The 91,379-nt window shown below is 66.4% G+C and carries 85 protein-coding genes; 28 read left to right on the top strand and 57 right to left on the bottom strand.

Features of this window, described 5'->3' with window-relative positions; translation table 11 throughout:
- Window positions 1–164: 164 nt before the first annotated feature.
- Window positions 165–491: a hypothetical protein gene (locus tag E0H73_RS42000; RefSeq protein WP_131366269.1), complete on the top strand. Its 327-nt coding sequence runs from the start codon at window positions 165–167 to the stop codon at window positions 489–491.
- Between the two features lie 209 nt (window positions 492–700).
- Here E0H73_RS42000 and E0H73_RS41995 read toward each other — a convergent pair whose 3' ends face one another.
- Both E0H73_RS41995 and E0H73_RS41990 read right to left on the bottom strand, forming a co-directional pair.
- Complete coding sequence (locus E0H73_RS41995; protein WP_202867854.1) at window positions 701–1,939, bottom strand: MFS transporter; 1,239 nt, start codon at window positions 1,937–1,939, stop codon at window positions 701–703.
- 143 nt (window positions 1,940–2,082) lie between these two features.
- Complete coding sequence (locus tag E0H73_RS41990; protein WP_131366265.1) at window positions 2,083–2,577, bottom strand: CinA family protein; 495 nt, start codon at window positions 2,575–2,577, stop codon at window positions 2,083–2,085.
- A gap of 301 nt (window positions 2,578–2,878) precedes the next feature.
- Here E0H73_RS41990 and E0H73_RS41985 point away from each other — a divergent pair, with 301 nt between their 5' ends.
- Window positions 2,879–3,556: an HXXEE domain-containing protein gene (locus E0H73_RS41985; RefSeq protein ID WP_131366263.1), complete on the top strand. Its 678-nt coding sequence runs from the start codon at window positions 2,879–2,881 to the stop codon at window positions 3,554–3,556.
- 21 nt (window positions 3,557–3,577) lie between these two features.
- On the opposite strand, the gene E0H73_RS41980 is transcribed toward E0H73_RS41985, so the two are convergent.
- Complete coding sequence (locus tag E0H73_RS41980; RefSeq protein WP_238164618.1) at window positions 3,578–4,315, bottom strand: alpha/beta fold hydrolase; 738 nt, start codon at window positions 4,313–4,315, stop codon at window positions 3,578–3,580.
- Window positions 4,316–4,487: 172 nt separating this feature from the next.
- On the opposite strand from E0H73_RS41980, the gene E0H73_RS41975 reads away from it, so the two are divergent.
- Window positions 4,488–4,856: an enolase C-terminal domain-like protein gene (locus E0H73_RS41975; protein ID WP_131366261.1), complete on the top strand. Its 369-nt coding sequence runs from the start codon at window positions 4,488–4,490 to the stop codon at window positions 4,854–4,856.
- A gap of 9 nt (window positions 4,857–4,865) precedes the next feature.
- The gene (locus E0H73_RS41970) at window positions 4,866–5,564 is read left to right on the top strand and encodes a peroxiredoxin-like family protein (protein WP_202867853.1); all 699 of its coding nucleotides are present in this window, start codon (window positions 4,866–4,868) and stop codon (window positions 5,562–5,564) included.
- On the opposite strand, the gene E0H73_RS41965 is transcribed toward E0H73_RS41970, so the two are convergent.
- From E0H73_RS41965 to E0H73_RS41945, 5 genes are all read right to left on the bottom strand, one after another.
- Window positions 5,544–6,497, bottom strand: coding sequence for a helix-turn-helix domain-containing protein (locus tag E0H73_RS41965; RefSeq protein WP_131366259.1), 954 nt, complete (start codon window positions 6,495–6,497; stop codon window positions 5,544–5,546). The genes E0H73_RS41970 and E0H73_RS41965 overlap by 21 nt on opposite strands.
- 142 nt (window positions 6,498–6,639) lie before the next feature.
- Window positions 6,640–8,157 carry a GMC family oxidoreductase gene (locus tag E0H73_RS41960; protein ID WP_131366257.1) on the bottom strand — a complete coding sequence of 506 codons (1,518 nt, stop codon included), beginning with the start codon at window positions 8,155–8,157 and terminating at the stop codon, window positions 6,640–6,642.
- Window positions 8,158–8,217: 60 nt separating this feature from the next.
- Window positions 8,218–9,321, bottom strand: coding sequence for a TIGR03118 family protein (locus tag E0H73_RS41955; RefSeq protein WP_131366255.1), 1,104 nt, complete (start codon window positions 9,319–9,321; stop codon window positions 8,218–8,220).
- Window positions 9,322–9,425: 104 nt separating this feature from the next.
- A complete protein-coding gene (locus tag E0H73_RS41950; RefSeq protein WP_131366253.1) occupies window positions 9,426–10,457 on the bottom strand; it encodes a response regulator transcription factor in 1,032 nt (343 codons plus the stop codon).
- A gap of 83 nt (window positions 10,458–10,540) precedes the next feature.
- Entirely contained in the window at window positions 10,541–13,315 is a 2,775-nt protein-coding gene (locus tag E0H73_RS41945; protein WP_131366251.1) for a helix-turn-helix transcriptional regulator, read from the bottom strand.
- Between the two features lie 136 nt (window positions 13,316–13,451).
- Here E0H73_RS41945 and E0H73_RS41940 point away from each other — a divergent pair, with 136 nt between their 5' ends.
- Window positions 13,452–14,147, top strand: coding sequence for an alpha/beta fold hydrolase (locus E0H73_RS41940; RefSeq protein ID WP_131366249.1), 696 nt, complete (start codon window positions 13,452–13,454; stop codon window positions 14,145–14,147).
- A 33-nt stretch (window positions 14,148–14,180) separates the two neighbouring features.
- Window positions 14,181–15,026, top strand: a complete 846-nt coding sequence (locus tag E0H73_RS41935; RefSeq protein WP_131366247.1) for an alpha/beta fold hydrolase — start codon at window positions 14,181–14,183, stop codon at window positions 15,024–15,026.
- 18 nt (window positions 15,027–15,044) lie between these two features.
- On the opposite strand, the gene E0H73_RS41930 is transcribed toward E0H73_RS41935, so the two are convergent.
- Window positions 15,045–15,305 (bottom strand): aldo/keto reductase, encoded by a 261-nt coding sequence (locus tag E0H73_RS41930; protein WP_238164617.1) that lies wholly within the window; start codon window positions 15,303–15,305, stop codon window positions 15,045–15,047.
- A gap of 21 nt (window positions 15,306–15,326) precedes the next feature.
- On the opposite strand from E0H73_RS41930, the gene E0H73_RS47695 reads away from it, so the two are divergent.
- Together E0H73_RS47695 and E0H73_RS41925 are read left to right on the top strand one after the other, a co-directional pair.
- Window positions 15,327–15,476 (top strand): hypothetical protein, encoded by a 150-nt coding sequence (locus tag E0H73_RS47695; RefSeq protein ID WP_238164616.1) that lies wholly within the window; start codon window positions 15,327–15,329, stop codon window positions 15,474–15,476.
- A 132-nt stretch (window positions 15,477–15,608) separates the two neighbouring features.
- Window positions 15,609–16,160 (top strand): adenylate kinase, encoded by a 552-nt coding sequence (locus tag E0H73_RS41925; protein ID WP_131366243.1) that lies wholly within the window; start codon window positions 15,609–15,611, stop codon window positions 16,158–16,160.
- A 135-nt stretch (window positions 16,161–16,295) separates the two neighbouring features.
- Here E0H73_RS41925 and E0H73_RS41920 read toward each other — a convergent pair whose 3' ends face one another.
- Window positions 16,296–16,478 carry a hypothetical protein gene (locus E0H73_RS41920; protein ID WP_131366241.1) on the bottom strand — a complete coding sequence of 61 codons (183 nt, stop codon included), beginning with the start codon at window positions 16,476–16,478 and terminating at the stop codon, window positions 16,296–16,298.
- A gap of 210 nt (window positions 16,479–16,688) precedes the next feature.
- Between E0H73_RS41920 and E0H73_RS41915 the strand changes: the two genes are divergently transcribed.
- Window positions 16,689–17,822 (top strand): glutathione-independent formaldehyde dehydrogenase, encoded by a 1,134-nt coding sequence (locus tag E0H73_RS41915; RefSeq protein WP_131366239.1) that lies wholly within the window; start codon window positions 16,689–16,691, stop codon window positions 17,820–17,822.
- Window positions 17,823–17,930: 108 nt separating this feature from the next.
- On the opposite strand, the gene E0H73_RS41910 is transcribed toward E0H73_RS41915, so the two are convergent.
- On the bottom strand, window positions 17,931–19,256 hold the full coding sequence (locus E0H73_RS41910; protein ID WP_131366237.1) for an NAD(P)/FAD-dependent oxidoreductase: 1,326 nt from the start codon (window positions 19,254–19,256) through the stop codon (window positions 17,931–17,933).
- Between the two features lie 136 nt (window positions 19,257–19,392).
- On the opposite strand from E0H73_RS41910, the gene E0H73_RS41905 reads away from it, so the two are divergent.
- On the top strand, window positions 19,393–21,267 hold the full coding sequence (locus E0H73_RS41905) for a glycoside hydrolase family 15 protein (RefSeq protein WP_131366235.1): 1,875 nt from the start codon (window positions 19,393–19,395) through the stop codon (window positions 21,265–21,267).
- Window positions 21,268–21,799: 532 nt separating this feature from the next.
- On the opposite strand, the gene E0H73_RS41900 is transcribed toward E0H73_RS41905, so the two are convergent.
- The 6 genes from E0H73_RS41900 to E0H73_RS41875 form a co-directional block, all read right to left on the bottom strand.
- Window positions 21,800–22,480 (bottom strand): BON domain-containing protein, encoded by a 681-nt coding sequence (locus tag E0H73_RS41900; protein WP_131366233.1) that lies wholly within the window; start codon window positions 22,478–22,480, stop codon window positions 21,800–21,802.
- 537 nt (window positions 22,481–23,017) lie between these two features.
- Window positions 23,018–23,572, bottom strand: a complete 555-nt coding sequence (locus tag E0H73_RS41895) for a hemerythrin domain-containing protein (RefSeq protein WP_131366231.1) — start codon at window positions 23,570–23,572, stop codon at window positions 23,018–23,020.
- A 417-nt stretch (window positions 23,573–23,989) separates the two neighbouring features.
- Entirely contained in the window at window positions 23,990–24,418 is a 429-nt protein-coding gene (locus E0H73_RS41890) for a barstar family protein (protein WP_131366229.1), read from the bottom strand.
- Between the two features lie 100 nt (window positions 24,419–24,518).
- The gene (locus E0H73_RS41885; RefSeq protein ID WP_165556085.1) at window positions 24,519–25,523 is read right to left on the bottom strand and encodes a glucose-6-phosphate dehydrogenase assembly protein OpcA; all 1,005 of its coding nucleotides are present in this window, start codon (window positions 25,521–25,523) and stop codon (window positions 24,519–24,521) included.
- On the bottom strand, window positions 25,520–27,073 hold the full coding sequence (gene zwf, locus E0H73_RS41880; protein ID WP_131366225.1) for a glucose-6-phosphate dehydrogenase: 1,554 nt from the start codon (window positions 27,071–27,073) through the stop codon (window positions 25,520–25,522). Before zwf ends, E0H73_RS41885 begins: the two co-directional genes overlap by 4 nt.
- Window positions 27,070–27,318 carry a hypothetical protein gene (locus E0H73_RS41875; protein ID WP_131366223.1) on the bottom strand — a complete coding sequence of 83 codons (249 nt, stop codon included), beginning with the start codon at window positions 27,316–27,318 and terminating at the stop codon, window positions 27,070–27,072. Before E0H73_RS41875 ends, zwf begins: the two co-directional genes overlap by 4 nt.
- 648 nt (window positions 27,319–27,966) lie before the next feature.
- Between E0H73_RS41875 and E0H73_RS46800 the strand changes: the two genes are divergently transcribed.
- The 5 genes from E0H73_RS46800 to E0H73_RS48550 all read left to right on the top strand — a co-directional run bounded on the left by E0H73_RS46800 (window position 27,967) and on the right by E0H73_RS48550 (window position 30,323).
- Window positions 27,967–28,263, top strand: a complete 297-nt coding sequence (locus E0H73_RS46800) for an Hsp20/alpha crystallin family protein (protein WP_202867852.1) — start codon at window positions 27,967–27,969, stop codon at window positions 28,261–28,263.
- Between the two features lie 81 nt (window positions 28,264–28,344).
- A complete protein-coding gene (locus E0H73_RS41865; protein WP_131366219.1) occupies window positions 28,345–29,262 on the top strand; it encodes a DnaJ C-terminal domain-containing protein in 918 nt (305 codons plus the stop codon).
- Window positions 29,259–29,399, top strand: coding sequence for a hypothetical protein (locus tag E0H73_RS46310; RefSeq protein WP_165556084.1), 141 nt, complete (start codon window positions 29,259–29,261; stop codon window positions 29,397–29,399). The genes E0H73_RS41865 and E0H73_RS46310 overlap by 4 nt, the downstream gene beginning before the upstream one ends.
- A gap of 144 nt (window positions 29,400–29,543) precedes the next feature.
- Window positions 29,544–30,038, top strand: coding sequence for an Hsp20/alpha crystallin family protein (locus E0H73_RS41860; protein ID WP_337590349.1), 495 nt, complete (start codon window positions 29,544–29,546; stop codon window positions 30,036–30,038).
- A 33-nt stretch (window positions 30,039–30,071) separates the two neighbouring features.
- Window positions 30,072–30,323: a DUF1931 family protein gene (locus tag E0H73_RS48550; RefSeq protein ID WP_131366284.1), complete on the top strand. Its 252-nt coding sequence runs from the start codon at window positions 30,072–30,074 to the stop codon at window positions 30,321–30,323.
- Between the two features lie 17 nt (window positions 30,324–30,340).
- Here E0H73_RS48550 and E0H73_RS41850 read toward each other — a convergent pair whose 3' ends face one another.
- The gene (locus E0H73_RS41850) at window positions 30,341–30,757 is read right to left on the bottom strand and encodes a DUF2267 domain-containing protein (protein ID WP_131366282.1); all 417 of its coding nucleotides are present in this window, start codon (window positions 30,755–30,757) and stop codon (window positions 30,341–30,343) included.
- A 638-nt stretch (window positions 30,758–31,395) separates the two neighbouring features.
- On the opposite strand from E0H73_RS41850, the gene E0H73_RS41840 reads away from it, so the two are divergent.
- Window positions 31,396–32,202, top strand: a complete 807-nt coding sequence (locus E0H73_RS41840) for a sigma-70 family RNA polymerase sigma factor (protein WP_131366215.1) — start codon at window positions 31,396–31,398, stop codon at window positions 32,200–32,202.
- A 476-nt stretch (window positions 32,203–32,678) separates the two neighbouring features.
- A complete protein-coding gene (locus E0H73_RS41835; RefSeq protein ID WP_131366213.1) occupies window positions 32,679–33,362 on the top strand; it encodes an ANTAR domain-containing protein in 684 nt (227 codons plus the stop codon).
- A gap of 48 nt (window positions 33,363–33,410) precedes the next feature.
- Here E0H73_RS41835 and E0H73_RS41830 read toward each other — a convergent pair whose 3' ends face one another.
- The 12 genes from E0H73_RS41830 to E0H73_RS41775 form a co-directional block, all read right to left on the bottom strand.
- The gene (locus E0H73_RS41830) at window positions 33,411–33,977 is read right to left on the bottom strand and encodes a manganese catalase family protein (protein WP_131366211.1); all 567 of its coding nucleotides are present in this window, start codon (window positions 33,975–33,977) and stop codon (window positions 33,411–33,413) included.
- An 18-nt stretch (window positions 33,978–33,995) separates the two neighbouring features.
- On the bottom strand, window positions 33,996–35,609 hold the full coding sequence (locus E0H73_RS41825; protein WP_131366209.1) for an FAD-dependent oxidoreductase: 1,614 nt from the start codon (window positions 35,607–35,609) through the stop codon (window positions 33,996–33,998).
- Complete coding sequence (locus E0H73_RS41820) at window positions 35,606–35,836, bottom strand: UBP-type zinc finger domain-containing protein (RefSeq protein WP_238164619.1); 231 nt, start codon at window positions 35,834–35,836, stop codon at window positions 35,606–35,608. The genes E0H73_RS41825 and E0H73_RS41820 overlap by 4 nt, the downstream gene beginning before the upstream one ends.
- A gap of 29 nt (window positions 35,837–35,865) precedes the next feature.
- Window positions 35,866–36,300, bottom strand: a complete 435-nt coding sequence (gene trxC, locus E0H73_RS41815; protein ID WP_131366206.1) for a thioredoxin TrxC — start codon at window positions 36,298–36,300, stop codon at window positions 35,866–35,868.
- Window positions 36,297–38,924: an ATP-dependent chaperone ClpB gene (gene clpB, locus E0H73_RS41810; protein ID WP_131366204.1), complete on the bottom strand. Its 2,628-nt coding sequence runs from the start codon at window positions 38,922–38,924 to the stop codon at window positions 36,297–36,299. Before clpB ends, trxC begins: the two co-directional genes overlap by 4 nt.
- The gene (locus E0H73_RS41805) at window positions 38,915–39,226 is read right to left on the bottom strand and encodes a chaperone modulator CbpM (RefSeq protein WP_131366202.1); all 312 of its coding nucleotides are present in this window, start codon (window positions 39,224–39,226) and stop codon (window positions 38,915–38,917) included. The genes clpB and E0H73_RS41805 overlap by 10 nt, the downstream gene beginning before the upstream one ends.
- Complete coding sequence (locus tag E0H73_RS41800; RefSeq protein ID WP_131366200.1) at window positions 39,223–40,200, bottom strand: DnaJ C-terminal domain-containing protein; 978 nt, start codon at window positions 40,198–40,200, stop codon at window positions 39,223–39,225. Before E0H73_RS41800 ends, E0H73_RS41805 begins: the two co-directional genes overlap by 4 nt.
- Window positions 40,200–40,721 carry a nucleotide exchange factor GrpE gene (locus E0H73_RS41795; RefSeq protein ID WP_131366198.1) on the bottom strand — a complete coding sequence of 174 codons (522 nt, stop codon included), beginning with the start codon at window positions 40,719–40,721 and terminating at the stop codon, window positions 40,200–40,202. Before E0H73_RS41795 ends, E0H73_RS41800 begins: the two co-directional genes overlap by 1 nt.
- Window positions 40,722–40,726: 5 nt before the next feature.
- Window positions 40,727–42,622 carry a molecular chaperone DnaK gene (dnaK, locus tag E0H73_RS41790; protein WP_131366196.1) on the bottom strand — a complete coding sequence of 632 codons (1,896 nt, stop codon included), beginning with the start codon at window positions 42,620–42,622 and terminating at the stop codon, window positions 40,727–40,729.
- A gap of 34 nt (window positions 42,623–42,656) precedes the next feature.
- Window positions 42,657–43,145, bottom strand: coding sequence for a YflT domain-containing protein (locus tag E0H73_RS41785; protein ID WP_131366194.1), 489 nt, complete (start codon window positions 43,143–43,145; stop codon window positions 42,657–42,659).
- A 120-nt stretch (window positions 43,146–43,265) separates the two neighbouring features.
- Window positions 43,266–43,733 carry a helix-turn-helix transcriptional regulator gene (locus tag E0H73_RS41780; protein WP_131366192.1) on the bottom strand — a complete coding sequence of 156 codons (468 nt, stop codon included), beginning with the start codon at window positions 43,731–43,733 and terminating at the stop codon, window positions 43,266–43,268.
- Complete coding sequence (locus E0H73_RS41775; protein WP_131366190.1) at window positions 43,723–44,934, bottom strand: helix-turn-helix transcriptional regulator; 1,212 nt, start codon at window positions 44,932–44,934, stop codon at window positions 43,723–43,725. Before E0H73_RS41775 ends, E0H73_RS41780 begins: the two co-directional genes overlap by 11 nt.
- A gap of 252 nt (window positions 44,935–45,186) precedes the next feature.
- On the opposite strand from E0H73_RS41775, the gene E0H73_RS41770 reads away from it, so the two are divergent.
- The 4 genes from E0H73_RS41770 to E0H73_RS41755 all read left to right on the top strand — a co-directional run bounded on the left by E0H73_RS41770 (window position 45,187) and on the right by E0H73_RS41755 (window position 47,769).
- Window positions 45,187–46,146 carry a PrsW family intramembrane metalloprotease gene (locus E0H73_RS41770; protein ID WP_202867851.1) on the top strand — a complete coding sequence of 320 codons (960 nt, stop codon included), beginning with the start codon at window positions 45,187–45,189 and terminating at the stop codon, window positions 46,144–46,146.
- A gap of 185 nt (window positions 46,147–46,331) precedes the next feature.
- Window positions 46,332–46,763, top strand: coding sequence for a hypothetical protein (locus tag E0H73_RS41765; RefSeq protein ID WP_131366188.1), 432 nt, complete (start codon window positions 46,332–46,334; stop codon window positions 46,761–46,763).
- The gene (locus tag E0H73_RS41760) at window positions 46,760–47,209 is read left to right on the top strand and encodes a DUF1931 family protein (protein WP_131366186.1); all 450 of its coding nucleotides are present in this window, start codon (window positions 46,760–46,762) and stop codon (window positions 47,207–47,209) included. The genes E0H73_RS41765 and E0H73_RS41760 overlap by 4 nt, the downstream gene beginning before the upstream one ends.
- Window positions 47,210–47,313: 104 nt before the next feature.
- Window positions 47,314–47,769: an Hsp20/alpha crystallin family protein gene (locus tag E0H73_RS41755; protein WP_131366184.1), complete on the top strand. Its 456-nt coding sequence runs from the start codon at window positions 47,314–47,316 to the stop codon at window positions 47,767–47,769.
- Window positions 47,770–47,915: 146 nt separating this feature from the next.
- On the opposite strand, the gene E0H73_RS41750 is transcribed toward E0H73_RS41755, so the two are convergent.
- Window positions 47,916–48,365, bottom strand: a complete 450-nt coding sequence (locus E0H73_RS41750; RefSeq protein WP_131366182.1) for a Dps family protein — start codon at window positions 48,363–48,365, stop codon at window positions 47,916–47,918.
- Between the two features lie 264 nt (window positions 48,366–48,629).
- Between E0H73_RS41750 and E0H73_RS41745 the strand changes: the two genes are divergently transcribed.
- From E0H73_RS41745 to E0H73_RS41735, 3 genes are read left to right on the top strand one after another with little or no spacing between them, the layout of a single operon-like run.
- Complete coding sequence (locus E0H73_RS41745) at window positions 48,630–50,189, top strand: MFS transporter (RefSeq protein WP_131366180.1); 1,560 nt, start codon at window positions 48,630–48,632, stop codon at window positions 50,187–50,189.
- A complete protein-coding gene (locus E0H73_RS41740; protein WP_131366178.1) occupies window positions 50,186–51,313 on the top strand; it encodes a mechanosensitive ion channel family protein in 1,128 nt (375 codons plus the stop codon). The genes E0H73_RS41745 and E0H73_RS41740 overlap by 4 nt, the downstream gene beginning before the upstream one ends.
- A complete protein-coding gene (locus E0H73_RS41735) occupies window positions 51,313–51,690 on the top strand; it encodes a hypothetical protein (RefSeq protein ID WP_131366176.1) in 378 nt (125 codons plus the stop codon). Before E0H73_RS41740 ends, E0H73_RS41735 begins: the two co-directional genes overlap by 1 nt.
- A 28-nt stretch (window positions 51,691–51,718) precedes the next feature.
- On the opposite strand, the gene E0H73_RS41730 is transcribed toward E0H73_RS41735, so the two are convergent.
- From E0H73_RS41730 to iolB, 12 genes are all read right to left on the bottom strand, one after another.
- Window positions 51,719–51,895 carry a hypothetical protein gene (locus E0H73_RS41730; RefSeq protein ID WP_131366174.1) on the bottom strand — a complete coding sequence of 59 codons (177 nt, stop codon included), beginning with the start codon at window positions 51,893–51,895 and terminating at the stop codon, window positions 51,719–51,721.
- Between the two features lie 105 nt (window positions 51,896–52,000).
- On the bottom strand, window positions 52,001–54,367 hold the full coding sequence (locus tag E0H73_RS41725) for a phosphoketolase family protein (protein ID WP_131366172.1): 2,367 nt from the start codon (window positions 54,365–54,367) through the stop codon (window positions 52,001–52,003).
- A 657-nt stretch (window positions 54,368–55,024) separates the two neighbouring features.
- The gene (locus E0H73_RS41710; protein WP_131366166.1) at window positions 55,025–55,777 is read right to left on the bottom strand and encodes an IclR family transcriptional regulator; all 753 of its coding nucleotides are present in this window, start codon (window positions 55,775–55,777) and stop codon (window positions 55,025–55,027) included.
- Window positions 55,774–56,625, bottom strand: a complete 852-nt coding sequence (locus E0H73_RS41705) for an IclR family transcriptional regulator (RefSeq protein WP_238164615.1) — start codon at window positions 56,623–56,625, stop codon at window positions 55,774–55,776. Before E0H73_RS41705 ends, E0H73_RS41710 begins: the two co-directional genes overlap by 4 nt.
- 182 nt (window positions 56,626–56,807) lie before the next feature.
- Window positions 56,808–57,806, bottom strand: coding sequence for a sugar phosphate isomerase/epimerase family protein (locus E0H73_RS41700; protein WP_131366164.1), 999 nt, complete (start codon window positions 57,804–57,806; stop codon window positions 56,808–56,810).
- 99 nt (window positions 57,807–57,905) lie between these two features.
- Window positions 57,906–58,916 carry a Gfo/Idh/MocA family oxidoreductase gene (locus E0H73_RS41695; RefSeq protein ID WP_131366162.1) on the bottom strand — a complete coding sequence of 337 codons (1,011 nt, stop codon included), beginning with the start codon at window positions 58,914–58,916 and terminating at the stop codon, window positions 57,906–57,908.
- 44 nt (window positions 58,917–58,960) lie between these two features.
- Window positions 58,961–59,863, bottom strand: coding sequence for an ATP-binding cassette domain-containing protein (locus E0H73_RS41690; protein WP_131366160.1), 903 nt, complete (start codon window positions 59,861–59,863; stop codon window positions 58,961–58,963).
- Entirely contained in the window at window positions 59,860–60,897 is a 1,038-nt protein-coding gene (locus tag E0H73_RS41685; RefSeq protein WP_131366158.1) for an ABC transporter permease, read from the bottom strand. Before E0H73_RS41685 ends, E0H73_RS41690 begins: the two co-directional genes overlap by 4 nt.
- 5 nt (window positions 60,898–60,902) lie before the next feature.
- The gene (locus tag E0H73_RS41680; RefSeq protein WP_131366156.1) at window positions 60,903–61,898 is read right to left on the bottom strand and encodes a substrate-binding domain-containing protein; all 996 of its coding nucleotides are present in this window, start codon (window positions 61,896–61,898) and stop codon (window positions 60,903–60,905) included.
- Window positions 61,899–61,986: 88 nt separating this feature from the next.
- Window positions 61,987–63,444 carry an NAD-dependent succinate-semialdehyde dehydrogenase gene (locus E0H73_RS41675; RefSeq protein WP_131366154.1) on the bottom strand — a complete coding sequence of 486 codons (1,458 nt, stop codon included), beginning with the start codon at window positions 63,442–63,444 and terminating at the stop codon, window positions 61,987–61,989.
- Window positions 63,441–65,315 (bottom strand): 3D-(3,5/4)-trihydroxycyclohexane-1,2-dione acylhydrolase (decyclizing), encoded by a 1,875-nt coding sequence (gene iolD, locus E0H73_RS41670; protein ID WP_131366152.1) that lies wholly within the window; start codon window positions 65,313–65,315, stop codon window positions 63,441–63,443. The genes E0H73_RS41675 and iolD overlap by 4 nt, the downstream gene beginning before the upstream one ends.
- A 61-nt stretch (window positions 65,316–65,376) precedes the next feature.
- Window positions 65,377–66,225: a 5-deoxy-glucuronate isomerase gene (iolB, locus tag E0H73_RS41665; protein WP_165556080.1), complete on the bottom strand. Its 849-nt coding sequence runs from the start codon at window positions 66,223–66,225 to the stop codon at window positions 65,377–65,379.
- A 191-nt stretch (window positions 66,226–66,416) separates the two neighbouring features.
- Here iolB and E0H73_RS41660 point away from each other — a divergent pair, with 191 nt between their 5' ends.
- The 3 genes from E0H73_RS41660 (at window position 66,417) to E0H73_RS41650 (ending at window position 69,582) form a co-directional block, all read left to right on the top strand.
- Entirely contained in the window at window positions 66,417–67,610 is a 1,194-nt protein-coding gene (locus E0H73_RS41660) for a Gfo/Idh/MocA family protein (protein ID WP_131366148.1), read from the top strand.
- 68 nt (window positions 67,611–67,678) lie between these two features.
- Complete coding sequence (locus E0H73_RS41655; RefSeq protein WP_238164614.1) at window positions 67,679–68,644, top strand: transketolase; 966 nt, start codon at window positions 67,679–67,681, stop codon at window positions 68,642–68,644.
- Window positions 68,641–69,582: a transketolase family protein gene (locus E0H73_RS41650; protein ID WP_131366147.1), complete on the top strand. Its 942-nt coding sequence runs from the start codon at window positions 68,641–68,643 to the stop codon at window positions 69,580–69,582. The genes E0H73_RS41655 and E0H73_RS41650 overlap by 4 nt, the downstream gene beginning before the upstream one ends.
- A 390-nt stretch (window positions 69,583–69,972) precedes the next feature.
- Here the strand turns inward: E0H73_RS41650 and E0H73_RS41645 are convergent, their stop codons facing one another.
- The 5 genes from E0H73_RS41645 to E0H73_RS41625 form a co-directional block, all read right to left on the bottom strand.
- The gene (locus E0H73_RS41645; protein ID WP_131366146.1) at window positions 69,973–70,986 is read right to left on the bottom strand and encodes a LacI family DNA-binding transcriptional regulator; all 1,014 of its coding nucleotides are present in this window, start codon (window positions 70,984–70,986) and stop codon (window positions 69,973–69,975) included.
- A gap of 62 nt (window positions 70,987–71,048) precedes the next feature.
- Complete coding sequence (locus E0H73_RS41640) at window positions 71,049–72,077, bottom strand: LacI family DNA-binding transcriptional regulator (RefSeq protein WP_131366144.1); 1,029 nt, start codon at window positions 72,075–72,077, stop codon at window positions 71,049–71,051.
- Window positions 72,078–72,110: 33 nt separating this feature from the next.
- Window positions 72,111–73,379: an ABC transporter substrate-binding protein gene (locus tag E0H73_RS41635; RefSeq protein WP_165556079.1), complete on the bottom strand. Its 1,269-nt coding sequence runs from the start codon at window positions 73,377–73,379 to the stop codon at window positions 72,111–72,113.
- 32 nt (window positions 73,380–73,411) lie between these two features.
- A complete protein-coding gene (locus E0H73_RS41630; RefSeq protein ID WP_131366140.1) occupies window positions 73,412–74,239 on the bottom strand; it encodes a carbohydrate ABC transporter permease in 828 nt (275 codons plus the stop codon).
- On the bottom strand, window positions 74,239–75,171 hold the full coding sequence (locus E0H73_RS41625; protein WP_131366138.1) for a carbohydrate ABC transporter permease: 933 nt from the start codon (window positions 75,169–75,171) through the stop codon (window positions 74,239–74,241). Before E0H73_RS41625 ends, E0H73_RS41630 begins: the two co-directional genes overlap by 1 nt.
- A gap of 239 nt (window positions 75,172–75,410) precedes the next feature.
- Here E0H73_RS41625 and E0H73_RS41620 point away from each other — a divergent pair, with 239 nt between their 5' ends.
- Window positions 75,411–76,856 (top strand): lyase family protein, encoded by a 1,446-nt coding sequence (locus E0H73_RS41620; RefSeq protein ID WP_131366136.1) that lies wholly within the window; start codon window positions 75,411–75,413, stop codon window positions 76,854–76,856.
- 9 nt (window positions 76,857–76,865) lie between these two features.
- Here E0H73_RS41620 and E0H73_RS41615 read toward each other — a convergent pair whose 3' ends face one another.
- The 9 genes from E0H73_RS41615 to E0H73_RS41575 all read right to left on the bottom strand — a co-directional run.
- Window positions 76,866–77,915, bottom strand: coding sequence for a LacI family DNA-binding transcriptional regulator (locus E0H73_RS41615; RefSeq protein WP_131366134.1), 1,050 nt, complete (start codon window positions 77,913–77,915; stop codon window positions 76,866–76,868).
- Between the two features lie 33 nt (window positions 77,916–77,948).
- Window positions 77,949–79,985: a bifunctional aldolase/short-chain dehydrogenase gene (locus tag E0H73_RS41610; RefSeq protein ID WP_131366132.1), complete on the bottom strand. Its 2,037-nt coding sequence runs from the start codon at window positions 79,983–79,985 to the stop codon at window positions 77,949–77,951.
- 53 nt (window positions 79,986–80,038) lie between these two features.
- The gene (gene rhaI, locus E0H73_RS41605) at window positions 80,039–81,205 is read right to left on the bottom strand and encodes an L-rhamnose isomerase (RefSeq protein ID WP_131366130.1); all 1,167 of its coding nucleotides are present in this window, start codon (window positions 81,203–81,205) and stop codon (window positions 80,039–80,041) included.
- A gap of 73 nt (window positions 81,206–81,278) precedes the next feature.
- Window positions 81,279–82,325, bottom strand: a complete 1,047-nt coding sequence (gene rhaS, locus E0H73_RS41600; protein WP_131366128.1) for a rhamnose ABC transporter substrate-binding protein — start codon at window positions 82,323–82,325, stop codon at window positions 81,279–81,281.
- Between the two features lie 13 nt (window positions 82,326–82,338).
- Window positions 82,339–83,382, bottom strand: coding sequence for an ABC transporter permease (locus E0H73_RS41595; protein WP_202867850.1), 1,044 nt, complete (start codon window positions 83,380–83,382; stop codon window positions 82,339–82,341).
- Entirely contained in the window at window positions 83,379–84,458 is a 1,080-nt protein-coding gene (locus E0H73_RS41590) for an ABC transporter permease (protein WP_131366126.1), read from the bottom strand. Before E0H73_RS41590 ends, E0H73_RS41595 begins: the two co-directional genes overlap by 4 nt.
- A gap of 8 nt (window positions 84,459–84,466) precedes the next feature.
- Complete coding sequence (locus E0H73_RS41585; RefSeq protein ID WP_131366124.1) at window positions 84,467–85,981, bottom strand: sugar ABC transporter ATP-binding protein; 1,515 nt, start codon at window positions 85,979–85,981, stop codon at window positions 84,467–84,469.
- A 445-nt stretch (window positions 85,982–86,426) separates the two neighbouring features.
- Window positions 86,427–89,819 (bottom strand): glycosyl hydrolase, encoded by a 3,393-nt coding sequence (locus tag E0H73_RS41580; RefSeq protein WP_131366272.1) that lies wholly within the window; start codon window positions 89,817–89,819, stop codon window positions 86,427–86,429.
- Window positions 89,820–90,805: 986 nt separating this feature from the next.
- A partial coding sequence (locus E0H73_RS41575; protein WP_238164613.1) for a BON domain-containing protein occupies window positions 90,806–91,379 on the bottom strand: 574 nt, incomplete at its 5' end.

Below are 91,379 nucleotides of genomic sequence, written 5' to 3'. Positions count from 1 at the left end.
CGGCCAGCCCGCCGAGCTCGCCCCGGCGTACGTCTTCCTCGCCTCCGACGACTCGACCTACATCACCGGCGAACGCATCGGCGCCACCGGCGGCCGCCCGCTCCCCTGAACCGGCCCTTCCCGCAGGCACCGGCCTGGAACGGCCCAACCACGATGGAGCACACATGTCGATCTGGCAGCGGTTCAAGCGCCGGCGACTGGCGCACACGATCAACGAAGCAGACGCGCCGGCCGACACGGACGTGGCGATGACACGGACCGAAGGCGGCGACCCTCAGCAGCCCACGTCCACGACGACCGGCACGGCGCGAACGACGAGTTCGTCGGCCGCGTCGCCGGAGACGAGTCCGAAACCCGCCCCTCCGGCGCAGAGCAACGCGCGCAGGCGGCCCGCTCCAAGGGCCCGGACGATCCCCGGCCCGGAACAGTTTGAGGTCGCCACCTCGTGCGTCGCTGGAGCGCTCGGCCAACTTGAAGATTTCGATGCCTGAGGCAACCCTGCTTCGACCGACAGGCGCGGATGCCTCAGGCGATGGGGATCGCAGGTACCGTCAGCGACACGGAACTGAACGAGGCCCCCGGCCCCGAGCACACCCGGACGACCGCCGCGCACCGCAGGGACAAGACGTCACCCCCGGCACCCAAGGGAGCCCGATCGAGCCGCCAGACTGACAGCAGGCCACCAATTGGCGGTACGCGGTCAAGGTTGCGAGATGTCCTCGACGACTTGCTCCTCTGGCGGCCGGACGTCCCGGAACGTGCGCAGCAGTAGAAGGTCGTACGAGATCTTCAGCGCGCCTCCGATGACGAGCGGCCAGCCGAACGGGGAGTGGCCCAGCAGCCAGCCGGCCAGGATGGGCGGCACCACGGACGCCAGGCTGCGCGGTACGTTCGTCACGCTCGCAGCTGCCGGGCGCTCGGCCGGCGAGACGACCGCCATCACGTACGACGTACGCACCGGAACGTCCATCTGCGACAGCGCTGAGCGGACCAGCAGCGCGGCGATCGCCGCCCGCGCGTCCGGCATGAAAGCGGCGAGGATCAGGAAGCCGTTCGCCGGCAGATGGGTGAATACCATCGTCCGCACGAGCCCGATGCGACGAGCGATCCGCACGGCGACGAGCGACGAGAACGCCGAAAGCAGACCGGCCCAGAAGAACACCGCGCCGCTGATGGCGATCGACAGATCGAACCGTCGCTGCAACCACAGCACGACGAGTGCGGTGAGCACGAAGCCGCCGCCGAACGCATCCAGCGTGAAGAGTGCGGCGAGGCGGTACACGATGCCGCGTGACGGACCCAGCGCGACAGCCGGCGCCTCGGTCGGAGGCTCGATCGCCGACGACAGCGAGCGGTAGCGCAGGAGTACCGTCGCGCCGAGTACGGCATAGCCGACGAACGTCCAGCGCAGCGCGGTCTCGTCGCTGACTTCGACTCGTGCCGCGATCCACTCGGGAACGGCCGCGCACAGCGCGCCGAACGCCGCGACGAGCGAGCCGATCAGTGTGTAGCGGGCGAACAGGCCCGTCCGCTGGCTGTCCGGCGCAGTGCCCGGCAGCAGCGCCTGCTCGGTCGGTAGGAACACGCTGACGTCGCCGCCCGAGGGGTTCAGCGTGCCGACGAAAGCGACCACGAGCAGCACCCAGAACCCGTTCGCCGCGGCGAAACCGAGCCCGGTCAGGACCATCAGAACCGACACAAGCTGCAGCAGGCGGCGCCGGCCGACTCGGTGGCCGCGCAGCCCGACGCCGAGCGTCAACGCCGCCGAGCCGAGCAGCGTCGCGGCCACGACGGCTCCGATGCGGGCGCCCGAGAGACCGAGCGCGGCGAGGTACCCGGCGAGCACCACGCTCACGATCCCGTCGCCGAATGCCCGGATCCCCCGCGTCTGCAACAAGACGGCGGCGTCGTGACCGGTGCCCAGCGGGAGGATTCGCACCGATGCATCATCATCGATCACCCCTTGCGGCCGCATCGGGTTTAGAAACCCACCTCGACGCTTGGGTTGGCACTCCAGTCGTGATCGAGGGTCTGGTTGCGATCACCGCGGGTCCGAACCGCTTCGCAGATCTCCGGCGTTGGTCAGCGGCCCGCGTTCTCGAGCATCGTCAGGAGTTTGCGGAGCGCCGTGAGCGTTGCCAGTTCGACGACCTCGGGCGGATCGCCGTCGAACTCGTGGTGTGCGGATTCCTCGTGCGAGCCGCTGCTGACGGCCAGGTAGACAGTGCCGGCCGGGTGACCCTCGTCGGGATCGGGACCACCGACGCCGGTGACCGCTACGGCGAAATCGGCGTTCGTCAGCCGGGCGACGCCCCGAGCCATCTGCTCGGCACACCGTGCCGTCACGACGGGGCCACGGTTGACATCCAGCACCTTGAACTTGACCTCCGAGGCATAGGCGACCACGCCACCAGCGAACCAGGAGTTCGCCTCCGGAGCCGCCCCCAGTTGGCACGCGATGCTCCCACTGGTCAGCGACTCGGCGACCGCGACCGTCCAGCCCTGCTCACGAGCGACGTCAGCGATCCGCTCCGCGATCGCCGCGGTTTCTCCACTCAATGCACCAGCTCCAGCCATTCCGCGATTCTCCACCCCAAGCGTTCCGGATCAGCAACCGGCACAGTCGGGCAGCATTCGCGACGCCTGACCTTCTGTTCTCCTTCGCGCTCCAAGCACGCCAGCAGTTCCACCACCCAGGCGGCGGAACTTCCACTGCCGCTGATCGTTGACGGACGGACAGGAAAGACTGGACCAGCTCAGCACATAGCGAGCCAGGTCGACGCCTCGATCTGCCAATGCGTGTGAATGTTCGCGCGGCCCCGCCTTGCTAGCCTCGAGTTGCCCGGTCCGGACTGGGTGCACAGGGAGAGGTGGGCAGATGCGCTGGTATGTCCGGCACTTCTACGACGTAGGTCTCGCGGTGGGATTCATTGCGCTGGCTTGTGGTGTGCTGGTCTCGCTGGACACGCTGCAGCAGATCCTGCTCCTGAGCTTCGCAGTGCTGTGCGTGCACGAGTTCGAGGAGTACGGCTGGCCTGGCGGCTTCCCGTCGTACATGAACCGCGTGATGTTCCCCAAGATCGCGGCCAGGCTCGGCAAGGAGAGCGGTCCGTCGGATCGCTACATCCTCAACCAGGTCAACTCGGTCTTCGTCAACGTCCTGGCGGCGTACCCGTTCTATGCTGTGCCGATCTTCTTCCCCGACCTGATCTGGCTCGGGCTTGCCCCGATCCTGTTCAACCTGGTTGAACTGCTGATCCACGGCGTCGGAGCCGTCGTCGCCACCAAGAGTCCCTACAACCCCGGCCTGCTCAGTTGCCTGCCCTGGCTGGTCCTCAGCGTCTGGTACATCGTCGAGGTCACCCGCAACGACCTCGCATCCGGCGCGGACTGGGCGATCGCCGTCGGCTACCTGATCGTCTGGATCGTCGTCGCGCTGCCGGTGGGCACGTTCGTACTCCTGTCCGACCGCAACTCCCGCTATCCCTTCGCTCCCGAGGAACTGTCCCGCTTCGAGAAGTACACACGGCGCATCCACACAGTCATCCACCCCTGACCTCCGGTCGGAATACGCTGTTCAGCCGGCGTCGGCTGTCGCTTCGACGGCCTGGAGGATCAGTCGGGTCGCGGCCTCGGGCTGAGACACGAACGACACGTGCGACGCCGCGACCTCCACGATCGTCGCGTTCGCACGCTCGGCCATGAACCGCTGCAGCGCCGGCGGGATCGCCTTGTCCTCAGTGCCCAGCAAATACCAGCAGGGCAACGTATTCCACGCCGGCGGCGCCGACGGCGTGGCGGCGAACGCCGCGGCGGCGTACGGCCGCTGTGCCGCCGCCATCACTGCGGCCGTCGCGGGATCGACGTCGGCGGCGAAGGCTTCGCGGAACGCCTCCGGGGCGAGGTAGAGGTCGGTCCCCTCGGTCCCGTCGGGGTTGGTGAACGGAACGGGCCTGATCGACGGCCCCACCAGACTGCCTTCGAACCTCTCCAGGAGCTCTTGCTGGCTCTCGCCGACGTCACACATCCAGCCGTTGAGGTAGACGAGCGCTCGAACCTGCTCGCTGCCGATGGCGGCAGTGGAGATCACATTCCCGCCATACGAGTGCCCGACGAGCACGATCGGACCACTAATCGTCCGCAGGAACTCAGCCAGGTACGCCGCGTCGCCGGCCAGATCGCGAAGCGGGTTGCCAAACCCGATGACGGAGTACCCACGCTCCTGGAGCGCGCGGATCTCGGCGTCGAAACCAGTCGCGTCGGCCCAGGCACCGTGAACCAAGACGATCGTCGGCGTCTCAGCAGCCATTCTCATCACCCCTCCTCTGTTGACGGTCTACCAATATGGCGACTGTAGTCCGGAGAGTCTCGATCAGCGCCTGCTCAATGGTCAGCCGATGTTGTCGGGACATTGATCGGGAGCTGACAGGTTGCTGTCGTGCCGCCACCCGGTGGGCTGTCGACGGACAGGCAACTCGTCGCGCGGCGTGAGGATCCGCAGCCTGCAGTCCGCCTCCGTCACGCCGATCGACCCCGATGACGTCGAGGGGCACGCCCGGATCGCGGACGCGACCAGCATCCCGATCGCGGTCGGCGAACACGTCTACACCCGGACGGTATTCCGTGACCTGCGGGTGCACCAGCACCTCGGAGTCGCTCATCCCGGTGCTCCGATGATCGAGTGCATTCCCTGGCTGCAGGAGTTGTTCCACGAGCCGGCCGACATCCGGGCCGGCGCCTTCCACGCGTCGACCACCTTCACCGACGACGCATTCGCGCAGTACCGGCGACTCGGCTGCACGGGTGGGCAAGAAGAGTGCGGCGACGGGCAAGTTCGGGGTGCGTGGGCGGCCTAGCGTCGTCGCATGAGTCAGCATCATGAGGAATTCGCACAGTTCATGCCGGCGGGACAGTTCGATCTGACCAAGGAGTTGGGTCGGTGGCGCGAGTTGCGTGATCTCGCGATACCCGACGACGTTGCCGCCGCGATGGATCGCGCCACCGTCGCGTTGGCCGCATCTGGGCTCGGGGGCGAGATTGTCTCGGTCGGCAGCCGGGCGCCGGGTTTCGTCCTGGCGAACGCGGCCGGCGACAAGGTCTCCCTCGAGGATCTCCTCGCCCGCGGACCGGTGGTGATCTCTTTCTATCGCGGCGTTTGGTGCCCGTTCTGCAACCTGGAGCAGAGGGCATTGCAGCAGGCGCTGCCGCAGATCGTCGAACACGGTGCGGCACTGGTCGCGATCTCGGGCATGACGCCCACCAACTCGACAGCCATGATCGAGCAGAACGGCCTGACGTACGAGGTACTCACCGATCCCGGACTGCTGGTGGCGCGAAGCTACGGTCTGGTGTTCGAACTGCCGGAATACCTGCGCCAGGCGTACGCCCGATTGGGACACCCGATTCCGCGCTACAACGGCACGACCGAGCACACGTTACCTGTCCCCGCCACCTTCGTCGTGGATTCCGCCGGCGTCATCAGGTTCGCGTACGCCGTTCCCAACTACATGTACCGTGCCGATCCAGCTCATGTGATTGCCGCATTAGCCGCGCTGCCGACGTAGCACAACCGGCGCCACGCCGTACCGCTCCCGGAAGACCCGGCTGAAATGCGCAGGGCTGGCGAACCCCCACCTCCGCGCCACCACGCCGACCGGATCGGACCCGAAGAGCAGGTCGTCGTAGCTGCGGGCGAGCCGTCGGTGCCGGATGTAACCGCCCAGACTGATCCCGAGCCCGCCCATCGCGACATAGAGGGTTCGCACCGACACCGAGTGGACGGCGGCGATGACCGGCGGGCTCAGCTTCGGGTCGTCGAGGTTGGCGTCGATGTAGTCGAGCACCCGCTCCCGCAACTGCAAGGCCGGCCACGGCCGGAGCGGTTCCGTACCGCCGGTCTGTAGTTGATCGAGCGGTCTCAGCAGTTCGGTGACCAGCAATGCCGACGCCGCGCGGGCGCCGTCGCTCATCGTCGGCAGTTGGTCGTTCAGCACCGACAGCACCTGGACGAGAGACCGCGTCGGCGCATGGTCCCCCGGCAACGTCTGGACGAACGAACGGCGGTACCCAGGCAGCGCCGTCGCGGCCACCGAGCGCGGCACGATCAGGGTCGTCTTGGTCAACGGTTCCAGGATCTCGTAGCCGCCGGTGGCGGCGCCGTCCCAGATCATCGCGTCGCCCGGCCCGAGTACGACGCGTTCACCGTCCAGGTCGACGGCCTGCCGCCCGGACTCGATGAAGTGCAGCCCGATCACGTCACGGGTGTTCGCAGTCACCTGCCGTCGGGTACGCCGCCCGCGGTGCGGGAACACCGACGTCCTCAGCAGCGACATCTCGCCCAGCTGGTTCTCCCGCACATCTGCCGCGAAGTTCTGCTGCGGACCACGCACCATGTCGATGGCGAACGCCAGATGAGTACTGGCCAGAATCTCGCACCACGCGCCGAAGCGGTCCCGCAGTGGAATCTCCGCCATACTCCACTGCCGCTCCTGATCCACGACCTCCACCGTACCCACCGATGCGCGCGAGGCGAGGGCGATCTGTTTCGTGTTCGCGTTGTGCCGGGAGGCGGCCGTCGTCAAGAGCTGCCGCAGTGCGGGGTCGCCCGAACACCTGCAGAGCGGTTCAAGCACTGGCTACCTATCCGTCGGCTGTCCTTCGGCGTGGCCGGATGAGGTCGGCTGCTCGTTCGGCGATGGCGTAGACGGTGGCGTTGGTGTTGGCGGAGATCGGTGACGGCATGACTGACGCGTCGGCGACCCGGAGGTTGCGGATGCCGTGGACGTGCAGGCTCCGGTCGACCACGGATCGGTCGTCGATCCCGATGGCGCAGGTTCCCGCGTAGTGCGAGTAGCTCCGGAGATTGGTGCGGATGTACCTGTACAGGTCTGTTTCGGCGCCCGGAAGCACCTCGCTCCCCCGCCACCGGCCGAGGGCCGGCGCGGCGCCGATCTCGCGGGCGGTGCGCAGACCTTCAGCCACGATGTCGAGGTCACGCGGGTCGCTGTAGTACGCCGGATCGATGACCGGTCGGGCATCGGGATCGCTGCCAGCCAAGCGAATCGAACCACGACTGTACGGCGACACCAGCGAGACCATGATCGAGTAGCCGTGACCGATGTCGGGGCCAGGCAACGAGTCCTCGCGCAGCGGTACGTCGACGAACATGACCTGCACATCCGGACCATGCTCACCGATCCCCGTACTCAGCATGCCCTGGACCTCACCGTGGTTGTTCAGCCCCGGCGGCACCGGCTCGGCAGACTGGTAGACCACGCCGCAGAGGGGATGGTCGTGCAGGTTCGCCCCGACGCCCGGTAGGTCCGCAACCACCTTGATACCAAGGGATTTCAGATGATCCGCTGGCCCGATGCCGGACAGCATCAGCAACTGCGGACTGCCGACCGCGCCGGCAGCAAGGACGACTTCCCCCGTGCATTCGGCGACGAACGTCTCGCCGCGCACGTCGTACTCCACTGCCCTGCACCCGTTGTCGTCCAGGAGCAACCGCCGTACCAGCGCACCGGTGACCACGGTGAGGTTCGGCCGGCTCATCGCCGCGATGAGATAGGCATCGGCCGCGCTTTGGCGCCGGCCGTCGACGATGTTCAGGTCGCAGAAACCGAAGCCCTCCTCCAGGCCGCCGCTGATGTCGTGCGCGATCGGATACCCCGACTGTGCCGCCGCCGCCACGCCGGCCGTCGAGATCGGATGCGGTTGTACGGCGGGTCCGGGCATCAGCGGGCCGTCCACCCCACGCAGCGCGGGATCGCGCCCCTTGGTGCTCTCGCTCCGTTTGAAGAACGGCAGCAGATCGTCGAATCCCCAGCCCTTCGCGCCGGCCTCGGCCCAGGCGTCGTACCCGGCTCGATGCCCGCGGACGAAGTTCATCGCGTTGATCGACGAGGACCCGCCCAGCCCGCGGCCGCGCGGCCACGGCACCCGCGCTCCCGTCACCTGCTGAGGCACAGTTTGATCCGCCCAGTCGGCCGCGGACCCCATCAACGCAGGCCACGCCGGTGGAACCGCCATCAGTTCCAGCGGCTCCGCCCCACCCGCCTCGAGCAACAACACCGGTTCGCCGCTCTCCGACAACCGAGCCGCCAACACACACCCCGCCGTACCAGCACCCACGACGACGTACTCATAACTACGCATTTCGATTCCTCCTGGAGTGGTTCCGGCGGTGGAGGTCACCGCCGGAACCAACTGCCTTTGTCAGCGGGCGGTCAGGGTGCCCAGGAGGCCGTGCATCTCGGCGTCGGGGCCGGCGCTGAACCAGACCGCGTTCGGACCGCCGGCTACGGCGTCGCCGTTGAGGAGACTCCACAGGCGCTCGATCTTGATCACGTGACCCTTGGTGTCGGTGAGGGTGCCCAGGAACCGGCCGGTGTGCGGGTTGTAGGCGTGGATCGTGCCGTCACCGAAGTTGCCGACCAGGAGGTCGTTGGAGAACCGGCCGAACTTCGCCGGCGCGATGTCCAGTCCCCACGGCGAGTTCAGCGCTCCGCGGGAGACGACCCGCTGCGGGTGTGTACCGATGGTCGTGAAGCGGTCGACGAAGCCGCGCCCGGCGCCGTCCGCGGTGTCGCCCTTGTCGGCGTCCTGCTTGGCGTACGCGACGTAGACGGAGTTCCCGAGAACCTGCACGTTGAAAGGCGCGAAGCCGCGCGGCAGGGACCGGTCACGGAACATGCCGCGCGCGTTGATCTTGTGGAACGACGAGTCGAAGACGTCGATGCTGTTGTTGTGGAAGTTTGCCGCCAGCAACAGTGGACCGAACTTGCTCTGCACCTCGGTGAGGCCGGTGTAGATCGCACCGGGCGTGGTGGCGACAGTGACCGCCTGGGTGCCGGCCGCGCCGTTCCAGGCGGCGATCGTCCCGCCGATTGTGGCGAACACGAAGTTGGCCGGCGCGTTGGTGCCGGGTACGACGAAACCGGACGACGCACTGTTGAAGGTCTGGCCGGTGACCAGGCCACCGGGAATCTTGACCACCAACTGCTTGCCCGCGGGGGCGGTCGCGACCGGGCTGCCGTTGACGGCGCCGGTGTACAGCGTCGAGACGCCGGTGTCGGTGTCGGACACCCACACCGGGGTGTCAGGACCGTGAGACATTCCCCAGGCGTTCGCCAGGTTCGGGTCGGTGATCTGTGCCATTCCTGGCACGTCCGATACGAGGTTGGTCTGGGTGACGCCGTGCCGCTGCTGCGCAGGTTCGTACGGGTGACGGGCGGGCGCGGCGACGGCGGTTCCGGCTGCGACCAGCGTGGCCGAGGTCACGGCGGCCGCGGCCAGCGCGGGGAGACGCTTTGCGATCATGGAGCTGTCTTCTCCTTCGGATCTGCCGGCCGATCGGATGAGCCGGCGTGTTGATTCAACTCTCAATCAACACGCCGGGCGGCAGAATCCCCCAGCTAGGGGAATCAGTCCGAGAGGATGGCCATCAGCTCGGCGCGGCCCTGAACGCCGAACTTGACGAAGATCGCCTTGACGTGGTCGTGGAGAGTGGTCTGCGCGATGTGGAGATGCGCCGCGATCTCGGCCGTCCGGAGGCCGCTGATCAGTAGGCCGGCCACCTCGCGCTGACGAGCGCTGAGGGTGTGCAGGCGCAGCAGCAGCGAGGTGAGATCGGGCCGAGGGGCCTGGAGCAGTGTGACCGTCACCCGCGCAGGCTCGTCCGGACCGCCGTGCATGCGCCCGCCGTGGACCAGCAGCCAGCGACCATCGGCCAGGCGCACGCGGGCCGATGCGCTCTCGCGGAGTCCGGCCCCGACGGCCACGGCGTACAGGGTCGAGGTGGCGTCACCCGGCATCAGCGTCATCAGCCTGCTCGCCTCTGCGGTCGCCGAGACCTGCCGGCCCTGGAGATCGAAGGCCAGCACACTCGGCACGACCATCGAGAGGCCGGGCTCCGGCCGCTGACACAGGCTGCGCCGCAGCCCCTCACCGATATCCTCGGCGATCGCCGCAAGGAACTCCTGTTCGGCACGGTCGAAGTCGCGGGCGCCGGCCTCGCGGTAGATCGCGCCGTGGCCCCAGGTGGAACCACCGACGCGCAGTACCGTCCGCAGCCCGTCGCCGATCCCGGCCGGGCGAAGGACCCCCTGAATGCGTGGGCTTTCTGCCACGGTCGCATCATCGAGCTCATGCAGCGCCACGACCGGCGACGGGTGCACCGACAGCTCAGCCAGCTTGTGCACATCGCCGTCAGGCTCCAACTCACTGCGCCATAAGGCGCGATCGAGCTCCGGCGACTTCTGCGCCACCAGCGTGCCACTCGACAGCAACGTGTCCGGATCCAGCGTCATCCACCCGGAGACATCATGCGGAACCGTACGGCGTACCAGCGCCGATACCTCATCCAAATAACTCTGCGGATCGAGACTGCTCCGGCCAAGCCTTCGCAACGTCTCCCGGGCTGCGGCATACGTCGTTGTGAGCATCACTCCGAACACGAACGAATGGAAGCGATCGGTTCATGGCCCATCACAGATCTACAGCTGACCCCCACCGTGGATACCTGCTAGCAGGTATCAAGTCACAGGAGTTCTTTGTTCAGATGGTTCGCGAGTTCTGTTCGGGAGCGGACGGAAAGTTTGCGATAAACGCGGGTCAGGTTGGCTTCGACCGTCTTCACCGACAGGAAGAGTTCGGCGGCGGCTTCCTGGTTGGAGCGGCCGGCGCCGACCAGCTCGGCGACCCGGCGTTCGGTTTCGGTGAGCGCGCTCGTGGTGGGGTGGAGCCCGCTGCGGCTCGCTTCGTCGCGGGCTCGTTCGGCCCAGCGCGGAATGCCCAACTCCTCGAACACCGCCGCGGCCGCGTTGAGCGTCTCGACGGCCATCCCTTTGTACCCGGCGCGACGGTAGACCTGCCCGAGGGCAAGCCGCGATCGGCCGGCTTCGAAGGGGCATTCGGATCCCTTCAGATCGACGATCCGGCGAAGCTCGGCCAAGGCTCCGTCCACGTCACCGCGTGCGGCCATGAGCAGGGCCTGGCAGCGGTCGGCTGCGACGTGGGCCTCAGACCTGCCGGCTGTGCCTTGGCGCCGTAGCAGCGAGACCGCTGTCTCGATCTCGTCCAGGGCACCGACCTGGAGTGCAGCGTCGGCGTAGTCGACCGGCCACAACAACTGCTCCAGGTCGACCATCTTGGTACTGGCGAAGATCTGCGCGAGTTCACGTAGTGGTTCGAGCGCCGCCTGCCAGTTTCGCGCCGAGGTCTCCACGAATCCCACCTGCGCCAGGAAGCCGGCCAGCCAGTACGTGAGCCCGCTGGCTCTCGACCGCGCCGCCGCGCCCAATGCCAACGCGCGAGCCTCGTCCAGGTCGCCCGCGTACTCGTGGATCAGGATCCGGGCCATGTTCTCCTGCAGACCGCGACCGTTCGCCCACGCCCCCGACCGGTCCGCTTCATCGAGAGCCGCTCGGGCTTCGCGCACCTTCGAGCCCCGGATGAGGTTCAGGATCAAACAGATGTAGAGGCCGGACAGATCGCCGTACCTGCCGACCTCGATGGTCCGTACGATGCCGTCGCGGGTGTATCGCTCGGCCGACTCGTCGTCCCAGGATGCGTGGAAGCCACGGGCCCACGCCCATTCCGCGGCAGACAGCTCGAGCGCCGAGCCCTCCACCAGCTCCTCGATCTCGCGCAACGTCTCATCCGGTCGATCCAATCCCCAGAGGCGCTCGAGGTTCTGCCGTTGGTTCAGGGCCACGAGTTGAATGTCCGGACGCTGGAGCGCGACCGCTTCGGCGACCGCCATCTGGGTCAGTCTCAGCGCGAGCCTGCCGTGGCCCTCCATCCGGTGGTACTCGCTGAGTTCTTGCAGGATCTCTGCCCTGGCCTCGCTGCCTGCCGATGCGAGTCTGAACGCGTCCTCGGCGCGGGGCCGTGCATCCCGCAAGTCATCAGCCAACCGCCCCTGCCTCAGCAGCACCTGCGCGTGCTGCGCCGGAGAACCTGCCAGAGCCGAGCTCTTCTCCAATGCCGCCCGCGCCGCCAACGCATCGCCGGCACCGAGATAGATGTCCACGGCCAGGAGCCAGCGCCGCAAACTCTCGGTGGTCTCGATATCGGTCGGAGTGGCCAGCGCAGCCGCTTCCAGCAGCTCCCCCGCCAACTGCTGGGCACCGCGGCCGCGCGAGATCTCGGCCGCGCGTTCGAGTTCAGCGGCGACCATCTCGTCAGGGGCCGTGATCGACTTCGAACGATGCCGTGCCCGCTCGACCGGATCTTCGAGCTTCTCGGCGAGAACTCTGTGGGTACGACGCCGATCCTCTGGCGCGGCGCCGTCGTACATCGCCGACGCCAGCAGCGGGTGGGTGAACGCGACCACCGCCCCCGCGCCGACCGTCGCCACGTCCCAGTCGCTCGCCGCCTCGAGGGCCGACCGCAGCCGGGCTTCCTCGACGATCCGTTGCAACTGGGCGACCGTGAGCCGCCCGGCCGCGGACACCAGCAACAGCACCTCGCGAGCGTCCTCCGGCAGCAGCGAAACCTTCTCGGCCAGCAGGCCTGCCAGGCTCGGTGGAATGGGGAAGATCGGATCGCTGCCCTGCTGGGCACCCCAGCGCCACTTCGACAGGTCGGATTGCATCGCCTGCGCGATCATCAGCGCCAGGAACGGATTCCCGCCACTGGCGCGGGCCACCCCGGCGCTCATCGGCGGGGTCCACCGCCGCCCAAGCCGTAGACGCAGTAGTTGCCCAATCGCCCAATCCGGCAAGGGCGCCAGAACGAGCTCCTGGCGCGGCTCGGCCAGCACCCGAATCAGATCCGCACCCGCGTCCGGATCGGGCCTCGATGCGACGACGACACTGATGCGCCGCGGGTCGACGTTGCGTAACGCGAACGCGAGACTGCCGACGCTGGCCTGATCCAGCCACTGCAGATCATCGACGATCAGCGTGACGGGCTCGGCCTCACCGAGCTGCGTGAGAAGAGTCCGAACCGCCAGCGGCACGGCCAAGGCATCGACCCCGCGCTCATCGGGCTCGGCTCGCTGCAGAGCCACCGCCAGTGCACGCCGCTGCGGGCCCGGCAGCCGGTCTTCGACTCCCTCCGCGCATTGATTCACCAGCTCGGCCAACCCCGCGAACGGCAGACCACGGTCGAACTGGGTCGGCATGACCGACAGCACCCGCCGTCCCCGCCGCTGAGCCAGCTGATTCGCCACTTTCAGCAGGCTGCTCTTGCCAAGACCAGGCTCCGCGATCGCGACCGCGCTGCCGCCCCGGTCCAGCACATCTCGGACCAATCGCACAGCGTCCTCACGGCCGAACAGGCCGTAGGCGGCCGCCGTCCCCTCATCCATCAGGTCATCATCCGGCACCCCACACCCCCAGATCGAGGGTCGGGGCCGCACCTTGCCAAGGGTTTTCCCTCATGCCGTGAGAGCAGTCCAACCCCTAGCGTCACCAGACATCAGCCCAAACCCCAGGAGGCACGCCATGAACGCAACCACCCAACCCGCCGTACTGCTCATCCACGGCGGATTCGTCGACGGCTCCGGCTGGCGAGGCGTCTACGACCGGCTCCGCGCGCAAGGGCACCGGGTCCTCATCGTGCAGAACCCGACGGTGTCGCTCGAAGGCGACGTGACCGCGACCAAGCAGGTCCTCGACGAGGTCGACGGCCCCGCGATCCTCGTCGGCCACTCGTACGGCGGTGCCGTCATCACCGAGACCGGCAGCGACGACCGCGTCGCCGGACTCGTCTACATCGCGGCATTCGCGCCGGACAAGGGTGAGTCGGTGAACACGCTGATCGCCGACCCGCCCGCGGGTGCGCCAGTGCCGCCGATCCTGCCGCCGCGCGACGGCTACCTGTTCCTGGACCGGGACAAGTTCCACGACTCCTTCGCCGGCGACCTGCCCGTCGACGAAGCCGCGTTCATGGCCGACTCCCAGATCCCCTGGGGCGTCGACGCCCTCGCCGGCTCGGTGACCGAACCCGGCTGGCGGACCAAGCCGAGCTGGTACCTGGTCGCCGCCGACGACCGGATGATCCCGCCGCCGGCCCAGCGTCAGATGGCCGAGCGCGCCGGCGCGACCGTCCGCGAGGTCTCCGGCAGCCACTCCGTCTACGTCTCCCAACCCCAAGCCGTCGCCGACCTCATCCACACCGCCGTCCAGTCCCTCGGCTGACGCACGCATCCCCGCAAGAGGCAGGAGTTCACCATGGGTACCAACGTCACTCGCCGCCAGGTGCTGGCGGCCGGTGCGGCCGCGGCTGGGTCGGCTGCGCTGATAGCCAGTCCACTCGGAGCGAACGCGGCGCCCGCTGCCACAGCTCAGGCCGCCAAGCCGAAGGTCAAGCCGACCATCGTGTTGGTCCACGGCGGGTACGCCGACTCGTCGTGCTGGAACGCAGTCATCCAGAAGTTGCAGCGCGACGGCTTCACTACGATCGCGGGGTCGAACCCGCTGCGGGGCATCCCCACCGATGCGCCGTACATCGGGAGTCTGCTGGACTCGATCACCGGGCCGGTCGTGCTGGTCGCACACTCCATGGGCGGAACCGTCATCACGAACGCCGCAGCCGGAAAGACCAACGTCAAGGCGCTGGTCTACATCGCCGCGTTCGCGCCCGACGTAGGCGAGACGCAAGGAGAGCTGATCAACAAGTTCCCAGGGAGCCTCATCGAGCCTGTGAGCGTGGGGGTTCCCTACACGAAGCCCGACGGCACCACCGGGATCGACCTCTACCTGAGCACGGACGGCCAAGCGGCCTTCGCCGCCGACGTGCCCACCGACACCTTCCGAATCATGCAGGCAACCCAGCGGCCATTCGACGCGGACTCCTTCATCTATCCGACTCAGGCGGCCGCATGGCGAAGCATCCCGTCATGGGGACTGGTCGCCGGCCGGGACAAGGCGATCCCGCCCGCATGCGAGCGCTGGATGTACAGCCGTGCAAACTTCCGCAAGGTCGTCGAGGTGCGCACCTCGTCCCACGTCGCAATGATCAGTCACCCGCAGACCACCGCAGACCTGATCCGGGAGGCCGCCAACGCAACCTCCTGACCTGCCGGTGCCGGGCGCTCAGGAGCTGCGGGCTGCGGCCGCGATGTTGGCCTCCAGGTGGTCGATATTGCTGCTGCCGGGGATCGCCACTGTGACCGGCGAGCGGTCGAGGAGCCACGCGAGACGGGTCTGCGCGGCCGTCAGCCCGGTTCGCGCGGGAGGTGTGTCGTTCGCGGCGTACCCGATCGGTCCGAAGGCCAGGTAGGGAATCCCGCGCTCCGTGCAGAAGTCGAGCGTCGCCGTGTCGCTCTGGTCGCTGTAGCTGAACAGGTTCGACACACTGGCGACGGGTCCGCGCGCGTGTGTGCGGCGTACCTGGTCGAGGGTGACGTTCGACAGTCCGACGGTGCGAAGTACGAGGTCCACATGACCAAGGCCGACGGAACCGAGATCACAGTCAAGCTCGACGCCAACTTCAAGGTCACGTCCAACATCAACGGCCGAGGCTGAGCCACCCGCGCGCATCAGCGCCGTCTGCCACATGGGTCGGCACACTTGCTTGGCGGCGCCGCCTAGAACAGGCATCGAAGTATGCTGACCCCAGAGCGCAATGGAACGCCCACAAGTAGGTGGTGCCCGATCATGAATGTGCTGCTGATAGGTGCGCCGGCCTCGGGTAAAGGCACGCAGGGCGACCGGCTGTCCCAGCGTCTCGGTCTGGAGCACATCGCAGCCGGCGACCGGCTGCGCGCCGAGGCGACGGCCGGGACACCGCTGGGCAAGGAGATCGCCCCCTACCTTGACCGGGGCGAGCTCGTCCCAGACCGGCTCGTGATCGATCTGATCCTGCCCGAAGTACTCGCGGCCGCGCAGCGCAATGGCTACATCCTGGAGGGTTTCCCCCGTTCAGTGAGCCAGGCCACCCTGGCCGAACAAGCAGGACCCGGGCCGGACGTGGTGATCTTCCTCGATGCACCTCGCGACGTGCTCATCGAGCGCACCCTGGCTCGAGCGCAGGCAGAAGGCCGAAGCGACGATACCGAGGACGTCGTCCACCGCCGGCTCCGGGTCTTCGACGAGGTAACCAAGCCGCTGGTCGACTACTACCGCGGTCAGGGGCTTCTGCACACCGTCGATGCGAGCCAGGACGTCGACGACGTGACGAAAGATATCCTGGCCGCCCTAGAACCGTGAAGGCCGCTCAAAGCCCAGGTTCACTAAGCCCCGATCGACCGCCCGCGGCCAGGAGAGGCGAAGGCACGAAATCCCAGTGCCTGAGATCTACCTGCTGCGGCAAATCGAAGGGGCCGGTGGTCTACCGCCCGGCAGTCACTGGCCTGGCTCGGATCCACCCTCGGCGAACTCCCACCATGCCAATGGCAGCCAGTCAGTGCCGACGAACGCATCCACACTCGCCCCACGGCCCGTGATCAGGACACTGGTCCCCGGCGGGTACACGACACCTGACAGGCCTGGGACGGAAACGAGCAAGGTCCCGATCCGCCGCCACATCTGCTGCTCCTCACCTGTGGGGGGATGACACTAGCCACATGAGGGATGACCCTCGCGGCTTCCCGGCAGTCTACTTTGTGGAGCGCATGCTGGCTGTGAGCGATCCCGCCGCTTCTACACGCTGCAGAGTCGGATTTTCGCTCGGGACCGGTCCCGGAGCAGACGGCCGCGCGTCGAATCAGAGGTCTGCATCGATGGGAGTTGCCCGACATGAAGGCTGTTGTCTACAAAGCACCGTTCCAGGTAGCGATCGAAGAGGTGGAGGATCCGCGGATTGAGCACCCGAGTGACGTGATCGTACGGATCACGACGAGCGCGATCTGCGGTTCGGATCTGCACATGTACGAGGGGCGAACCGCGGCCGAGCCCGGCATCGTCTTCGGGCACGAGAACCTGGGCATCGTCGAGCAGGTCGGGTCCGGGGTCACCTCACTCATGCAGGGCGATCGTGTCGTGATGCCGTTCAACGTCGCCTGCGGCTTCTGCAAGAACTGTGTCGACGGCTACACCGCATACTGCCTGACCGTGAACCCCGGATTCGCCGGCGGCGCATACGGGTACGTGGCCATGGGCCCGTACAAAGGCGGCCAGGCGGAGTACCTGCGTGTCCCCTACGCCGACTTCAACTGTCTGAAGCTGCCCGCGGGCACCGAGCACGAGTCCGACTTCGTACTGCTCGCCGACATCTTCCCGACCGGCTACCACGGTTGCGAGCTGGCCGCGGTCTCCCCGGGCGAGAGCGTCGCCGTGTTCGGCGGCGGACCGGTCGGCCTGATGGCCGCCTACTCCGCGCTGCTCCGGGGCGCCTCCAGGGTCCTGGTCGTCGACCGGGTACCCGAACGGCTGCAGAAGGCTCAAGACCTCGGGGCCATCCCGATCAACTTCCAGCAGGCTGACGCGGTCGAACAGATCAAGGAGCACACCAACGGCGAGGGCACCGACAAGGGGATCGACGCCGTCGGCTACCAGGCCCAGTCTTCCGCGGGGGGCCGCGAGGAGCCCGCCGTGGTCCTCAACGCGCTGATCCAGTCCGTTCGAGCGACCGGAAGGCTCGGAGTGCCGGGGCTCTATGTACCGGCCGACCCCGGCGCGCCGGACGAGGCCGCAAAGCAAGGGATGCTCCTGGTGGCCGTCGGCAAGCTCTTCGAGAAGGGCCTGCGCATCGGCACCGGGCAATGCAACGTGAAGCGCTACAACCGGCAACTCCGCGATCTCATCATCACCGGCCGCGCAGCGCCGAGCTTCGTCGTCTCCCACGAGCTGCCCCTCGACGAGGCACCCACTGCCTACGAGAAGTTCGACAAACGCGTCGAGGGCTACACCAAAGTGCTTCTGCACCCATAGGGGTAAAGCACAGCGATGCTCCTGACCTCCAACACCAGCAGCCGGTGCGGGGCCGGTGGTGTCGCGCGGGTGGACGCCGACCCTTCCTTGGCCGATGTGGCTTGGCGGTCAGTGTGTGGCGGCGTGCTCGTGGGGCCTGACTTCGGTTCCTTCGGAGGAACCGCTCGTTTCGCGTACTCCACCCAGCGAGACCAGGTCGCGACGGAACAGTGACGCCAGCGCCCAGTCCAGCCCAATGCGAGCCTTGCGGTTGATGGTCGGTATCTGCGTCAGGTGGTAGGTACGGTGCAAGACCCACGCAGGTAGGCCCCGCAGTCGAACTCCGTAAAGCTCGGCCACTCCCTTGTGGAGGCCAAGGCTTGCGATGGAGCCGGCGTACCGGTGGGCATAGGGCCGTGCGGACTGTCCGTGGAGCACTGCGACGAGGTTGTCAGCGAGGTGCCGGGCCTGGCGGACTGCGTGCTGGGCCGTGGGTGGCGTCGTCACTCCCCGGTTCGTGAGATCAGGGACGGCGGCACAGTCACCCGCGCTCCACGCGTCCTCCGTGCCGACCACGCGGAGGTCAGCTCCGACCCGGACACGCCCTTTCTCATCGAGGGCCAGGTCGGTGCTGCGGAGTATTGGGTGCGGCTGCACACCTGCGGTCCACACGAGCGTGCCGGCGTCGAACTCGGTACCGTCGGAGAGCCGGATCCGCCTGTCGACAGCCGACTCCAGCCGGGTGTTCAGGCGCAGGTCGATGCCACGTCGGCTGAGCTCTGCGGCGGCGCGGCGGCCCACATCCTCTCCTACCTCGTGAAGGATCCGTCCGGTGAGCTCCACGAGCATCCAGTGGAGGTCGGCGGGCCTGACATGGCGGTAGTAGCGGCACGCGGAGCGGGTCATGTCCTCGAGTTCGCCGAGCGCCTCGATCCCGGCGAAGCCTCCTCCTACGACGACGAACGTCAGGGCGCATCGGCGTACCTCCGGATCATGCGTCGTTTCCGCGAGGTCAAGCCTGCTGAGGACGTGGTTGCGCAAGGCAATGGCCTCCTCGATCCTCTTGAAGCCGATGCCGCACTCCTCGAGGCCGGGAACGGGCGGCAGACGTGTGACCGCGCCGACTGCTACCACCAGATGGTCGTACGAGAGGTCATAGGAAGGGCCTTCCGACGGCTGGACCGTCACGCGATGGTCCAGGTGCGCAACTCGGGTGGCGCGAGCGCTGAGCACCTCTACCCCGGGCAGCACTCGGCGCAAGGGAACGACGACGTGGCGCGGCTCAACAGTCCCGGTCGCGGCTTCGGCAAGGAACGGCTGGTAGGTCATGAAGTTGCGCGGGGTCACGAAGAGTAGTTCGGCCTCGCCGCGGAGCCGGCGTTGGAGCCGACGCGCGCAGAACAGGCCGGTGAACCCGCCGCCAACGATGACGATGCGTGGCGAGGTTGATGTCATGGCGGTGAGACTGGCAACACGGTGATCGTGACGCATCCCCACTTCACGTAGTCCTCCGCACCGACTCGCCGACTGGCCGAGGTTGTGAATGCCGGGGCCGCTGTCGCTGGGGCGGCCGGCAGGGAAGACTGGGTTGATGGATGGCGAGCGAGTAGTACCGCGGGGTCAGTTTCCGCCGATCGGCGACTACGCGTTCCTGTCGGACTGTGAGACGACAGCCCTGGTCGGTCCGGACGGCGGGGTGGAGTGGCTGTGCCTTCCGCGGATGGACTCGCCGAGCGTGTTCGGTGCGATCCTCGACCGGGATGCCGGGTCGTTCCGCGTCAGCCCGACCGGCGTCGAGGTGCCGTCGGCCCAGCGCTACATCCCGGGCACGCTGGTGCTGGAAACCAGTTGGTGGACGCCCGGCGGCTGGTTGGTGGTCACCGACGCGCTGCTGATGGGACCGTGGCATCACGAGACGGAGCGGTCGGCCACGCACCGGCGGTCGCCGACCGACTACGACGCGGACCACGTGCTACTGCGCCGGATCCGCTGCGTCACCGGAGAAGTCCAGGTCCGGATGCACTGCCACCCGGTGTTCGACTACGGCCGCCTACAGGCGCAGTGGAGCTACTCGAGCGAGGGCTACCACCAGGCGGTCGCGACCGCGGACGGCACACTGCGCGACCTGCGGCTGACGACCGATCTCAACGTCGGGTTCGAGGGGGCCACGGCGATCGCGCGGACGCTGCTCAAGCAGGGCCAGGACCGGTTCGTCGCGTTGTCGTGGAGCGACCACGAGGCGCCACGCACGATCAAAGAGGCCGATGCCCGACTACGCTGGACCTGCCATCACTGGCAGCACTGGCTGGACGGCGGACGGTTCCCGGACCACCCGTGGCGGGGCTATCTGCAGCGCAGCGCACTGACACTCAAGGGCCTGACTTTCGCCCCCACCGGCGCGGTCGTCGCCGCGCCGACCACCTCGCTGCCGGAGACACCTGGCGGGGTGCGGAACTGGGACTACCGCTACACCTGGATGCGCGACACCACCGGCACGCTGTGGGCCTTGCTCGTGCTGGGCTTCGACTGGGAGGCGGGCGACTTCTTCCACTTCGTCGCCGACATCGCCACGGCCGAGGGCGGCGACCTTCAGATCATGTACGGCGTCGACGGTGAGCGGGTGCTGACCGAGTCCGTGCTGGACCACCTGTCCGGGTACGACGACTCGCGGCCGGTGCGGATCGGCAACGCGGCCTACGTCCAGGACCAGCACGACGTCTGGGGCGCGGTGGTCGGCGCGATCGCCCTCTACACCGGCGCCCGGCGCCGGGTCGACGACCGGCTGTGGACGATCGTCCAGACCGAGGTCAAGTGCGCGCTCGAACGATGGCGAGAGCCCGACCACGGCATTTGGGAGGTGCGGAGTGCACCGCGGCACTTCACCTCGTCGAAGGTCGCCTGCTGGGTCGCGGCCGACGCCGGCGCACGGCTGGCGACCGGCCGAGGCGAGGTAAAGCTCGCCGCCGAGTGGCGAAGGGCAGCCGACGAGATCCGCGCCGACGTGCTGGCGCACGCCGTCGACGAGCGTGGCGTCTTCGTCCAGCACTACGGCACCACCGCCCTCGATGCGTCGGTCCTGCTGATCCCGCTGCTCGGGTTCCTTCCCGGCACCGACGAACGGGTCCGCGCCACCGTGCTGGTCATCGCCGATGAGCTCAGCGAGAACGAGCTCGTGCTGCGCTACCGCGTCGACGAGACCGAGGACGGGCTGGTCGGTGATGAGGGCACTTTCACGATCTGCTCGTTCTGGTTGGTGTCCGCGCTGGTTGCGATCGGCGAGCTGGACCGCGCGAGGGTGCTCTGCGAGAAGCTGCTGTCCTGCGCCAGCCCGTTGGGACTGTACGCCGAGGAGATCGACGCCTTGAGCGGCCGGCATCTCGGGAACTTCCCGCAGGCATTCACGCATCTTGCCCTGATCCATGCGGTGACCGCCGTCATCGGGGCCGAGGAGCAGGCCGGGCTCTGAGGAGGCTTCGGCTCAGACGCGCACCAGGAAGTCGTGCACCAGCCGGATCGCCAGCGCTCCATCGCCCACGGCTGCGGCGACGCGCTCGACCGATCCGCTGCGGGCGTCCGGCCACGAACACACCCCGCCAGCTCGTCTCCAGCTGCAGCCAGGTCGGCCCGGGTGGGTCGAGCACCTGTCCGCCGGTCAGCACGAACCCGTTGTCGGGCACTGCCACGCGGCCTCCGAGCCATTGCGAGTGCAGCGTGCTGCCGATGAAAACCAACAACGCGCGGGTTGGCTCGATGCGCTGCTTCCCCGTCTCGAGGTCCTCGATGGCCCCCTCCTCCATCGAACGGTGACGTCATGCTGGGCGCTGCTGTCGATCTCCGACCGGCGTGCCGCCCGGGTAACACCGGGTATTCGGAGCGGCGAGAGCTGGCCTTCCTTCGCAAGCTCTACCGCAACTCGGTGCCGACTCGCGACTGGCGTTGACCCGGCTGATCGTCGAGCGGACGACCTGTTGTCGGCGGCGTGGTGCAGGGTGAAGCGGCTAGTACACGCGCACCGCGATCTTGTTGTCGACCGAGGCCACTCCGGGCGCAGACCAGGCCACGCGCTCCGCCTCTTTCCTCTCAGCCCATGAACGGACGGTTCCCTTCAGGATGATCCTGTCCCCATGCACTTCGATAGTTATCCGTTCGGCGTCTGTCTCGGCGCTGCGCACGAGCGCATCCTCGATCCTCTTCTTCAGCTCGTCCGGTGATGGCTTGACCCGTGGTGTGACCTTGATGAGATTGCTCACCCCACGCACGCCCGACAGACGGCGAACAGCCCGCTCCGCGTCGTACTTCTGGAACTGCCACTCGACTTCACCACGAAGAGTGACCCAACCCCCGGATACCGTGACGTCAAGCTTCTCGATCGGCACCATCGCATCCCATTCCAGCGCGCGGGTTGCGGCTGCTGCAATGTCGGCGTCGGTGCGTTCGGCAGAACTCGGGAGCCGAACCTCGATGTCGTTGGCGACTGCGGCCACCCCTCGCACATTGTGGGCGGCCCGCTCTGCCGCCCACTTCTTGAGGAAGGAATCCACCCAGCCCGTCAGAACCACGATGCCGTCCTTCACCGCGACGCCGACCTCGTTGGGCTGAACGCGGGCGTCCCACTTGAGCTCCTCCAAAACCTCCCGCTGGATCTCCTCATCGCTTACCGTTGTCGTTGCTGTCGCCATTGGTTATTCCCTCCCGGCTGGTCTCGTTCTGATGATGTGCAGACGCATGCCGACCGATCCGGTTCGGCCTTCGCGTCTCCTCGTTCGCTCCCACTTGCGGCTCACACACTGGCAACCTCGACGGTGAGCGCTTGGCCGGATCAGCAGCCTTTCGCGAACGGTTCCACCTGTACGGCGGACAAGCATCCCCGGAATGCGTAGTCCGCATGGTTGCCGTGAGCACGCGCTCTTACCCAGGAAGTTGTGGGTGGTGTGCGTGAACTCACGAGCAACCGCGCGGTCAGGGAATGCGACCGGTTCTCGCTGGCTGATCAGGCCCGAGGGCGACTCCACGAGGGCATCAGCAATTTGTTTGCACTCGGTCGACTGCGTTCGTGTCGAGTCCGAAAGTTGATCCTGTGGTGTTGCCCGACGGGGAGCGGTCGGTGCCGGCCGGCTAGAAGCGCTCGTACACCTTGTGGGCGAGATCTCCTACTGCTGAACCGGCGGCGGACCACAGTTGCCTCCCCCGGTTCTGGAACATCAGGCGCGGGCTGATCACTCGTCGGCGAGTTTGCGCAGGAGATCTGCCAGGTCGTTCTCCGCCAGGTCGGCGAAATCGGCCAGGCTGATGTTGGCGGCTTGCTGGCGCAGGTCGGTCAGCCGGCGTTCGCCGGGGCGTTCGCCGAAGTGGTGCTCCCTGCTGCGGATGAACGTCTCCGTGAGCTCGACCAACTGATCCTCGGCGAGCCGGTCGCGCAGGGCGGGCAGGATCTCGGTCTCCTCGCGCCGGAAGTGGTGGTCGGCCTCGTCGGCGAGCTCGGTCAGAATGCTGTCGAAGACCGCGTCGTCGGGGTCGACACGTCCCAGCTTGACCAGCAGGTCTTCGGTGCGGAGATGTTCGCGCTGACCACGGCCGACTCCCTCGACATCACCGGCGTCGCGTGCCCATGGATAGACCACGTCCTCCTCGGCGCGGTCGTGCGCGATCAGCAGGGCGGACAACACCGGGCGCAGCATCGGCCGGCGGTGTCGATACCGGTCGAGCTGGTCGAACAGCCGCGCGATCTCCCGGTGGTCCTGCTTGACGAGATCGATCAGATCTTTGGCCATGCCCGTTCTCCCTGCTGCGCTTGTCCGCCTACCTGGCCTGCCACAAGATGGAGTACTCGGCCCGTACCTCGGCGGTGAGGAAATCGATGCCGATTGTAGGAACCGAGCAGCCGCGCGCAGATCACAAGATCAGGTGGTTTCCGACCCGGCGTACTCAGCTTTCTGCCGGCGCACGAGGCAACGTGGTCGACCTGGTGAAGCTGTCCGACGAGGGACAGCGACTGCAGCGGACCGGTTGGCTTCGCTGGTCAACGCCGCCACGTGGAGGTGAAGTAGGCGCAGCCGCACCGGGCTCGGCGCCTGGCTCGTCACAGGACCCGCGAGGCGACCCTCCGACTCGGTCCTTGGGTGGCTCGAGCAACGACGCGACGGGGTCCTGGCAGCCCGATGGCTCTCCACGTCGCCAGAGCAGCCGGCTTAGACGACTGGTACTTCGCTGACGAGGTCCGGTACGTCCTTCGCCTCGCGGAGGAACACGCGAAGCTGGCCCGACTCGTTGGCGTCCTCTGCGAAGATCTGCAGCGCCACGGCGACCGCGTCGTGGTCCTGGTCGAGCAGCTCCCGCCAGCCTTCCCACAGGACCAGCTCGGGCTCGCCGGTCGACCTGTCCCTGAGAGAGTCGGCCAGGGCATCCCAGTTCCGTCCGAACCAGCGCGGCAGGTCGAAGGCCCTCGCACAGACGTCGAGGAAGCCGGCCTTGTCATGTACGCCGGTCGTGTCGAGCAGGACGAAGTTCCAGCCCGCGGCCGTCACGCCGCGGCGTACCTGCTCGGTGCTCAGGTCGGAACGCCAGCGGTACACGCCGGGCCGCAGCCCCTTGCATAGCAACGTGCACAGCTCAGTCATCCGACGGCCTGTCGCTGCATGACTCCACTCCTACCTAGGGATACCCGGTCATGATGACCGGCACGGCGTACTCAGAGATCCCGCGAGCGCGTAGCGGGAGTCAGCCGGTGCCGGGATGTCGCTCGGCCAGCTCGACGGCAGAGACGACAGCCTCCTCCCATACCGTGTCACGGGCGGGCTCGCCGAGAGCTCGCTCGATCAGACGGGCGACCGAGTATGTGGGCATCAGCACCGTGCGCTGGTACGCCGGTCCGTCATCGATGGCTGCGTAGGCGTCGACACGGGATCCTTCCGACCCCTGCGCCGCCAGGAAGCTTGCCGCCGTGGCGCCCTGCCTGGCCCGTATCTGCACCGAGGCGCCCGGCGTCTCCAGCCCGGCAAGAAAACAGACGTCCGGCCGCACGCGGAGGCGGCCTACCAGCCATCCGGCCATGAGCAGGCGAAAACCGTCTTCACCCTCGACATCGATCCTCTGGACGTCATCGAGGAACTGTGAAAACTCGCGGCCCACGAACAGGCTTGACAGGAGCTGACGCCAGGACTGCAACTGGTGCCACGACAGATCCGACAGAGGGAACAACCTGCTCGTCGCTCTCACGTCGACAAGGGGCGGGCTGCCGGGTCGCGCGGTCTCGACGAGCACGAGGTCCGCTTTCGACGGCAACGGCTCGTCCTTCTGCGGGAGCCGGCCGGGCAGCCAGACCGCGACCGGCAGCCCAGGCATCGTGAACGGCAGCACCACGGCGTCCAGGTGCTGTGTCGCCGCGCCCCGGACACGAACGAACACGTCCTCGATGCAGTCAGTGTCCCCCTCGCTGCGCTCGACCGCTCTCAGCGTGACTCGTGCGTCGATCCCGGGTGGTTCGTCGGCCAGGGCAGAGATGACCAGCGGGTAGACGGCGACACCGACGGCCAGTTCGCGTAGTACCTCGACGACAGGGCCTACCTGTGTCTCGTCGTCATCGATGACTGCTATCACGGTCCAGACCGCTGTGCGGGACGCCCCCCGTTCGTGGCCTGCACGCAGGTGTCGGATCGCCGCGTCCACGATCTCGACGTCCGTGTCTCGCGCCGTCCATGAGCCGATGACGACGCCCTCGTTCATCTGGTCCACCATCGCCGTCCGTCGAGCTCGATCAGCTGATCGGCCGCCTCGGGTCCCCAGGTACCGGCCAGGTACCTTGCCACCGGTTTTCGGCCTTCTTCCCAACAGCGCAGGATCGGTTCCACGATTCGCCAGGTCTCCATGACCTCGTCGGCACGGATGAACAGCGTGGGATCACCGAGCATCGCGTCGAGCAGAAGCCGTTCATAGGCCTCAGGTCCCCCGCCAGGAAAGGCACTCCCGTATCGGAAGTCCATCGCGACCGTGCGTACGTCGAACCCATGGCCCGGCACCTTTCCGCCGAAGAGCAGGGTGATCCCCTCGTCGGGCTGGATGCGGAGCACCAGTGTGTTGGGGCCCAGCCCTCGGGTCTGGTCCGGCCAGAACGGCAGATGGGGTGCGGCGTGGAACTGGACGACGACTTCACTCATCCGCCTCGGCATGCGTTTCCCGGTGCGGATGTACAACGGCACGCCTGCCCAGCGCCAGTTGTCGGCACGCAGCCTGAGCGCAACGTAGGTCTCCGTGGTGCTGGTCGGAGAGACGCCGGGTTCGTCGAGATAACCCGGGACCCGGTGTCCGGCGACCCAACCCCCGGCGTACTGGGCGGCCACAACGTGGGACTGCACCTCGTCGACAGAGAGACTCTCGATGCTGCGGAAGACCTTTACCTTCTCGTCGCGGATACCGTCGGCGTTCATGGTGATCGGCGGCTCCATGAGCGTCAGCGCGACAACCTGCATGACGTGGTTCTGCACGATGTCGCGCAATGCGCCGGTCTGTTCGTAGAAGCCGGCGCGACCGGCGACGCCTTCGGACTCGGCAACGGTGATCTGTATGGCGTTGACATAGTGGCCGTTCCAGATCGGCTCGAAGATCGCGTTCGCGAACCGTAGGGCGAGCAGGTTCTGCACCGTCTCCTTTCCCAGGTAGTGGTCGATCCGGTAGACCTGGGATTCCTCGAACACCTGGTGAACACACGCGTCGAGCTCATTCGCAGTGCGTAGGTCGCGCCCATAGGGCTTCTCGATGACGATCCGTACGAAGACGTCCGTGCCGGCACGCGCCGGCCTGTTGAGCCGGTGCCGACCGAGCGCCCCGACGATGATCGGGAAGGCCGCCGGCGGCACCGCCAGGTAGTGCAGGCGGTTTCCCCCGGTGCCGTTCCTGCGATCGATGTCGCCGAGCACTGCCGAGAGCCGGCGGAAGGTGTCATCGTCGCGGTAATCCCCGGCGACGTAGTAGAAGCTCTCGGTCACACTTCGCCAGACTTCGTCGCTGCCTGCGGGTCCCTCGGCGCCGTACTTCGACACCGCGTCGCGAGCGAAGCGACGGAAGTCCTCGTCGTTGAACTGGGTGCGGGCCACTCCGACCACCGCGAACCCGCCAGGAAGCTCACGGCGCAACGCCAGTCGTTGGAGTGCAGGCATCAGCTTGCGGGAGCAGAGGTCTCCGGAGGCACCGAACACGACCATGACGCACGGACGCGCAACATGCTGCGCCTGCCAACCTTCCAGCAAGGCGTTCACGCTGGCCATCGACGCGTTCATCGGCCGAGCAGCGTCCGTGCTCGGGCTGCACCATGATCCCGGATGAGCCCGAAGGCCTTGTAGGCGGTGGCCGCCGGAGCTGATGAGCTGAAGCGATCCACCGAGGGCACGGCAGCCCATCCGCACCAGCCGAAGGCACGGTCGCCGGGATCGTGCTTCATCAACCGGGCGAGCAGTTGATCGCCGAGAGGAGCCAGGGCGATGCGAGTTCCCGGATGTATGGACCGCGCCGCCTCGACTGCCATCTCGCCTCCTTTGCCTTTACCCGAGGCACCCGGGAGGCGCCCGGCTGGCGTCCGCGAGCTCAGGGCATGCGCTCGCCACCGTGTTCACAGCCGCTGACAAAGCCTGCGCGCTCTGCGGGCCGGCTGCATCCCGGGAACGCGTGGTCCTCCGTCGGGCGGCTCGGTCCCTGCGAACTCGCTGTCGATGGAGTTGCTGGACCGTGCGCGTGACAGTCACGACTGGGCAGAGCACCGACTCCGGTCATTCATCCGTCGGTTCGTGCGTCCGGACCATGCGGGTCGGTTCAACACGGGATCGGATCTCGAGCTTGTGAAAGGTGTGCCGCCTCCGCACGCCGGTTTTGTACACGAGGCCGAGTGCGGCGTCCTCGCATGCGCGGGCTCTTGCCAGCGGCCGGGGGCCTGCCTGGAACGCCCGGCAGCAGCGACGAGGCAGTCGACATCGTCATTCAGCAGACGACTACATGGATCCGGGATGCCGACGCACCGACCAGTCCACGAGGCTCGGGTCTGTGCCGACTGGCGCTGCGGCGACAGTCACGCGTACTCGGCCGTGCCCCCGAGCAAGGGATCCGAACTTCCCCAGTCGAGGAAATAGGAGGTACCTATGCTGATGCGATTCGATCCCCTCCGGGAACTCGCCCTTCCGTGAACTCGACCGGATGTTCCCAGATTGGTGGAGGGCTTCCGCAGCGCACCACGCCGATCGACGCCTATCGAGACGGCGACCAGTTCGTCATCCGCGTCGACCTTCCGGGTGTAGACCGCGACTCGATCGAACCGACGGCGGAGAAGAACGTTCTCACCGTTCGCGCGGAGCACACGTGGAAGGCCGAAGAAGATCAGGACGTCGTCGTCGCGGAGCGTCCGCAACGAAGCTTCAGCCGTCAACTCTTCCTCGGTACGGCGTCCGACACACGGACGGGGACGCGACCGCCTTGGTAGCGGGCGTGCGTGCAGTCCCCGAGCAGGCGGTCGGAACGCCGGCCCGCCCGGCGGGCGTCGTGTTCACAAGGCGGTAGGCCGATGGCGGAACGTCGTGACTTCTACGAAGTGCTCGGGCTGCGGCCCGACGCCACGTCGGACGAAATCCAGCGTGCATACCGCAAGCTCGCCCGCACCTACCACCCGGACATCAACAAGGACCCAGAAGCCGAGGAGCGGTTCAAGGAGATCTCCGAAGCCTACGACGTGCTGTCCGACCCCGAGCTTCGCAAGCGGTACGACGCGTTCGGGCACGACTTTCGCCGAGCTCCGGAGGGTGTTGACGCCGAGACGTGGGCGCGGGCCGGGACCGGGCGCCCCGGCGCAGGTGAGCGGGTTTGGTTCGACGAGGGCGGCATCGACCTCGACGATCTCTTCGGAGACATGTTCGCGTCTCGCGGTCGGCCGAGGTGGGGGCCCGTCCCGGGGGCGGACCAGGAGCTCGAGCTGGAACTGTCGGTCGACGACGCGTACAAGGGCGTGCATCGGTGGCTCACCGTCGCGGGGCCCGAGGGAACGCGCAGCATGGAGGTGACCATCCCTCCCGGGGTCGCCGACGGTCAGCGCATCAGGCTGGCAGGCCACGGCGGGCAGGGAACCGGCGGTGCCTCCGCCGGCGACCTGTACCTCGTCGTACGCATCGCTCCCCATCCCCGATACCGGGTCGAGGGGCGTGACATCCACGTCCAGCTACCGCTGACGCCGTGGGAAGCAGCCCTGGGCGCCAGGGTCGCCGTAGACACGCCGGGCGGTGAGGTACAGGTGCGAGTCCCACCAGGTACGTCGAGCGGGCGACGCCTACGCCTGCGCGGCCGCGGAATGCCAGGCCCGCCCGGCCGGAAAGGCGATCTGTACGCGGAAGTCCGAATCATGGTGCCCAGTCGGATGACCGACGACGAGCGACGCCTGTTCGAACAACTGGCCGCCACCTCCAGGTTCGACCCGCGGAGCCGACCATGAGCAGCGCGTTCATCCGCGCCTCGCCCTCCGGTCAGCTGTGGCTCCCCAGCCGCGAGTTCATGATCGGCAGGCTACCCATGTCTGCCGGAGAGCAGTCCGCAGTGCGCGAGGCGGTGGACTACAAGATTCCGGGATGACGACGCCAGGCCCTTTGACGAGACTCGGAACCGTGCCACCGACGCCGGGCTGAGCCGGCAACGGGTTGGCCACAGCCGGTCGCACTTGCCGGACCATCTGATCCGTCGCTCCCCTGCCGGAGCACACAGGAGGCAGTCATGCTGATGCGATTCGATCCTTTCCGTGAACTCGCGTTCCGTGAGCTCGACCGGATGTCACAGATGTTCGGCGAGCAGGGTGGAGCGCTTCAACAACGAACGATGCCGATCGACGCCTTCCGCGACGGCGACCGGTTCATCGTCCGCTTCGATCTGCCCGGCGTGGATCGCGACTCCATCGAACTGACGGCGGACAAGAACGTTCTCACCGTGCGCGCGGAGCGCACGTGGAAACCCGGGGAGGGGCAGGATGTGGTCGCCGCCGAGCGACCGCAGGGAGTCTTCACCCGCCAGCTGTTCCTGGGCGACAGTCTCGACGTCGACCGGATCGCCGCGACCTACGACCAGGGGGTACTGACGCTCGTCGTCCCGGTCGCCGAGCAGGCGAAGCCGCGCAGGCTCCAGATCACCGAGAGTGGTGCCGCACAGGACGGCGCCACCCAGGAGAGCGCCACCCAGGAGAGCGCCGACCAGAAGGCCGCCGCCAGCACCTCCGCCTGAGCTAGGCCGCGGCGAGACGGGGGCGAACCGTGGATCTGCATCCGAAGGCCTGGGAGGTCGCGGTGGCTGGTTGGCTGGCCCCTGCCGCGCGGCGGGCTTTGCCCAGCACCTGAGCGCCTCGGCCGCCGTCGCTCCGGATCGACCCCGGCCACGATCCCCCGGGGTCACCTGCGCATCACCAAGCGCCTGCAGCGGTGCATTCATGTGTTCCGCGAGTTCGATGAGGAGATCGGGCTCCAGCCGATCTTGGCGCAGCTGACGACATGGCCACAACTGCTCCTGTAGCTCTGGCAGAGGATCCGCTACACCAGGGCGGAGGCCAGATCCCTCGGCATACTAGACATGATGTCGTCCCATTCACCGTCGGTCACGTGGCGTTTCAGAGCCTGCAGAACGGTGTGGACCAGCGGCTCAACACCGCCCTCGACCTCGTAGCGGAACTCGCGCCGCACCCGCTCCAGGAACTGCTCCTTGTTCATCTTCACAGGCACGATGCTGGGGTCCCAGCCCTCGAAGTACATTCCGCGGACCAGCAGGGGAAGCTGGGCCGCGAGCTGAGCGGACTCGTCCACCGTCAGCCGGTCGCGCAGCGCGTGCAGAACCGCCCTCAGCGCGGCATACGACTGATTGCGGCGCTCCTTGGGCCAGCCGTAGGCCTTCTCGATGTCCTTCAGCATCCTGTTCGTCTTCTCCACCGTGGTGCCGAACGTGTCGCTCATTGCCGTGATCCCTTCTCGACTGCCCTTCAAAGAGCCTCGGACCGGCGCGCGAACGACACATCCCCGAATCGCGCAGTCGGGAGCTGCGGACGTACTCGGCATCGCTGGGGCAAGAGTCTGCATCACAGTTGACCGCCGACCGTCGAGCAAATCCGTCCAACGTGAAGGGCGGTCCAGGGACAGCACATTGAAGCGCCACTCGGCGGCCATGGCATCTTCGACGTGTCCAACTCGATGCCCGGGTAATCCGCGAGCTCAGCCCGGGTCGGTTCGCGGTTCTGGACCTCCTGCAGGCGGCGTGGGATCCGCACACTTCACGCACAGCCGCCGAACTACCGCTTCATCTCACCGCGGATGCTCGGGATCCCGAAACCGATGAACCGCGTATCCGCGTCGAGCCGGTGGTGAGCCGCATCGACCCAGGCCCAGGTAGGCGACCCGCTCCAGAACCGAGCCTGTACGTCGGTGCCCGCATCGTGGAGGTCTTGGAGCCCATCGGCCGACGTGTTGCCGAGGATTCGGAGCCCGCTGAGCGCCGGGAGCAGATGATTCGGTCCGTGATTCGTGGGTACGTGTGACAGGTCCGGGCGGCGGTACAAACGGTTGCCGCACCACCGGACGTGGCAGTGAGGATCCTCATGCCATTGACATCGCTGTCCCCGGCCCCAACGACTTCACTGCGTCACGCCGACACGCTCGAGGAGCAGGCAGCCGAGGTCGAACACCTCCTTCGGACGGCCGCTCAGGAACAGGGATTCCGTCGAGAAGAACTTCTCAGCCGCGCGATAGTCGCCGGCGTACCCCTGGCGCGACGACTCGCCAGTCGCTACCGACGCCGCGGAGTCGACGCCGAGGATCTCGACCAAATCGCGTCTGAGCACCTGGTCAAGGCTGCGTACAGCTACCAGCCGAGCAAGGGCTCCGACTTTCGCTCGTACGCGATTCCGACGATACGTGGCGGAATCCGGCACCACTTCCGCGACCGGGCCTGGACGGTCAAGCCACCACGGCGGATTCAGGATCTGCAGAGCCGAATCAACGATGCCGAGGCATCGCTGGCGATCGAGCTGCAGCGGTGGCCGAGGATCGACGAGATCGCCACGGCCATCGGTGTCGATGCCGCGGAGATCGCCGAGGCGGAGCGTGCCAGAGGCTGCTTTCAACCAAGCTCCCTCGACGCACCGCTCCCCCACAGCAGCGTGTTGACGCGTGGCCACCTGATGGCGACGGATTCGAGCGACGCCTTCGAACTCGTCGACCAGATCGAGTCGCTCCGGCCCGTAGTCGAGGGGCTTCCACCACGCGATCGCCTCATCCTGCGTCGACGCTTCGTCGAACAGCGCTCGCAGTCCGACATCGGTGCCGAGATCGGCGTCAGCCAGATGCAGGTCTCGCGACTCCTCAACAAGATCCTCTACAAGCTCCGCGGAGCGCTGTCGACCTGATCACGTCGGCGGCGGCTGCCTTACGGTACGTCGCTGTCGCCGGGCGGGTCACCACGAAGGGCTCGGTAGGAGGGATACGCTTGCCAGTCCGGATCTGTGGTCGATCGTACGACTTTCGGGCATCAGGCGGCGAGAACGTTGCCGTGGCCAAGTGATTGGGTACAGATTGGATGGGCTGGAGATTCTCGATGTCCCAGACCAGGAGCGCAGACCCACTGTCGATGAGCGGATCCGGGCACGATGGCGGTGAACCCCTCCTGGGTGGTCGGTGATTCCCATTGCCCCGGTCCCAGTGTTATCTCGGACCGGATCGCACGCCTCAACGGTCAGTGCTCATTGGCCGACAACCCGACTCTGGCCACACCGGGAACGGCTCGGCGTCGGCGACGACTTCCGCGCGTGAGGTCTGCTCGAGGCGGGAGGATCGGAACGTACGCAATCCGTTCCCGGGAGTGAGTGACGGGAGTGATTCGAGAATGCCTGACCGCCGAGGGCCACCGGGTGCTGGACTGGGTGACCTGATCACCGGAACGGAGACGATCGGCCGATTCATCTATGCCGTCGCTGACCACACATGGTGGTGCTCGCCGGCCATCTACCTGCTGCACGGTCTACCTCTCGACACCGAGATCACCACCGATCTCGTGATGTCCTTCAAGCATCCGGACGACCGTACGCCCGCAATCGAACTCCTGGCGAAGGTCGCCCTGACAGGCGAACCATTCTGCTTCCCACACCGCATCATCGACGTCGCCGGCCATGAGCACAGCACCGTCATCCTCGGCGACGCCACGCGCACCGCCAGAGGTGCGATCGAGCTGATTCAGGGGTTCGCCGTCGATCTCACCGAGGGCCACCGCCGCTACTCTCTGCAGATCGGCGCTGCCGCTGTCCGCGCTGCGACCGAGCACCGTGCCGCGATCGAGCAGGCCAAGGGAGCGCTGATGCTGGCCTACGGCATCAACCCCGAAGCAGCCTTCGCGTTGCTCCGATGGCACTCACAGCGGCACAACACCAAGCTGAACCAGATCGCCGAGAGCCTCATCGCTGTGCTGCAGCGCACCGACCGCGTTGTACCGGCCAGTCGCGACGCCATGGACAAGTTGCTCCATGACCTGGCCGCCGGCCGGCATCGCACGGGAACCGCAGGACCGCGTTGAGCTACGTAGCGCCGAGTCAGCCCAACGGAGGCTTGCAGCCATGGAGGGTCAGCAGATGTGTCGGGTTCGATGCGCCGGCAGATTGGCGAGGATCCCTTCGCAGCTGTGTTGCTGACCGAGTGCCCGCGCCAGCAAGCAGGTCAGCAGGTAGTGAATGTCGGAGTCGTCGGTGAAATGGTCGAGGGCCGGGAGTTCCCGCCGACGCCTCTGTTCGGCATGCGCGTTGGTCAGGAAGTCCGCATACAGATCGGTGCCGATGACATCGTCCGGCACGCCGGACAGGCAGCCGGCGGCGATCGCGTCCTCGAGATTGGTGCCGCCGATGACGGCGGCGACCGCCGGGTGCGCGCGGATGACGGTCTCGTCCGGCGCGCGGTCGAGCAACCGGGCGACCAACTGGGCGAGCATCTCCACGTGCGCGACCTGCTCGACGCCCAGGTCCATGACGAGATCGCGATACCTGCCGGGGATCCTCGCGCGGTGATCCAGGTAATGCAGTCCTACGACGATCTCGCCGTACTGGTGGTTCAAAGCGCGCTCGAGATGTGCGGCATACCAGGGATCCGGCCCCTCCGGGACGGTCTTGAACTGCAGGTCCTGTCGATGCTTGAACACGGTCCACTTCCAGCCGAATCAGATATGCGCGAGATACTCGTGAACAAGGCGGACAGCGAGGGCGCCGTCGCCGACCGCGGCTGCGACGCGTTTCACCGAACCACTGCGGACGTCGCCGGCTGCGAAGACACCCGGCCGACTGCTCTCCAGCAGCTTTCGTGCCCCGGGCAGTTGGTTGCCGGTGAGCACGAACCGGCGGTCGTCGAGCTCGACCTGACCACCCAGCCAGTCGACGTGCGGGTCGCTGCCGATGAAGACGAACAACGCTCTCGCCGGCGCGAGCTGCCTGCGGTGGGAGCAGAGATCCTCGATGAGAATCGACTCCAGCGCCGTGTCGCCACGAAGTTCTCGCACTTCACTGTGCAGCAGAACCTCGATGGCCGGCGTCGCTTCGATCCGGTCGGCGAGATACCGGGACATGTTCGCACCGAGCTCCTTACTGCGAACAACCAGGCGGATATGAGCCGCGTGATCTGCCAGAAACACAGAGGCCTGGCCCGCGGAGTTGCCGCCGCCGACGACCACCACCGGGTCGCGCCGGCACAGGTTGGCCTCCAGTTCGGTGGCCGCGTAATACACGCTGGACGGTCCGAGCCTGTCCAGGCCCGGTAGGTCGAGCTGCCGGTAATGGGCACCGGAGGCAACCAGGACGGCGCGCGCCTGAAGGTTCTCGCCCGAGTCCAGCCGGACCACATGGTGACCGTCGAGCCGCCCCAGGCCGGTCACGGCGGCCGGAACCATCAGCTCAGCGCCGAAGCGTTTCGCCTGCGCGACCGCGCGATCGGCCAGCTCGGCGCCACTGATCCCGGCCGGGAACCCCAGGTAGTTCTCGATCCGCGACGACGTACCCGCCTGTCCTCCGGTGGCAACCGCATCCACCACCACCGTCGCCAGGCCCTCCGACGCCGCATAGACACCGGCCGCCAGACCGGCTGGTCCTGCGCCGACCACAACCAGGTCGTGCGTCGCCCTCGCCGGGGGCGGCCCCTTGAGACCCACGGCCGCCGCGAGCTGATCGTTGTCCGGATTCCGCAGTACGTCGCCCCGCCAGATGACCACCGGGGTATCGCGACGGTCGATACCCAGTTCGCGAATCAGCCGTTCGGCCTCCTCGTCGTGCTCCAGATCGATCCAGTGGTGCGGCAACCGGTTCCTGGCCGCGAACTCGCGGATCCGCCGGGTGTCCGCGGAGAAGTGCGACCCGATCACCGCGAACCCGGCGCCGAGCGACAGCTGCAGCGACCGCCGTACCAGGAAGGACCGCAGGATCAGGTCGGCCAGTTGTTGATCCCGACCGACCAGCTCCCGCAACCGCTCGAGCGGTACCGCAAGTACATCGCCCGGCTCTGCGACCTCGGCGGTGAGGAAGACCGGTTGCCCGGTGAGGAGCCCGATCTCACCCAGGAAGCGATGCGGGCCATGGACCGCGATCACCCGCCGATGCGGCCCGAGATCCTCGAGTACGACGACCTGACCGGCCAGGACGATCAGCAACTCCCCAGGTAGCTCGCCGGCCCGATACAGGACGTCACCAACGCCGACAGCTCGCCGCTCCCCCAACTCCATGAGCTCCGCCAACTGGTAGTCCTCCAGCCGCGGATAGGCGCCGTACACATCCGGCGTCTCGTTCATACCGGCATCTCGTGGACGTAGCACCAGCGCCAGTCCTCGCCGGGCTCGAACGACTGGACGATCGGGTGACCCTGGTGGCGGGCATGGGCACGCGCATGCCGCAGGGGTGACGAGTCGCAACATCCCACATGACCGCACGTCAGGCACAGCCGCAGGTGTACCCATCCCGCGTTGATCCGCAGGCACTCCTCACATCCTTGCGGAGTCCGCGGCCGGACCGGGCGCACCGCCGCCAGATGCGGATCCACCAGGGTGGTCACGATGCCGGCTCCTTGTGCAGCGCCTCCTCGAGCCAAGGACGCAGGACGTGCGCCTGCGCTGCGCCGATCTGCTCGGCGACAACCTTCCCGTCGCGGAACACCATCAGTGTCGGGATCGAGCGCACGTTGAACCGCTGCGACAGCACCGTCGCCTCGTCGGCGTTGATCTTCACCAGCTTGACCTGGCCCGCCTTCTCGGCAGCAAGGTGCTCGAGCACCGGGCTGACCATCCGGCAGGGCCCACACCACGGCGCCCACAGATCGACCAGCACCGGGATGCCCGACTGCTCTACCACCTCGGCGAAGTCGTCGTCGCCGGCATCGACGATCCACGGCAACAGGTTCTTGCACTGACCGCAATGCGGCGTCCCCTCAGCCACCGCCGGCACCCGGTTGCGCTTCCCGCAGTGCGGACACTCGACGGTGTTCATGCCGCCACCTCCCTCGGATTCTCGTGCTGTACGACGATCTCGCCGTCCTGCACCGACACCCGGATCACCGCTCCGTCGAGGATGTTCCCACCGAGCAGTGCCCTCCCGATCCGCGTCTCGACCTCGCGCGCGATGAACCGTCGCAGCGGCCGCGCCCCGTACACGGGATCGAAGCCCTGCTCGGCAATGTGCCTGGCCGCCTCGGACGTGACTTCGAGCGTCATCCGCCGGTCGGCCAGCCGGGTCCGCAGGTCGTCGAGCATCCGGTCGACGACCCGCTCGATCTCGGTCCGGGTGAGCGGCTTGAACAGCACGATCTCGTCGACCCGGTTGAGGAACTCCGGCCGGAAGTGTGCTCGCAGTTCCGCTGTCACCGCGTCCCGGGCGTCGTCCTTGATCTGACCGTCGTCGGTGACGCCGTCGAGGAGGAACGCCGACCCGATGTTCGACGTCATGATGATCACGGTGTTGCGGAAGTCCACCGTGCGGCCTTGCGCATCGGTCAACCGGCCGTCGTCCAGGATTTGCAGCAAGGTGTTGAAGACATCCGTGTGCGCCTTTTCGATCTCGTCGAACAGGACGACGGAATACGGCTTGCGACGTACCGCCTCGGTGAGCTGGCCGCCCTCCTCATAGCCGACATACCCGGGCGGCGCACCGACGAGCCGGCTCACAGTGTGCCGCTCCTGGTACTCACTCATGTCGATCCGGACGATGTTCTCCTCGGTGTCGAACAGCGCTGCTGCCAGCGTCCGGGCGAGTTCGGTCTTGCCGACCCCGGTCGGGCCCAGGAAGATGAACGACCCGATCGGCCGGCGGGGATCCTTGATCCCGGCCCGGGCCCGGATGATCGCGTCGGCAACCAGCTGGACCGCCTCGTCCTGACCGACCAGTCGCTCGTGCAGCACCTGGTCGAGCCTAAGGATCTTCTCCCGCTCGCCCTCCTGCAGTCGCTGCACCGGGATGCCGGTCCACCGGGACACGATCGACGCGATCTCCTCCTCCGTCACGACCTCACGCAGTAGCCGCTGGCCGTGCTGCTTCTCGGCGAGGCGCTCCTCCTCGCCCTCCAACTGACGTTCGAGCTCAGGCAGCCGGCCGTGCCGCAGCTCGGCCGCACGGTTCAGGTCGTAGTCGCGTTCAGCCTGTTCGGCCTCCTGACGTACCTGTTCCATCTCCTGCCGCAGTGACTGCACCTTCCGCAGTGCGTTCCGCTCGGCCTCCCACTGCGCCCGAGTCGCGTCGGCCTCACTGCGCAGGTCGGCCAGTTCCTTACGCAGTTCTTCCAGCCGGGACTTGCTCGCCTTGTCCTCCTCCTTGGCCAGCGCGGCCTCCTCGATCTCGAGCCGCCGTACCCGTCGCGTGAGTTCGTCCAGCTCGGCCGGCATCGAGTCGATCTCGGTCCGCAGCATCGCGCACGCCTCGTCGACCAGGTCGATCGCCTTGTCCGGCAGGAACCGATCGGAGATGTACCGGTGGCTGAGCACCACGGCCGCAACCATCGCCGCGTCCTGGATCTTGACACCGTGGAAGACTTCCAGCCGCTCACGCAGACCACGCAGGATCGAGATCGCATCCTCGACCGACGGCTCGTCCACGATCACCGGCTGGAACCGTCGCTCCAATGCCGCGTCCTTCTCGACATGCATCCGATACTCGTCCAGCGTGGTCGCACCGATCATGTGCAGCTCACCGCGGGCCAGCATCGGCTTCAGCATGTTGCCCGCATCCATCGCGCCCTCGGTCGCGCCAGCACCCACCACGGTGTGCAACTCGTCGACGAACAACAAGATCCTGCCCTCGGCCGCCTTCACCTCGTTGAGCACGGCCTTGAACCGCTCCTCGAACTCACCGCGGTACTTCGCCCCGGCAACCAGCGAAGCCATGTCCAGCGCAAACACAGTCCGATCCCGCAACCCCTCCGGTACGTCACCGTTGGCGATCCGCTGCGCCAGACCCTCGACGATCGCTGTCTTACCGACCCCCGGATCGCCGATCAGCACCGGGTTGTTCTTCGTCTTGCGGGACAGGATCTGGATCACCCGGCGGATCTCGGGGTCACGTCCGATGACGGGATCGAGCCGCCCGTCGGCCGCGTCCTTCACCAGATCGCGGCCATACTTCTCCAGCGCCTCGTAGGATCCCTCCGGCGTGGCTGACGTGACCCGCTGATTCCCGCGTACCGCGGTCAGCGCCGCCAGGAACCCGTCGCGGGTGAGTCCATGGCCGGCCAGCAGCCGCCCGGAGGTGCTCTGCTGGCCTTCGTCCACCAGAGCCATCACGAGGTGCTCGATCGAGACGTACTCGTCCTTGAGTCGCCGTGCCTCCCGGTCCGCCGCGTCCAGTAGGCGCGACAGCCGCTGGGTGATCAGGACCTGCCCGGGTTCCGCGCCCGGACCGCTGACATGCGGGCGGTGCGACAGTTCCTCCTCCAGCTCGGCCCGCAGCTTGTCCGGATCCGCACCGGCCTGGGACAGCAACCGCGGCGTCAGGCCGTCGGGCTGATCGAGCAACGCCATCAACAGGTGCTCGCCGTCGACCTGGCTGTGTCCGAACCGCAGCGCCTTGGTCTGCGCGTCGTGCAGCGCCTCCTGCGACTTCTGCGTCAATCGGTTCATGTCCATCTGGTGGCTTCTCCTCTGATGTCGCGTCGGTGCTGCGCTTCGAGTACGGCGATCCGGTCCAGCAGATCGAGGACGAGACCGAGGGCCGCGTAGTTCAGGGCGAATCCGGCCCGCAGCCGGCGGATCCGGGCCAATCGGGTCAGCTGGCCGCGCCGGAACCACAGCGCGCCACTGGCATCGGTTGTTGCCTCCAGCAACCCGAGGGTGACGAACCGGCGGGCCAGCTCGGGATGGAGATCGGCCAGCCGAGCGAAGTCGTCCAGTGCCAGCCGGTCCGGACGCGTGAGGTAATAGGTGGTCATCGCCGCCTCCGCGGATCGAACTTCGACGTACCGGCAAGCTCCTCGAAGAGCCTTTCCTCCTCGCGGGTGAGCCGGTGCGGGACCATCAGCTTCACGTCGGCGTACAGGTCACCGGGCCGCCCCTTCGGGTTGGGCAGCCCACGTCCCCTCAGCCGGAGCTGGCGGCCGGTCGACGTGCCCTTCGGGACCTTGACCGTTGCGGGACCGCCTGGCGTGGTGATCTCGACCGAGGCGCCGAGCGCACCTTCCCACGCGGCGAGCGGTAGGTCGACGTGGATGTCACGGCCATCCAGCCGGTAGCGCGGATGGTCCGCAATTCGCACGATCAGGTAGAGATCGCCGGCGGCGCCACCGCCCAAGCCCTGAGCGCCCTGGCCGCCGAGACGGATCCGCTGGCCGTTGACGACGCCAGGCGGGATCTTCACGTTCAGCGTGCGGGTGCCACCTGCCCCTTCGACCGTCAGCGACCGGCTGCCGCCGTGATACGCGTCCTCGACGGACAGCTCGATCTCGACCTCCTGATCCGAACCCGGGATCGGGCCACCCCGGCGCCCTCGACCACCGAAGATGCCACCAAGCAGGTCGTCCAGGTCGATGCCTTCAGCCGATCCCGAGCTGAACCGGACACCCTCGGGCCACTCCTCCCACGTCCCGGTCCCGCCGCCCCAAGGATCTCCCCTGGAACTGGTCCGGCGCTCTGCGCCGGCTCGGGCCCGGGCGTAGTCGGCCGGATCCATGTCCGGTGGGACACGCCGGAAGTCCGGCCCGAACGCGTCGTACCGCTCCCGTTGCTTCGGATCGCGCAGTACGTCGTACGCCTCGGAGATCTGCTTGAACCGCTCCTCCGCTGCGGGGTCCTTGTTGACGTCAGGGTGGTACTCACGAGCCAGCTTGCGATAGGCCCGCTGGATCTCGTCCTTGCCGGCGTCGCGGGACACTCCGAGGATCGAGTAGAAATCGGTGTCCGAGGCCATCAGCGTTGCTCCGTCGCGACAATGACCGCGGCCGGGCGGAGCAGCCGGTCGGCGTCGCCGTACCGCGGCCGGACAACGTGGACGACCGTGCCGGGCGGCGAGTCCGGAGCGGGCACCGTACCGACCGCCTCGTGCAGCTCCGGGTCGAACGGCCGGCCGAGGTCGTCGTACCGCGGGTAGCCGTACTCGGTCAGGATCGCGAGCGCCTGGTCCCGCACCGCCCGGACGCCCTCGACGACCGGATCGGCATCCGCACCGGCGTGGTCCAGCGCAAGCTCGAGGTTGTCGACGACGGACAACCAGCGGCGGATGACGCGTGCCCGCTCGTCCTCCAGTTGCCTCTCGGCTTCGCGGGCCGCCCGCTTCCGGAAGTTGTCCAGGTCGGCGACGGCCCGCCGCCACCGGTCCTCCAGCTCACCGATCTGCGCCAGCAGCTCGGTGGCCTCGGTGGTCGCCTGAGCGGTGGCGGCCTCCTCCTCGGACGTCGTGTCAGTTCGTTGGTCGGCGTCCTGCTCGGTCATGAGGATCAGCTCGTCGAGAACTCGGCGTCGATCACGTCGTCGTCGCCACCGTCACCGTCACCGGACTGCCCGCCCTGCTGCTGCCCGGCGGAACCGCCGCCGGACGAGCCGGCCGCTGTCAATGCCTGCCCGATCTGCTGCAGCTCGCCTGTCAGCTCGCGGAACCGCTCCATCGTGGTGTCCTGCGACTGCATGGCCGCGCGGGCGTCGCCGATGAGCATCTCCGCACGGGCCCGGTCGTGCTGGGCGACGGTATCGCCACCATCGGCCAGCAGCTTCTCGACCTGGTAGGTGACCTGGTCCAGTGTGTTCCTGGCATCGACCAGTTCGCGCAACCTGACGTCCTCGTTCCGGTGGGTCTCGGCGTCGGCGACCATCCGTTCGACCTCGGACTGATCCAGGTTGGAGGTGTCGCTGATGGTGACCTTCTGCTCGGCGCCGGTGTCCTTGTCCCGGGCCGACACGTGCAGGATGCCGTTCGCGTCGATGTCGAAGGTGACCTCGATCTGCGGTGTACCGCGCGGCGCCGGCCGGATGTTCTCCAGCCGGAACCGGGCCAGCACGCGGTTGTCGGCGGCCATCTCGCGTTCGCCCTGCAGTACGACGACATCCACGGCGGTCTGGTTGTCCTCGGCGGTTGTGAACACCTCGGTCCGGCGAGCCGGAATCGTGGTGTTGCGCTCGATGACCTTCGTCATCACGCCACCCATCGTCTCCAGCCCGAGCGACAGCGGGGTCACGTCGAGCAGCAGGACGTCCTTGACCTCGCCCTTGATGATCGCGGCCTGAGCGGCGGCCCCGATGGCGACCACCTCGTCCGGGTTCACGGTCATGTTCGGGTCCTTGCCACCGGTCAGCCGGCGGACCAGTTGCTGGACCGCCGGGATCCGGGTCGAGCCACCGACCAGGATGACCTCGTCGATGTCGTTGGCGGTCACCTTGGCGTCGGCCATCGCCTGCTCGACCGGCTGCAGGCAACGCTCGACCAGGTCGCCGGTCAGCTGCTCGAAGGTGGACCGCATCAACGTCGTGTTGAGATGCTGCGGACCGGAGGCGTTGGCGGTGATGAACGGCAGGCTGACCGTCGTCTGAGTGACCGAGGACAGCTCCACCTTGGCCTTCTCCGCGGCCTCGAAGAGCCGCTGCAAGGCCTGTGGGTCCTGACGCAGATCCACGCCGACCTCACGCTGGAAGTCGTCGGCCAGCTTGTCGACGACGCGGCGGTCGAAGTCGTCTCCCCCCAGATGGGTGTCCCCGGCGGTCGCCCGGACCTCGACCACGCCATCGCCGACAGTCAGCACGCTGACGTCGAAGGTGCCGCCGCCGAGGTCGAAGACCAGCACGGTCTCGTTGTCGAGTTTGTCCATACCGTACGCGAGGGCGGCCGCGGTCGGCTCGTTGATGATCCGCAGCACCTCGAGACCGGCGATCTTGCCGGCGTCCTTGGTCGCCTGCCGCTGTGCGTCGTTGAAGTACGCCGGAACCGTGATGACCGCCTCGGTCACCTTCTCGCCCAGGAACCGGCCTGCGTCTTCGGCCAGCTTGCGCAGCACCAGCGCGGAGATCTCCTCCGGGGCGTAGAGCTTGTCCCGGACCTTGAACCGGACAGCACCGTCCGGACCGTCCACCACGTCGTACGACACGGCCTTGGCCTCCGAGGCCACTTCGTCGTACCTGCGGCCGATGAACCGCTTGGCCGAGGTGATGGTGCCCTTCGGGTTCATCACCGCCTGGCGCCGGGCAAGCTGCCCGACCAGTCGTTCACCGGAGTCCGTGAAGGCCACCACTGACGGGGTGGTCCGAGCTCCTTCGGCGTTGGGTACGACGGTCGGCTGCCCGCCCTCCATCGCGGCGATCACCGAGTTGGTCGTCCCCAGGTCAATACCGACGGCCTTGGCCATAGCTGTCTCCAGACGTTCGCTGGTTGTGAAAGTTTCAGGACTTCGAGGGAGCAGCCGGCATCCGTGCCAGCATGTCGATGGCCCGAGGTGCCTCCTCCGGTGTGCAGTAGACGTCGAACCGGGTCGCCACCGTCAGCCCGACGGCCGAGAAATCACGCTGCCCGAAGGTGAGCAGGTGTGCGAGCCAGCCCCAGATCGCACCGAACACCGCACCGGCCAGCAGACACCACCCGATGATGACGAGGACGGCGGTGCCGGATTCGGCGAACAGCGCCAGAAGCAGGCCGACGAGCGCGCCGAACCACGCTCCGGTGCCGGCGCCAGTCAGTGCCGCCTTCCAACTGGTCATCCGGCCGAGGACCCGTTCGACCTGCCGGAGGTCTGATCCGACGATGGTCAAGTGCTCGACCGGGAAGCCGTTGTCGGACAGGTAGTCGACCGCGCGCTGGGCGTCCGCGTAGTTGTCGTACGTCGCGATCGGCCTGCCGATGCCGAGGTCGGTCGGTTTGTGCGGGATGGTCATGAAATTTCCCTCTCCCTGGATCGGAACCACCAGAGCGACCGCGTACGCCGGGACTCGGCGTCCGCGCGTCATCACCAACCTGGCTCGCGACGGTGCCCCCCGCATCCCCGGATCTGGTGGTTATCCGGCCGGATCGTGGATCACGACCATGCGCGTCAGCTCGACCCGGGAGCCGATGTCGAGCTTGCGGAACGCGTGCCGCAGATGGGACTCGACAGTGTGCCGCGACAACTCCAACCGATCCGCGATCTGCTGGTTCGTCAATCCCTCCGACGCCAGCCGTGCGACGCGCAACTCAGCCGCCGTCAGGCTTCCCCACCCGAACGACGGCCGCTCAGGCGAACACTCGGCGATGTCGTTGTAGGCCAGCTGTTGCCCTCTCTCCACCAGGACACCGATGGCCATCGCCTCATGGACCGACGGCAGGAGTTCTGCGACTGTCCGATGCATCATCAGCGCGGCGTACTGGACGTCGAAAGCCCTGAGAACCGATGCGATCTCGACGAGTTGCCGGGTCAAGGGCCGGGCCGACGCCAGCTGCCGGCTACGTGGCCGATCCGGGGGCGGCGAGCCCGAGCTACCCGACATGTCGGCTCTCCTGATCCGCGACCGTCCGGCCCGGGTGTTCGCCCTGCCGATCGCGTTCGAGGGCGATCCGGGTCAGCTCGACCCGGGTGTCGATGCCGAGCTTGCGATAGATCTTGCGCAGGTGGAACGAGACGGTGTGCGGCGACAGGAACAGCTGCTCCGCCGCCTCGCGATTCGTCGCACCCTCCGCCACCAGCTCGACGACGCTCCGCTCGGACGCCGACAGCAGCTCCCATCCGGTGTCCTGACCGCCGCTCCGCAACACTCCGGTCCGGTGCGGGGAATCGTCGCGCAAGGCAGAGCGAATCGAGCACGGAACCTGGCACAACACCGACTGGCGGACCAGCTCGTGGCGGAAGGTCAGGACCCCGTGCAGACCGATGCGCAAGAGCTCGTACCTGACCAGCTCTTCGAGTGGAGCCAGCAGACGGGCAGGCGAGCCGCCGAACAGAGCTGCCAGTGTGTCCACCGTAAAAGTGCGTTCGAGGCAGGACGCCACCTCGAGCAGGTTGCGTGCGGCCGGACTGAGAGCCCGCACCCAACCGTCGATGACCCCGTTCGTACGCCGGGGCAGCTGCCGGTGGACCAACTGCACCCGTCCCTGAACGACAGCCACCAGCCCTTCGTCCCACAGACCCTCGAACAACGACACCAGCAGCAACGGATTCCCCCCGGCGTCTTCGGCGAGAGACAACAGCTCGTGGCCGGGCCGACCGTGAAGTATGTCCTCGGCGAGGTCGGCCACCGCGTCGGCCGGAAGCGAACCAAGACCAAGTTGAACGATGTCCGACGGCAGCCAACCGCCCAAGCCGAGCGAGACGTTGCGGCGGACCACCATGCACACGACCGGGCTGGACGCCAACCGAGTGGGCAGCGCAGACAGCGTCGTACCAACGGCCTCGTCCGAACCTGGCATGTCGTCCAGCAAGATCAGACACGGCTCCCGGATGCTGTGGTCGTCCGGCGCCGCGCCGGCGAGATCCTCAGCGCCGGCTCGCGCCACGACGAACCCACGGCCGGCCGCCCTGGCCTCCGTCGCGGTCAGCAGCCTGGTCTTTCCGGAGCCGGGCGCACCGTCGACCAGGACGAGGCCGCCTCGCCCCGTGACTGCGGTGTCCAGGACCTCCTGAACCGATCTCAACTCACGCTCTCGGCCCCTGAGCGGCCGGGTCGAGGCGTTCGATTTCGCGATAGCACACATAGGCCAGCTCCACGCGCGACACGTCGTTCTGCCTGGTCGTAAGGACTCTCCCCCGCTCACCGGCAGCGAGCTCGCAGACGGTGCACAGGAAGTCCAGCGGGGATACCCACTCGGACGACCATCAATCCCACGGCCGGCAAGCTTGACCGGCTACCGGACGACTACACGATTGCGGGATGCCGGCGCACGCCAGTCCGGCGAATCTGGATATTCGTGCCGGGTGCACCGGCTCCATCCGCCAGGAGGTGGCTCGTGGGTCTGACCGCCGACCGGACCCACCCAGGTCGCCCCTGGGCCCGGATGTTACTGGCGGGCTTGGCGTTGTGGGCCGCAAGTCTGGTCGTGACTCTGCTGACCGGCAACGCCAATCTCGTCCCCACGCTCATCCTGCTCGGGAGTTTCGTCGTACCGATCACGCTGCTGATGTGGGCTCACCAGCGCTGGCACGATCAGCATCTGACCACTGAGCTGCTCCTCGGTGCGTTCATCGGCGGAGGGGTCCTCGGGGTCCTCGCCGCTTCCCTGCTGGAGGCGTACTTCCTGGACCCGTCGCCGGCCTTGTTCCTCGGGGTCGGCCTGATCGAGGAAGCGGCCAAGCTCGGCGCGCTGATCCTGATCACCAGGAAGCTCCCGCACCGGCACGCCCGCGACGGTTTCGTCCTCGGTGCCGCGGTCGGGCTCGGCTTCGCCGCCTTCGAGACCGCGGGCTACGCGTTCAACGCCCTGCTCACCGTGCAGGGCCTGTCGTTGAGCGCCCTCGTCCAGACCGAACTGGTCCGCGGCATCCTGACACCGTTCGGGCATGGACTGTGGACGGCGATCCTCGGCGGTGTGCTCTTCTACTACGCCCGCGACGGGCGATACCGCTACACCGCTCCTGTCGTACTGACCTACCTGCTGGTCTCGGTCATCCACGCTCTCTGGGACTACTCGCACAGCATCGCGCTCGCCCTGACCTTCCTGTTCACCGGGACGCGGTGGCAGTACGAGCTGCTGTCCCGCGGTTACCTGCCGCAGCCCACTGAGGAGCAGACGCATGTCTTCACCCTGCTGAGTCTCCTCTCACTCGCGGTCGTCGCGCTCCTGGGACTGATCACGCTCCGCGTCGCCTGGCGCCGCACGGGCGCAAACAAGCCCTCAGGAGGCCCGCAGGACTCCCCGGGCCCGAGCACAGTGCGCGCCGCAGGACCACGCAGGAACTCCTCTGCCTGACATTTCGCAGCGGGTGCGACTTGTCCAGTTCGTTCGCAGAGCTACCGCTCTACGCAGTCGCGGGATGCGCCTCGCGGGTGTTCCTGACGAGACTCGGAAGCGGTGGCGACCGCTGCCAAGGCAGCAGTCCTCCAGCCGGTCGCCGTCGGATCCGTGGCCCGCGCTGGAGGAGACAGGAGCGCATCATGATTGCCCGGATCAGGCCCTGGGAGGCGCCGCTGCGACTCGGCGCGGGCGCCTTCATCATCGACTCCGGACTGCGCAAACTCCGCGCGGATCCGTCGACGGCCGCACAAACGCACGGTTTCGCGGCAGGCGCCTACCCGATGCTGCAGAAGGTCGACTCCCGGCGGTTCGTCCGAGCGCTTGCCACAGGGGAGCTGGCCCTCGGCGCCGCACTGCTGTCGCCGGTGGTCCCCGCGGCGCTGGCTGGAGCCGGCCTGACCGCCTTCTCCGCGGGCCTCCTGGGGCTCTACCTCCGGACGCCGGGGATGCACAAGGAAGGCAGCCTGCGGCCGACCGAACAGGGCTTGCCGATCGCCAAGGACGTCTGGTTGTTCGGGATCGGACTGGCCTTCCTCATCGGCGACCTGACCGATCGGAAGGACTCCGCATGACGGTGATGGGCGTCAGCAGGTTCGAGCGGTTCTTCCGTCTCGCAGCGAGCCTGAACGTGGACAAGGACGACCTCAAACGCCACAGCGACTTCGTCTCCGAGAAGCTGTACGACCTCCTCATCGCCGGGCAGGCCACCGCCAGCGCGAACCGTCGCGACATCCTGCAACCACAGGATCTGCCCATCACCAAAGGTCTGCAAGAGAGCATCCACGCCTTCCGGAAGCTCGACGAGGACGTCGAGCTGGAACCAATACTGGCGCAGCTGGCCACCTGGCCGCCGCTCGACGTGACACTCAGCGAGGAGACCGAAGCCCGGTTGCCGGAGGTTGTCGGAGGATTGAGCTTCGCACTCGCCCGGACGATGAAGATCATCGATCCCGACGTGAAGAACCCCCAGACGGTGCACTGGGAGCGCGCGTTCCGGATCTTCGGCCTGTTGCTGTAAGCGAGACTGCGCGGACGCGGGATGCGTCGTACCGTCTCGCGTCGAATGCTTGCGGTACAGGCCCGGCAACCCGCCAGGCCAACACACACGAAGGGACGGAAACGATGGCACTGCCCGTACGAAGTGCCAGGAGCGACATTGCCCGGTGGGACCCGGCCAACGAGTTCGAGCGGCTCACCCAGCAGATGTCCCGGCTGTTCGACGACCAGTGGGCCGAAGTCCCGTCCATGCTCCGCGACGGCTTCACCCCCCTCGCCGACCTGGAGGAGACCGACGACGGCTACGTGCTCGAGGTCGAGTTGCCTGGCGTGAAAAAGAAGAACATCAACATCGAACTCGACGGCCGTCGCCTCGTCATCAGCGGCGAGCGCCCCGAAGATGAAGGGCGCAAGGGATGGCTGCGACGCCAGACCCGCTCCTGGGGGCGCTTCCACTACGAGTTGGTGCTGCCCGACAACGTCAAGCAGGACGGTGTCGAGGCGACGCTGAACGACGGCGTCCTGCGCGTGACCGTCCCGAAAGGCTCCGCCGGTCAACGCCGCCAGATCGAGGTGAAGTAGTTCGCGATCGGCGAGTAGGACCGCAGAGAGGAGGCATCTTCGACACTCCAGACGATGACATCCCGGAAGGACACTCGGTAGCCCGGCCCGCGACTGTGCTCGTCCGCCCACACCGGACGCGCAGGCCGGGCAACCGACCGCCGGAATCAGGCCTTGCTCGACTGCTCGGCCGCGAACATCCAGCGATGCTTCTCGAGGCCCGCGGTCACACTGATGACAAGGTCCTGGCTGACGAGGTCAAGCGCGCCGAGGCGGTCGATCCGCGTGCGGTTGCTCTCGACGACCAGGTTCAGGCGCTCGACCATGTGCGGCACCGCCGTCAGACTGTCGACGAAGCCATCTGGGAACGCAGTGAACGGCGTCATCTTCGCCAGCGTCTCCAGACGCCCGTCGGCGGCAAGGCCGATGGTCGACAGACGCTCGGCGACGTCATCGGACCAGTTCCGGACATCGTCGGCAAGCTCGTCGAGCTGTAGGTGCAGTGGCCGGAACCACAGGCCGCTGACATTCCAGTGAGCCTGCTTCGCGGTGAGCGCGAGATCGATCAGTTCGATGAGCAGCGGTTCGAGTTCCTTTCCGACAGCGTTTCGGTCCATAGCTCTCTCCTGCCTCAGAATTGCGCCGGTATGTCTCAGTCATCGTGGCGAGCTATCACTGGCCGTGGCATCCCGCGTCTGTGTAGACGCGAGGTCGGTGCGTCGAACGGCGGCCCGAAACTACGTGATCGGGGGACGCGCGCCCGCGTCGCAGCGGTGACCGTGGAGGTCCAAGCGCGTCACAGAACAGCATGTCGTCTTCAGTAGGAGGAGGCGCGCCATGGCACACCGGTCAGCGCCGAACGGAAACGTGCAGGTGCCGCTATGACGGGGGCCCGGAGCCCCGGGCTCGGGCCCGTACCGATCCGGACCACAGTCCCGGCCCGGCTAGACCGCCTGCCGTGGAGTCCGTTCCATTGGCGCGTGGTCGTCGCGCTGGGCATCACCTGGGTGCTGGACGGCGTGGAGATCACGATCGCCGGCACCATCGCAGATCGGCTGCGAGACCAGGACACACTGGGGTTGACGTCATCCCAGGTAGGACTCGGCGCGAGCCTCTATCTGTTCGGAGAGGTGCTCGGTGCGCTCTTCTTCGGCCGGCTGACCGACAAGCTCGGCCGGCGGAAGCTGTTCTTGCTGACCCTCGGCGTGTACCTGCTCGGCAACGCGCTCACGGCGGTCTCGCTGAACTTCCCGTTCTTCGCAGTGACCCGGGTGATCGCCGGCGCCGGCATCGGCGGTGAGTACGCCGCGATCAACTCGGCCATCGACGAGCTCATCCCGGCGAACTACCGCGGTCGCACGGACCTGGCCGTCAACGGAACGTACTGGCTGGGCGCGATGATCGGGGCGAGCGCGAACTTCCTGTTCCTCGATCCGGACATCCTCGACGTCAACGTGGGGTGGCGCCTCGCGCTGCTCATCGGGCCGCTCGTCGGCGTCCTGATCTGGCCGCTGCGGCGGCACATTCCGGAGAGCCCGAGATGGCTGCTCACCCACGGACGTGCCGACGAGGCGGAGCAGATCGTCGCCACGTTGGAACGTGACCTTGCGGCGAAGGGCATCGACGTACAACCGGTCGGGGACGACCGCTCCATCGAGCTCAGCCCGCGCGGTCTGGTGTCGTATCGCGAACTCGCCCGGGTGACCCTGCGAGACTATCGCCGACGTTCGCTGGTCGGGGTCACGCTGATGTCGACGCAGGCCTTCCTCTACAACGCGATCTTCTTCACGTACGCCCTGATCCTTGCCGAGTTCTATGGCATCGCCGACGACAAGGTCGCGTACTTCATCTTCCCGTTCGCTCTTGGGAACCTGCTCGGGCCGATACTGCTCGGCCAGTACTTCGACACGATCGGCCGCCGGATCATGGTCGGCAGCACCTACAGCCTGTCCGGGGTGCTGCTGTTCGTCACCGGCTGGCTCTTCAACCAGGATGCTCTGACCGCCACCACCCAAACGGTGTTGTGGTGTGTCATCTTCTTCGTCGCGTCGGCCGCCGCATCGTCGGCGTACCTCACGGTGAGCGAGATTTTCCCGGTCGAGATCCGGGCACAGGCCATCGCCTTCTTCTTCGCCCTGTCGGTGCTCGCCGGCGGAGTGATCGCGCCCTGGCTGTTCGCAACGCTGATCGGGGACGGCAGCGACCGAGGCGCGGTCTTTGCCGGCTACGCCGCCGCCGCGTTGCTCATGGTGATCGGCGGTCTGGTCGAGTTCGTCTGGGGAATCGACGCCGAGCGCCGCTCCCTCGAGGCCGTCGCCACTCCGCTGTCGGTACGCGCTCTGGTCGCCGGTGCCGAGAGCGGTCTCACCGGCGGTCTGACGTCGCACGTTCGCCGCCGGCCGCCGGCCGAGCGGCAGTCGGAGCACCCGCGGCGGACATGACGATCGGCGAGACGAGCGTGGCAGGAGCGCGGGAGTACATCGAGTCGGCGTTGGCCGTGGCCGTCCCGATCACGGTCGCCTTGCTGGTGACCGTCGGGGCTCGAATCCTCGTACGCCGTAGGCAGGCTCGCTCGCCCTCGCCCGTATGGTTCTCGCTGCAACGACGGTGCAGGCGCCCGTTCCGGATCGTCGTCGTCACCACCGCCATCGTGATCGCGCTGCCGGCAGTGGGCCTGCCCGCCACACTGGCAGACATCATCCGCCACGCTCTTGTCCTGGCACTGATCGCCGCCGTCACCTGGCTGCTGATCCAGTTGACCGGCGTGGTCGAGGACGTCGCGTCGTCGCGCCTCGACCTCGCCGTGAGCGACAATCGGCAGTCGCGCAGGATCACGACGCAGATTCTTGTCCTCCGCCGGGTCGCCATCGCCGTGCTGGTCTTCATCGGGATCGCGGCGGGGGCCATGACCATCCCCTGGGCTCGCGCTCTTGGCGCGAGCTTCCTGGTGTCGGCAGGTGTATTGGGCGTCGTGGCCGGCCTGGCCGCACAGACGACCCTGACCAACCTGTTCGCCGGCATACAGATCGCAGTCGCCGATCCGATCCGCATCGACGACGTCGTCGTCGTCCACGACGAGTGGGGCCGCATCGAGGAGATCACCTTGACGTACGTCGTCGTCCGGACCTGGGACAACCGCAGGCTCATCCTGCCGATCTCGTGGTTCACCACGAACGTGTTCCAGAACTGGACCCGGGATGAGGCAAGGGTGCTCGGCAGCATCTTCCTGCACGTCGACTTCCGGGCATCCGTCGAGGACCTCCGCGCCGAGATGTACCGGCTGGTCCAGGGCTCTCCCCTCTGGGACGGCCGGGACTGGGTCCTGCAGGTCGTGGACACCACTCCGACGACGATGGTCGTTCGCGGGCTGGTGAGCTCCGCCGACGCCCCCAGCAACTGGGACCTACGCTGCGACGTGCGCGAGAAGTTGCTGCTCTTCCTGCAGCAGCATCACCCCGACGCCCTGCCGAGGGTCCGCGCCGATGTCTCGCAACGCAACGCGTTCAACACCATGGCACACCTGACACACCGATCAACCGCCGACCAGCGAACCAGGGAGACCTGATGAGTGTGAAGTTGAATGAGCGAGCCTACGCACATGCCAGAGAACTCATTGCCGCGGGCAGGACGGTGCACGACGACAGAGACGACTGGAGCGAGCATCGACCGACCGCAGCCGATGAGAACGCATTCATCGAGCGGCACGGATTCTCGGAGTACCGGAAGTGGTATCTGGGCCTGGACGTTGAGCACGACGAGGACACCAAGGCGAGGTACAAGTTTCCCTACGGCGACTTCACCGACGTCCACCGCTGCGGGGTGATGTCCGCGGAGTCGCGCGCCGGACAGTACAAGTACACCGAGATCGAACTCGCGGCCGCCCACCTGCACGGCATGCTCGAGCAACCCGTCCAGGCGCACCGAGGCCAATCCGAGCAGTGACCTGATCCTCCAGCGTGCCTCCGGCGACCTACTCGAGCAGCCGCCGGGCTTGGGCGGCCATGGTCAGGTCCTCGCGGGCAGGCACGATGTACGCCGTGACCGGTGACTCCGGCGTAGTGATCACGGGCTCCCCTGTCTCGTTGCTCTTGGCATCCAGCACGACTCCCAGCCACGTCAGCCTGCGGCCGGCCGCAGCGCGGACCACAGCCGAATGTTCACCGGTCCCAGTCGGAGATGGAGCGCTCGTGCAGCACCTCGTCGTCCGGCGACAACACCCGCAGCTTCAGGCTCGACGACCCCGCGTTGACGATCAGGAGATCCATCGCCACTCGCGGACCTCCGGCAGATCCTCGCCGTACTTCGTGACGTAGGCGCGGTGCCGGGTCCGCTGGTCGGCGAAGTACTGCCGCGTCGCCACCGCACGCGTCCCCAGCGCCGGAACCCGGTCGATCACGTCCATCGCCAGGTGGTACCGATCGAGGTTGTTCAGCACGACCATGTCGAAGGGCGTGGTCGTCGTACCCTCTTCGATGTAGCCGCGCACATGCAGGTTGTCGTGCCCGTGCCGGCGGTAGGTGAGTCGATGGATCAGCGACGGATAGCCGTGGTAGGCGAAGATTACCGGGGTATCCGTGGTGAACAACGCGTCGAACTCAGCGTCGGTCAGCCCGTGCGGATGCTCACCGGCATCCTGCAGCCGCATCAAGTCGACGACGTTCACCACGCGGATCCGCAACTCGGGCAGGTGTTCGCGCAACAGGCTGACCGCCGCCAGGGTCTCCATCGTCGGTACGTCGCCCGCACAAGCCATCACCACGTCCGGGTCGCCCCGGTCGTTGCTGGCGAACTCCCACACGCCGATCCCGCGCGCACAATGCAGCGCGGCGGACTCCCAGTCCAGCCAGTTCGGCTGCGGTTGTTTGCCAGCGACAACGACGTTGATGTAGTTCCGGGTCCGCAGGCAGTGGTCCATGGTGGACAGCAGCGTGTTCGTGTCCGGAGGCAGGTAGACCCGGACGACCTCCGCCTTCTTGTTCACCACGTGGTCGATGAAGCCGGGATCCTGGTGCGAGAACCCGTTGTGATCCTGCCGCCACACATGCGACGTGAGCAGATAGTTCAGCGACGGAACCGGCCGCCGCCAATCGAGCCGATTGATGGTCTTGAGCCACTTCGCATGCTGGTTCACCATCGAGTCGACGATGTGCACGAACGCCTCGTACGACGAGAACAGCCCGTGCCGGCCGGTGAGGAGGTACCCCTCCAACCAACCCTGGCAGGTGTGCTCGCTGAGAATCTCGAACACCCGACCGTCCGGTGACAGGTGCTCATCGGTCTCCCGTTGGTCCCCGAGCCATGCTTTGTCCGTCGCCTCGTACACCTCGCCCAGCCGGTTCGACTCGGTCTCGTCCGGCCCGAACAGGCGGAAGTTGTCGGCATTCTGACGGAAGACATCCCGAAGGAAGGCACCGAACACCTTCGTCGGCTCGCCGTCCGCGAACCCCGGCGCTTTCACGGGTACGGCGTACTCCTCGACGTCCGGCAGTTCGAGGGCCCGGCTGACCAGCCCGCCGTTGGCGTGCGGGCACGAACCCATCCGCAGCGCCGGCCCGGGCGCCAGCTCGAGCAATGCGTCGACCGGGCGGCCCTGCTCGTCGAACAACTCCTGCGGCCGGTAGCTGCGCAGCCACGACTCCAACTGCCGCAGGTGCTCCTCGTCGGTCCGTACGCCGGTCAGCGGCACCTGATGTGATCGCCAGGTGTCCTCCACCGGTTGACCATCGACGGTGCGCGGTCCGGTCCAGCCTTTGGGCGTCCGCAGCACGATCACTGGCCAAGCAGGCCGGAGCGGATGGCCCGCCGCCGACCGAGCCTCCAGTTGGATCTCCGTGATCCGGTCGAGACATCTGTCCAGAGTGCCCGCGAGCGCCTGATGCACCGTCGCCGGGTCCGACCCCTCGACCAGGAACGGCTCATACCCGTAGCCGCGCAGAAGCGCGGTCAGCTCCTCGTCGTCGATTCGTGCGAGCACGGCGGGGTTGGCGATCTTGTAGCCGTTCAGGTGCAGGATCGGCAGCACCGCGCCGTCCCGCACCGGATCGAGGAACTTGTTGGAATGCCATGACGTCGCGAGCGGTCCGGTCTCGGCTTCACCGTCGCCGACCACGCAGGCCACGACGAGATCCGGGTTGTCGGCGGCGGCGCCGTACGCGTGGCTCAGCGAATAGCCGAGCTCGCCGCCTTCGTTGATGGAACCCGGGACGTCCGCGGCGACGTGACTCGGGACGCCGCCGGGGAACGAGAACTGCTTGAACAGCCGGGCCATGCCGCGTTCGTCCCGCGTTGTGTTCGGGTAGGCCGTGCTCCAGCTGCCCTCGAGCCACGTGTTGGCGACGAGCGCGGGACCGCCGTGTCCGGGTCCGGTCACGAACAGCATCTGCTGCTCGCGCTGCCGGATCACGCGGTTGAGATGTGCGTAGATGAGGTTGAGACCGGGCGTCGTACCCCAGTGGCCGAGCAGCCGCGGCTTGATGTGCTCGGGCCGCAACGGCTCCCGGAGCAGTGGATTGTCCAGGAGATAGATCTGCCCGACAGACAGGTAGTTGGTGGCCCGCCAGTAGGCGTCGAGCCCCTGTAGTTGCTGGTCGGTCAGAGGTTTTGCATGGATGTGCTGCATCGCCTGCTTGTACCCGACGGCGCCAGAATCACGCTCTGGCGGGCCTGGGGGTTACGTGTTCCGTAGGGATTCTCCAGCCGAATGGCGTCACTCCCCCGTACTCGCCCAGGTCTACGCCGAAGATCCCGAACTGGCCGCCTCCCACCCCACACTGCTGCCCACGCTCGTCCGGACCCTCTCCGCACTGGCGGCCGGTCTCCTAACGCTCAGGAACAAGGAGCCGAGGTTACCCACAGTGGCTCATGACCTCGGCTGAGCCACCACTAGCTGCGCCTTTGAGCGACCGGTTCTGCACGGGAGCGTGAACTGATGGACACGGCACACCTTCACGATTGAGCTGCTCGGCTATCGCCTACTTGCCCCTGCCACCGAGACAGAGAGCCAAATTTCGCGGACAGCGTCCATCCCAGCCGCGGTGAGGATCTTTCGATGCCTGCGGGACTCGATCCGCCTCTTCTCGGCGCTCCAGGGCAGCGACCGCGACTGTCCGATGTCGCAGAACTCCTCGACGATCTCCCCACCCAGCGGCTCAACAAACCACGCAGCCTCCCCAGCCCGCCACGCACTCGACGAGTTGTAGCCGAAAGAGCGCCGGCTGTCGTAGGTGTCAGTGGACGAGCCCAACTACGACACACCGACCCAGATCCGACACCGCCTCTACGGGACGGTGGCGGCCAATGCCGTGGCGGCGGAACGCAAGTCGGCGACGAGTTCTGCGCGCCGCTCGATCAGTTCATCGGCCAATCCGGCCAGTGAAAGGGCTCCGGCGAAGACCGGACGCTTGGTACCTCGCAAGAGTGGCACTCCGAGTGCTCCGATCCCGTCGGTCACATCGCCGTCCGAGACAACGAAGCCCTGATCCCGGGTAAGGGCGATGTCCTTGCGGAGCTTGGCCGCCGTGGTCAGCGTACGCCGTGTGTAGGGCTCGAACGGGGCGTTCGCCAGATACGCGTCCCGGTCCTCGAGGCCGAAGGCGAGCGTCACCCGCCCAGCAGCGCCGGCGTACATGGGTAGCGAACGCCCAGGCTTGAGCAGAAGCACGTTGATCGCTTCGCCGCGAGCCCAGTCGATGCAGATAGATCGATCTCCAGCGGGCACGCTCAGAAACACTGTCTGCCGGGTGACCGCGGCAAGTTCATCGAGGAGGGGCTTTGCGCCGCTCCATTCGCTCATGCCCGCTCGCGCGGCGTCCGCGAGGCGCAGCCAGCGCAAGCTGAGCTGGATGCGGGCGTCGGGCAACAGTTCGGCCAGGCCGCCGTCCCGCAGCGCGTCAGCGAGCCTGTAGACGGTGGGGCGCGGCAGGTCGAGCCGTTCGGCGATCTCAGCCGGAGTCAGTGGTCCACGCTCGGCGAGCAGTCCGACGAGGCTGGCAGAACGCTGCAGGATCCCCATCGGGTGCTCGGTGCTCATTCGGCGACCTGCTGTCCCAAAGCGCGGCTTACTTCACGGGCGCCGGCGATGATGAGCTCGACATTGCGGTCCCTCGTCGAGCCCAGGATCTGGGCGCGGAGGCCACTGATCGAGATGGCGGCCTCCAGTTCGCCACGATGGTTGAACACCGGCGCGCCGAGAGCCGCGATGCCGGGAGTGACGTCGCCGTCCGAGACTGCGTAGCCCTCGCGGCGCACCTGCTCGATGTCGGTCTGGATCGCCGCCGCGTCCGGGCGGGGTGGATCCCCCGGGATCCGCACGACCTTGAGCGCCGACCGCTGCTCGCCCAGCGGCAGGAACGCCAGGATGGCACGGGGCGCCGCCCCCGCGTAGAGCGGCAACGAACTGCCCAGTTGCATGGCCAGGGACCGGACGGCTTCACCCTCGAGCCGTTCGAGGCACACGGCTCGGGTATCGCGTCGCACGCACAAGAAGCTGGTCACGCCGATCACCTCGAGCAGATGACGCAGCGACGGTAGAGCAGTTTTCCGGATGTCGAGCCGGTCCTCCAGTTGGCCCCCGACCGTGAGCATCGACAGGCCCAGCCGATAGCTCCCGCGCCGATGGCCACGATCTACCCAGCCGATTCCGATCATGCTCTGCAGCAGGCGATAGACAGAACTGAGTGGCTCACCCATCCGAGCGGCGATCTCGGTGGCAGCAATCTCCTGTCCTTCTTCAAGGATGCTGATCACCGAGTTGACCTTGGCGAACAGAGCGACTCCAGCGACGTCGCGTTCACCGGCCGATTCATCAGCAGCAGGTCGCGCGACACGACGAGAGTGGCCTGAGCTCAACTCCTCGATGAAGCCGGAATTGCTGGTCACAAGCCAGGATTCCTTCCTGTGGATGTGCAGGCCTTGGCGTGAGTGACTGGCCGGCCGCGAGACCCGGTAGGCATACCTGCCAGACAGGCCTCGCGCATATTATCACCCAGCGGACACGCAGCCCGGTACAGGCCAATCCGTCCCGTTGACCTGATGCCAGGTCGAGCGCCGCGCGCCAAGGTTCAGCTGATTCGGTCAGCCGCTTTGAGGAGAGTCTGCGCCGCGAACTGCAGGCCCTCCATCTGTCCGAGCTCGATATCCTCGTGCTCGATGTTGACGGCCATATCGGGGTCCACATCGTTGAGTGCGGCCAGAAAGCCGGACCACCAGTCGACGTCGTGCCCGCGCCCGACCGAGACGAAGTCCCACGAAGCGTTCTCGGGCCAGCCGCTGAAGGTGTACTTGCCGCCGAACGGGACGATGCCGGGAGCATCCGGAGCGACGCGGACGAAGCGGTCATCCAGCACGCCGTTGATCTTGGCTGCCTCGTTGATCCTGGTGTCCTTCGCCGCGGCGTTGAACACCAGGCTGCCCAACGACTTCACGGCGAGCGTGGGATCGATACCTTGCCAGAACAGGTGGCTGGGGTCGAGCTCGGCACCGATGTGCGTGCTGCCGATCTCAGTAGCCAACCGCTCCATCGTGGCTGGGTTGTACACCAGGTTGTGCGGGTGCATCTCGAGTGCGACCTTGACGTCAGCGTCCGCGGCCCGCACCTGGATGTCCTTCCAGTACGGCACCCCGACCTCGGCCCACTGATAATCGCGGGCATCCAACGTGGAGCTCTCCCAGGGCAGGGCGCTCCATGATGGGAGGGTGCCTTCGGCGTTCGTTCCGGGCAGGCCCGACATGGTCACGACCCGCTTGACGCCCAGGAGAGTGCACAGTTCGATCGCGTCGATCACGTCCTGGCCGTGCCGGGAACGAACAGCAGGGTCCGGGTGAAGCGGGTTTCCGTTGCAGTTGAGGGCTGTCAGTTCGATGCCGGCGCTCGAGAAGATCTCCAGATATTCGTCCCTGGCGTCCTGGCTCGACCGGATGGCATCGATGGGCAGGTGATTGGCGGGCACGAAGCCGCCCGAATTGATCTCTGCGCTCTGCAGGCCGAGGTCGCGGATGGCGGCAACCGCCTCTCCGACGGGCTTGTCGTGCAGGATGGCCGTGTAGACGCCGAGCTTCATTGTGATGGGTCCTTTCCTTGCGTGCAGAGGAATTCGTGCCGGAAGGCGTATCGAGTCCGTTCACATCCGAGAACGTCGCCGCACGGTCAGTTCTCGATGTCACTGGTCGTAGAGCGCCGGCTTCTCGACGAGCTTCACCGAGGTTCTGGTACCGGTGCGCAGGGCCTCCAGAGCTGTGTTCGCCACAACGGCAGCTGCGTATCCGTCCCAGGTCGTCGGGCCTGCCGGCACCCCCGACCCGGCGATGGCGTCGATCCACTCCTGGAACTCGACGTCGTAGGCGCGGCTGAACCGCTCGCGCCAGTCGGCCGCCACCGGCGAGGTCGTGCCGCCGGCCAGCCGTACGACGACCGCGTCCTGGTCCCCGAGTGCAGCGGTGCCGTCCTCCCCGACGACAGTCCCCTGGATGTCGTAGCCGTAGCGGATGTTCATCGAGATCTCGACATCGACGATCGCGCCGCTGTCCATCTCCAGGATCAGCATCACCGGATCCTGCAGATCACCCCCATGCCGGTTCCGCTTGGGGACCAGCACCGACGTGGTGGTGATCTCCTCTCCCAGGAGCCACCGCAGAATGTCGAACTCGTGGACCGCAGCGTCGGTGATCAAGGATTCCGACTGAAAGTACCCAGGAACCGTCGGGTTCCGATGAACGCAGTGGACGATCAGCGGCGCGCCGATCGATCCTGCGTCGACGACGTCCTTCAGCGCCCGATAGGCCCGGTCGTAGCGGCGCATGAACCCGACTTGCACCAAGCGACGCCCGGCCGACACTTCGGCCTCGATCATGCGCTCGCAGGCCTCTGGGGTCTCAGCCAGTGGCTTCTCGCAGAAGACCGGCTTGCCTGCAGCAATGGAGGCCAGCACATACTCCTCATGCGTCGGGCCCCAGGAGCAGACGGCTACCGCGTCAACCTCGGGATCCGAGATCAGTTCCTGGCCCGTGAGGTGCACGGTAGCGACGTCGTACTTCGCAGCCGCCGCACGTGCTCGGTCCAGGTCGACGTCGGTCACCGCGACGACCTCGGCGCCGGCGACGACCTGGGTGAGCCGGCGGAGGTGGTCCTCACCAATCGTGCCAACCCCGATCACACCTACTCGGACAGTCATTCACTCACTCCTCGTCAGATTCTTCGTCGACTGCGGCACCGTGGTCAGACGTCCTTCATTCCGGAGAGCTCGTCCTGATCGAGCACGGGCGCACTGACCCCGCCAGGAGCGACGGTGTGGGCCTCGACGACCTTGCCCGGATCCACCGCCCGCAGTTCGTGACTCAGCTCTGCCAGTTCCTGCCCGCCGGCCATCTCGCCAGTCAGTTGCTCGAGAGTCAGCTCGTCGCGGTGGGCGTCGAGCGAGACGTGCCCGAGCTTGAGGATGACGAAGTGGCTGCCGACCAGGAAGGCGTGGTGCGGGTTGTGCGTGATGAAGATGACGCCGAGACCGGCATCGCGTGCTGCCGCGATGTATTTCAGCACGACACCGGACTGCTTGACGCCGAGCGCGGCGGTCGGCTCGTCGAGGATGATCACCTTGGCGCCGAAGTGGATGGCGCGGGCGATCGCGATCACCTGCTGCTGACCACCTGACAGGCTCCCGACCGGGCGGTCGAGGTCCGGGATGACGATGCCCATCTTGACGAGTTCCTCGCCACAGACGCGCTTCATCGTAGGGATGTCCAGGAACGGACCGTTCCGAAGCTCGTTGGCCAGGAAGAAGTTCCGCCACACACACATCAGCGGGGCGAGCGCGAGGTCCTGGTAGACGGTGGCGATGCCCTCCGCCTGGGCCACGCGCGGGGACCCGAAGTGACGGACCTCGCCGTGCATCTTCATGGTGCCATCGGTGTAGTCGTGCAGTCCGGAGATGATCTTGATGAGGGTGGATTTCCCCGCACCGTTGTCACCCAGGACGCAGGTGACCTCCCCCTGGCGCACGGTCAGGTTCACCCCGCGCAGGGCGTTGACGTTGCCGTAGCTCTTGCCGACGTCCACCAGTTCGAGAATCGGCTCGTCCTGGTCGACCACGGTCAGTTCTGACGCGTGCGTCTCGATGGTCATCGGGCATCCGCCTTCCGCTTCACGTACAGGTTCACCAGCGTCGCGGCGATGAGCATGATCCCGAGGAAGGTCTTGAACCAGTCGGGATCCCAGCCGGCGTAGGTGATTCCGAGCTGGGTCATGCCGAAGATGAGCGCACCCACGGAGGCTCCGACCACCGAGCCGTACCCGCCGGTGAGCAGGCACCCGCCGATGACCGCGGCGATGATGTAGATGAATTCGTTGCCGACACCCTGGCCGGACTGGACGTTGTTGTAGTTGAAGAGGTTGTGCATGCCGAGCAGCCAGGCGCAGAACCCGACTCCCATGAACAGGGCGATCTTCGTGACGGTGACTGGAACACCCACCGCTCGAGCGGCCGCCGGGTCACCACCGGAGGAGAAGATCCAGTTGCCGTAGCGCGTGCGGAGCAGCAGGAACGAGCCGATCACGGTCAGGATGATCCAGAAGATGACCGGGATCTGAATGCCGATCGGGCCGATGTCGAAGCTCGATGCGAACACCGCGTGGGCCGAGCCGAAACCGTCGATGTCGTTGAGCGAGTTCGACGAGACACCGCCGGCGACCATCCGGGTGATCGCCAGATTGGCCCCCTGGAGCACGAAGAACGTGCCCAGGGTGACCAGGAAGCTCGGTAAGCCGGTTCGATGGAGCAGCCATCCGTTGAACGCCCCGATCGCCAGCGACAGCACGAGTGCGAACAGGACGCCGACCCAGACGTTCAGGCCGAAGTACCAGGACAGGTGAGCTGCGGCGAGGCCTGAGGTCGTCACGGCCACACCCGCCGAGAGGTCGAACTCGCCGCCGATCATGAGCAGCGCGACCGCGACCGCCATGATCCCGATGGTCGAGGAGCCGTACAGAATCGTCCCGATGTTGCCGACGCTCCGGAACGCGGGTGCGACGGCGAGGAACAGGAGCGCGACGACGACCGCTGCGATCAGCGCGCCGACCTCGGGCCGGCGTAGGGTCGACGAGATCGCCGAGCGGGTCCGAACGCGATCGTCGGTAGGTGTGACCGTGGCTGTAGTCATTCAGATCACCGCGTGCCGTTCGCAGCGAACTTGGAAACCTTCGCGATATTGGACGCGTCGATGAAGGCCGGGCCGGTGGCCACATTGGTGCCACCACCAATGGTGTTCCCATTCGCCGTGTACAGCCACAGGGCATCGACGGACAGGTAGCCCTGCAAGTATGGCTGCTGGTCGATCGCCCACAGGATCGACTTGTTCTGAATGGCCGCGACCAGTTCCTTGTTGGTGTCAAAGGTGCCGATCTTGGCCGAGCTGCCCGAACCGGAGACGGACTTGGCCGCATCGAGAGCGACCGGAGCAGCGAGCGTGACGATGAAGTCGATGCTCTTGTCTTCGGTCAGCTTGGCCTGGATCGATGTCGTGACGGCCGAGTCATCGGTGCCGTTCACATAGATCGACGTCGTGGTGGCGCCGGCGGCACCCTGCTTGACGCCGTCGCAGCGGTCGACCAGCTGCTGCTGGCCCTGGGTCTGGATCACGCAGAGGATGTTCTTGGCGCCACCCTCCACCGCCTTCTTGCCCGCTGCGACGCCGGCGTCCTTCTCGTCCTGGCCGAAGTAGCCCAGCACACCCAGGCTCTGCGCGTCGGGACCACCGGCGTTGAACATCGTCACCGCAATGCCTGCGGCAACGGCCTTCTTGATCACGCCGGCGAGCGCCGGAGTGTTCGGGTCGGTCACCGCGATGCCGTCGACCTTCTTGTCGATCGCGGCCTGGATCAGCTGCGCCTGCTTGACGGCGTCCGGATCAGAGGAGTACTGGACCTCGATGTTGTCCTTCGCGGCGGCGGCTGAAGCCCCCTTGCGGATGATGTCCCAGAAGGTGTCTCCCGGGGCTGCGTGGGTGATCATCGCAACGGTCAGCTTGGGCGTCGAGGCAGCCTGGCCACCGCCGCTCTCGTCGTCGCCACCGGTTTCCCGGCCCCCGGAGGAGCACGCAGCGAGGGTCATGACCCCTACGGCGACGATGACCGCGATCTTCGTGCGCTTGATGCCATTCATGTCAGTGCCTTTCGAACGTTCACCGCAGCGTCGGCCGGCGGTGTCCTGGATGTTGTTGTGCTTCGAGCAAGACGCTTGCGCGTCGCGGTCACCAGTCCACGGCGATGTACTTGCTTTCGGTGAAGGCGAGAATTCCTTCCAGGCCGCCTTCGCGGCCCAACCCGCTTTCCTTGACTCCGCCGAACGGAGCAGCCGGATCGGACACGAGACCGCGGTTGATCCCGACCATCCCGGCTTGGATGAGCTCGCTGACGCGCAGGCCACGCGCGAGATCGCGGGTGTAGACGTAGGACACCAGCCCGTACTCGGTGCTGTTGGCGAGGTCGATCGCCTCGTTCTCGGTGGAGAAGGCGACGATCGGGGCGACCGGCCCGAAGATCTCGGTCTGCAGGATGTCCGCGGTGGCTGCGACGTTGCTGAGCACGGTGGGCGGGTAGAAGAATCCCGGGCCTGCCGGAACCTTTCCGCCCGTGTGCAAGGTTGCGCCGGATGTGACCGCCTCGTCGACCAGGGCCGCGACCTTGTCCCGCGTCTTGGCGTTGACCATCGGGCCGAGGTCCACGCCGTCGTGATCCCCTGGGCCCATCGTCATCGAACTCATCGCCGCGGTGAGCCTTTGCGCGAACTTCTCGGCGATGCTGTCCGCGATGTAGAACCGGTTGGCCGCTGTGCAGGCCTCGCCGCCGTTGCGCATCTTCGCGACGACGGCGCCTTCGACCGCGGCGTCCAGGTCGGCGTCCTCGAAGACGACGAAGGGGGCATTGCCGCCGAGCTCCATCGAGCAGTTGACGATGTGCTCGTTGGCGAGGTTGAGCAGCGCCCGTCCGACCTGCGTCGAGCCGGTGAACGACAGTTTGTGTACTCGCTCGTCGGCCAGCATCGCCGACACGACGGCCGGCGAGTCGAGCGAGGGCAGGACGTTCACCACTCCTGCAGGCACTCCGGCGTCGTGCATGATCGCGGCGAGTCGCAATGCCGTCAGAGGTGTCTCGGTCGCGGGCTTGAGGATCACAGTGCACCCTGCGGCCAAGGCGGGGGCGATCTTCCGCGCCGCCATCGCTGCTGGGAAGTTCCATGGTGTGACCAGCAGTGCGACCCCGACGGGCTGCCGCAGGACCATGATCTTGTTGGCGCCTCCGGGGGCGGTCTGGATCTCACCTCGGAGCCGAACGGCCTCCTCTGCGTACCAGCGGAAGAAATCGGCGGAGTACAGGACCTCGCCGCGCGCGTCTGCCAGCGCCTTTCCGTTCTCCGCCGTGATCAGCAGCGCCAGTTCGTCGGCCTGGTCGATCATCGACTCATAGACGCGGCGCAGGATCTCCGCCCGTTCGCGCGGTGATGTGGCTGCCCACAGCACACCGGCGCCGCCAGCCGCGTCGACGCACGACAGGGCGTCCTTGACCGTTCCGCTGGCCACTGTGGCGAGTGACTCGCCCGAGGCTGGGTCGATCACGTCGAAGGTGGCTCTGTCGGAGGCGTCCTGCCAGCGCCCTGCGATGTACAGCTGCGCTGGGACCGCAGCTGCGACAGCGTGTGCCGCGCTCACAGGTAGAGCCTTTGTTCAGCCAGCTGCTCCTCGTACTCCTTGCGCGCCTGCACCGTGCTGGCCAATTGAGAGATTTGTGGGACCGGGACATCCCACCACGCCCCGGAACCACCGAACCGGCCCTGGGAGTCGACCTTGACGTAGACGACTGCGGTGTTCCTGCTGGTCGCCGCGTCCTCCAGCGCTTGTTTCAGCTCGGCGGCCGTGCCGGCGCGGAACACGTCAGCCCCGTAGCTGCCCGCATTCGCGGGGAGGTCGATCTCGATGCGCTCCTCGGAGTACTGCCCGTCGTCGCCGCGGTAGTTGAACCGGGTCGCGAAGCCTTGTGAGCCGCGGGTTTCCGAGAGTGCCGCGATGGATCCGTATCCGTGGTTGTCAACCAGAACCACGGTGATCTTCAGACCTTCCTGGACAGCCGTCATGATCTCCTGGCTGGCCATCAGGTAGGTGCCGTCGCCGATCAGGCAGAACACCTGACGGGTGGGGTCGCCCATCTTCGCCCCGAGCGCGCCGGCGACCTCGTAGCCCATGCACGAGTTGCCGTACTCGAGGTCGTAGCCCTTGACGCTTCCGGGGCGCCACAGCCTGTGCAGGTCCCCGGGCATGGATCCGGCGGCGTTGACCACGACATCGCGCGGGCCGGCGGCGGCGTTGACCAGGCCGATGGCCTCGGCCTGGGACAGGGTCGGGCCGTCCTGAACTTCGATGATCCGGTCCACCTCGGCTCGCCAGTCGTCGGCGGCCTTCTCGGCCCCCGCGCGGTAGGCGGGCTCGACGGTATAACCACGCAGGAGCTCGCCCAGCTCGGTGAGTGATTCCCTGGCGTCGCCGACGACAGCGACCGCCGACTCTTTGAGGGCGTCGAGCTCGGTGACATTGAGGTTGACGAACGTGACGTCCGGGTTGGTGAACAGGGTGTTCGAGGCCGTCGTGAAGTCCGTATAGCGGGTGCCGATGCCGATGATGACGTCGGCCCGGTTCGCCAGGGAGTTGGCAAAGACCGACCCGCTCGCTCCGAGGGCGTTGACCATCTGGGGGTGGTCGTACGGAAGGCTCGCCTTACCGGCCTGAGTCACGCCCACCGGGATTCCGGTCGTAGATGCGAACGCGGCGAGGTCGGCCGTAGCGTCGGAGTAGATTACGCCGCCGCCGGCGATGATCACGGGGCGTGAGGCGGAGGAGATGATCTTCGCCGCGCGAGCCAGGGCGGCACGGTCTGCGCGGGGGCGCGCCACGTGCCAGATTCGCTCGCGGAACAGGCGGGCGGGGAAATCCCACGCCTCGGCTTGGACGTCCTGCGGCAAGGCGAGTGTGACTGCGCCGGTCTCGACGGGGCTGGTCAGAGTCCGCATAGCCTCCAGCAGGGCGACCGGCAACTGGTCGGGCCGGTTGATCCGATCCCAGTATTTCGACACCGCCTTGAAGGCGTCATTGGCCGAGTAGTCCTGCGAGAACGTGGATTCCAGCTGCTGCAGCACGGCACCCGTGCGACGGCTGGCGAAGATGTCGCTGGGCAGGCACAGGACCGGCAGGCGGTTGACGGTGGCCGTTGCGGCACCGGTGATCATGTTGGTGGCGCCGGGACCGATGGAGCTGGTGCAGGCCAAGGCCCCCAGCCGGTTGCGCATCTTGGCGTAGCCGGTGGCCATGTGGACCATGCCCTGCTCGTTGCGGGCCTGATACAGACGAAAGTCCTTGCGGTACTGGAGAAGGGCTTGGCCGACTCCGGCGACGTTGCCGTGACCGAAGATGCCGATGGCGCCGCCGAAGAACTGCTGGGTCTGGCCGTCCCGTTCGACTTGCTGAGCGGTGAGGAACCGGATCAGTGCTTGGCCGACGGTCAGGCGCACAGTGGACTCTTGGTGAGACACGGTTGTTCCTCCACGTTGAAGGCAGTCGGATCAGTGCGACGGTCCGGTGCAGACCGCTCGGTCAGCTGGGCTGGGACGGGTGCCGGGGGACGAACGGCAGGCGGGCGTCCAGACCGGCGCCCGGCCACTGTTCTCGCGCCGGCGCCAGGCAGGGATCCTCGAATGCCTGCAGGGTCCGCCGCGGCGCCGGCCCGGCCAGGACGTTCAGGTAGTACAGGTCCTGCCCATGTGCGGCGACGGTGGTGTGGTATCCCCACGGGATGAGCAGCAGGTCACCGTCGCGGACCGGCTCCGACAGCTCGAAGTCGCGTTCCGGGCTGTAGACACGCTGCAGCGCCCACCCGTTCTCGGGGTCCTTCAGCCGGTAGTAGTAGGTCTCCTCGAGCTGGGCCTCGCCCTCACGGTCCTGCTCGTGCTTGTGCGGAGGGAAGCTCGACCAGTTGCCGCCCGGGGTCCAGACCTCGACGACATGGAGACGGTCCGCAGGGAAGTCAGGCAGCATGAGGCTGCCGACCTGGCGCGATGCGTTCCCGCCACCGCGCAGCTCGATGCTCACGTCGTCCGGGGTGACAAGGACAGGGGCGAACTTCTGCGTGGCCGGAGCCTCGGCAACCGCGATCTCGACATCGGTGACGGCAGTGACCCTGACCTCGTCGCCCATCGGGACATAGAGGCACCAACCGAGCCCGTCGAAGACTGACGACCGGCCACCGAAGGTCCACTGCTCAGAACCGGACTCGGCGTGGGCCGTTCCGCCCAGAGGGATCAGAGCTCGTTCCTGCGGCCCGGCAGCGAGCGTCAGGGTCTGGCCCGAGCCCAGCTCGTGCACGGCGAACGAGATGTATTCCCAGTCGGCGTCGGACGGCTCGATCCGGCTCCAGCCGCGGGTCAGAATCTGTGGCTTGCTCACGTACGGGACCTCCGTGGTCGTCGCCGGGACGGATCTCTGCTCAGGCGCCGACTCGTTGGCGGCGCCGCTCTCCGAATTGCTCGGAATCTATCTCTTGATGGACGACTTGTCCACTGTGTGATAGAAACTTGTTTGTGGACATCGTCCGCCACCTTCCCGCACCGGCGGTCGCCGGATCCCAGGAGTCATCGATGACCCTTCACAACGTCAGGTCCGAAACCCCCCGCCTGGGTGTGGCGATGATCGGCAGCGGCCTCATGGCCAAGTCGCACACCATGGGCTATCGCAACGTGGAGGGCATGTACGGCTCATCGCCGTACCGGCCCCATTTCGCCGTCCTGGCCGATGCGAAGGAGAACCTGGCCCGATCCGGAGCGGAGTCCCTCGGCTACGGCAGATGGACGGCGGACTGGCGCGAGGCGATTGCCGCCCCGGAGGTCGACGTGGTGGACATCGTGACGCCCAACTGGCTGCACAAGGAGATCGCCCTGGCGGCCATAGCGGCAGGCAAGCACGTGTACTGCGAGAAACCACTCGCCGTCACAGCAGCCGACGCACGAGAGATGTACGAGGCGGCCGAAGCCGTCGGCGTCAAGACGCTCGTCGGCTTCAACTATTTGCGCAACCCGGCAATCGCAGAGGCACGCCGGCTCGTCGGAACCGGCGCCCTGGGCAACATCTGGACCTTGCAGGGGCGCTTCGTGCTGGACGCGTGCAGCGATGCGGACGTGCCGTTCGCCTGGCGCTTCGACCGCAAGCTGGCCGGAAGCGGTGCTCTCGGCGACTTGGGAGCCCATGTCGTGGCTCTCGCGCGCGCCCTGGCCGGCCCGATCTCCTCGGTGTGCGGACTCAGCCGTACGTTCATCAGAACCCGGCCTGCTGCGACCGGCGCTTTCGGCTATGGCAGCGACGCCGATCTGGGCGCCCCGCGGCGCGAGGTCGAGAACGATGACGCGACCACGTTCCTGATGGAGTTCGCCAGTGGCGCCAGCGGACACATCGAGGCATCGCGTACAGCGACCGGGCGGCCGTACCACCTGAGCATCGAGTTGATCGGAAGCAAGGGCTCGTTGCAGTTCGTCCAGCAGGACATCCACACGCTTCGCCTGTACCTGGACGACGACGCGGCCGAACACAAGGGCTACCGCCAGATCGAACTTGGGCCCGCCCACGGGGATTACGGCGCCTTCTGGCCGTTCCCGGGTGTGCCGATCGGCCTGCACGAACTCAAGACGATCGAAGTCCATGAGTGGCTCAGTGCAATCGCCGACGACCGTTGCCCGGACGGCGATTTCAAGGAGGGCTGGCTCGTCTCGGAAGTGCTCGAGGCGGTCGAGCGGTCGGTGGCGCAGCGCCGATGGGTGGACGTGGAGAAGAGTTCGTGATTCTCATTGCCCGGACATCCTGACCATTTAGTGATCGATGACAGCATGCTCTGCATCCCGGAGGACTGGTGAACGACGTGACACCCGACAACGCCACAACCAAGGAACTCGATCTCGCATCGCTCGCCCGGCAAGCGCGCTGGGAGGTGATCAAGGCAGTCACCGGAGCCAAGGCCGGCCACATCGGCGGCCCCCTGTCGATGATGGACCTGCTCGTCAGCCTGTACTTCACCGAGCTGAACATCCGGGTCGAGGACCCCGCGTGGCCAGAACGCGACCGATTCATCCTGTCCAAAGGGCACGCCGCTATTGGGCTCTACTCGGTCCTGGCCCTGCGCGGCTTCCTCCCCGTGTCCGAGCTGTCGACCTTCGACCGGAGCGATTCGCGACTGCAGGGACACCCGGACGTCACCCGGCTGCCCGGTCTGGACAGCTCGACCGGATCTCTCGGCCAGGGGTTGTCCGTGGGGGTGGGCATGGCCTTGGGGGCGCAGCTGGCAGAGAAGCACTTCCACACCTGGGTGATGCTGGGAGACGGCGAGATCCAGGAGGGCATGGTCTGGGAATCCGTCCAGCTGGCCGCACGCTACAAGCTGACCAACCTCACCGCCATCGTCGATCGGAACGGCTTGCAGCAGTTCGGGTTGCCGTCCACCAGCGAAACCACCGGCACCGACCGCGGGGATCGGCGCGACCCCTGGTTCGGAGTCGACCTCTCGGCCGTGTTCCAGGCCTTCGGCTGGCGCGTGATCGAGCTGAACGGGCACGACTTCGACCAGATCCGCAACGCCTACCGGCTGGCACGCGCAGGTGACTTCAACGGACGCCCTACGGTGCTGATCGCGCACACCGTGAAGGGCAAGGGTCTGTCCCTGGCAGAAGGGGCGCACACCTGGCACAGCATCGTCCCGTCGCCGGAGGACTTCGAAAAGGCCCGGCAAGAGCTGGAACCCGACGAGATCGACCTGCTCGACGCCTATGCGCACGTGAGCGCGTTCGCAAGCCGGACCACTGAGCAAGGGAGCCAGGTATGAAGGCCATGCGTGACGCGTGGGGCGAGAAGCTCGTGCAGCTCGGTGATCGCGACCGGCGAACCGTCGTCCTCGACGGCGACCTGGCGAACTCGACCAAGGCCGACAAGTTCGCCAAGGCCCACCCGGACCGCTTCTTCCAGATCGGTATCGCTGAGCAGAACATGATCGGGACCGCTGCGGGCCTCGCAGCTGTCGGGTACGTGCCGTGGACCTCCTCGTTCACCGTGTTCCTGACCCATCGAGCACTGGACCCGATCCGCATGCTCGTGGCCCAGAGTCATGCCAACGTCAAGATCGCCGGCTCGTACTCCGGGCTCCTGATCGGCGCCGTGGGCAAGACCCACCTCGACATCCAGGACGTCGCCATCATGCGGGCCATGCCGAACATGGTCGTCCTCGCGCCAGCCGACCAGCACGAACTCCTGGCCATGATGGACTGGGCCCAGGATGTGAAAGGGCCGGTCTATCTCCGCCTGGTTCGCGACGCGGTGCCGGACCTCTTCGACGCCAGCTACGCCTTCAAGCCCGGTGCCATCCGTATCCTGGGGACCGGAGACGACCTGGCACTGGTTTCCACGGGCCCGCAGAGCACCCGCGTCCTGGCCGCTGCAGAATCCCTGGCTGCCGAGGATGTCCACGCGACAGTCGTGCACGTGCCCTCGATCAAGCCGTTGAACGCTGAGGCGCTGCGTGCGGCTCTGAGCGGCTTCGACCTCGTGGTCACGGCCGAGGAGCATTCGGTGCACGGCGGCCTGGGTAGCTTGGTAGCGGAAGTGTTGACCTCAGCCGGCCCTGCTCCGCGCATCGACACGATCGGTGTCAGCGACGTCTGGGGAGAGTCGGCAGACAACGACTTCATGCTGGACAAGCACGGCCTGAGCGCAGCGCGCATCTGTGAACGCGTGCTGAACCTCCGGGCCGCTGCCGCGGTCTCGTGATCCGTTCAAGACTAAGCCGTCGACGCCGGCAACCGAAAGAGTGCCGGCCGCGGCGCCTCAAACCTTCGTCATAGCGGCTGCCAAGGCTGATCAGCAGACTTGCCAGATCAGTCTGAGCCACCAACGCGCCTGCGACTTCGAGGCTTGTCGCTTCGACAAGGATCTCCGGCGGGTTGCTCAACGATATCCGCACCAACTGTGGCGTCCGATCGATCCTTCTTCCGGCCGCTGGTGGGATCCAACTGTCCGGGCCTTCGGTCATCGGCAAGCCCAGAATGAATCAGGCCCTCCAGTTCGGCCAGACGACGCGGAGTTCAATGATCGACATCGAGCCCTCAGACGACGCCCTGTAGACGAAATACATCTGCAGGGAGCAAACATCGCACCCGACTAGCCTCCTGTCGATGCACGGACGATCAGGTCCGGCGGGAAGACCATCTGTGCGGCCTTCCCGGGACGATCGCTCGGTACCTCCATCAGGGAGATCAGCAGGTCGACGGCGGCCCGCCCCAGCTCAACATAAGGGGGATGCGCAGACGTGACCGGAACCATGGCGGTCTGGGCCAGGTCGCTGTCGTCGTACCCAACCAGGGCCACGTCGTCGGGAATGCCGACTCCCTGTGCGACGAGTGACTGCTCGATGCCGACAGCCAACTGATCGTTGACTGCAAAGATTCCTTCCGGCATCTGCTCTGCCGTGCGGCCTGCCAGTTGCTCTCCAACCGCCGCCCCGGTCGCGAGATCGCGCCTCTCGACGGTGACCAACTCCAGGGTGGCGCCGGGAACTTCCTTGATCGCCGTGCTTGCGCCGTCGAGCCGATCGCCGACCGCCCGAATCGCGAGCGGACCGCCGACGAAGGTGATCCGTCGTCGCCCGATGTCGAGCAGGTGCTTCACCGCTTGGTAGCCACCGGCGACGTTGTCGATCGAAACCGATGGTTGATCGTCGCTCGCACCGGGTCGGCCCATCACCACACTCGGAGTACCACGCTCGCGCATGGCCGCCAGCATCGGCTCCACGCGGCCCCGGGGCAGCACGATCACACCACGCACGCCCTGTTCTTCGAACATCTCGAGATACGCGTCCTCCTTGGCCAGGTCACCACGAGTGTTGGCCAGGAACACCGCGAGCCCGGACTTCGATGCGCCTTCCTCGATTCCTTCGGCAACCGGCCCGAGCGCTGGGTTGCTCACATCCGGAACGATGTGCGCAATGATCGAACTGTGTCCGAGCCGGAGCTGCCGGCCGGCGTTGTTCCGGACGAAGCCGAGCTCGTCGATGGCTGCCTTGATCCGTCGTGAGGCGTCCTGCGCTACCCGATCAGGTTGGTTCAGGTAGTTCGACACGGTCGAGGTGGACACACCTGCCAGGGACGCGACCTCCCGGATTCCAATTCTCGCCATCCCCGCTACTCCCTCTGCTCAACCATCACCGTGGCGTTGTGGACCTGTTCGCGGCGCCGAGTTCATTCTGCAGAGTACGTGGCCGGTTGTGTGGATTCGCGAACGACGAGGTCTGGAGCGAACACCAGTTGGGTAGCCTGCTCACCTTCGGATCCGTTCTCCATCAGGGAGATCAGCAGGTCGACGGCCGCACGGCCGAATTCCTCGTACGGCGGCCGCGCGGACGTCAGCGGGGTCATCGCCGTCCGCGCGAGGTCGGTGTCGTCGTACCCGACGATGGCCAGGTCATCTGGAATCCGAAGACCGCGATTGCGTGCGGACTGCTCGATCCCAGCGCCGAGCTGATCGTTGACCGCGAAGATCCCCTCGGGCAACTGACCAGGCGACCGCTGGGCGAGGTCGGCTCCAACCGCGGAACCAGTGGCCAGATCGCGACGCTCCACGGTCAGCAGCTCGAGCGTCGCGCCGGACACCTCCTTGATCGCCCGGCCGGCACCCTCGAGCCGATCGCTGACCTGCGGGATCGCGAGCGGACCGCCGACCACAGCGATGCGCCGGCGCCCGGTGTCGAGCAGGTGCTTCACCGCCTGATAGCCGCCCGCGACGTTGTCGATCGACACCGACGGCTGATCGGGCGTCGCACCTTGCCGCCCGATCACCACGCTCGGCGTCCCACGCTCACGCATCGCCGCGAGGGTCGGCTCGACGCGGCCGCGTGGCAGCACGAGCACACCGCGTACACCCTGCTCCTCGAACAATTCCAGGTACGCCAGTTCCTTCTCGACGTTGTCCCGGGTATTGGCGAGGAACACGGCCAGCCCAGCCTTGGCGGCCCGTTCTTCGATGCCCTCGGCAACACGACCGAGCGACGGATTGCTGACATCAGGAACGATGTGCGCGATGAACGAGCTCTGCCCCAGTCGCAGTTGCCGACCGGCATTGTTGCGGACGAAACCCAGCTCGTCGATGGCCGAGCCGATCTTGCGTGCCGTCGCGTCGGCCACCCGCCCGGGCCGGTTGAGGTAGTTCGACACGCTGGCTGTGGACACGCCGGCGTGCGCCGCCACCTCACGGATCCCGACTCTCCCCATTCCTGTCGCGCTCCCCTGTGCTCGAGTTCTGCCTCAGCCCTTGTCGAATGCCGACTGCATCGCCGCGAGGGCGGCCGGCACCGTCTTCGTCCCCGCGAACAGTTCTTGCACTACCTTGAGATGCGCTTGCTGCACCTCGGCGTTCGGCCAGGTCTGGTCAGGGTACGGCGCAGTTCGCGACTTGGCCACGAACGTGCTCACCGTGTCCAGCGCCGGCGTCTTCTCCTGCGGCACCTGCGCGGGATCGGTCGGAATCGTGCTGACCTTCGCCGCGTAGATCGACTGGTTCGCCGCCAGGAAGTCCAGGAATGCCTTGGCCGCGGCCGGATTCTTCGCTTTCGCCGACATCCCGAATGTGCCGGTCAGCGCGACCGGAAGCCGGACCTGGTCGGCCTGGTCGGATCCCGGCAGGGCGAACAGACCGAATTTCGAGTCCGGCGCCGCCGTCTGGACCTGTGGTAGCGACGAGTTGACCTGGACCGACATCGCGGCCTTGCCGGTACTGACCATGCGCAGCGCGGCGTCAGCGGGTGTGCCGTTGGGATTGTCCTGGAAGCAGCCGCGATCCTTCAACTGCAGGTACTTCGTCATCGCGTCCTTCCACCCCGAATCGGCGAACTTGACCTTGCCGTCCTTCATCTGGTCAGCGAAGTCCGGGGTCTTGCCGTACACGAGGGTCGCGACCAGGGAGTAGTCGATGAACTGACCGTTGGCGGGAGTTTGCAGTCCGAGCGCCATCGGCACGATCCCGGCCGCCTTGAACTTGTCGCACGCTGCGAGCAACTCCGGCCATGTCTGCGGGACCTTCACGCCGGCCTTGTCGAACGCGGCCTGGTTGTAGATCGCACCGATCGCGCCGTAGATCACCGGGAGGATGTACGTCTTCCCGTCCTGTTGCGTCAGGTACGCCTGCGCCTTCGGAATCTTGGCCACCCAGCTTTCTCCGGACAGATCCGCGAGGACCCTCTGCGGCGCGAGCGTGTCGACCGACATCACGTTGCCGCTGCCGGACCACACGTAGAACGCATCCGGCGCCGTGCCGGAGGCCAGCTGTGTTCTGGTGGTCTGCTGGTACTGGTCGGTGTTCGCGGTCGACACCTTCACGTCGACATCGGGGTACTTCTTCTCGAACGCCTCGGCGACTGCGGTGGTGGCCGGGCCCTGACTGGTCGGGACGGCGATCCGCAGCTCGCCCTTCGGCGGACCGTCGGCGGAGCCGCCGTTGCCTGAGGAGCCGCAGGCTGCGACGGTGACGAGTGACGCCAGCGCCGAGGCGATGACGGCAACGCGGATGGCTTTCATGTGGGTTTGCCTCTCTTGATGTCGGTACGCCGTCAGCCCTTGAGTCCGCTCGCGAAACCCCGGATCATCCGGCGCTGGAGCAGCAGGTAGACGACGAGAATGGGAGCCATGCCGATCACGAGACCGGCGAAGACGAGATTCCATTGCGAAACGAACTCGCCGACGAACGAGTACACGGCGACCGGGATCGTCTGGTGATCCGTGCCGCTGAGGAACAGATTCGGCACCAGGAACGCGTTCCAGCAGCCGATCGCGTTCAGGATCATGACCGTTCCGGTCACCGGCCGCATCAGCGGGAACACCACGGACCAGAAGGCGCGGACGGGCGATGCCCCGTCGAGCATCGCGGCTTCCTCGTAGTCGACCGGGGTGGCCCGGAGGAAGCCGACGTACAAGAAGATTGTCAGCGGCAACTCGGTGCCGACCATGTAGAGGATCACCGACCAGTACGAACCGAGTAGGCCCGCGTCCCGGATCAGCTGGTACAGCGGGATCAGCGCGAGCTGGAACGGTACGACCAGTCCGACCAGGAACAACGCGAAGACACCACCCGACAGCCGGCTCGTGCGGCGAGCGATCGTGTACGCCGCCAGCGCGCCGAGCACCACCAGCGCGAAGACACTCACGACCGTGATGACAACACTGCTGATGATCGCCGGAGCGAGATCGGCCTGCGCCCACGCCTCGGTGTAGTTGCGCAGATAGAGGGACGACGGCAACGACAGCGGCGAATTCGCCGCCTCCTCCGGCGACTTCAGCGACAGCACCACGAGCACGTACAGCGGGAACGCGAAGACCAGCGCCACCGCGATCATGACGAACTCGACGAGCAGCGAGCGCGCGCCGTACCGCCCGGTCATCAGCCGGCCACCTCATGCCGCCGAATCACCTTGTACTGAATTGCCCCGACCACCGAGACGATCGCCGCGAGGACAAGCGCGACCATCGTGCCGTAACCGAACTTCCCGACCGTGAACGCCTGCTGATACTGGTACCCGGTCAGCGTCTGGGTCGCGCTGCCGGGACCACCGCCGGTCATCGCGTACACCTGGTCGAAGATCTTCAGACCCATGATCGTCGACAGCACGACATTGATCGTGACAGCCGGCGCCAGCAACGGGAGCTTGACCTGGAAGAACGTGCTCGCCGCGCCGGCACCGTCGATCTCGGCCGCCTCGGTCAGCTCGCGCGGGATGCCCTGCAGACCGGCCAGATAGATCACCATCGCATAGCCGGAGAACTGCCAGATGATCACGACGATGATCGACCAGAGCGCAAGCTTCGGATTCCCCAGCCAGCTCTGCCGCAGCCCGTCCAGCCCGACGCCGGCGAGGAGAGTGTTCAGGGCACCATCTGTCGAGTAGATGTACTGCCACAGGAACGCGATGATCACCGGCGTCATCACAGCCGGCGCGAAGAAGAGCGTCCGTAGGACGTACCGCGACTTGATCTTGGTGTCGAGCACGACGGCCAGCACCAGACCGATCACGTTCTGCACGGTCGTGAAGACCGCCGCGATGGTCAGCTGGTGGACAAGCGCGCCGCGCGCCTCCTGGTCTCCGAAGAACGTCTTCACGTTCGTCAGACCCGTGAACGCGCGACTCGAGCTCAGCCCGTCCCAGTCGGTGAACGCCAGGTACGCCCCACTCAGTACCGGGTACAGCACCACGCATGCGTAGACGACCAGCGCAGGAACGGCGAGCCACCAGGGCGGCAATTGTGCTGCGCGCCGCCGTGCGGGCCGGGCCGGTGCCGCGGACACGGCGACCCCGGATTCCACCTGACTGCTCATCAGCAACTCCACTTGTAACGTTTTACAATCTTGGATTGCAGGAAGCGTAGAGGTGTCCTCTCGCTGGAGTCAATGCTCGAGATCAGATCTGCATTAATTCAACGACAGAAGCAAAAGCCGGTGCCGATACTTGACCGGAGCACAACGGGATGTGAGGATTGTATCGTTTTACACCGTGTAGCAGCACCGAGAGGGTTCAGTCCACAGATGACCATCAAGCGCGCCCGGCCGGCCGGCGCATGAGCACGCCGTACGACGAGGCTCGCGCGCTCATCTTTCGCCCGAGCGAGGCAATCACTGCGTTCTCGTCCGACCTCAACCGCGCATCTCTGGTGGCGGTGCACGCCGCGGGGCTGGTGGACGCCGTCCAGGCGGGTCGCCTTGCCGGCGCGATCGACCGCGTTGCGGGCGAACAACGCCCCGATGTATGGACGGACTATCTCGAGGTCGAAGCCAGGCTGGTGGAGCTGGTCGGCGACGACGCATCGCTGATCCATCTCGGCCGGAGCCGGCAGGACATGTTCTCCGCCGTTTGCCGTGATGTACTGCGGACCGCACTTCTCGACGTCATGCACGCGGTCAACACCTTGCGGAATCAACTGCTCGCACTCGCCGGCGATCACATCGAGACTGTGATCCCGGGCTACACCCACGGGCTACAAGCCCAACCCACCACGCTCGCCCACTACCTCCTGGCTATCTGCGAGTCGTTCGGCCGAGGCTTCACTCGGCTCTCGGAGTCCTATCGCCGCGCCAATCAATCGCCGCTCGGCGCCGGCGCCCTGACCACCTCACGATTCGACGTCGACCGCGGATTGCTCGCGCGCCTGCTCGGCTTCGACGGCGTGGTGGACAACTCCTACGGTGCCAACCATGTCGCCCCGACCGACGCCGTGCTGGAAGCAGGGTCTGCCTTCGCGACTCTTGCCGTTCAGGCGACCCAATTCGCCCAGGACATCCACGCGGGATACCTCAGCCCACGACCGTGGCTGCACATCACCCACGGCTCCCTCACGGGGATCAGCAGCATGATGCCGCAGAAGCGGAACCCGTCGGCCCTCGAGACGATGCGAGAACTCGCCGCCGTAGTGATCGGCCGGCACGGCGCACTCTTCGCTTCCGCGCACAACCTGCCGACCGGGATGCCCGATCCCCGGGAGGACAGCCTCACCCAGCTGGCCGGCGACGAGACCAGGATCCTGCTCGAACTCACCGCCCAGGTGGTCGACGCATTGGAGGTCGATCCGGACCTTGCCCTGGCCGAATGCCGCCACGACTATGCCACGATGACCGAGCTCGCGGACCTCTTGTACGCCGCTGCGCGGGTACCCTTCCGCACTGGTCACCACTTCGCGTCCGACCTGACCGACTACGGCCGCGCGAGAGGACTCACACCCACTGAGATCGGTTACGAGCACGCACAGGACGTCTACCTCGCAGCCACCGGATCCGCCTTCCCGCTGACGGCCGAACAATACGAGTCCGCTCTGGATCCCCGGCATTTCGTCGCGACCCGCGCCGGTCAAGGCGGCCCGCAGTTTGCCGAAACGCGCCGGATGCTGACGACACAACGATCACAGCTGGCCGAGGACACAGAAACACTTGACAACCACCGAAGCCGACTCGCCGGCGCGGCTGACCTCCTGATCTCACGGTTCCAACAACTCGGAAGCCTCGCGGCCTGACACGCGGGGCTACCGCACTGCGGCGAACGGGCGCTTCGCGCTCGACCGGCGAACAACGAGCTCAGGTTTGAACTTCAGCTGCACATGCTCGTGCGTCTCGTCAAGGCTTCCCGCCCTGATCTCCTCGAACAGCAACTCCACCGCGCGCCGACCCAGTGCCTTGCGTGGTTGACGCACCGAGGACAACGGAACCGCCGCCGCGGCGGCGAACTCGATGTCGTCGTAGCCAACGATGGCGACGTCGTCGGGCACGCGCAGACCCGCCGTCACAAATCCTTGGAGCAGCCCGATGGCCAACAGATCATTGACGGCAAACACCGCGGTGGGGCGTTCGCCGTCGGGCAACACCGCGATCGTCTCCGCGGCTCGTACGCCGGAGGAAACGTCAAGCTGATCCGTCGACATCACCAACAGCGACGCGGACTCGTAGACCGACACGGCCAGCTCGGCCCCTTGGCGGCGATCGGAGACCTGCTGCAGCTCTCCAGGTCCGCCAACGACCGCAATACTCCGATGCCCCTGCTCGAGCAGATGTGCAAGGGCCATGCGGCCACCCTCGACGTCGTTCACCGACACCGAACAGAACTCGGACTGGCTGCCGGTTCGATCCAGGAGAACGACAGGTACCCCTCGTAGACGCAGATCCGTTACCGCGTCACTCGGCCCGCGGATGGGTGACAGCAGCACTCCACTCAGCGACTGGCGTGCGAACGCGCCGAGATGCTTGCGCTCTTGCCGCTCGTCGTTGCGGCTGTTGCCGACCTGCACGGTGTAGCCGTTGTCCTCCAGCGCGTCCTCAGCTCCGACGACCAAATCAGTGAAGAACGGATTGCTGATGTCCATGATCACCAAGGCAATCGACCGACTATGGCCCACTCGCAAGGAACGGGCCGATTCGTTGGGAATCCAACCCAGCTTGTCGATCGCATCCTGAACGCGTGCGCGGAGATCAGCGCTGACTATTTCGGGAGAGTTGACAACGTTCGAGACCGTCCCGAGTGATACTCCCGCCAAGGCGGCGACATCTTTGACACTCGCCTTCTTGCGTCTGCGAACCATTCGCCGTCCTCCTGTACGGCGCCACCTTGCCGCTCAGCGCAGGAACGCGGCGGCGACGCCGGCATCGACGGGAACATGGAGTCCGGTGGTGTGGGTCAGGTCGGGGCCGACAAGCGCGAAGACGGCGTTGGCGCAGTGCTCCGGGAGGACCTCGCGCTTCAGGAGGGTGCGGTTGGCGTAGAACGCGCCGAGGTCCTTCTCCTCAACCCCGTAGACAGCGGCACGGTTGGCGCCCCAGCCGCTGGAGAAGATACCGGAGCCCTGGACGACGCCATCAGGGTTGATGCCGTTGACCTTGACGCCATACTCGCCGAGCTCGGCCGCGAGCAGGCGGACCTGGTGCGCCTGGTCGGCCTTGACCGCGCCGTACGCAACATTGTTCGGGCCCGCGAACACGGAGTTCTTGCTCGAGACGTAGACCAGGTCGCCGCCCAGACCTTGGTCGATGAGGACCTGTGCTGCGGCGCGGGATACCAGGAACGAGCCCTTGGCCATGACGTTGTGCTGCAGGTCCCAGTCGGCCACGCTCGTGTCGAGCAGCGACCGGGACAGCGACAAGCCGGCGTTGTTGACGATCAGGTCCAGCCCGCCGAAAGCAAGCACGGCAGCGTCAACGGCGGCCTGTACAGCGGCCTCGTCCGACACGTCGGCCCGCACGCCGATGGCGACGTCGGTAGTGCCGATCTCCTGAGCGGCGCCTTGTGCCTTGGCCAGATCGAGGTCAGCCACGACGACGCACGCACCTTCGGCGGCAAGTCGCGTCGCGATGGCCTTGCCGATGCCGGATGCCGCCCCTGTCACCAGGGCGATCCGCGTCGCGAGAGGCTTGGGCTGAGGCATCCTCTGCAGCTTCGCCTCCTCGAGCGCCCAGTACTCGATGCGGAACTTCTCGCTCTCGTCGATCGGGGTGTACGTCGACAGTCCCTCCGCGCCCCGCATGACGTTGATCGCGTTCACGTAGAACTCGCCGGCCACACGCGCGGTTTGCTTGTCCCGGCCGTACGAGAACATCCCCACGCCGGGAACCAGGACGATGAGCGGGTCAGCACCGCGCATCGCCGGGCTGTCGGGCGTGGCATGCCGGCCGTAGTAGGCGCGATACTCGGCGCGGTACAGCTCGTGGAGCTCTCTCAGCCGGGCTGCCATCTCCTCGACTGTCGCTGTTGCGGGCAGGTCGAGCACGAGCGGCTTGACCTTGGTGCGCAGAAAGTGGTCCGGGCAACTCGTCCCCAGGTCGGCAAGTCGCGGGTGCTCGGCTCGTGCGAGGAAGTCCAGCACCGCCTCGGAGTCGGTGTAATGACCTACCATCGGCCGGTCGGTGCTCGCCAGCCCGCGGATCTTGGCGGCGATCGCCGCGGCCTTGGCATGCCGCTCGGTCTCAGGCAGTGCGGAATATCCCGGCAGCACCGACCCGAATGGCTCAGGCTTCGAGTTGGCCTCGATATAGGCCGCCGCCGTGTCGATGATCCACAGCGAGTTCCTCTCGCACTCCTCACTCGTCGCCCCCCACGCGGTGATGCCGTGCCCGCCGAGGATGCAGCCGACCGCCTGGGGGTTCGACTCCTTGATCGCGGCGATATCCAGGCCCAGCTGGAAGCCAGGCCGACGCCACGGCAGCCAGACGACCCGATGTCCGAAAATCTTCTCGGTCAGCTGCGGGCCATTGGCCGCCGTCGCAAGGGCGATCCCGGAATCGGGGTGCAGGTGGTCCACATGGGCGGCGCCAACCAGGCCGTGCATCGCCGTGTCGATCGACGGCGCGGCCCCGCCCTTGCCATGCAGGCAGTAGTCGAATGCGGCGACCATCTCGTCCTCCCGGTCGACGCCCGGGTAGACGTCGACCAGCGCCCTGATCCGGTCCAGGCGCAGCACCGCGAGCCCCGATGCGGTCAGCGTGCCCAGGTCACCACCGGAGCCCTTGACCCAGACGAGTTCGACATCCTGCCCTGTGACCGGGTCTGTTTCGATGCCCTTCGCGGACGTGTTGCCGCCCGCGTAGTTCGTGTTCCTCGGATCGCCGCCCAGACGGTTCGACCGACTGACGAGCTCGGAGACTGCGGAGTTGGTCATGAAGATGGTTCCTTGAGCGCTCAGGAGGGACGAACCGGTCAACTGCGCGGGGTTCAAGCCCCCCAGCCCGCCTGCTGCCCACCGACGCGATCGGATGCGATCTGCTGCAGGTAGCCAGACTCGAGAAACGTGGACATCGGGTCTGCCGGGAGTCCCTTCGTCTGTCGCCAACTGGCGAGCTCGGGCCTCACGTCGGTGTAGAAGGCATCCATGAGGATGTCGTTGGCGGCCAGCACATCGTTTGCGGCCTGCGCCTTGGTCAGTGCCTCACGGTCCAGCAGCAGGGCCCTCGCGGTCATCTCCTGGACGTTGAGAACCGAGCGGATCTGGCCAGGGATCTTGTCCTCGATGTTGTGGCATTGGTCGAGCATGAACGCCAAGTCGCTGTCCGGAGCCAGTCCCCCACCGCGAATGACTTCGACCATGATCCGGTACAGCTGGAACGGGTCGGCCGCGCCGACGATGAGGTCGTCGTCGGCGTAGAAGCGGCTGTTGAAGTCGAAGGCGCCCAGCTTGCCGAGGCGAAGTAGCTGGGCGACGATGAACTCGATGTTGGTGCCCGGCGCGTGATGTCCCGTGTCCAGACACACCTTCGCGCGGTCGCCGAGTTCGGACACGTGAACGTATGACGTACCCCAGTCCGGCACGTCCGTGGCGTAGAACGCCGGCTCGAAGAACTTGTACTCCAGGACGAGCCGCTGCTCGTCACCGAGTGCGGCGTAGATCGTCGCGAGCGACTCGGCCAGGGTTTCCTGGCGCTGGCGCAGATCGTTCTGGCCGGGATAGTTCGAGCCGTCGGCAAGCCAGATCTTCAGATCGCGGGATCCCGTCTCGTTCATGATGTCGACACAAGCCAGATGATGGTCGATCGCCTTCTGCCGGACGGATGGATCGGCCGCGGTGAGAGACCCGAACTTGTACGTGTCGTCCTGGAACGTGTTGGAGTTGACGGTGCCCAACCGCAGTCCCCGATCCTCGGCGTACCGGCACAGCGCCGCGTAGTCGTCGACACTGTCCCAAGGGATGTGCAGCGCGACCGAAGGCGCGAGGCCGGTGTGCAGATGCACCTGAGCGGCATCGTCGATCTTCTCCTGAACGGTGCGTGGCGTACCTGGCGTGGAGAACACCTTGAACCGCGTGCCGCTGTTGCCGTAGGCCCAGGACGGAACCTCAACAGCGAGATTCTCCAGCTGCGGGGTGATCTCCGCGAACGTCCTCATGGTGTCTTCTCTCTCCATCGTTCTGCGACGCCCGGGTCAGCAGTCCCCGGCCCGGGCGTCGCGTTCGGAAGTGTCAGAACTTGAACTGGTCGATGTTGCTGGAGTTGAAGGCCGTGGGATCCCCCAGAAGGACCTCTCCCTTGGCGCCGACCTTGAAGTCGCCCAGCTTGCCGGCCTTGAACGAGTCGCCCTCCTTGCCGCTGATGTCACCTTTGACAAGAGAGTCCGCCGCATAGGCTGCGAGGTAACCGAGGTCGGTGGGGTTCCAGAGGTAGAACTCCTTGACGGTCCCGTCCTTGACGTACTGACGCATCTGATTCGGCGTGCCCAGACCGGTGAGTGCGACCTTGCCCTTCTTGTCGGACGTCGACAAGTAGCGCGCCGCTGCGGCGATGCCAACGGTGGTCGGGCTGATGATTCCCTTGAGCTGCGGGTGAGTCTGCAGCAGCGCGGCAGTCTTGTCGAAGGACGTCTGGTCGTCGTCGTTGCCGTACACGGTGTCGACGAGCTTGATGTTCGGGTGGTTCGCCGCGAGGTCCTTCTTCATGAGATCGATCCAGGTGTTCTGGTTCGTCGCGTTCGCCGCAGCGGACAGGATCGCGATCTCCCCGGAGTCGCCGATCTCCTTGGCGATTCCCTCGACCTCGGCCTTGGCCAGACCTTCGGCCGACGCCTGGTTGACGAAGACATCGCGGTACTGCGGATCAGTGTCGGAGTCGAACGTGACGATCTTCGTTCCGGCGGTCTTGGCCTGGGTGAGGGCGTCACCGATCGCCTTGGGATCGTTCGCCGAGATCACGATCGCGCTGGCGTGCTGCTGTGCGGCCGTATTGATGTACTGCACCTGTGCGTCGGGGCTCGCCTGCTGCGGGCCGACCTGGGAGTACTTTCCACCGAGTTCGTCGACCGCCGCTTTGCCACCGGCATCGCTCGCGTCGAAGTACGGGTTCCCGAGGTTCTTCGGGATGAAGACGACGTTGAGCGCCTGGGTCGACTGGCCGGTCGAGTCCGAGCCCGATGATCCCGATCCGGTGTCGGCCTTGCTGCAGGCGGTCAGGGCGAGCGCGAGTGCCAAGCCGGCAGCGCCGACCGCCGCACTTCGACTGTTGACGGTACGCATCGTTGAGTTCCTTTCAGTGTGTTCCGACGCTCTGCGACGGCTGTGGTGGGCCGGAAGCCCGTTTGCGCCTGGCCGCGGCGTCGGAGACCCACGCCAGGACAGTTGTGGAGACGACTGACAGCACAAGCAGCAGCCCGATGATGATGTTGATGATGTTGACCGTGACTCCTTGCAGTCGCAGGGCGCTGGAGATGACCCCGATCAGCAGGACCCCCGCGATGACGCCTGGGAGCCGTCCGCGACCACCGAAGATCGAGACGCCACCAAGAAGGACGGCGGCGATGACCTGCAGCTCCAGCCCGGTCGCGTTGTCACCACGGGCGCTGCCGAACCGGAGAGTGAAGTAGATCCCTGCCAGGGCGGAGACGACGCCGGTGAGGCAGAAGAGGATCAGTTTCGTGCGCCTGACATTGACGCCGCTGAACTTCGCAGCCTCGGTGGACAAGCCGATGTCGTAGATGCCACGGCCGAATGGTGAGAAGTGCAGGAGCACGATGAACACGACAGCCAGTACCGCGAACAGAACGATGATGGTTGGAATTCCGGTGGCGCCGATGACCTGGGCGGCACGCTTCGTCCAGTCCTGGGCGAAGCCTGTCACGGCGGTGGTGCCGAGTAGCCCAACCGCCACGCCGCGGTACAGGGCCAGTGTGCCGATGGTGACGGCCAGCGAGGGCAAGCCCACGTAAGCCACCAGGAACCCGTTGAAGGCGCCGCAGATCAGGCCCACTGCGAGCGCAATGATGCACGAGGTCGCCATGCCGACTCCGTGCTCGTGCAGCAATCCGAGAACGGCACTGGCCAGGCCGACCACGGAAGCGACGGACAGGTCGATCTCCCCGGTGATGATGACCAACGTCATCGGAAGGGCGATGAGGAGAATCGTTGTCATGTCGAGCAGTAGGTACGTCAGGGTCAGAGTGTCGCCGAAGTAGGGAATGTTGCTGTAGCCCCACATCGAGATCAGGATGACGAGTGCGATGACACCGGCGTCACGGGTGAACAGCAGCCGTCTCCACAACGGGTGCGCATACGCCGCGTACGTCTTCTCGCTCACGACTCGTCCCTCGCTTCGATGAGTTTGCGGGCCTGGCGGGCGGAGAGAACCCGATCCAGAACGATTGCGGCGATGATCAGGGCACCCACCAAGGCTTGCTGCCAGAAGTCCGAGATCCCGACCATGGGCAGCGCCCGGTTGATCGTGACCAGCAGGACCGCACCGATCGCGGCGCCCCAGACAGTTCCCGAGCCGCCGAAGATCGCCACACCGCCGATCACCGCCGCGGCAACCGCCTGCAATTCGATGCCTGTGCCTGCATCGGATGACACCGTCCCGTAGCGGGCGGCATAGACCACCCCAGCAAGTCCTGCGAGGGCGCCGGAGAGGATGAAGGCGCCGATGACCCGACGGCGTACAGGCAGACCGTAAAGTACGGCGGCATCCGGATCGGACCCGACGGCGTACAGCTCCCGGCCTGACCTTGCCGTCTGCAGGTAGTAGCCGACGACGATCACGATCAGGACGGCAAGCATGAACAGAACGGGGATGGTCAGGATCTGCTCAGTTCCCAGCTTGAGGAACGCGGCCGGCATCTCTGAGGCGCTGATCAGGCTGGAACCAGCCCAGGTGAGGACAATCCCGCGATAGATGTAGAGAGTCCCGAGCGTGATGACCAGCGCCGGCACCCGGCCATACCCCACCAGGACGCCGTTGACCAACCCGAGGCATGCACCTGCAACGACGGCGAGGGCGAACACAGCAATCATCGAGATACCGGGGTGGTCGATGAAGAGCCGCCCGGTGAGGTAGGCAGTCAGCCCCAGCACGGATCCCACCGACAGGTCGACATTGCGGGTGATGATGACCACCGTCTGGCCGACAGCCAACAGCAGCATGATGGCCGGCGTCAGCAGCAGGTCCCGCCACCCACTTGAGCTGAAGACAAAGCTGGGACTCTTGATCGTCGCCACCACGATGACGAGGAGCAGCACCATGAAGATGGACAACTCGCGAGAATGCAGCAGGGTCTTGAACGCGCGTTCCCGACTGGACAGCACACTCGGCTCGACCAGTAGTGCGGTCTTGTCGTCCAGGTGGGCGCTGGTATCGGTCGGCGACTGTGTGTCTCTCATTTCCTGGGTCATGAGGCGACCTCCTGGGTGGCGGTGGCGGCGTGCATCACGCGCTCAGGGGTTGCCTCTTCTCGGGAGAATTCGGCGGTCAGCCGACCCTCGCAGATGACCAGCACCCGGTCGGCCATGCCGAGAATCTCAGGCAGTTCGGACGAGATCATGAGGACGGCCACACCCCGGCCTGCCAACTCGGACAGGAGCCGATGCACCTCCGCCTTGGTCCCCACATCGATACCTCGTGTGGGCTCGTCGATGATGAGGAGGTCGGGCTGTGAGGCCAGCCACTTTGCGATGACGACCTTCTGCTGATTGCCGCCGCTCATGGTCTTCGCGGCCGCGTCCAATGCGTTGGTCTTGACCTCCAGGCGGGACGCCCACGGTGCGACGGCCCTGTTCTCCACGGATCGCGTCAGCAGACCGGCGCGCGTGAGGGACTCCCGGATCACAGCGGAGATGTTCGCGGCAACCGAGGCCTCGGTGACCAGTCCTTGCTGGCGGCGATCCTCGGGGATGAACGCCATGCCGGACTTGATCGCGCCCCGAGGGTTTCGTTGCGGGACCTTCGTGCCTTTCATGGTCACCGTTCCGGCGTCGTACCGGTCGACGCCGAACACAGCTCGCGCGATCTCGCTCCGGCCGGCCCCGACGAGACCTGCGAGGCCAACGATTTCCCCGCGGCGCACGGTGAACGTTACGTCGTGGAAGATACCGGCAGACGTCAGATTCTCGACGCTGAGGACGATGTCACCGATCTCTGTCTCCTGCTTCGGGAACAGCTCGGCGATCTCGCGCCCGACCATCAGGTTGACGATCTCGCCGACGCTGGTCTCCGCGATGGCGAGGGTCTCGATGTAGGACCCGTCGCGCATGACCGAGACCGTGTCGCACAGAGCGAACACCTCGTCGAAACGGTGGGAGATGAAAACCAGAGCACGTCCCTCGTCGCGGAGTTGACGAGCGACGGTGAAGAGGCGCTCCACCTCGACACCTGAAAGAGCCGCGGTGGGCTCGTCCATGATGAGAACTTTGGCGTCCAAGGAGATTGCCTTCGCGATCTCGATGATCTGCTGGTCGGCGATCGAGAGCCCCAGCGCGGGTCGGCGTGGGTCGATATGGACGCCCAGGCTCTTGAAGAGTCTCTCGGCTTCGGTGTGCATCGCGCCCTTGTCGATGCGTCGTCCGCGACCAAGGATCTGGCGCCCCATGAAGATGTTCTCGGTGACGGACAAGTCCGGAAACAGCGTCGGCTCCTGGTAGATGACAGCGATACCGGCCGCCTTGGACTCGGCCGTCGAGCCGAAGTCGACCGGCTCCCCGTCGATCAGGAACGTGCCGGCGTCCTTGCGGTAGACGCCGGCAACGATCTTCACCAGCGTGGACTTGCCTGCACCGTTCTCTCCCACCAGAGCGTGAATCGAGCCGGCACGCGCCTCGAGGCTGCCCGATCTCAGAGCGACCACCGGGCCGAACGACTTCGACACTTCGATCAACTGAAGGGTCGCGACAGATGATGCGTTGGACATGAGCACCTGACTCGTTGAAAGGATTCAAGTTCCTTTGAAACTAGGGCTACCTCGGGCGCGGTGTCAAGCACGAGGCAATGACGGATTTCGCCTGTAGAGCTTTCGACTCCAGGCCTTCCGAACCCGGAAAGCGCAATCCACAGCCCATTGCTGAAACGTTATATCGGAACGTTGCAGGACGCCCGAGGTCACACACAACCGGAGGACCCTGACCGGTGCAGCGATGGTCCCATCGCTCATGAGCGATGGGACCGCACCTGTAGCTGGCGCGATCAGCGCGGCGGGCGAGCCGGCTGTTCAACGACTGAGACTGTGTAGGTTTCGAGTGAAACTTCGCCGCCCTGACGCGGGGATGGTCCCGCCGCTCATGACGACGGACCATCCCCGCGGCCGGGCATTCACTGTCGATCCGATCCCGGCCGAATACCGCGAGCCGCTGAACGGCCTAGTGGTGAGGACTCCGCGGTTCGAGCACTGCAACTGTGTAGGTGTCGAGTGAGACGTTGCCTTGCAGGCCGTACGATGCCACCGACCCGGCCCTCGCATCAGTGGTGAGCAGGTCGGGGTATCCCCGTGCCAGCATCTGGTTGCGCAGTGAGCTGGCCACTTCGATCTTGACCGTGTTGCTGCCAGCCTTCAAGGCCGTGCTGACGTCGATGCGTCCGGCGATGAAGTCGTAGCCAGTGATCTTGTGCCCGTTGACCCAGACCGATGCCAGTGCACCGCCAGTGGAGTCGATGTTCAGGTAGGCGCCGTTTGTGTCATCCCAGGTCCCGGGCAGGGTGAACGTGGTGGTGTAGGTGCCCACACCCGACACCGACTTCGGATCCTGTTGGGTGAAAGTCATGTCCTTCCATGCGATGAGCGGGGTGGTGCCGACGTTGATGTCGGTCTTGTTGGTCTCGTAGTAGACCTCCTTGGTGGTGTAGCCGTCCCGGGCTTCGGTGAGGGTCTTCTTCTGCCCAGGTGTCCAGCTGTTGAGCGTCAGGTTCCACGTGGCTTTGGTCAGGTCGATGCCGGCCGGGACGAAGACCTGCGTGGTCACCTTGGAGCCATTGGCCAGCGTGGAGGTGTACCTGCCGGACTTGGTGGCGAGGATGGCCGGGCCATCGGCGGTCATGATGGCCTTCGCCGCGTTCGTGGATCGCACCGGCGCGGCGGTCTTCTTCTTCAGGTCGAGTGCGACCACCGTGGTCGCGCCGGGCGCCAGGGTCACGTCGAAGGACGTCCGCCCACCGGCGATCTGGTAGGTGGCGAGCGGCTCGGTCTCGGTTGTCCAGGTGTTGATGCTGTACGGCCTGCCCACCGCATCAACACTGATCGTCGCCGTAACCGTCTCGGAGTCGATCGGAATCGAATCCCAGCCCAGGGTGTAGTCGCCGCGCTTGTCCATGAAGTTGTAGGCCCACAGATACACCGTGTCTTTGGTCCTGCGCATGGCGGTCAGGATGGTCTGGTTCGGCTCGGCAAACTCAGCCCGGGGGCGCACCCCAAGCCGCCGCAGCGCGTCGTACACCCCGGTCTTGCCGTAGTAGTACGTCTTCTCGTAATCCGGATCCCCCGGATCAGGACTCGTCGCACTCTGCGGAACATCCGCGTCAACCACCTCGACACTCGGAAGCTTCACCAACCGCGCCATCACCCTCGCCAACTCGGCATCAGAACCCTCGTTACCGAGCGTGTGGACCGCCGCCTTCGCGTTCAGATAGTTCCTGGTCGAACTCAACGTCTCGACCAAACCGTTGACGATCACAACAGGCAGACCCCGGCGAGCAAGATCGTAAATCGCCTCCGCACTCCTCAACCGGATCGAGTCCTGATAGATCACCAACGCCCGATAACCCACGTTCTCCGGGATCAGACCGTCGTTCTTGCTGTACTTGACGCTCTTGTTCTCCAGAATCTCAGGCGCGAAGTAGTCGTAGGTGTAGCCGTTGTCCTGCAACTCCAGATCCTTGAAATACCCAGCCTTGCCGTGCCGCATGTTGTCCATAGTCGGCCGGCCGTTGTTGAAGGCGTAGTCGGTGCGCAGCACCGCCACGTCCATCTGCGCCTTGCCCTGCTGCAGCACCGCTTGGGTACGAGCGATCATCGGCATGTAGTCGCCGTACTGCGTGGACTCCGGCTGCCGGGGGCCCCACCGCTCCGAGTGCCGTGAGTACATGCCCTCATGACCGGGCCAGTAGGTGCCGTCCCATGGGTTCGACGGGTCGTGAGAGTCGGCACCCGAGATGCTCGCGTAGCCGTGGAATACGGTGTGCTGGATGCCGGAGGCGAACTGGGTGTTCATGATCTGCATGAAGTCGTCCTGCGGCCACGCGTAGTTCTGGCCGCTGCCGGCGCCGGTCTCGCTGGAGTAGCGAATGCCGTTGGCATGGGCAGCGCCCGCGAGCGTGCGATGTCCATCGATCTGGTTGCCAAACTCCAGCGACTCGGTCTCGACGTAGTCCACCCCCTGGGCCGGCGTGGTGATCTCATAGTTCACCCCGTAGGTGATCTCGGCCCGCAACTTCATGTTCATCTCGTCGTGCAGGTAGGCCCGAAGCGGCTTGAGAACATTGTCGATGTACATGTCGGTGATCGTCTCGAAGAAGTCGTTGCGGACCTTCTTCACCGCCACTTGGTCGGCCCCGACGATCGGGAATGCAGTGTCGCGGGCGCGGCCGCCGAGCCTGATCACGTACGGCAGGTACGGCTCGAGGCTGTAGCCGCGGCGGGTCTCGAACTCGTTCATGAGTGTGGAGCCCCAGAACTCACCGCCGTTGGAGTTGCTGGTCGAGATCTCCAGGGAGTCCATGTAGATCTCGCCGCGGCCGTTGTCGATGATGGCCTGCTTCAGCTCCGGGTCGTTGAACACGTGATTGCGGTAGTAGTCGATGAACGCGTGCATGCCGGCCGGGTCGATGTAGTTGATCGTCACGTTCGTCGTGGCCGATGGCGTCGGCGACTGGCCGGTGGCCTGCATCCAGAACGCGTAGATGTCCCACGTTCCCGCCCCGGCCGGTGGCGTCCAGTTCAGCGCATACGCGGCCTTGCCGGTCGGGTCGTTCATCGTCGCCGGCGTCACCGGGACACCGTCGAGGGTGACCTTGTCGGTCAGCACAACCGACTCGTCGGTATAGCTCATGGTGCCCGAGATGCTGCCGTCAGAGGTGACCGAGCCGGTGTTGTCATCGGCTCGGCGCTTGGCGACTACGGCGATCAGGTCCTGCCGCACAGGCCCGGCCACCGTCATCCTCGAGCGCTTCAGCGTGCCGGTGAACGCGGCACCACCGGTGGTGGTCTGAATGGCATAGCCCAGCGCCTTGCCCGCACCGTCGTCATCGAACTTGAGGTTCTCGATCGGCAGGTTCGCGTTCGCCCAGTGGGTTCCGCTGGTCATCGAGAAGCTCATGCCGTACCTGTTGGCCTGCTGGATGATGAGCTTCGTGTCGTTCTTCCACTCATCAGATCCCCAGCTGTAGATCTGCTGGGGGGTCTTCCCGGTGGTGTTGCTGACAAAGACCGTGTCACTCAGGTTGCTGTCCAGGTTCGGTTCCGGCATGCAGACGATCTCGACCCCGCCGATGCCAATCTCGTGGAGGGTCTTCATGTCGTTCATGATGGTCGCGTCGGTGTGCAGGCCTTCGGCCAGCCACCACCGTGTCGCCGGCCGGTACTTGCCTGCTGGGTCGTCCAAGAGCGCATGCTGCGCCGCGATGAACCTGTCGGCAACGTTCGTCGACGTCGCCTCGGCCGAGTCGGCACCGACCCAGCCTGACAGCGCCAGCGCCGCGCCAACGCCGCCACTCACCTTGAGGAAATCTCTACGGTCAAGAGCGGGCTTACTGTCTTCCATCGGTCCTCCTGAGACGGGCGGGAAGTTCTTGCTGTTTACGAATGGATCCCCGAGCGTTGCGAATGCCACCGGCCGGCCGGTGGCGTCGCGTGTGCTTCGCACGTAGTCCGCAGGGCGACTCGACCTGCCAGGGAGGTCACTCCCGGGCGGCTCCCAGGCAAGGCAGAGTGCGAGCGGATGGCTCCACGCACGAGCCAACCTCCCTTGGCGGTCGGGCAGCACGATGCGTTCGAAACCATCGCTACAAACGTTCCAAGCCGACTTTCCGCCTTATCCATGACGATGGGCGTCTCCGGGAAGAGATCTTGTGGAACGTTTCAATGCATGCGTTGGTAATCTTTCGCCCGGCCGGAGTCGATGTCAACGCCTCCGCCCGAAGAGTCCGCAATCGGACATGCGGAGTCAGCCCCTCCCGATCGCCAGACCGAGGAGCATGTCGTAGTACGCGGATCGACTCTCTGGCCAGCTCGACGCCTTGATCACGTTCGTGAACGGTGGTGAGCCGATCGAGCTCGAGGCTGAGGACATCGACTGCAATTGAGCTTCGCCACGGCCGGCCACCATGGCGTGACAAGGACGCGCCCGGGGGCGACGATTCTGGACATGTGACAAATCGCAGAATATCCCCATGCTCATGTCACTCCGCTCCCACAGCGAGATCGCAGTCCTCAACGCGCTCGCTTTCGAGATCCGCGAGGTCTTCGCCCCCGCGCGTGCAGTTGACCCAGCCTCCAGCCTGTAACCCCGGGACGGGACGGACATCTCCGGGCCCACAGAAATGCCGCGGCCGCGCAAGGCTGGGCGTCCAGCCCGTCGCCGAGCCTTGAACGGCCGCCGAGGGTGCGATCCGGAGCTGAGCTGGTCCGTCGGACGCGAGACGGCTCGGCGCGGCGAGCCGGACATTAGCCAGGGCTGCCTGGTGCCGCCGCCGGCGCGCTGGTCCCAACGCTGGCGGCCACGCGCGAGCAAGCAGTCTCGTGATGGTGTCAGGCGGACGTGAGGTGTGACCGGACCTCGTGGACGCCGGCGATGCCGTCGATGGCGTTGACGATCTCGGTTTCCGCCTCGCTGTTGGGGATTTCGCCGTGCAGGATCACGGTGCCGTTCTCGACCGTGACGAGCACGCGCGGCACGTGGAGCCGCTTCTCCAGCGGTCCGATGCTGGAGCGCACGCGGTCGGCCAGGGTCGCGTCGTCCACGTTGGCGTCCGGATGGCGCCGCAGCGCGTGGTAGGCGAAGCCCTTCGCCTGGCCGACCCAATGACGGCCCCGGCGGCGCAGATCCGCGACCGTGCGCTCGGCGCGGCTGGAATGCCGCAGCCTGCCGATACCGATCTTCGCGCCGACGGCGGCACCGGCCACCGCGGCGGTTGCGAGCAGTTTGCGCATAGTCATCATCGCCTCCAGCGCCGCTTCACTGTCACCATGGTTCACCTTCTCGGGTTGTGATGGAACACGAGCGCCGCCCTGCCCCCCGAGCAGGGCGGTACTCGATTGTTGCGGAGTGGTTCTACCAGTCGCCGGAGGAATCGCGACTGCCGGCCTTGGCGAGGCCACGGCT

The organism is Kribbella pittospori (assembly GCF_004331465.1).
GTDB classification, from domain to species: Bacteria; Actinomycetota; Actinomycetes; order Propionibacteriales; family Kribbellaceae; genus Kribbella; species Kribbella pittospori.
This window is presented reverse-complemented; position numbering and strand designations above follow the sequence as displayed.

Bases quoted from the DNA above. Each gene is read 5' to 3' on its own strand.
- E0H73_RS41990 (WP_131366265.1), bottom strand. From the start codon at position 2,577: ATGGCTGGAGCTGGTGCATTGAGTGGAGAAACCGCGGCGATCGCGGAG.
- E0H73_RS41980 (WP_238164618.1), bottom strand. From the start codon at position 4,315: ATGAGAATGGCTGCTGAGACGCCGACGATCGTCTTGGTTCACGGTGCC.
- E0H73_RS41580 (WP_131366272.1), bottom strand. From the start codon at position 89,819: ATGGAAGACAGTAAGCCCGCTCTTGACCGTAGAGATTTCCTCAAGGTG.
- E0H73_RS41895 (WP_131366231.1), bottom strand. From the start codon at position 23,572: ATGGCCAAAGATCTGATCGATCTCGTCAAGCAGGACCACCGGGAGATC.
- E0H73_RS41885 (WP_165556085.1), bottom strand. From the start codon at position 25,523: ATGAACGAGGGCGTCGTCATCGGCTCATGGACGGCGCGAGACACGGAC.
- E0H73_RS41615 (WP_131366134.1), bottom strand. From the start codon at position 77,915: ATGGTTCGCAGACGCAAGAAGGCGAGTGTCAAAGATGTCGCCGCCTTG.
- E0H73_RS41920 (WP_131366241.1), bottom strand. From the start codon at position 16,478: ATGTGGCGGCGGATCGGGACCTTGCTCGTTTCCGTCCCAGGCCTGTCA.
- E0H73_RS41940 (WP_131366249.1), top strand. From the start codon at position 13,452: ATGAACGCAACCACCCAACCCGCCGTACTGCTCATCCACGGCGGATTC.
- E0H73_RS41800 (WP_131366200.1), bottom strand. From the start codon at position 40,200: ATGGCCTCGGACACCGATTTCTACTCGATCCTCGGAGTGTCCCGCGAC.
- E0H73_RS42000 (WP_131366269.1), top strand. From the start codon at position 165: ATGTCGATCTGGCAGCGGTTCAAGCGCCGGCGACTGGCGCACACGATC.
- E0H73_RS41735 (WP_131366176.1), top strand. From the start codon at position 51,313: ATGAGTGTGAAGTTGAATGAGCGAGCCTACGCACATGCCAGAGAACTC.
- E0H73_RS41825 (WP_131366209.1), bottom strand. From the start codon at position 35,609: ATGAACGAGACGCCGGATGTGTACGGCGCCTATCCGCGGCTGGAGGAC.
- E0H73_RS41610 (WP_131366132.1), bottom strand. From the start codon at position 79,985: ATGACCAACTCCGCAGTCTCCGAGCTCGTCAGTCGGTCGAACCGTCTG.
- E0H73_RS41835 (WP_131366213.1), top strand. From the start codon at position 32,679: ATGCCTGACCGCCGAGGGCCACCGGGTGCTGGACTGGGTGACCTGATC.
- E0H73_RS41745 (WP_131366180.1), top strand. From the start codon at position 48,630: ATGACGGGGGCCCGGAGCCCCGGGCTCGGGCCCGTACCGATCCGGACC.
- E0H73_RS41985 (WP_131366263.1), top strand. From the start codon at position 2,879: ATGCGCTGGTATGTCCGGCACTTCTACGACGTAGGTCTCGCGGTGGGA.
- E0H73_RS41915 (WP_131366239.1), top strand. From the start codon at position 16,689: ATGAAGGCTGTTGTCTACAAAGCACCGTTCCAGGTAGCGATCGAAGAG.
- E0H73_RS41970 (WP_202867853.1), top strand. From the start codon at position 4,866: ATGAGTCAGCATCATGAGGAATTCGCACAGTTCATGCCGGCGGGACAG.
- E0H73_RS41685 (WP_131366158.1), bottom strand. From the start codon at position 60,897: ATGACTACAGCCACGGTCACACCTACCGACGATCGCGTTCGGACCCGC.
- E0H73_RS41935 (WP_131366247.1), top strand. From the start codon at position 14,181: ATGGGTACCAACGTCACTCGCCGCCAGGTGCTGGCGGCCGGTGCGGCC.
- zwf (WP_131366225.1), bottom strand. From the start codon at position 27,073: ATGAACGCGTCGATGGCCAGCGTGAACGCCTTGCTGGAAGGTTGGCAG.
- E0H73_RS41645 (WP_131366146.1), bottom strand. From the start codon at position 70,986: ATGGCGAGAATTGGAATCCGGGAGGTCGCGTCCCTGGCAGGTGTGTCC.
- E0H73_RS41890 (WP_131366229.1), bottom strand. From the start codon at position 24,418: ATGACTGAGCTGTGCACGTTGCTATGCAAGGGGCTGCGGCCCGGCGTG.
- E0H73_RS41900 (WP_131366233.1), bottom strand. From the start codon at position 22,480: ATGGCGACAGCAACGACAACGGTAAGCGATGAGGAGATCCAGCGGGAG.
- E0H73_RS41850 (WP_131366282.1), bottom strand. From the start codon at position 30,757: ATGAGCGACACGTTCGGCACCACGGTGGAGAAGACGAACAGGATGCTG.
- dnaK (WP_131366196.1), bottom strand. From the start codon at position 42,622: ATGGCCAAGGCCGTCGGTATTGACCTGGGGACGACCAACTCGGTGATC.
- E0H73_RS41630 (WP_131366140.1), bottom strand. From the start codon at position 74,239: ATGACCGGGCGGTACGGCGCGCGCTCGCTGCTCGTCGAGTTCGTCATG.
- E0H73_RS41945 (WP_131366251.1), bottom strand. From the start codon at position 13,315: ATGGATGAGGGGACGGCGGCCGCCTACGGCCTGTTCGGCCGTGAGGAC.
- E0H73_RS41750 (WP_131366182.1), bottom strand. From the start codon at position 48,365: ATGGACCGAAACGCTGTCGGAAAGGAACTCGAACCGCTGCTCATCGAA.
- E0H73_RS41640 (WP_131366144.1), bottom strand. From the start codon at position 72,077: ATGGGGAGAGTCGGGATCCGTGAGGTGGCGGCGCACGCCGGCGTGTCC.
- E0H73_RS41765 (WP_131366188.1), top strand. From the start codon at position 46,332: ATGATTGCCCGGATCAGGCCCTGGGAGGCGCCGCTGCGACTCGGCGCG.
- E0H73_RS41690 (WP_131366160.1), bottom strand. From the start codon at position 59,863: ATGACCATCGAGACGCACGCGTCAGAACTGACCGTGGTCGACCAGGAC.
- E0H73_RS41585 (WP_131366124.1), bottom strand. From the start codon at position 85,981: ATGTCCAACGCATCATCTGTCGCGACCCTTCAGTTGATCGAAGTGTCG.
- E0H73_RS41905 (WP_131366235.1), top strand. From the start codon at position 19,393: ATGGATGGCGAGCGAGTAGTACCGCGGGGTCAGTTTCCGCCGATCGGC.
- E0H73_RS41805 (WP_131366202.1), bottom strand. From the start codon at position 39,226: ATGACCACCTATTACCTCACGCGTCCGGACCGGCTGGCACTGGACGAC.
- E0H73_RS41625 (WP_131366138.1), bottom strand. From the start codon at position 75,171: ATGAGCAGTCAGGTGGAATCCGGGGTCGCCGTGTCCGCGGCACCGGCC.
- E0H73_RS41650 (WP_131366147.1), top strand. From the start codon at position 68,641: ATGAAGGCCATGCGTGACGCGTGGGGCGAGAAGCTCGTGCAGCTCGGT.
- E0H73_RS41865 (WP_131366219.1), top strand. From the start codon at position 28,345: ATGGCGGAACGTCGTGACTTCTACGAAGTGCTCGGGCTGCGGCCCGAC.
- E0H73_RS41635 (WP_165556079.1), bottom strand. From the start codon at position 73,379: ATGAAAGCCATCCGCGTTGCCGTCATCGCCTCGGCGCTGGCGTCACTC.
- E0H73_RS41700 (WP_131366164.1), bottom strand. From the start codon at position 57,806: ATGAAGCTCGGCGTCTACACGGCCATCCTGCACGACAAGCCCGTCGGA.
- rhaS (WP_131366128.1), bottom strand. From the start codon at position 82,325: ATGCGTACCGTCAACAGTCGAAGTGCGGCGGTCGGCGCTGCCGGCTTG.
- E0H73_RS41755 (WP_131366184.1), top strand. From the start codon at position 47,314: ATGGCACTGCCCGTACGAAGTGCCAGGAGCGACATTGCCCGGTGGGAC.
- rhaI (WP_131366130.1), bottom strand. From the start codon at position 81,205: ATGAGGACGTTCGCGGAGATCACCCCGCAGCTGGAGAATCTCGCTGTT.
- E0H73_RS41775 (WP_131366190.1), bottom strand. From the start codon at position 44,934: ATGTGTGCTATCGCGAAATCGAACGCCTCGACCCGGCCGCTCAGGGGC.
- E0H73_RS41680 (WP_131366156.1), bottom strand. From the start codon at position 61,898: ATGAATGGCATCAAGCGCACGAAGATCGCGGTCATCGTCGCCGTAGGG.
- E0H73_RS41725 (WP_131366172.1), bottom strand. From the start codon at position 54,367: ATGCAGCACATCCATGCAAAACCTCTGACCGACCAGCAACTACAGGGG.
- trxC (WP_131366206.1), bottom strand. From the start codon at position 36,300: ATGAACACCGTCGAGTGTCCGCACTGCGGGAAGCGCAACCGGGTGCCG.
- E0H73_RS41875 (WP_131366223.1), bottom strand. From the start codon at position 27,318: ATGGCAGTCGAGGCGGCGCGGTCCATACATCCGGGAACTCGCATCGCC.
- clpB (WP_131366204.1), bottom strand. From the start codon at position 38,924: ATGGACATGAACCGATTGACGCAGAAGTCGCAGGAGGCGCTGCACGAC.
- E0H73_RS46310 (WP_165556084.1), top strand. From the start codon at position 29,259: ATGAGCAGCGCGTTCATCCGCGCCTCGCCCTCCGGTCAGCTGTGGCTC.
- E0H73_RS41710 (WP_131366166.1), bottom strand. From the start codon at position 55,777: ATGAGCACCGAGCACCCGATGGGGATCCTGCAGCGTTCTGCCAGCCTC.
- E0H73_RS41590 (WP_131366126.1), bottom strand. From the start codon at position 84,458: ATGAGAGACACACAGTCGCCGACCGATACCAGCGCCCACCTGGACGAC.
- E0H73_RS41955 (WP_131366255.1), bottom strand. From the start codon at position 9,321: ATGATCGCAAAGCGTCTCCCCGCGCTGGCCGCGGCCGCCGTGACCTCG.
- E0H73_RS41620 (WP_131366136.1), top strand. From the start codon at position 75,411: ATGAGCACGCCGTACGACGAGGCTCGCGCGCTCATCTTTCGCCCGAGC.
- E0H73_RS41925 (WP_131366243.1), top strand. From the start codon at position 15,609: ATGAATGTGCTGCTGATAGGTGCGCCGGCCTCGGGTAAAGGCACGCAG.
- E0H73_RS41780 (WP_131366192.1), bottom strand. From the start codon at position 43,733: ATGTCGGGTAGCTCGGGCTCGCCGCCCCCGGATCGGCCACGTAGCCGG.
- E0H73_RS41695 (WP_131366162.1), bottom strand. From the start codon at position 58,916: ATGACTGTCCGAGTAGGTGTGATCGGGGTTGGCACGATTGGTGAGGAC.
- E0H73_RS41660 (WP_131366148.1), top strand. From the start codon at position 66,417: ATGACCCTTCACAACGTCAGGTCCGAAACCCCCCGCCTGGGTGTGGCG.
- E0H73_RS41760 (WP_131366186.1), top strand. From the start codon at position 46,760: ATGACGGTGATGGGCGTCAGCAGGTTCGAGCGGTTCTTCCGTCTCGCA.
- E0H73_RS41785 (WP_131366194.1), bottom strand. From the start codon at position 43,145: ATGACCATCCCGCACAAACCGACCGACCTCGGCATCGGCAGGCCGATC.
- E0H73_RS41910 (WP_131366237.1), bottom strand. From the start codon at position 19,256: ATGACATCAACCTCGCCACGCATCGTCATCGTTGGCGGCGGGTTCACC.
- E0H73_RS41740 (WP_131366178.1), top strand. From the start codon at position 50,186: ATGACGATCGGCGAGACGAGCGTGGCAGGAGCGCGGGAGTACATCGAG.
- E0H73_RS41860 (WP_337590349.1), top strand. From the start codon at position 29,544: ATGCGATTCGATCCTTTCCGTGAACTCGCGTTCCGTGAGCTCGACCGG.
- E0H73_RS41960 (WP_131366257.1), bottom strand. From the start codon at position 8,157: ATGCGTAGTTATGAGTACGTCGTCGTGGGTGCTGGTACGGCGGGGTGT.
- E0H73_RS41795 (WP_131366198.1), bottom strand. From the start codon at position 40,721: ATGACCGAGCAGGACGCCGACCAACGAACTGACACGACGTCCGAGGAG.
- E0H73_RS41840 (WP_131366215.1), top strand. From the start codon at position 31,396: ATGCCATTGACATCGCTGTCCCCGGCCCCAACGACTTCACTGCGTCAC.